The following is a 115,343-nucleotide window of genomic DNA, read 5'->3' as shown; positions in this document are numbered from 1 at the left end:
GCCCGGCAATGGGCATGATGGCGGCGGCGATCTCAGGCATGCGCGCGTATATAGCCGATCCGGCGACGTTTTTCCACTCACGCTGCCGCAGTGGCGCGCGCGCTTGGCCGAGCCGCGACGCGCGCCACGTACGCCATGCCTGCACCGTGCTCATCAGCATCGGGCCGGTCGCCGCGACGGGCCACAACGCGGACCGGCCGAGCACGGCGTCGTCGCGCTACTCTCGCGATGCCAGCACCAGCGCAACCACCGGCCCCAATACCCGATCGCCCCATGTCACCTGCGGCAAATTCCTGCCCCGCGCCCCTGCCCGGTCGAGCGCGGGCAGCCCCGACGAAAGCTGCACGAGCGCCCGCTCGCGCCGACGCCACGGTTGCCGCGACCGTCGCACCTTTGTCCGGTCCCTCGAACAAGACGACGATCGCGCCAGCCACGGCCATCACACCCAGGATCGCAGCCCAAAAGTGCCAACGCAAGTCGCGCCAATACACGACCACGAACATGTCGCGCTCGGCCGCGCCGTCCAGACAGCCCGCCCCGGCCACTTACGTCGATAAAGATAGCCGCTGCCCACGGGCGTGAACGGCGTTCGCGACCATGACGAACCGACCAAGCGCATCGTTCGGCCCCGCCAGCCGATCCGGCCCGACCGACCCTCGCCGACACGCTGAACACGAAAACAGGTCTGCCCGTTGATACAGCCATCGAAGGGTCGGCAGCGGCGATAGCGAAACCAAGTATCCGGCGACCGCGAAGCAGCCCCGCCGCAAGGCGCTACTACCAATAACTGTGCTTATAGTTCCAAGCTCGCGTCAAAAGATATGACGGACAACATATCTCTGACATCGAACAGTAACAAAGCGCGCATTTATTTACCCTTCACAGATCGAACGCTTTGTCGACTTGCACATGACACCCGATCGGGGCACCCTCCACCCATGAAGACAACGCGAATCGCCCTGCTCGCGCTTCCCGCGCTGATGCTCACCGCCGCCGGCCCCGTCACCGCCAACGATCCGCTCGCGGGTCGTGTCGCGGGGAAGCCGGTCAACTGCATCTCCGCGACCGAGACGCGCGGACAGGCGCAGATCGTCGACGACAAGACGATCACCTATTCGCGCACCGCCAACCGGACCTGGGTCACCCACCCGGAGGGCGTGTGCAACGGCCTCGCGCCCAATCGCGCACTGGTGGTCGAACGGCGCGGCGCGCAGCTGTGCCGCGGCGACCGTTTCCGCACCGTCCGCGCCCCCGCCACCGTGCCCTCGGCGCAATGCTTCTTCGGCGCGTTCACCCCCTACGACAAGGTCGCCGCGCGTCGCTGATCCGCGCGCGGGGGAACGGATGACCCGCCGCTCGCGACGACGACCGCACGCGTCGGTTATCCTCGCGGCGGCCACGCTCGCCGCCGCGACCTGCGCCCCGCTCGCCGCCAACGTCTTCGCCGCCGACGGCCGCGATCCGCGCCGCTTCGCCGACGCCGATCCCGCGGATGTCGACGCGCACGCCCCCGTCGGCAGCGTGTCCGCCGATTTCACGCTGCGCAACGTCACCACCTTCGGCGGGGTCGCGCCGGGTGAGGGCACCGCGTTCATGGTCTCGCCCTGCTACGCGCTGACCGCCTATCACGTGCTGTTCGGCGGCGGCGCGCCGACGCTTAACCCGATGGGCAATTACCCGGTGACGCTGCGCTTCGGCGGCGATGCCGCGGGACATCCCGCGCTGGTGGTCAAGGGACGCGTGCGGGTGTGGGGGTCGGCGGGCCGCGCCGCGCCCGACGTCGCACTGATCCTGCTCGACGGCTGCCCCGGCCGCCGCATCGGCTGGTTCGATCTCGCCCCCGCTCCCACCCCTACATCGCGCGCGCCTACATCGCCCGCCCCCACCCCGGTCGGCACGCCGGTCACGATGCCCGGCTTCGCCGCCGACCGCAGCATGCGGCGGTTGAGCGTGCAGACCGATTGCCGCATCCGCGCCGTGCTCCCCGCGCGCGGCTGGCTGCTCCACGATTGCGCCTCGCGTGAGGGCTCATCGGGCGCGCCGCTGCTCGTCCGGCGCGGTGGCCAGCACATCGTCGTCGGCATCAACGCGGGCGAGTTCGACCCGAGCCCGGGGATCGAGCCCGCCTACACCCCCGCGCGCGCCAATTGGGCGATCGACGCGGCCACCCTGCGCACCGCCGCGCGGCTGGTGGCGGTGATCGCGCGCGACCAGCAGCGTGCGCGCACCCCCAACCCGCTCGCCCCCAATCCGCTCAATCGCACCCCGCGCGCGCCGCCGCCCTGATTCGCCGCGGCGGGCGCTGCGCACGTCTTGCGCCGCCCCGCCGCCTCCGCCACGATACGTCCGCGCGTGCCCCAGCGGCACCGATCCTTGGGGGGAACACACATCATCCGACTGCCGCTCGCCGCCGCGCTGCTCGCCGTTACGCCATCCGCGGCGCTGCTTGCGCCGACGTCTGCCGCCGCGCAAGTCAAGAGCCCGCTCGAACTCACCACCGATCCCGCCGACAAGGCGGTGATGGCGGAAGCCGCCGCCGCGGTTGCCGAGCGGCCGCCCAGCCTCGCCAGGCTCGACGCCGTCCTTGCCAAGCTGCCGCGACCGACCCCGTTGCGCGGCATGGTCCAGTCGGTGCGCGCCAGCGTGCTCCTCGCGCAGCCGGACGAGCGGCCCGCGGTCGCCGCGATCGACGAGGCGCTGCGCCTGCTCCCCGATCATCCCGCGCCCAAGATGATCGCGACCGAGGTGTTCACCTTCTCGGGCGCGCCGCAGCGCGCCGCCGACCTCTGGCTCGCACTCAGCCAGCAGGCCCCCGACGTCGCGCGGCAGAGCCAGCGCTACACGATGATGGCGCTGGTCGGCCGCCTGCGCGATCTGGGCGACCGCGCGCGCGCCGATCGCGTCTCGGCACGGCTCGGCGAGATCGGGTTCGCCGCCGCGCTCGCGCCCGAACGCTCGAGCTACGCGATCGCGCAGGTCCGCGACGCGATGCGCGCGGGCCGCACCGCCGACGCGGTCGCCGCGGTGCCGACGGTCGGCGATCCCAGCGATCTCGTCGCGATGTTCATCGACAAACGCTACGTGGCACTATGGCCGCGGATCACCGAATGGTCGGGCGGCAGCTTCGACGCGCCCGCGCGCCGCTATCTCGAGGAACTGCGCGCCGACTATAACGCCGCCGACGATTTCCAGACCGCGACGCCCTACGCGCGCGAACTCGCCGGCCTCCACGCCTATGACGCGGTGGTCGCGCTGTTCCTGCCGATGTTCGATCGCAGCTTCCCCGATGGCTACGGCCAGGGTGCCGAAACGCTCGCCCCGATCGTCGCGCGGTCGCTGACGACGATCGGGCGCGCCGCGGAGGGTCAGGCACTCCTCGCACGCGTCGCCGCCCGCCTCCCCCGCGAGGCCGCGGCCAACGCGCTCAACATCGACGCCGCTTATGCAACGATCGCGGCGGGTGCGGGCGACTGGGCACGCACGCTCGCCGCCGCCGACACGTTCCTGGCGCGCGCGCGCACCTTCGGCCACAGCGTCAACAGCAGCGCGATCGTCGGCATCCAGTCGTACCGCGCCTGCGCGCTGCACCAGCTCGGCCGCACCGACGAGGCCGCGCGCACGAAGGCGGAGGTGATGCTCGCCGCCGCCACCAGCCCGTCGCGCGTCGCCGACATGCTCGCGTGCATGAACGACGAGGCGACCCTGCGCCAGCACGTCATCGATCGCCTGGCGGACGAGGACACGCGCGCCTGGGCGCTCGGCTGGGTCCAGCCCTATGTCCGCGATCCCCGCGTCGCGCTCGATCGGCTGACCGACCCGGTCCACGACCGCGTCCGCACCGATCCCGCAGTCGTGGCGGCTGCGACCAAGGTCGGGCGCATCCTCCCCGCCCCCGTCGGCGGGACGCTGCCGAGCGTGTTCGAGCCCTATCGCGCACCGCCCGCACGCGCGCCGGTCGCGAAGGACGCGGTCTGAGCGTGCGCGCGCGGGTACGCCGACGCGCGCGCGCTCACCTCACCATTCGATGCCGATCTTTCCGAAATGGCTCGCCCCCGCCTCGTAAGCGAAGGCATCGGCCAGCTCGGCCATCCTGAACCGCCGGTCGATCACCGGCCGGATCGCATTCGCCTCGATCGCGCGGACGAAATCCTGCTGCTCGCGCCGGCTGCCGACGATCAACCCCTGCAACCGCGCCTGCTTGCCCATCAACGCCGCAGTCGGCACCTCGCCGCCGACGCCGGTCAGCACGCCGATCAGCGAGATATGCCCGCCGACGCGCACTGCCTCGATCGACTGCGCGAGCGTGCCGGGCCCGCCGACCTCGACCACATGGTCGACGCCGCGCCCCTCCGCCCACTCATACACCCGCGCGCCCCAGTCCTGATGCGTGCGATAGTTGAGCGTGAAATCCGCCCCCAGTTCGCGCGCGCGCGCCAGTTTCTCGTCCGACGACGAGGTGATCGCGACGGCCGCGCCCATCGCCTTCGCGATCTGCAACGCCCAGATCGACACGCCGCCGGTGCCAAGCAGCAGCACGCGGTCGCCCGCCTTCAGCTTGCCGTCGACAACCAGCGCGCGCCACGCGGTCAGCCCCGCGGTGGTGATCGCCGCCGCCTCGACCGCGTCGTACCCGGCGGGCGCACGCGTGAACGCGGTCGCGGGCAGCACGACATGCTCCTGCGCGAACCCGTCGATCCCGTCGCCCGGCGTGCGGCTGAAATCGCCGATCGTCGGCGCGCCGTCCTGCCAGTCGGGGAAGAAGCACGACACCACGCGGTCGCCGACCGCGAATTCGGTCACGCCCTCGCCGACCGCCTCGACCACGCCCGCGCCGTCCGACAGCGGCACGCGCCCCGGCGCGCTCGGCATCTTGCCGGTCGCGACCCCCAGGTCGTGATAATTAAGCGAGCTCCCCTCGATCCGCACCCGGATCATCCCCGCGCCCGGCTGCCCCGGATCGTCGCGATCGACCTGTTTCAACCCGTCGAGCCCCGGCGTGTCGCCCAGCACCATTACCTTCATCGCACGATCTCCATGTTCACCCGCCCGAACGCGCGACGACCGCGACGTTCCCACGACCCGCCCGATCAGCGAGGGCGTTGATCCCGCTCGATCCGCGTCACGACGCCCGCGTCCGCGACATAGGCCGCGTCGACCTCGCGCAGGAACAATCCGTGCCCCAGCGCGCCGGGGATCGCGTCGATCGCCGCCGCCAGCGCGCGCGCGTCGTCGATGCGTCCGAACCGCGCGTCGAGGATTAGATTGCCGTTGTCGGTCCCGCCCTCGCGCAGACCCACCGCCGCACCCAGCGCCTCCAGCCGCGCGGCGACGAAGCTGCGCGCGAACGGCAGCACCTCGACCGGCAGCTTCGCCGCGCCGATCGCGTTCACGCGCTTCGTACCATCCGCGATCACCACCATCCGGTCGGATGCCGCGGCGACCACCTTCTCGCGCAGCATCGCGCCGCCCGCGCCCTTGATCGCACGAAGCTGCGCGTCGATCTCGTCCGCGCCGTCGATCGTCAGGTCGACGCGCGCGACGCCCGCGAAATCGTGGACGATGATGCCCAGCGCTTCGGCCGCCCGCGCGCTCGCGATGCTCGTCGATACCGCCTCGATCCGCAGCCCGTCCCGCACCCGCTCGCCCAGCGCCGCGATCAGGAACGCGACCGTCGATCCCGTCCCCAGCCCGACGAGCATCCCGTCGCGCACCTCGCCGACCGCAGCCTCGGCCGCCAGCCGTTTGTCATCGTCCGCCATGCCCGCCTCGACGCAGCAGCGCGCGCGACGTTCCCGCCTCACCGATACGCCGGCTCCTCCCACCACGGATAGAAATCGGGCATCGCCGCGCTCACCCGGTCGGGATAGGCGGGTTGGCGCTTCTCGAGGAAACTCGTCACCCCCTCGCGCGCGTCGCCCGACCGCCCGCGCGACAGGATCGCGCGGCTGTCGACGCGGTGCGCCTCCATCGGATGCTGATAGCCCAGCCCCCGCCACATCATCTGCCGCGTCAGCGCGACCGAGACGGGGGCGGTATTGTCCGCGATCTCGCGGGCGATTGCGGTGGCGCGCGCCAGCAGCGCGTCCGCGGGCACCACCTCCCTGACCAGCCCGCCCGCCTTCGCCTCGGCGGCGTCGAACACGCGCCCCGAATAACACCATTCGAGCGCCTGGCTGATCCCGACGACGCGCGGCAGGAACCAGGACGACGCCGCCTCGGGCACGATCCCGCGCCTCGCGAACACGAAACCGAACCGCGCCGCCTCGCTCGCGACGCGGATGTCCATCGGCAGCGTCATCGTCGCGCCGACCCCCACCGCCGCGCCGTTGATCGCCGCGATCACGGGTTTCAGGCATTGGAATATACGCAGCGTCAACCGCCCGCCCCCGTCGCGCGCGCGCTCGACCCCGTAGCGCAATTCGCCGTCCGGCCCGACCGGCGAGTCTTCGCCCGCGTCGGCGTAATCGAACGTCGCACCCCCCGCCGACAGATCGGCGCCGGCACAAAAGGCGCGCCCCGCCCCCGTCACGATCACCGCGCGCACGTCGTCGTCGGCGTCGATCGCGTCGAACGCCGCGATCATCTCCGCCATCATCTGGCCCGTGAAGGCGTTGAGCTTGTCGGGCCGCGACAGCGTGATCGTCGCCACCCCGTCCGCCACCGCGTAACCGATCTGCTCAAACTCCATCGCCGCTCTCCCTCGCTACCGGGCGAACATAACATCAGTTATGCTTTGCGGCGCAACGGCTTTTCGCCCCCGCTCGCACGCCCACTCAAGGAAGCAGTACCGTCTGGCGAAACGGTCCCGCATTGGTCGCGGCATGCGCCACCGTCGTGGTGGGGCGATCACAACATCCGCGCGCCCGGCTCGGGCATCAAGCGGCTTCACCACCCCCGGTTCGGCCCGGTGTCATACGCGCACGCCAGTTTTCAGGCCAACGACGACCCGTCGCTCCGCCTCACCATCTACACGCGGGCGTGACGCGTCGCGGTCAGGCGCGTCGCCCGAACAACCGCCCCAGCACCTGCTCGACCGCCTGTCCGATCGCGTCGCCGTCGATCCCGCCGGTGCCCGGCTGGCGCGGCGTCTCGCTGCGCGCATCGTTCGCGGGCGCGGGCTTCTCCGCCCTGTCCCGCTCCGCCGCCCTGTCCCGCTCCGCCGCCCTGTCCCGCTCCGCTCCATTTCCCCGCTCCGCCGACGCGGTCGCGTGCTCGGCCGCCTTCGCTTCCGCCGCCTTCATCGCTGCGGCGGCCGCCATCGACAGCCCGGTCGCGATCATCGCCTTGCCCTGCGGCGAATTCGCGGTGGTGATCGCCTGGTCGATGATCTTCTCGCCCGCGCGGCGCAGTTCCTTGGGCAGCTTCACCCCGCCGATCGTCTTGGGGATGCGTTTCTTCTTCTTGGCCATGCGCGTCACTCCTGTTGCCCGCTATATGGTCATCCGAACGTCCGCTTGAAGGTGAGCAGCGGCACGACGAACCCGTTACGCCGCCGGTATTCGCGCGTGACCGGCGTGGTCGACGTCCGGTCGGGGACGTAGAACAACCGCTCGCGGTACGCCGGGCTCGCCAGTGCATTCTCCAGCGTGAAGGTGACGACGCTCGTCTTGGTCGGCCGCCACTCCGCGAACACCTGCGCGTACAGCCGGCGAAAGCTCCGGTCGGTCTCGTCGCGGCGATATTGCGTCGAACTCGTCGCATTCTCCGCCAGCACCCCCCAGGCGAAACTGCCCAGGTCCTGCCGGAACTCCGCCGATCCGTAGAAGGCGCTGTTGCCCGTGAACGGCCGCGTCGTCAGTGTGTACGGATCGGTCACGAACGTCGGCACGTACGACCCGTACAGCGTCAGCCGCCCGCCCTTCACCCCCAGCGTCTTCAGCGGCGCTTCGACCCGGGCGCGCGCGATCAACACGGTGCCGCTACCCAGATTGCCCGGCGCGTCGAACCCTTCGGGCGTCGGCACGCGGTCCTGCACCAGGCTGATGTGCGTATACCCCGCCTCCAGCCGCACCAGCCCGTCGCCCAGGATTGGGTGCTCGAGCGTGCCGAGCAGCTCCCAGCTGCGCTGCGGGACGAGTTGCGCGTTGCCGCCGTTGACGCGGTCGTTGCCCAGTTCGGCGACCGAGATGAAGTCGGTGAACTGCAACTGGTTGACCGTCCGCTGCGCCGACACCTGCGCGCGCCAGCCGGGCGAGAAGCGCCAGTCGAGCACCAGCTTGGGCTTCAGGAACGACAGCGTCCGCTTCGCATCGACGTCGCCCGACACCGTCAGCCGCGACGCCTCCACCGTCAGCCCGCCGTCGACGCGCAAGTTCGGCGACAACGCGCGCCCGACGTTGACGAACGCCTCACCGCGCACCTCGCGCACCGTCGCATCGTCGACCGGCAGGTCGATCCGCGTCCGCGCGCCACCTGCCGCCAGATCGAACAGGTCGACGCGGCTGCGCAGCTCGTTGATCACGCCCTCCGCCCCTGCCTCGACGTTCCAGCCGTTCCACCCCGACCGGTTCCACACCAGCCGCGCCAGCGTTTCCGACTGGCGGTCGTTGAGCGACTGGCTGAACCCCGTCGGCCCGGGCCCGCCGCTACCGAACAGGTCGATCAGCGACAGGTCCTGGTTGTCGCGCCGCCGCCGCGTCGCGAGCCCGATCAGCTTGATCCCGCCCCCCGCCAGCGGCCGCGTCACGTCGCCGCCCAGCTCGTATTCGGTCAGGTCGTACCGCTCGGTCAGCGCATCCTCGCGCCTCGGCAGCCCGACGGTGTCGACGCGGTTCGACTGGTCGAGCGCGAAACGATTGGTCGCCGCGCGCGCGTTGACGTGCGCGGTGCGGTTCGTGCCGTCGTTATATTCCCACGACCCCGACAGCGCTTCCGCGGGATCGCGGAACCGGTTCACGCGGTAGCGATATTCGATTAACCGGTCGTCGCTCAGCGCGGTCACGCGGTCGAACCCCTCCTGCGCCGATTCGGCATTGTCTATGTTCAACGCGAGATTGAACGTCGACTTGCCCGCGCGCAGCAGCGCCGACGCGCTCCCCTCGGGATATAGTTTCCCCAGATAATCGCGCCGCACGCTTCCCGTCAGCGTTCCGGCCAAGCCCCCGCTCGCGGAGGTGACGAGGTTCAGCACCTGCGGCTTACCCGTGAATTCCGCGCCGTACAGGTCGCCAGGCCCTACCTCGACACGCACCACGCGCCCCGCGGGGATGCGTGACAGGATCGTCTCGACAGTATCGCTCTTCGCCGACGCGCGCTGCCCGTTGATGACGACGTTGCCAGCCGCGCCGCCGAAGCCGCGCACCGATTCGTCGATCCGCTCGATCGTGAAGCCGGGCACGCGCTGGACGATCTGCAGCGCGGTCGCGGGCGCGAAGGTCGCGAACCATGCCGCGTCGTAGGTTCGCCGCCCGGTCACGCGGTCGGGCTGACCGGCGGGCTGCGGCCCCTCGGTCGCGACCGGCTTGGGCGCGGCGAGCCCGGCGGCACCCGGCACCGCCTGCGCCGCCGCATCCCCCGTCACCGCGATGCCCGCGATCGCGGCCGTCAGCGCCAGCGCGCTCGTCCCCGCGGTGCGCCACCGCGTCGCCTGCTCCCGCTTCCGCCCCCACACCCGCATCGCCTGCTTCCCCTCGTCGATGCGGGTTTGACTACAAACGTAGTCATACATCGTCAACGCTTGTTTTCGTTTCTCCGTATTATTCCACTAAGACACCTCTGGCAACCCCGTTCAGCGATTGTCCACCGCCGCCGCGACGACACCCGCATCCGCGCGTGCCGGGTCGATCCCGCCCGCCGTCTGCGCCGCATATCGCCGCGCCAGCACCGCGCAGACGAACAACTGCACTTGGTGGAAGATCATCAGCGGCAGCACGATCAGGCTGACCGATGACCCCGCGAACAGGATCGTCGCCATCGGGATCCCGCTCGCCATGCTCTTCTTCGATCCGCAGAACACGATTGCGATCTCGTCGGGCTTGGAGAAGCGCAACCGCCTCGCGCCCCAGGTCGTCAGCGCGATCACCGCCGCCAGCAGTACGCCGTTGCACACCAGCACCAGCGCCAGGTCGCCCGCGCTCACCGCGTGCCAGATGCCCGCCACCACGCCTTCGCTGAAGGCGGCATAGACGACCAGCAGGATCGAGCCGCGGTCGACCAAAGTCGTCGGCCCCTTGTGCCGCGCGATCCACCCTCCGATCAGCGGGCGCGCCAGCTGTCCCGCGACGAACGGCAACAGGATCTGCGCCGCGATGCTCTGAATCGCGTGCCACGACACGCCCCCGCTCGCCCCCGGCAGGCCGACGAGCGGCAAGAGCAGCGCGACGATCAACGGCGTCAGCACGGTACCGACCAGGTTCGACACCGACGCGCTGCACAGCGCGGCGGGCACGTTCCCGCCCGCGATCCCGGTGAACGCGATCGACGATTGCACCGTCGATGGCAGCAAGGTCAGGAACAGGATGCCCGTCGCGATCTCGCCCGGCAGCCACGCGCGCGCGGCGCTGCTCACCCCCAGCCCCAGCAGCGGGAACAGCGCAAAGGTGCTGAGGAACACCAGCCCCTGCAACCGCCAGTGCGTCAATCCGGCCCAGATCGCCGCCGGCGCCAGCCGCGCGCCGTACAGAAAGAACAGCAGCGCCACCGCCACCGTCACCGCGCCATCGGCGATCCGCGCCCCCTCGCCACGCGCGGGCAACACCGCCGCGAGCGCGACGGTCGCGATCAGCAGCATCAGATAGGGATCGATGAAACGGCGGATAAAGGTCATGCACGAAGCTCCGGTGAACCCCGCCCATGCCACGCCCCGCCCGCCCACGCGACCACCCCCACCTGCAATCACGCGTGTGGTACGGTCAATCCTCGCGCAGGCAGCACTTCGGGTTCGCCGGCCCCGACACCATGTCGAGGCATCGCACTTCAGCACCGACGTCATGTGTCGCGGTGCAACTCATCCACCTCTGGCTGACCGAAAAGGTTTCTGATCGAAAGCCTGAGTAAAGGCCTCGTATCGGCGCCGCTCGTGCCGCTCGGCCCTGACCGATACGCCACGGCCGTCTGGTCGGCGCTGCGGTCGTCAGCGGCCGTCATCACGACGCTGATCACGGCCTGATCAATCGATGTCGGTCGGTGAAGACCGCTCGCTGATCCTCGAACGCACGCTGATACGCCGGACGTGCTTCGGCACGGGCGACATACGAGCAGAGGTTCGGGAATTCCTCCAAAAGGTTCGTCCCGCTCAGACGGCGGAGGACGAGTACCATCATCAGGTCACCGGCCGTGAACGTGCCTTCCAGCCACGCCGCATCGCCCAGACAGCGTGCCAGCGGGGCGAGCCGCCTACGGACGCGATCGTTCAGGAGCAGAAGCCGCTCGTCGTACCAAGGCTTGTCGCCTTCCCAATATCCGACCTGTTCCCGCTCAACGATCGGCGGTTCGACCGTGTTGAGCGCGGCGAGCATCCACATGACGGCGCGTGCGCGGGGCACCGGATCGTCCGGCAACAGACCGGTCGAGGTGGAGGCGATATGGAGGATGATCGCGCCGGACTCGAACAGTGTCAGATCCCCGTCCTCGAATGTGGGTATCTGCCCGAAAGGGTTGAGTGCGAGGTGGCGCGGTTGCTTCATGTCGCTGAACGACACCAGCCGCACCCGATATGGTTGGCCGACTTCCTCCAGGGCCCATCGCACGCGCATGTCGCGAGCCTGCCCGCGGCCTTCGTCGGGCGAATCCTCGAAAGCGGTGATTGTTGGGTTCATCGCATCACCCCGCGCAGCGCAAAAGCGCCGTCAGGATACGGTGGCGGTCCCTGCCCCTGTCAAGCGAGGGTGCTGCACTCGAACGCCGATCACGACGCTCGAAATGTCATGGCACCGCTCCCCCCGCCGCGGCCTCACCGCTGCGTCGGGCTGGGCCGGTCCTCGCCCATCGGGCGGTCGCCCTCGGTCTTCACGTGGTTGATGTTGGTGCCGACGAAGATCACCACGATCAACGCCAGCACGATCAGCACCACCGTCAGGAAACGCGCGCGGCTCTTCGGGTCGGGATTGCCGCGCGGGGGCAGGTCGCTCATGGTCACTCGCACTCCTTGCCCGCCTCAACGCGCGAGCAGGCGCGGCGCTCCCCTCGGTTTCGTGCCACCAACCCCGCACCAGCACCGTGCTACGATCCGCTGGCGTCCAGCGTCACTTCCTTGCCCTGCACCCGCCCCGCGACTTTTCCGCTCGACACGGCCGACCACACCTGAGCCGGCGCGGGCATCTTGTTGAACGACGGCAAGGTCGACGCGCTACCGTCCACGTCCCGCAGCGTCACCGAATACGTGCCCGTCTTGTTGACCTGTCCCATCAGCGACGGCGCCACGCTCACCACGCGCCCGGCGTCGCCCAGCGCCATCGTGTAACCGTCCGTGCCCTGATCCGCGCGATAGACGCTGTAGCCTTGTTCGCTTCCCCCGTCGCGACACCAGGTCACCGGCGTCGATGGTTTCGCCGTCTTGGCTGCCGCTTGGCTGACCAGACTGAGACCGATCAGCACGTCGCCCAGATCCGGCTTCACCATCTTGGCCTTGGCATAGGCGAGTGGCGCTGCACATGCCGCCACCGGCACCGCCGTGCGTGCCGCCGACGTCCCTGCGCGCGGCCAACGCACGCCCGCGATCACCTGTCCCATCCGCTCGTCGAGTTGTGCTGCACTCAACGCCGGCGCGGTCATTCGCAGCGCGATCAGCCAGTCGCCGACCGGCACCACCGCCAGTGCCGTGCTGCGAAACTGACCGCCGGCGCTCGCATACACCTGTTTCAGAGCGGAGGTCGCGCCTGCGCCGGGTGCGGCGAACGCCACCGGCGTTGCGCTCGTGGGCGCCATATCGCGGATCACCTTGTTTGCCTCGAGCGCGGCGCGCGCGCGGTCGAACCACAATGCGACGTCGCCGGCCGCCGGGTGGAACAGGAACAGGGTCGTGATAACGCTCTTGTCCGCCGCCTCATATTGCGCGGTCACGTCGAATTCACCGTCGGTCGCATCGCTGAGCGCGGTACGCGACGATCCCGCCAGCGTCGGCATCAGGATGATCCCGGTTTGGGCGTGCTGCCACCCCTTGTTGGCCGGCACCGCGAGATCGCGCGCGTCAGCCGACGCTGCCGCGATCGTCCCGATCAGCACCGCGCCCGCGAGCCGCCATTCACGCATCGAACGCATCGTCATCCCCCCGCTTCCCGCAGCATGGATGCCGGGCTCTGTACCGACAACCCCTATTCGCGCGCGCGCCACACCCACGAACCTCGAAAGCCCCTTGCCGCGTTCCTACATACCTCCGACTGGCATCCGCCGCGGAACGAAGGTAGAACGGCCCACATGGCTTTGACGACGATTTCGGTGCGCGGCGCGCGCGAGCACAATTTGAAGGACGTGGGCGTCGACATCCCGCGCGACACGCTGACCGTCATCACCGGGCTGTCGGGCTCGGGTAAGTCCTCGCTCGCCTTCGACACGATCTACGCCGAGGGGCAGCGCCGCTACGTCGAATCGCTCTCCGCCTACGCGCGCCAGTTCCTGGAACTGATGCAGAAGCCCGACGTCGATCATATCGAGGGGCTCTCCCCTGCGATCTCGATCGAGCAGAAGACCACCAGCCGCAACCCGCGCTCGACCGTCGCGACCGTGACCGAGATCTACGATTACATGCGCCTGCTCTGGGCGCGCGTCGGCGTCCCCTACTCCCCCGCCACCGGGGAGCCGATCGCCGCGCAGCAGGTCAGCCAGATGGTCGACCGCGTCATGTCGCTGCCCGAGGGGACGCGCCTCTACCTCCTCGCCCCCGTCGTCCGCGCGCGGAAGGGCGAGTATCGGAAAGAGATGCTCGAGTGGCAGAAGGCGGGCTTCACCCGCGTCCGCATCGACGGTGAGCTGTACGAGATCGACGAGGCGCCCGCGCTCGACAAGAAGTTCAAGCACGACATCGAGGTCGTCGTCGACCGCCTCGTCGTCCGCGGCGACATCGCGACGCGCTTGGCCGAGAGCTTCGAAACCGCCTTGAAGCTCGCCGACGGCCTCGCCTACGTCGACCCCGCCGATCCCGTAGAACCGCGCACGCCGACCAGCGCGGTGCTGGGCGACCACGCCCCCGACGGCCGCATCGTCTTTTCCGAAAAGTTCGCCTGCCCCGTCTCGGGCTTCACCATCCCCGAGATCGAACCGCGGCTGTTCTCCTTCAACGCGCCGCAGGGCGCCTGCCCCGCGTGCGATGGCTTGGGCGAGAAGCTGATCTTCGACGAGGATCTGGTCGTCCCCAACCACGAACTGTCGCTCAAAAAGGGCGCGGTCGTCCCCTGGGCCAAGTCCAACCCGCCCTCGCCTTATTACATGCAGGTGCTCGGCAGCCTCGCGCGCGAGTTCGACTTCGCGCTCGACACCCCCTGGGGCGAGCTGCCCGCCGAGGTGCAGAAGACCATCCTCCACGGCACCCGCGGCAAGCCCGTCACCCTGACCTTCGTCGACGGCAAGAAGTCCTACGACGTCAAGAAACCGTTCGAGGGCGTCATCGGCAACTTGAACCGCCGCATGCTCCAGACCGAGAGCGCGTGGATGAAGGAGGAGCTGTCGAAGTATCAGTCCGCGCAACCGTGCGAGACGTGCCACGGCGCGCGCCTCAAGCCCGAGGCGCTGGCGGTCAAGATCGCGCGCCAGGACATCAGCCACGCCACCCACCTCTCGGTCGTCGACGCGCTCGCCTTCTTCACCGATCTCCCCAACCACCTCGGCGATCAGCAGCGCGCCATCGCCGAGCGGATCCTGAAGGAGATCGTCGAGCGGCTCGGCTTCCTCAACAACGTCGGGCTCGACTATCTCAACCTCAACCGCACCAGCGGCACGCTCTCGGGCGGCGAGAGCCAGCGCATCCGCCTCGCGAGCCAGATCGGCTCGGGCCTCTCGGGCGTGCTCTACGTGCTGGATGAGCCGAGCATCGGCCTCCACCAGCGCGACAACGACATGCTGCTCGCCACGCTTCGGCGCCTGCGCGACCTCGGCAACACCGTGCTCGTCGTCGAGCATGACGAGGACGCGATCCGCACCGCCGATTACGTCATCGACATGGGGCCGGGCGCGGGCGTCCACGGCGGGCAGGTCGTCGCCGCCGGCACCCTTTCGGAGGTGCTGGCGACCGAGGGCAGCGTCACCGCCGATTACCTGAACGGCGTTCGCGAGGTGCCCGTGCCGGCCAAGCGCCGCAAGGGCTCGGGCAAGAAGCTCACCGTCCACAACGCCACCGCCAACAATCTGACCGGCGTCACCGCGTCGATCCCCTTGGGCACCTTCACCTGCATCACCGGCGTGTCGGGCTCGGGCAAGTCGAGCTTCACCATCGACACGCTCTTCGCCGCCGCCAGCCGCACCCTGAACGGCGCGCGCATCCTGGCGGGCAAGCACGACAAGATCACCGGGCTGCAGCATCTCGACAAGGTCATCGACATCGACCAGTCGCCGATCGGCCGCACGCCCCGCTCCAACCCCGCGACCTACACCGGCGCGTTCACGCAGATCCGCGACTGGTTCGCCGGCCTCCCCGAGAGCTTGGCCCGCGGCTACAAACCCGGCCGCTTCTCCTTCAACGTCAAGGGCGGGCGGTGCGAGGCGTGCCAGGGCGATGGCGTCCTCAAGATCGAGATGCACTTCCTCCCCGACGTCTACGTCACCTGCGACGTCTGCCACGGCCAACGCTACAACCGCGAAACGCTCGAGGTGAAGTTCAAGGGCCACTCGATCGCCGACGTGCTCGACATGACGGTCGAGGATGCGGCCGAGTTCTTCAAGGCCGTGCCCCCGATCCGCGACAAGATGGCGATGCTGGTCGAGGTGGGCCTCGGCTACGTCAAGGTCGGGCAGCAGGCGACCAAGCTCTCGGGCGGCGAGGCGCAGCGCGTCAAGCTCGCCAAGGAACTCGCCCGTAGAGCCACCGGCAACACGCTCTACATCCTCGACGAGCCGACCACGGGCCTCCACTTCGAGGACGTGCGCAAGCTCCTCGAGGTGCTCCACGCGCTCGTCGAACAGGGCAACACCGTCGTCGTGATCGAGCACAACCTCGACGTCATCAAGACCGCCGACCACATCATCGACATGGGCCCCGAGGGCGGCGTCAAGGGCGGCCGCGTCGTGGCGGAAGGCACGCCCGAGCAGGTCGCCAAGGTTAAGGGGAGCTTCACCGGGCACTACCTCGCGCCGTTGCTGGGGAAGCGGAAGGTGGCGGAGGCGATTGCGGCGGAATAACTATCCGTCCATCAATTCATGCGCAGCAACATCCAACATTATGGACCGCTCTTTTATAAATTCTTCATAAGCTAACTTGTCAACATTCAAGGGACAAAGCGCCTGCGATAAATACTCTTCCTTATGCTTATCCCCAACTTTAGCTAGATATTCCGCTGGGCCTTTGTCTTTTATTGAATTGTTGTCGGATCGAGTAAGAAAACATATATTGGAAAGTACGTTTATTTGTCTACGGTCAAATCCGGCCTTGCTTAGGAAGGCTTGTGGAAAGATGTGATGGAACTCGTGCTTACTACCTTGCTTTAGCACTTTGCCCGGATCGATTTTAGCGCCACTTCAAAACGAATGTGGCCCACGACTAGTTAGAAGTAAAACCAAGCTTTTAGAGTTTGCATTGCCTGCTGCAAAATTACCCTTTTCAAAGTCGATTTTTACTTCGGCACGCGGCAACTTCATTTGATAATTAGGATTATCACGCAAGCGATTCATCTCGGTGATGTCTGTCGCCTGCCGTTCATTTACATCCGACGAGAAGCGGCGACTAAATACAGATCGCCAGAACCATCGCAGAAGATCACGCTTCTGATTTGTCGTGTAATTGACACCATCAGCCTTTGTTGTTGCAAAAAAGCAGCTTAATGGAACCAGAATACCAGGAAAAGGTAGCATCCTGAAATGCGCGACACCTACCTCCCTACTAAGGAAGTCGATAGCTCCTAAGATACCATTTTCGATCTTGACGAATTGATTTCGAATATCTTCGCCTTGTAAGTCTAGAATTTTGTCAGGAGATGTTTCCCCGGTGATCACACCAGCACAGATTCTTAGTTGTAAATCTTTATCGTCAACCAGACCGTCGAAGCCGTGCGTCGCAATCTTTTCCTGAAGCTCAGAGAATTTCTGAACAAGATCAAAGTCCTCAGACCAACTCCACGCGGAAAGTAACTCAAAAACGTCAAGCTGAGTTCCTGCTCTATTAATACGCTCAAAGACAATAGCAACCTTATTACGGTCACTTGACTCGAAAGTTTCATTTGGGATCAGGTACTCTTTGAAGCGAGCCTGCATGTCATCGACACGCCTCAGCGTATCTTCATCAAGGTCCTTAGTAGCACGACGGTATTCAACTGTATCAAACAAAGTTTTGACAGGGAAATGACGACTATTGTCCACTTCCTCCGGCTGCAAGGCATGAAAACTTGACTCTTGGACGTTATCAGATGCGCTTAGGTCAAAATATATGTCTATCCAGTCATCACTTTGCGGCTGTAACTCTGTTTGGAAAGTGCTAAATAGACTTGTAAGTCTCTGTTGACCATCAAGCACATAATTAACTGGATAGTCCTTCCCCGGTTCAGGCAGTTTAAAGGCGCCGAGGTCTTTTTCGGAGGTCAAACGCGCGTCGGTCTTCCAAAGGATGACCGTGCCAATCGGAAAGCTTTTATAAATACTGTCAAGCAAGAAAGCGACTTGCTCATTTTCCCAGACAAAGTCTCTTTGAAAAGCCGGGATGCGAATGTCACCGCTGGTGATGCGATCCACAAGGCGGCGAATAGTTAGTGGATCGGCCATTGTACGTCGTCCCCGTCTTTTCTTGCGTATCAATTGGGTCAGATAACAAGTCTACGTCAAGAGCGCTACAAATGCCTACAACCCCACCGCCTTCCGCAGCGCTTCGTTCATCCGCTGCTGCCAACCCGGCCCGCCCTCGCGAAATCGCTCGATCACGTCCGGGTTGAGCCGCAACACCACCTATTCCTTCGCGCGCCCGCGCAGCGGCCGGCGTCCGCGCACCACCCCGTTCGGCCCGATGTAGCCCGTCGCTGGCCTAATCACCTTGCCACCGATCGAGAACTCGGCGGTGTCCAGCATCTCGTCGGTCCACTCCGGCAGATCGTCCGCCGGGTCAGGCGAGCCGGTCGCGAAATCGTGCTTGTCCCCGCTCATTGGCCTTCCTCATCGAAATGATGCGCCCCCTGCTCTGGGTTGCTTGTACCTGCATAACGCGGCGTCAAGTGCTGCCGCGGCGAAGCCGCGCCTTCGGGCGTAGCGCTGACGGCGACGTTGCAAGAGGGCAGAAACAACCAGCCCCGCCGCGGCAAAGCCGCGTCGTCAGTCGGCGCTGCTGGCGCCGCTGGCCGGGCCGGCGCTGGGGCGCTCGTCGGTAGCTTCGCTATCGCCTTGCGGCGCCGGCCTGTCCTACATCCGCCCTTTCTGCCTACTTCCCCGGTCCCTCAATCAACGGGACCATCGCGCCATGCAGACGCCACCCTTCACCTACGTCGTCCACCCGATCGAACAGGCACCCGAACGCCACGTCCAGCCGTGGCGCGAATGGGAGGCACACGTCGATGCCGGCCGCATCGCCACCACGCGCCTCTCCCCCGATGAAATCGCCGCCGCGACCGCGATGGAGGCGCTGTTCCGCCGCACCGGGATCTGCCGTCGATGACCGCGCACCCGCCCGCCCCCGCGCTCCCCGCCCCCGCGCTCCCCACGCCCGCCGATCACGCGCCCGCTGATCCGCACGCCTCCGCGCAGTCCCCCTCCACCCACACCGCATCCACCCCCACCGCATCAACCCACGCCCCGCCGCGCCACCACCCGCCCAGCCGCCACGACGGCTGGACGCCCGAGCGTCAGCGTACCTTTGTCGAGGCGATCGCGGGCGGCGATACCGTCGATCAGGCGTGTCGCCGCGCCGGGATGACCGCCAGCGCGGCCTATGCCTTCCGCCGCCGCGCGGGCGGGGCCGCCTTCGCGCTCGCCTGGGACGGCGCGCGGCTGCTCGCACGCGATCAGCTCGCCGACACGCTCCTCACCCGCGCGCTCGAGGGGCAGGAGGAGGTGATCACCCGCCCCGACGGCTCGGTCGTCACCCGCTTCCGCCACGACAACCGCTTGGCGCAGCACATGCTCCACCGGCTCGACCGCTTCTCCGATGCCGCCAGCGACAGCGCGCACGGCACCGCCGCGCGCGTGGTCGCGGGCGAGTTCGACGCCTTTCTTGATCTGATCGACCAGGGCGCGTCGCCCGCGCGCGCCGGGCTGTTCCTCGCCCCGCGTCTCGCGCCCGTATCCGCGCCCAGCAGCCCCGCCCCCGGCCCCGCCGACCTCGCGCGCGATCTCGCCCCCTCGCCACGCTCGCGCGCGCCGACCGCTACGTGTCGGGCGGTGCCGGGCTCGCCGCCGAGGTCGACGTCGCCGATCTCGACCCCGCCGCGCGCGCGCACTGGAGCGCCGACCAATGGGCCCGTGCCGAGGCCGCCGGCCTCCTCGCGCTCGCACCCCCTCCCGCCGCTCCCGCGCCTGCGCCCGCGTGCGCGCGAGAACCTCAACTTTCTCAACTTCGCGAGCATCTGTCGCCCTTCGTCGGTCCCGCCGACCGCGCCGACCCCGTCTGGTGGTGCGACCATGTCGAGGCGTGGCGGACCCGCTTCCCCCCGCCCGACGATTTCGACGGAACCGAGGACGGCGACTGGGGCGACCGCGACTATCAGCGCAGCCTCACCCCCGCCGAAACCGAGCAGGTCGAACGCCCCGCCCGCCTCCACGCCGCGGTCCGCTACGTCACCGAAGCCCGCCAGCGCGACCAATGGTTCGCCGACGCCGCCCGCGCACCCCTAGACGACGAGCAAGAGGGCGAAGACCCGACCGACGACCCCCACCCCCCGACCGACCCGAACCCGCCCACCCCCGACACGCCCGACCGGAACCGCGAACACACCACCCGCCCGTCACCCCCCGACGACCGACCCGACACCCCCGCCAGAACCCCCGACGCTCGACGCCGCGGGCCCGCCCCGCCATGCGCAGCAACCGACGCCCTCACCGACGTCCGACATGCCACCGGGCTCACCCGCCCCACCGACCCCGCCGGCAGGGCCATCCCCGATGCCGCCTCCGGCTCCGCCGATCCCATCGCTCCGCCCGGTGCGTGCATGGACGACGCTCGCCTTTCGCCTGCCCCGGCCGTAGCGTCACGCCATGTGCAACGAAGCCGCCCGCCGCATCGAACTCGGCCTCCTGCGCGAGGATTTCCATCACCTGCGCATCCCGCTGCGCTTTCCCGAAGGGCTGCCCAACATGGCCCCGCTCGCCTCGATCCGGATCACCGACCCGACCGTCATCGTCCGCGCGTCAGCCGATACGCCTGGCGAGGCCGAACTCGTCACGCGCCGCTGGAGCTGGCCGGGCACGCACGGTCGCCCGGTCTACAATTACCGCTCCGACGGGCGGAACATCGCGCGCGGGCGCTGCCTGATCCCGGTCGACGGCTTCTACGAATTCACCGCCCCGACCGATCCGGGGCAGAAACGCAAGACGAAGTGGCTGTTCACCCACGCCCGCGAACCCTGGTTCTGTATCGCCGGGGTCTGGCGCGACGACGCCGCGGTCGGTCAGGCCTTCGCCATGCTCACGACCCGCCCGGGTGCCGACATCGCCCCCTATCACGATCGCCAGGTGGTGGTGCTCGACCGGTCCGACTGGCGCGGCTGGCTCGACGGTTCGGCCGCGTCCGGCGATCTCTGCCGCCCCGCGCCGCCCGGTACCCTCGTCGCCACCCGCGTCGACGGAACGCCTGCTCCCCCCGGCGGTTGACCCGCGCATGGCACAGAACAACCCCGCAACCCGCCGCAGCGCGAACCGCAAGCCCGCCGACAAGCCGGTGAAGAGAAAGAGCGGCGTCGCCGTCGCCGCCGGGATCGGTGTCGTCGCCGCCGGCCTGTTCGGTGCGCTCCGCTTCGGCCTGTTCGACAAATTGCTCGCCAGCCGCCCCTCGGGGGGCGAACATCCCGCCCCCGACCTCAGGCCTTCGGCCCCCACACCCGGAATCGATCGCGCGCCGGTCGACTTCCGCCCCGACCCCACCGCCGCGGTCCCCGCGAGCGAGCGCGAGGCACTCCGCCCCGCCACCGGTCCCGCCCCGACGCTCGCCGCCACTCGCGGCGAACTGGCCAATCAGACCGGCGCCGCCAATTGACCGACCCCCGCCGTTCTCACAGCCACCACGACACCGTGGCAGGGAACGGCGTCCACCGCCCCACTCGCACCCCGGCATATCGCAGCGCCCGCCCGGTCCACTCGTTGCACGTATGCAGCGCATCGTACCGCCCATGCGCCGGGTAGAAGGCATCGTAATCAGTGTAACCGGCGACCGGCTCCCCCGCCGCCACGCTCGCCTGCACGAATGCCGCCAGCCGCCGATATTGCGCCGAGGTCAGCGTAACGCTCCGCACCCGTTCGCCGACCACCGGCCGTGCGACATGCTCGACATGCAGCACCGTGTCTTCGCTCCCCACCGCCGCCGCGATCAGCGTTCCGGGTCGCACATCCCACCATGTCGGTGTTTCGACGAAGAATTGTCGCTCGCCCCACCCCACCGCGACGTAATCGTAGTCGCCATATCGCGGATCCCGGATCTTTCGCCGAGAAAACAGCCCACTCAAATCTCCCGCAGCGGTTCGCTAAGGTAGGACAAGATCGGTGTGAATGCCATTATCCTCTACCCAGATCTCGATACCGGCAGCCGGCGGGCGCCGCCCGTCGTTGATGACCAACGCCGCCCCGAGCAGTCCAGCGACAAGATACGCACCGACCATCGCCGCAACGACGGCCAGGGTGATTTGGGGCAGGCGGGTTTGGCGAAGCACGCCGGCATGCTAGAGCACCCCCATGTCTGAGGAAACGCACGTTCTCACCGCTCCCCCCGCCGACGCGTCTGCCGACTGGACCATCGCGCAAAACTGGTCGGATTACACGGCGGAGGAACACGCGACCTGGGACACGTTGTTCGAACGCCAATCAAAGCTCCTACCAGGGCGTGCCAGCGAAGCCTGGCTCCGCGGCCTCGATGTTTTGCGCTTGGACAAGGCGGGGATCCCCGACTTCGCGGAGTTGTCCGATCGTTTGATGAAGCTCACCGGTTGGCAGGTCGTCGCCGTGCCCGGCCTCGTCCCGGATGACGTGTTCTTCGACCATATGGCTAATCGCCGCTTCGTCGCTGGCAACTTCATCCGTCGCCCCGACCAGCTGGACTATCTGCAAGAGCCCGACGTATTCCACGACGTCTTCGGTCATGTCCCGATGCTCGCAGACCCGGTATTTGCCGACTATCTTGAAGCCTATGGCAAGGGGGGGCAGCGGGCGTTGAGCATGGACGCGCTGAAGTACCTCGGACGCCTCTACTGGTACACGGTTGAATTTGGGCTGATCCAGGAAAATGACGGGTTGCGTATCTATGGCTCAGGCATCGTGTCATCCGCAGCCGAAAGCCGCTTTGCGCTCGAAGACGCGAGTCCCAATCGTATCGCCTTCGACCTAGCGCGTGTGATGCGCACTGAATACCGAATCGACGATTTCCAGCAAAATTATTTTGTCGTTCCAAGCTTCGACGAGTTGCTACGAATTACCGTCGAAACGGATTTCGCACCATTATACGACCAGTTAAAGCAGGAAGCCGATATCCCAGTCGCGCAACTCTCGCCGGAAGACGTGGTCATCAGTCATGGTACACAGGTATATGCGGAGAGCCGCAGATCCCGGTGATCGGTAATTTCCACGACCAAAGCAAATTCGTAAAAAGGTTAGGTCGCTGTTAGAACGCTCTCACTGACAAGAATGCATCCGTTTACGAGACGAGCTCGAAAAAATATTGGAAATCGCGATACCTTGCTTTTTTGTTCTTTGATCATCCAACCGAGGTCGATGAGCTGAGGATCCCAATAACGCTGCTGCTCCTCGCATGGCTCGGCCCGTCGAAGCGTGCCGGGAAATGCCGCCGCGCCTAAGTAGATGTCGTGCGTCCGAGATAGCAATTCCTCTATGGCGTGCTGCGGCCTGTCGCCGTCCTCAGCCACGTAAACGAAACGCGCGGTGATGACGTATCTGACGTCGTCCAATACGAGAGCGCGTCGGGGACCGCGCTCACTGTCGACCTCATCCAGAATGAACCGAATTGGATTGATCACGCGGATACGATCGATCGACCATCGTCCACCACCCGGATTGTAAATGGTGCGCAGAATCTGTTCGGCGACATAAGGGGGAATAACATCGTACGACACGAGATCGGTCGTAAACTCCGGCCGCCGAAAGCAGGCGCGGTCACCCTCGATGACGGCCGAAATGGTAAAGGTACCTGAATTGTTCACGAACCGTTCTTAGCACGTTCCAACCCGCGCCTAAGGCATCACATCCGAAATGGAGGCACCAGGTATCATCACCCATCATGTGCGATAAGCCTATGACGTCGCTTCTGGAGGATTACACCCCATGACGATCACGCTTACGACCGCTCTCAATTTGATCCGTCGCACCCTTACCTTTCGAGTGCAGTTTGCCCCAAGGACAATCAAGCCGAAGAAAAGGCTTTAGCCTACACGAAGCTATAAGGGTCGACATCGACGGCAACCCGCACCTTCGCCGACCAAGTCAACCTTCCGAGCCACCCACGGATCACGTCCTGGACGTCGAGCGTACGGCGCGCATGCACCAACAGGCGAAATCGATGACGTCCGCGCAGCATCGCTAATGGCGCGGGGGCGGGACCATAGACGTGCATTCCATCGACATCCGGTGCCGCACGGCCGACCGAAACCGCCGTCTCGTGCGCTGCCGCCTTGTCCTCGCTCGACACGATGATCGCGGCATAGCGCCCGAAAGGCGGCGCACCTGCGTCTCGCCGGGCCTCGGTTTCGGCGGCGTAAAAGGCATCCGCGTCGCCGGTAATCAGCGCCTGCATAATCTGGGCGTTCGGACTATGTGTTTGGACGAACACGTGCCCCGGCTTTTCGCCACGCCCTGCGCGCCCTGACACCTGCCTGATCTGCTGAAACGTGCGCTCTGACGCACGGAGGTCGCCACCCTCGAGACCAAGATCGGCATCGATCACGCCGACCAGCGTGAGGTTTGGGAAGTGGTAACCCTTGGTCACGAGTTGCGTGCCTACGACGATGTCTATCGCGCCGGCTTCCATGCGCGCCACGAACTCGGTCGCTTTCGCCGGCGACCAGATCGTGTCGGACGTGACGAGCGCAGCGCGGGCCTCAGGCCACAAAGCCGCGACCTCGTCGGCGATGCGCTCCACCCCCGGCCCGCACGCGACCAGCGTATCCTCGTTATGACATTCGGGGCACAGGCGGGGCACCGGTTCGATGTGCCCGCAATGATGGCAGGCCAAGCGTCGCGTCAAACGATGCTCGACCATCCACGCGGTGCAGTTCGGACACTGGAAGCGATGTCCGCACGTTCGGCACAACGTCAACGGCGCATAACCGCGGCGATTAAGGAACAAGAGCGATTGCTCGCCCCTCGCAAGGGTTTCGTCGATCGCCGTCACGAGCCGGGGCGCGAGCCAGCGTCCACGTGGCGGTTGCTCCGCAATTAGATCGATGGCCTGTATCGACGGCATTTGTGCCGCCCCGAAACGCTGCGGCAGCTTGACCTCGGCGTAAAGCCCACGCTCGACTTGCTGGCGCGTCTCGATGGCGGGCGTAGCCGAAGCCAGAATGACGGGGCAATTCTCGAACTTGCCACGCATGACCGCCACGTCTCGCGCGTGATAGTGGACCCCGTCCTCCTGCTTGAAACTCGTCTCGTGTGCTTCGTCCACCACAATTAGGGCAAGGTCACCGTAAGGCAGGAACAGGGCAGAGCGCGCACCAACGGTCACACGCGCCTCCCCATTCGCGATCGCCCGCCAAGCCCGACGACGCTGCGTCGCGCGCAACCCCGAATGCCACGCCACCGGCTCGCAGCCAAAGCGATCGCCGAAGCGTTTCAGGAACGGCTCGGTCAGCGCGATCTCCGGCAATAGCACCAGCGCCTGCCGCCCCTGCCGGATCGCCTCCGCCACTGCCTCGAAATAGACCTCGGTCTTGCCCGAACCCGTCACCCCGTCGAGCAGCGTAGGCGCAAAGACGCGTGCCGCCACGTCACCGACGAGCCGCGCCGCGGCGCTTCCCTGCTCGTGTGACAGGTCGGGCGGCGCGTGCATTGGATCAGGCGTAGGGTATGGACTGTCGATATCGACCTCGATCGCTTCGATCGCGCCCGCCTTGACCAGCCCGCGGATCACCGCGTCGCTCACCTCGGCGACGCCGGCTAGTTCACGGATGAGCCCCTGCCGCTCACCGATCTTCTCGAGCGCCTGCGCGCGTTGCGGTGTCAGACGATCGGGAACCTGCCCGGTCGCGCGATACTCGGTAGCAGTGCGCGCGCCCTCCATCGCGGTCGAGGACAATGCCATTCGGACCACGGCAGCAGGCGGCGCGAGATAATAGTCTGCGGTCCACTCAATCAATCGCCGAAGCGGAGCCTTGAGCGGCGGCACGTCGACGACGCCTAGCAGATTGCGAAGTCGATTGTCGCCGACCTCCGCCTCGGAGGGAAGCCGCTCCGCCTCCCATACCACGCCCATCAATTGCCGCGGACCAAGCGGCGCGACGACGACCGATCCAGGCTCGACCGTCATGCCATAGGGCACGCGGTAGTCGAGTGGGCCAAGGGCGGAATTGAGAAGAAGGACACGAGCACGCGACATGGTGGCGATCATGTAAGAAGTGCCGGCGCGTCGTGAAACTGCGAAGTCATTCAGCCACGGTTACCTCGGGGACCGCGATGACGCGGCATGCTCATGGGAGATGATTAATGATGCCGATCGATGTGGGACACGATGCCGCCACGACGAGTCGACGCAGGTTCGTGGCGGCTGCTTTGCTTGGCTCTGCCGCGTTGCTGTCAGGCTGCGCGACGATTGGCACCAGTCGCGGACTCGACGAGGCACTACGCCGTCTGCTGACGATCTCGACGCAACGCGCGGTAGCGCGATTGGTACGGGACAACGGCTATCTCAATGACGCGCTGGCACGCGTCACGATCCCCGAGACACCGGGTGACCGCTCGGGTGCGGTGCTCGGCGCGCTGCTGCGCTCTCGGCCAGTGCAGGATCAATTGCTACGGCTGGTCAACGACGCCGCTGGCGAGGCGGCGGACCGTGCCGCGCCCGTTATCATCGACTCGATTCGCGCCCTGAGCTTTTCCGACGCGGTCGAGATCGTGCGCGGCGGGCCTACCGCGGGAACCGACTATCTCGAGCGCGCGATCGGTCCGCGCATTATCAACGCGATGCTGCCCGAGGTCGGCGAGTCACTGCGGAGCTTCGGCAGCGACGGCGTGCTCGGCCCGGTGATCGGCGCGGCGACCGGGGTCAACGTCGTCGGATTGCAGCGCGTCGTGACGACGCAGGCCGCGCGGGGTCTATGGCGCGCGATCGGGCGCGAGGAGTCGGCGATCCGCGCCGATCCGCGGTCGGCGCGTGATCCGCTGATCGAGTCGGTGTTCGCGGCCGGTCGCCTGCTCGGTTGACAAGCGCTAGAACGCGCGCATGAACGGCCCGGCCTTCAACTTCAGCCTCTATCTCGCGCAGCAGCGCCGCCGCTCGGTCCACACGGTGCGCGCCTACCGCGTCACCGCCGAGCGCTTCACGCTGTTCCTCGCCGAGCATTGGGGAACGCCAGTCGATCGCGCCGCACTCGCACGGGTGGAGGCCGCCGACCTGCGCGCCTATCTTGCACGGCGGCGCGGTATGGACGTTGAAGCGGCAGGGCTAAGCAATGCGTCGGCCGCGCGCGAGCTTTCTGCCGTGCGCGCCTTCCTCGAGTGGGCGAACGGCGTTCGCGCCGCCCCCGTGCTCAGGGGACCGCGCGTCAAGAAGGGATTGCCCCGCCCCGTCTCGCCGGGAGAGGCCGTCTCGCTCGCGTCAGAGGTGGCGGAAGAGAGCGACGAGCCGTGGGTTGTGGCGCGCGACTGGGCGGTGCTGCTGCTGCTTTACGGCGCAGGGCTGCGCATCGGCGAGGCATTGACGTTGACGGGTGCGACGCTGCCGCTGGGTGATACGCTGATTGTCACCGGCAAGCGCGCGAAGACGCGGATCGTCCCGCTCCTGCCCGAGTTGCGCGCCGCGATCGAGCAATATGTCGCCACGGCTCCGTGGCCGCTCGAACGCGATCTTCCGCTGTTTCGCGGAGTTCGCGGCGGTGCGCTGTCGGCGGGGGTGGTGCGGGTGAAGGTGCAGCGCGCGCGTGCGAAGCTTGGACTGTCGGAGCGCACCACACCGCACGCGTTGCGGCATAGTTTCGCGACGCATCTGCTCGGGCGCGGGGCGGACCTGCGCGCGTTGCAGGAACTGCTCGGTCACGCGAGCTTGAGTTCGACGCAGATCTATACGCAGGTCGATGCGGCGCACCTGCTGGACGTGTATCGCACCGCGCATCCACGTGCGGGCGAGGGGCGAAGTTGAGGAAGTTGAGGTTCTCGCGCGGTCTCAACTTTGACCGCAGGCTAGGATAGCGGACCGCGTTGTCGCAGACCCGCTATCCCAGGATCAGTCGGCGTGTTCGGCGAGCACGGTCAAGCCGCGCGCATTGACCTCGGCCAGACCACCGCGGATCGCAATCGTCTCAGGGGCCGCGCCCGCCGTCTTCTGTACCAGCACGTTGCCGTCACGGATCGTCGCCATCAGCGGCGCGTGTCCTTCAAGCACGGCGAAGTCGCCTTCGGTGCCCGGCACGGTCACCATGTAGACCTCGTCCGAGCGCACGAGGCGCTCGGGCGTGACCAGTTCGAAGTGCAGCGCCATTACGCGTCCTGCGCCAGCTTCTCGGCCTTGGCGACGACTTCGTCGATGCCGCCGACCATGTAGAACGCCGCCTCGGGCAGGTGGTCGTATTCGCCGTTCACGACCGCCTTGAACGAGCGGATCGTGTCGTCGAGCTGGACGAACTTGCCCGGAATGTTGGTGAACACCTCGGCGACGTGGAACGGCTGGCTGAGGAAGCGCTGGATCTTGCGCGCGCGGCTGACGGTCAGCTTATCCTCTTCGGACAATTCGTCCATGCCGAGGATGGCGATGATGTCCTGCAGCGACTTGTACTTCTGCAGGGTCGCCTGCACCGCGCGAGCGGTCTCGTAGTGATCCTGGCCGACCGTGCGCGGCTCGAGCACGCGGCTGGTCGAGTCGAGAGGGTCGACCGCCGGATAGATGCCCAGCTCCGAGATCGCGCGGTTGAGCACGGTGGTCGCGTCCAAGTGCGCGAACGAGGTCGCCGGCGCCGGATCGGTCAGATCGTCCGCGGGAACGTAGACGGCCTGCACCGAGGTGATCGACCCCTTGTTGGTCGAGGTAATCCGCTCCTGCAGCGCGCCCATGTCGGTCGACAGCGTCGGCTGATAGCCCACCGCCGACGGGATGCGGCCGAGCAGCGCCGACACCTCTGCACCCGCCTGCGTGAAGCGGAAGATGTTGTCGACGAAGAAGAGCACGTCCTGGCCCTCCTGGTCGCGGAAGTATTCGGCGATCGCGAGGCCCGAGAGCGCGACGCGTGCGCGGGCGCCCGGCGGCTCGTTCATCTGGCCGTATACCAGCGCGACCTTCGAGCCCTCGCTGATCGCATTGCCCGCCTCGTCCTTGGCGATGACGCCCGCGTCGAGGAACTCGTGGTAGAGGTCGTTGCCCTCGCGCGTCCGCTCACCCACGCCCGCGAAAACGCTCGTGCCGCCGTGACCCTTCGCAATGTTGTTGATCAGCTCCTGGATCAGCACGGTCTTGCCGACGCCTGCACCGCCGAACAGGCCGATCTTGCCGCCCTTCGCGTAAGGAGCCAGCAAGTCGATGACCTTGATGCCGGTGACGAGGATCGCGCTCTCGGTCGACTGGTCAACGAACAGCGGGGCCGACGCGTGGATCGGCGCGCGCAGGTCAGTCTGCACCGGGCCGCGCTCGTCGATCGGCTCGCCGACGACGTTCAGGATGCGGCCGAGCGTCATCGGGCCAACCGGCACGGTGATCTGGTTGCCGGTGTCGGTCACGTTCTGACCGCGGGTCAGCCCCTCGGTCGAGTCCATCGCGATCGTGCGAACGGTGTTCTCGCCCAAGTGCTGCGCGACCTCGAGCACGAGGCGGTTGCCGTTATTATCGGTCTCGAGCGCCGAGAGGATCGCGGGCAGGTGATTGTCGAACGACACGTCGACAACCGCGCCGATCACCTGGCTGATGCGACCCACATTGTTGCTGCCCGACACATGGGGGCGATCATCAAAAATGTTGGCATCGGGGACGGTGGCCATGTTCTGGTTCCTGCTTCTGAATGCTTAGAGCGCTTCGGCGCCGGAGATGATCTCGACCAGCTCGGTCGTGATCGCGGCCTGACGCGTGCGGTTGTACTGGATCGAGAGGCGATTGATCATGTCGCCGGCGTTGCGGGTCGCATTGTCCATCGCGTTCATGCGGCTGCCCTGCTCCGACGCGGCGTTTTCCAAGAGCGCGCGGAACACCTGCACCGCGACGTTGCGTGGCAAGAGATCAGCGAGGATCTGCTCCTCGCTCGGCTCATATTCGACCGCCGCGTCGCCGTCATTTGAGAGCGTGGGCGCGAGCTTCGGATCACGCGTCGGCACCGACACGGGGATGATCTGCTGCGTGGTCGGGATCTGCACCAGCGCCGACTGGAATTTCGCGTAGAACAGGTGCGCGACGTCGAACTCACCGGCGGCGTAGCGCGCGAGCAGATCGTCGGCGATCGCCTTTGCCTCGTCGAACCGCGCGACCTTCATCGTCGACAGGTCGTGGTCGGCGACGACCCCGGTCGGGTAGAAGCGCTTGATCACGCGACCCTTGCGACCGACGGTGTAGAAGCGGACGGTCTTGCCCGCTGCTTCGAGCTCCTCGGCCTTGCGGCGCGCGGCGCGGACGATGTTGGTGTTGAACGCACCCGCCAGGCCACGCTCGGAGGTGACGACCACCAGCATGTGTACCTGATCCTTGCCGGTGCCGGCGAGCAGCGGCGACGCGCCTTCGCCACCGGCGCGGGCGGCGAGGCTCGCGACCACGCTCTCGATCCGCTCGGCGTACGGGCGACCGGCCATCGCCGCTTCCTGCGCGCGGCGCAGTTTGGCGGCGGCGACCATCTTCATCGCCTTGGTGATCTTCTGGGTCGACTTGACCGAGTTGATCCTGATCTTGAGGGCCTTGAGAGACGCCATTCATTTCCTCTTGCCGTCACCGCGAGCGGATCGGGATCAGCGTTCACCGGGGCCGTGTCGCTTCGGGCGGCCCCTCTCCCAACCCTCTCCCCGGCGGGGAGAGGGCTCCGTTTTCTTACGCGAAGGTCTTCGCGTAGGAGTCGAGCGCGGCCTTGAGCTTGCTCTCGCTGTCCTTGCTCAGCTCACGGCTGTCGCGGATCGCGGTCAGCACGTCGGCGTGCTGCTCGCGCATGTAGCTGAGCATCGCCGACTCGTAGCGCACGACGTCCTGCACCGCGACCTGATCGAGATAGCCGTTGGTGCCGGCGTAGATCGACACGGTCTGCTCCTCGAAAGGCATCGGGTTGAACTGCGGCTGCTTGAGCAGCTCGGTCAGGCGCGCGCCGCGGTTAAGCAGCTTCTGCGTCGAGGCGTCGAGGTCCGAGCCGAACTGCGCGAACGCGGCCATCTCACGGTACTGCGCGAGCTCGAGCTTGATCGAGCCCGACACCTTCTTCATCGCCTTGGTCTGCGCGGCGCCACCGACGCGGCTGACCGACAGGCCGACGTTGATCGCGGGGCGAACGCCGGCGAAGAACAGGTCGGTTTCAAGGAAAATCTGGCCGTCGGTGATCGAGATCACGTTGGTTGGAATATAGGCCGACACGTCGCCCGCCTGCGTCTCGATGATCGGCAGCGCGGTCAGCGATCCGGCGCCATTGTCCTCGTTCATCTTCGCCGCGCGCTCGAGCAGGCGCGAGTGGAGATAGAAGACATCGCCCGGATAGGCTTCGCGGCCCGGCGGACGGCGCAGCAGCAGCGACATCTGACGATAGGCGACCGCCTGCTTCGACAGATCGTCGAACACGATGACGGCGTGCATGCCGTTGTCGCGGAAATATTCACCCATCGCGGTACCGGTGTAGGGCGCGAGGAACTGGAGCGGCGCGGGGTCCGACGCGGTCGCGGCGACGACGATGGAATATTCCATCGCGCCATTTTCCTCCAGCGTGCGGACGAGCTGCGCGACCGTCGAGCGCTTCTGGCCGATCGCGACGTAGACGCAGTAGAGCTTCTTCGACTCGTCGGTGCCGGCGTTCGCCTGCTTCTGATTGATGAAGGTGTCGATCGCGATCGCCGACTTGCCGGTCTGACGGTCACCGATGATCAGCTCGCGCTGACCGCGGCCGACCGGAACCAGCGCGTCAATCGCCTTCAAACCGGTCTGCACCGGCTCGTGCACCGACTTGCGCGGGATGATGCCGGGCGCCTTCACCTCGACGCGGCTGCGCTGCTCAGCCTGGATCGGACCCTTGCCGTCGATCGGGTTGCCGAGGCCGTCGACCACGCGGCCGAGCAGACCCTTGCCGACGGGGACGTCGACGATGGTGCCGGTGCGACGAACGGTGTCGCCTTCCTTGATCTGCGCGTCCGAGCCGAACAGCACGACGCCGACGTTGTCGGCCTCGAGGTTCAGCGCCATGCCCTGCACGCCGTTCGCAAACTCGACCATCTCGCCCGCCTGGACGTTGTCGAGACCGTAGATGCGCGCGATGCCGTCGCCGACCGACAGCACCTGACCGGTCTCGCTGACCTGGGCCTCGGTACCGAAATTGGCGATCTGATCCTTGATGACGCGGGAGATTTCAGCGGCGCGGATGTCCATTACTCAGCCTTTCATCGCGCTGGCGAGCGCATTCAAACGGGTGCGGATCGACGAATCGATCATCTGGGAGCCGATGCGAACCACGAGGCCGCCGAGCAGATCGGGATCGACCGACAGGTCGACCGACACCTCGCGGCCGACGCGGGTGCGCAGCTGCTGCTTCAATTCGGTCACCTGATCATCGGACAGCGGGTGCGCGCTGGTCACCTCGGCGGTCGTCTCGCCGCGGTGGCGCGCGGCGAGCTGGCGGAAGGCGCGGATGATCGCGGGCAGCTCACCCAGACGGCGGTTCTCGGCGAGGACGCCGAGGAAGTTCTTGGTGGTCTGATCGACGCCGAGTTCATCGGCGGTCGCGAGCACGGCCTTCGCCGCCTCGCCGCGCGCGACCAGCGGCGACGTCGTCAACGCACGGAAATCCGCCGACTGGTCGAGCGCGTCGCGCACGCGCGACAGGCTCTGCTCGACCTCGTTCACCTGGCGCGCATCGACCGCGAGATCGAACAAAGCGGTGGCGTAGCGTCCGCCCAGGCTCGCCTGGATGCTGCTACCATGTGTGCCGCTGGAACTATCCACGCGATCCGAATTCCTTGCCTAACAGTGTCCGCGTCCAAGGGTGCTGGCCGCTAAGGGTCTTTCCCCGAGCGAACGGATGGCGCGCGAACGGCGCCTCGCAAGGGTTGGCGGGCGCGTAGCATCGGTCCCCGACGTTGACAACCGGGGACGCGTGACCGGATGAAACGATGATGAACGGCAGATGATCCCGTTTTCATGTGTCGGGTGCACCCGATCGCGCATGTCTGCTCAAGGCCGACGCGGGCGTGAGCATGCCGAACACCCCATTAGGTAAATCGCAAGCCTTGCCACGCTAGGCCACGGTCAAGGAACCGTAAGGATCGTGGTGAATGAACGCGTTCGGGCGTCGTAACAACATCGGTGGCGCAGGCGCGCGGCCCGGCTTCGGTGTGGCGCGGCCGATGCAGGGCGGCGGCTTCCAGAAGCCCGACCCCGCGGGCGAACAATTCCCGCCGCTCGACACGTTGCAGGCGGCGGGCGAGGATCCATCGCTGGTGCCGGCATCGCAGATGGACGCGATGCAGCGGCTGGCCGATCGTCAGGCGGCGTCGGCGGAATCGGGGTCGAGCCGCGTCGAAGGATTCGAGGCATCGATCCACCGCATCAAGGAACAGGTGCTGCCGCGCCTGCTCGAACGCGTCGACCCCGAGGCGGCGGCGACGCTGGGCAAGGACGAGTTGGCGGAGGAATTTCGCCCGATCATCGGCGAGGTGCTGGCCGAGCTGCGCCTGACGCTCAACCGGCGCGAGCAGTTCGCGCTGGAGAAGGTGCTGGTCGACGAACTGCTTGGTTTGGGGCCGCTCGAGGAATTGCTCGCCGATGCCGACATCAGCGACATCATGGTCAATGGTCCCGACCAGACCTTCGTTGAGCGCAAGGGCAAGCTGGAACTCGCGCAGATCCAGTTCCGCGACGAGGAGCATCTGTTTCAGATCGCGCAGCGCATCTGCAACTCGGTCGGCCGCCGCGTCGACCAGACCAGCCCGCTCGCAGACGCGCGTCTGAAGGACGGTAGCCGCGTCAACGTGATCGTGCCGCCGCTGAGCCTCAAGGGCACCGCGATCTCGATCCGCAAATTCTCCGCGAAGCCGATCACGCTCGACATGATGGCCGGCTTCGGAAGCATGAGCACCAAGATGGCGACCGCGCTGAAGATCGCGGGCGCGTGCCGGTTCAACGTCGTGATCTCGGGCGGTACCGGCTCGGGCAAGACGACGATGCTCAATGCCTTGTCCAAGATGATCGATCCGGGCGAGCGCGTGCTGACGATCGAGGACGCGGCCGAGCTTCGCTTGCAGCAGCCGCACTGGCTGCCGCTCGAGACGCGGCCGGCGAACCTGGAGGGTCAGGGCGAGATCAGCATCCGCGACCTCGTGAAGAACGCGCTGCGTATGCGCCCCGACCGCATCATCCTCGGCGAAATCCGCGGCAGCGAGTGTTTCGACATGCTCGCCGCGATGAACACGGGCCACGACGGATCGATGTGCACGCTCCACTCCAACTCCCCGCGCGAGGCGCTGGCGCGTATGGAGAACATGGTGATGATGTCGGACATCAAGGTGCCGAAGGAGGCGATCAGCCGCCAGATCGCCGACTCGGTCGACATGATCATCCAGGTGAAGCGCCTGCGCGACGGTTCCCGCCGCGTCACCAACATCACCGAGGTGATCGGGATGGAGGGCCCGGTGATCGTGACGCAGGAATTGTTCAAGTTCGAGTATCTGGACGAGAGCGCCGACGGGAAGATCATCGGTGAGTATCGTGCGATGGGGTTGCGCCCGTACACGATCGACAAGGCCAAGCAGTTCGGGTTCGATCAGGCGTTCCTCGAGGCCTGCCTGTAAGCGCGCCCGGGCCATCGGCCCCTGCCCTTCGAAGGCACGGGCCGGTCATGACATAAATCAGTCGTGTTGCGACGCGCCGGGCCGCGCTACACCCGCGGCGTGTCGTTCATACTCGCCCTGCTCGCCGCCGCTGCGGCGCCTGCCTCGTCGCTGCCCGCCGGCACGCAGACCTTGTCGGCCGACCACGAGGACCGCTGGATCCCGTTCGAGGTGACGCCCGGCAACCAGATCCGCTTCACGATGTCGCTGGAGGGGCGCCCGGTGTCGGCGATCCTCGACACCGGGGTCAGTTACTCGGTTGTCGCCAAACGCTATGCCACCGCGCAGCGGCTGCGCGTCCGCGGCGACGCGAAGGCTGACGTGATCGGCGGATCGGTGCCGGTCGGCTGGATCGCGACCCGCACGCTCGCGATCGGCGGGTTGCGGCGCGAAGGCGGCGGGCTGGCCGTCGCCGACCTTCCCGCCACCGCGACGGGGAGCGCGACCGCGGTCGACCTGCTGGTCGGACGCGACCTGACCGCGGACTACGCGCTCGACATCGATTACGCGCAGCGACGCTTTCGATTGCTGCGGTCGGGCCGGACGCCGTTCGTCGGCATCTCGTCCCCCTTGTCGATCGCGCCCGAGCGGCTGGTCTACGTCAGCTCGGTCGTGCTGGGCGGCGCGGAGCTGCGCCCGATGGTGGTCGACACCGGCGACGGTTCGGCAGTGACGCTAAGTGCCGCGGGGTGGAACACCGCGCGGATGCCGAGGCGCGCGACCACGACCACCGTGTCGTTCGGGCTCGCGGGCCCGGTCGTCAGCGAGGTCGCGATCGTGCCGCAGATGGTGGTCGGCAGGACGGTAGCGCGAAACGTCGAGGTCCGCGTCGAGCCGAGCGGCGGCTTTTCCGACAAAATCGGCGTCGCCGGCCGGATCGGATCGGGGTTCCTGCAGAACTACCGCGTGCTGCTCGACCCCGCCGCGGGACAGATGCTGCTCGCGCCAGGTCCCGACGCGGACAAGCCGCCGCTGCGATCGACCAGCGGGCTGCTGCTGGGCATCGCGCGCGATCGTCTGAAGGTGTTGCACGTCATGCGCGGCGGCCCCGCCGCGGCAGCCAAGTGGCGCGATGGCGAGACGATCTGCCGCGTCGAGGGCGAGGCGGTCACGCCCGCCTATCCGACGAGCCCGCTCGCGCGCTGGAGCGCGGGGCCGCCGGGGCGTACCGTCGCGCTGACATTGTGCGACGGAACCGAGCGACGACTGACGCTCGCCAGCTTCTACTGATCCCCGTCGATCGCCGCGTTCAGGTCAGGCGCAAGCACGTCCCGGCGGGTCAGCCCTTCGCAATCAGCATCAATGACACCGCCAGCGTGATCAGCGCGAACATCTGCACGCCGCGCCAGTCGAGCAACCCGACCGCATCCGGGTCGGTGCGGCGGGCGCTGCGACGCTCCCGCCAGGCCGCGAACAGTGCGACGAGGACGGAGGCGATCGCGACGCCGGCGGCGGTCAGTTGCGTGCCGCTTGCATCGCTCCATACTTGTGCCGCGCCCATCACTCGTCCAGCCTAGCCCATCATCACAGGAGGTCCGATGCCCCGTCCAACGCTTCTCGCCATCCCCGCCGTGCTCGCACTCGCCGCGGGCGTTCATGCCGCCGCGCCCCGGCCCGACCCCGCGGTTGCGCGCGCGATCGCCGATCCGTCGCGCAGCGAAGCCGACCGCGCGCGCGACCGCTATCGTCACCCGGCCGAGACACTCGCCTTTTTCGGCGTGACGCCGGCGAAGAAGGTGGTCGAGTACAATCCGAGCGGGGGTTGGTACAGCCAGATCCTGGCGCGCATCCCCGCGCGTGGCGGCAGCTACACCGCGCTGGTCGGATCGGCGAAGGCGACGGACGGCGCGCGCGCGATGCTCGCGACCAAAAAACTGACCGGCACGGTGGCGACGCTCGACCCCGCGGCGGGCACGTCGACGGTGCCGGCGAACAGCCAGGATGTCGTGCTCACGTTTCGTAACGTCCACAATCTGACGATGGCGGGCGGCGCAACCGCGGCCAACGTGTTCAAGGCGTGGTACGCGATGCTCAAGCCTGGCGGTACGCTCGGCATCGTCGACCACCGCCTGCCCGCGAGCGCGGACACCGCGCGCGAACGCGAGAGCGGGTATCTGAAGGTCGCGACGGTCCGTCAATTGGCGGAACAGGCCGGGTTCAAGCTGGCGGAGTCGTCCGAGGTCAACGCGAACCCCAAGGATACGGCGGATTACCCCAAGGGCGTCTGGACGCTGCCGCCGACCTATGCCGGCGGTGATACCGACCGCGCGAAATATGCCGCGATCGGCGAGAGCGATCGCATGACGCTGCGCTTCGTCAAGCCACGCTGAGCCGCGCGCCGGTGGGCAGCGCCGCGGCGCTGCTCACCGCACCAGCTTCTCGACCTTGTCCTGAAGTTTGGCGAGTTCGGCCTTGAGTGCCGCAATCTCGTCGTCCTTCGTGGTCGACGAGGCCTGCTTGGCGACGGGCGCAGTGAACGCGTTCGCCGCCGCCTCGAACATCTCCATGTTGCGCTTCGCGATTTCGGCGAAGGGCGATCCTGCGAAGGCGCCCTCGACCGCGGTCTTGAATTCGGCCTGGTTGCGATGGAAGCTGTCCATCGATGCTTCGAGATAACCGGGCACCATCGCCTGCATCGAATCGCCGTACAGCGCGATCAACTGACGCAGGAACGGCACCGGCAGCATCGTCTGCCCGCGGCTTTCCTCTTCCATGATGATCTGCGTCAGGACGTTGTGCGTGATGTCCTCGTCGGTCTTGGCGTCGAGCACTTTGAAGTCGCGTCCCGCGCGCGTCATCGCGGCGAGGTGATCGAGCGTGATGTAGGACGAACTCTCGGTATTGTAGAGCCGGCGATTGGCGTATTTCTTGATGATCACGGTGCCGTCGGTACGCTGCTTTTTCATCCTCGCCTCGCCTTTTCAGCTTGTTGCGCGAGGCTAACGTACCCGCTGCCGCGCTGCAACACGTACGCGGCGTTGCAGCGTGGTCGCCGCCATGCTGCGCAGCATCTGCGCGTCCATCAGTCGCGCCAGCGGCGGTCGAAGCGCTGTCCGAGCCCCGTCACCAGTTCGTACTGGCTCATTCCCGACGCGGCGGCGGCGCGCGGCAGGTCGGCGTCGAACGCGACCCAGTCGCCTTCTGCTACATCGGCGTGGCTGACATCGAGCGCGACGAGGTCCATCGACACGCGCCCGATGACCGGCAGTGCGACGTTCGCGGCGAACGCGGTTCCGGTATCGGAGAGGTCCATCGACGCGCGCCCGATGACCGGCAGTGCGACGTTCGCGGCGAACGCGGTTCCGGTATCGGAGAAGCCGCGCCAATAGCCGTCGGCGTAGCCCAGATTGACGATCGCGACCGCGGTTTCGGCCCGCGCCACCCAAGTGGCGTTGTAGCCAACGCTCTCGCCCACGGCGACGGTGCGGCGTTGCAGTACCTCGGCCTCGATCCGCACCACCGGGCGGATCGCGTCGCCGAGCGTCACGACCGGGAGACCGCCGTAGAGCGCGAGGCCGGGCCGGGTCAGGTCGAAATGGTATTCACGCCCGAGCGTGATGCCGGCCGAATTGGCAAGGCTCATCCGCTTCGCGCGCGTCCGGCCGGCGAGTGCCGCGAAGCGGTCACGCTGGCGTTCATTCATCGCGCTCGCCTCGTCGGCGCAGGCGAGATGGCTCATCAGCGTGTCGACCACGACCCCGTCGAGCAGTCCGGCGGCGATGTCGGCGGCGGAGACACCGAGGCGGTTCATGCCGGTATCGACCATCACGTCGCACGGCCAGCCGCCGGCGGCGCGCCAGCGCTGCACCTGCGCGGGCGTGTTAAGCACCGGGCGCGCGCCCAGCTCACGCGCCGCCGCCATGTCCTCGTCGCGGACCCCGTGGAGGACCGACAGCGTCGCGCCGGCGCTCGCGAAGTCCAGGTCGGCGAGCGCCCGCGCCTCGTTCCACGACGATACGAAGAAGTCGCGGCAGCCCGCGGCGAGCAGCCGCGTGACGACCGCGCGTGCGCCGAGACCGTAGCCGTCGGCCTTGACCGCCGCACCGCACGCGGCGGTGCCGCTCAGCCGCGCGAGTGCCTGCCAGTTCGCCGCCAGCGCGGCGCCATCGAGTGCGAGGCGGTGCGGCGCGTTCATGACAGACGGGGGCGGCAGAGATCGATCATCCGCGCGCCCCTACCCCCTCGCGGGCGATCACGCCACCGCGTCGGGAACGCCCGTGTCGGTGGGGCGAGTTTCCTTCAGGCCGATCATCGTGACGATCAGCGCCAGCAGCGTGACGCCCCAGGTGTACCAGAGCCCGGCATATGGGTCGCCGGTCTTGGCGACGATGTACTGGCTGATGAAGGGCAGGAAGCCGCCGAAATACCCGGTGCCGAGGTGGTAGGGGATCGACAGCGACGAGTAGCGGATCGCGGGCGGGAACATCTCGGCGAGCAATGCGGCGACGGGGCCGTAGGTGATCCCCGACAGCATCGACATGGCGAGGATCGCGAGCAGGATCAGCGCGATGTTGGCGGCGGACGGCGTCACCTTGGCGAGATCGTACCCGCCGCGCGCGAGGGCGGCGTCGAGCCCAGCCGGTGAGGTGTCGACCACCACCGCATTGCCGATCGTGACGCGGGTCTGCGCGGCGGCTTGCGTGGTATAGGGCACGCCCTTCTTCGATAGCGTATCGAGCAACGCGCCGCACGGCGTCGCCTGCTGCTTGTCGAACGGGCTGTAGCGGCAGTCGGCGCCGGCAACGACGACCGGGTTCGCCTCCGCCGCGCGGGCGAGGCCGGGGTTGGCGGCGGCACCGATCGTCCAGAAGATCGGGAACAGCAGCGCGAGCGTCAGGACGTAGCCGAGGACGATCGGCTTCTTGCGACCGACGCGGTCGCTGATGTGGCCGAACAGCAGGAACCACCCCGTCCCCATCAGCACGCCGAAGCCGGTGATGAGCTGCGCGGTCGTCTCCTCGACCCGCATCGTCGTCTGCAGGAACGACAGCACGGTGAACATCGCGGTATACCAGATCACGGTCAGCCCGGCGGCGATCCCGAACAGCGCGACGATCATGCGGCGGATGTTGCCGGGGTAGGTGAAGCTCTCCTTCAAGGGATTGACCGCGCGTTCGCCCGCGGCGCGCATCTTCTGGAAGACGGGGCTTTCCGACAGCTTGAGGCGCATCCACAGCGAGATCGCGAGGAGCAGGAGCGAGAAAAGGAACGGCAGTCGCCAGCCCCACGCTTCCCACGCCGCGCCGGGGACGAGCGCCTTGAACAACAGGATCACCGCCAGGCTGAGGATGAACCCGCCGACGACGCCCGCCTGGATGAAGCTGGTGTAGAAGCCCGAGCGACCCGGCGGCGAATGCTCCGCGACGTAGATTGCGGCCCCACCATATTCGCCGCCGAGCGCGAGCCCCTGCGCGATGCGCAGGAGCAGCACGATCGCGGGCGCGGCGTAACCGATCGAGGCGGCGGACGGGGTCAGCCCGACCCCGGCAGTCGCGATACCCATCAGCGTGATGGTGACGAGGAAGGTATACTTGCGCCCGAGCCGGTCGCCCAGATAGCCGAACAGCGCCGCGCCGAGCGGGCGAAAGCCGAAGCCGACCGCGAAGCCCGCCCAGGCGAGCAGCGTCTGCACCGTCTCGTTGCCGGCCGGGAAGAAGGCGCGACCGATGATCCCCGACGCGGCGAGCGTGCCGTAGATGAAGAAGTCGTACCATTCGAACACGGTGCCGAGTGCGGAGGCCGAGATGACCAGCCGGATGTCGTCGTGGCTTGGCGCTTCTTCGCCGTCGATCGTTGCTGCGGCCATGTGCCCGTCCTCCCCTTCCCCGTGTCATGTCGCGGGGAAGGGTGAAGGGCAAGCAGATCAGAACAGTCGCGTCAGGCCGTAGAACAACGCGCCGACCGCGGCGGAGGCCGGAATGGTGATGATCCACGCGACCACCACGCTCTGCGCCACGCCCCAGCGGACCGCGGAGGCACGCCGCGCGGTTCCCGCGCCGATGATCGCGCCGGTGATCGTGTGCGTGGTCGAGACGGGGATGCCGAGCGCGCTGGCGGAGAAGAGTACGATCGACCCCGCGAGCGAAGAGGAGAAGCCCTGGTGCTGCGACAGCTTGGTGATACGCGAGCCCATCGTCTCGATGATCTTCCACCCGCCCGTCATCGTGCCGAGCGCGATCGCGACGTAGCAGCTGATCGCGACCCAGTGCGGCACCTCGAACGGCCCCGACAGGCGCCCGGTCGAGTAGAGCAGCACGGTGATGATCCCCATCGTCTTCTGCGCGTCGTTCAACCCGTGGCTAAGCGAATAGGCGGCGGACGACAGGAGGTGGAGCGCGCGGAAGCTTCGCTCGGCTTGGACCGAGGTCGAGCGGCGGAAGGCCCAGCTAGAAAGCAGCATGACGAGCATGGCGAGCATCATGCCGAGCAGCGGCGACAGCACGATCGCGAGCACGGTCTTGTTGAGCCCGCCCCACTGGATGCCGCCGATGCCCGCGTGCGCGACGCCCGCACCGACAAGCCCACCGACGAGCGCGTGGCTGCTCGACGACGGAATGCCGCGAAGCCAGGTGATGACGTTCCACGTCATCGCCCCGCCGAGCGCACCGAAGATGACCGCGGGGGTGACGACGTCCTTGTCGATCAACCCCTTGCCGATCGTTTCCGCGACCGCGTGCAAGCTCGGGAACATGATCGTCAGGAAATAGGCCGCGAAGTTGAACACCGCGGCGAACAGCACGGCTTTCACCGGCGACAGCAGCCGCGTCGCGACGACGGTGGCGATCGAATTGGCGGCGTCGTGGAGGCCGTTCAGATAATCAAAGGCAAGCGCGACGGCGATCAGGCCGACGAGCAGCGGAAAGGCGAGTTCGTGCATTGCGCGCAGCCGGTCAGGCGTGATCGATGACGATGCCGTCGATCTCGTCGGCGACGTCCTCGAACGCGTCGACGATGCGCTCCAGATGCTTGAAGAGTTCGCGCTCGACGACGAAGCGGAGCGTGTCGCTCGCGCCGTTCTTCTGCAACGAGCGCTTGAGGCCCGCGGCGTGGATCTCGTCGGCATGGCCTTCGATGCGGACGACTCGCTCGGTCAGTTCGTGCAGACGATCGCCGTTGCGCGACACGTCGCGCAGCAGCGGGATCGCCTCGGCGGTGACGCGCGCGGCGTCGACGATGATCGCGGCCATGTCGCGCATTTCGGGCTCGAACTCGGTCACTTCGTAGAGATCGCACGCCGCAGCGAAGACCTGCATCTCGTCGATCGTGTCGTCGAGTGCGCCGATCAGCGCGGTGATCGCACCGCGGTCGAACGGGGTCAGAAAGGTCGCGCGCACCGTTTTCAGCACGTCGCGCGTGATCGCGTCGGCGTCGTGTTCACGCTCGACGATCTCACGGATATGCTCCTTGGCGGCCGGGCCACCCTCCAGCAGTCGCGCAGTCGCCTCCGCCCCGGCGAGTACGGTCGCGGCATGCGCCTCGAACATCTCGAAGAAATTACCGGTCTTCGGCAACAGCCGTTGAAACCACGCGAACATTGTACCCCACTTTTGGTTTGAAGCCCGATTCGCCGCCGCCCTAGCATTGGATTGTTGCACTGCAACGCGGAACTGCGACGGCGCGAACGAGCGGATCAATTCGCGCAGATCGGGTTCGTCGACGCGGTCGGCGGCTTCGGCGAGCGAGAACCAGCGGCGTTCGCGCTCCCCCTGCTCCTTCCACACCGGCAGTTCCTGCGTCACCGCGAGCGGGAATACGTCGACGTCGATCATCAGCGACGCGCCGCTGCCGCGCCGCTTGCGATAGCGATAGGCGCCGAGCGGCACTGGGCAGAGCGCCCCGGATACGCCGGCTTCCTCCTTCGCCTCCTGCGCCGCAGCGGCGGGCAAGGTGCTGCCCGCGCCGATGTTGCCCTTGGGGATCACCCAACGCCCCGTCCCGCGCGAGGTGACGAGCAGGATGCAGACGCCCTCGCCGCCTGCCGCGGCATCGATGCGGTAGGGCAAGGCAGCGATTTGTCGAATTGGAACGGCCCCCGGTGATGACGCGTGACGCGACCCGATTGGTACGCGCCGACGCCGTGCCCCCACTTACAGCGACGCCCCGAAGCCGTATAGCCCGGGGCGTCGTCGGATCGCCTGCCGTTGGGGAAATGGCGGAGATCAGTGGCTGGCGGTATCGCCCGCGCCGCGGCGCTGAACGTAGGCGAGCGTCAGCTCGGCATTATGGTCGTCGACCCAGTTGGCCATCGACAGTTCCTCGTCGAGCGAGGCGGTGAGCAGCGACGTCGCCGCGGCGAAATTGCCCGCGTCGGCGAGCGTGATAGGCGATTTGTAGCTCGCCGCCTCGAAATTCTCGAACGTGAAATTGGCGAAGGTGTTCTTCAATATCTCGTCGGGCGCGAAAACGTGTGCGATCGCGGCGAGATTGCCCGAGATCGACAGGCCGATGTCCTTGAGCGTCGAGTGCGTCTCGCCGAACGTCGCGAGGATCTCCTCCAGGCGCGCGATCTGCTGCTCGGTTTCGCTACGGTGGAGGCGCAGGCGGTCGGCGACCTGCGGGTAATTTTCCAGATGATCGAGCTGGCGATCGATCAGTGCGAGCGCCTGATGCTCGACGCCGTGCGCGTTCTTCAATCCGGTGACGAACACCGACTGGACGACGTCGTTCGGGTAGCTGGCCATGTCGTTTCTCGACGCGCGAGAGGGCAAGAGCGGGTGTCCGGTGCGGCCCGACCGAAGGCCATCACCACGACCAGACGTGCCGCGACAAAGCGCGCGACGACGGCGGCGTTCCGGAAAAAGTCATGCCTTTGATGCAGGTTAGCCAGTCTTCGCGACCTCGCGGGCGAGCAAGGCCACCGGCGCATGCGACCCGCGACGGCTTGCAAATCTGCGGCGTTTGGCGTTGTTCGCGCGTCGGGTGGGTAATGTAACGATGCAGGATTGGTTCGATAGTCTGACGCACACGCTGGGGGGCGTGCTGAACGCGCACGGTCCGCTGGTCGCGGGCAGCGCGAGCTATGCGCCGGGCGACTTTTCGATCCACTTCTTCCTGCAACTCGCGGTCATCCTGATCGCGTGCCGGGCGGTCGGCTGGATCGGGCGCGTCGCGCTCGGCCAGCCGCAGGTGGTGGGCGAGATGATCGCGGGCGTGGTGCTCGGCCCCTCGCTGCTCGGGCTCGTCGCGCCGGATCTGCAAGGCGCGATCTTCCCCAAGGAAACGAGGAACGTTCTCTACGCCGGCGCGCAGCTCGGCGTCGGGTTGTACATGTTCCTGGTCGGCACGACGCTGAGGCTCGACCATTTCCGATCGAAGGCGCGCAGCGCCTCGGTGGTGTCACTCGCAGGAATCGCCGCGCCGTTCGGCGTCGCGATTCTGCTGACGCCGTGGCTGCTGGGGGTGCCGGGGCTGTTCGCGGCGGGGATCAGCCCGTTCAACGCGACGCTGTTCCTGGGCGCGTGCATCGCGCTGACCGCATTTCCGATGCTGGCGCGGATCATCAACGAGCGCGGGCTGGCGGATTCGGCGCTCGGGACGCTGTCGCTGACCGCGGGTGCGTTCGACGACGCGTGTTCGTGGTGCGTGCTGGCGATCGTGCTGGCGACGTTCGGCGGCGGCGCGGGGATCGCGATCCTGGCGATCGGTGGCGGCGTCGCGTGGGCGGCGCTGGTGCTCATCGCCGGGCCACGCGTCCTCGCCCCCCTGGCGCGCGCGGTGGAGCGCGGCGGCGAGTTGACGCCGCCGTTGCTGGCGGTGGTGCTGATCGCGTTCTGCGCGTCCGCTTTCCTGATGGACGCAGTCGGCATCCATGCGATCTTCGGCGGGTTCATCATGGGCGTAGTAATGCCGCGGGGCACGTTGACCGAGGAGATACGCCGCAAGATCGAGCCGCTGACGGTCGTCCTGCTGCTGCCGATGTTCTTCACCTATTCGGGGCTCAACACGCGGATGGACACGGTCAGCTCGCCCGCGCTTTTGGCCGTGGCGCTCGTGATCCTGGCGGCATCGGTGCTGGCGAAGGGTGGCGCGTGCTATCTCGCGGCGCGGCTGGCGGGCGAGGACAACCGCACCGCGCTCGGCATAGGTGCATTGATGAACTCGCGCGGGTTGATGGAGCTGATCATCATCAACATCGGGCTGCAGAAGGGCATCATCGGCCCGACGCTGTTCGCGATGCTGGTGCTGATGGCGATCGTCACGACGATGATGGCGAGCCCGCTGTTCGAGTGGGTCTACGGGCGGCACGGTCGCGCGAGTGGCGAGCTGGGCGGCGTACCGGCTCGGTAAGCGTCAGCATATTCGTGGTTAGCGTGGGGGCGGTGCACCCTGCAAGGTGACGAGCGCAGCGACGATGGCGGGCTCGTCGGCCGGGGTGATCGGCGCATGATAGGCTTCGCGCATCTTGGTGACGGTCGCCTGCCACTTCTCGGCCGTCAGCGGCGGCTGGCGCGCGATCATGTCGGCGGAGTGGCAGGCAGTGCAGCGCTGCGTGACGAGCTCCCCCGCCGGGGTCGCGGGCAGCGCGGCGGTTTCCGCGGGCAGCGTGATGCTGACCGGCTGGAGCGCGCCCTCCACCTTCGTCGGCGTCGCGCCGGGTTCGGCCGAGCAGGCGGTGAGCAGCGCAGCGCTCGCGACGATCAGCGCCCTCATGCCGCGGTCACCGCGACCGAGGCGATCTGGCTGCGCATATAGCCGCCCGGGTTCCAGATCGCGTCCATCGACTGCGTCTGCCCGTCAGCGTTGGTGCAGCGCGCCCACAGGCGATAACCGCCGCGGGGCAATCCGCCGATCGTCGCTTCCCACAGACGGAAGCCGTATTTGCCCTGATCGGGAGCGAGGCGTGCGGCGTGCCAGCTACGCCCCGCGTCCATCGACAGGTCGACGCGCGCGACCGCGCTCGCCCCGCCCATCGCGAGGCCGCGGACGTAAAAGGGATCGTTCGCCACCACCTTGGTCGCGCGATCGACGCTGGTGAAGAAGGCGCGCGGCGTCATTCGGTTGATCGGGACGGTCGGGAAATCCTTCGCGCCCGGCTGCACGCCCGCGTCTGGTGTCGCGGGGATCTTGTAGGCCTTCGTCATCCAGTAATTGTCGTATTCGCCCGTCAGCACCTCGATCCGGTCGAGCGCCTTGACCCAGTAGGTCGAGTACCAGCCGGGCACGATCAGGCGGATCGGATAGCCGTTGAGCATCGGCAGCGGCGCGCCGTTCATGGCAAGCGCGATCATCACCTCACCGTCGCGTGCATGGTCGACGCTGAGCGACTTGGCGAACCACGGCGCGCCGGGCGGCGGACGGTCGAGCCCGGAGACGCGCACGTTCGCCGCGCCGGGTGCGACGCCGGCGAGGTCGAGCACGTCGCGCAGGCGAACTCCGCTCCACAGCGCATTGCCGATCGCGCCGTCACCCCATTGCGCGCCGGGGACGCGGGGGCTGAACAGGGCGCGCGAATTGCCCGAACATTGGTTGACCGCCGCGATCTCGACGCGCGGCAGCTTATGAACGTCGGCGAGCGAGAGCGCGACCGGCCGCCGCACTGCGCCGCCGACGCGCAGGCGGAAGGTGGCAGGGTCGACCGCGGTCGGGATGTCCTGATAATGCCAGCGAACGAAGAAGCGATCGTTGGGGGTGAACACCTGCCCGTCCATCGCGGAGAGCGGCGTCTCGAGCAGCGGCGCGCGTTCGCGCAGCACGATCATGCTGCCCTTCTGCGGCCAGTCGCCCGAGAGCTGGCGCGTGCCGCCCGCGAAGCCGAGGTCGACCTGCTGCGCCGCCGCACCGGTCGCCAGCCCGGCGCCGCCGAGGCCGAGCAGCGTCAGTGCTTCGCGCCGATCAGGCGAGCGCGGCAGCATCGTGCACCACCAGGGGAGCAAAGCGCGCGACCTGCCGCCCGACCAGACGTAGCTGTTCGACCACCGCGGCGTCGCTCGCGCCGCCCTCGTCGTCGAACTTGGTCACCTGGCTGTTGATCGCGGCGGCAAACGGCGTCGGCCAGCCGCGGAGCGCGTGGACGATCGAGCGCAGCGCCGCGATCGTCGAGCCCGTCGCCTGCCAGCCATACGCAGTCGCGATCAGCCCGACGGGCACGTCGGCGAGGTACGGCCGCTCCGCGTCGCGCGCGGTTTCCTCGAGCAGGTCGAGCGCGTTCTTGACCACGCCCGAGATGCTGCCGTGATAGCCGGGGCTCGCGATGATCACGGCCGACGCCTGACGCACCGCGGCGACGAACGCCTGTTCCTCGTCGGTCCGGCTGGTCGCCTTGGGATCGTAGAGCGGCAGCCGCGCGAGCGCGTCGCCGCCGAACAGGCGCGTGCAGAACCCCTGCTCGCCCGCCGCCTCCAGCGCGATCCGCAGCGCGCGCTCGGTCGAGGACAGCCCGCCGATCGTGCCGCCGATCCCCACCACCAATGGCTTATTCACAGCGACGTTCCTTGTCTTCGCCCGCCTTATAGCGGTGCGTGGTCGATCCGCGGCAATACGTGACGCGCGAACAGGTCCGCTTCCGCGGCATGGGGATAGCCCGACAGGATGAACGCGTCGATTCCCATGTCGCGGTACATCTGCAGCTTGGCGAGCACCTGATCGGGATCGCCGACGATCGCGGCACCGCAACCCGAGCGCGCGCGGCCGACGCCGGTCCACAAATTCTCCTCGGCATAGCCGTCGTCCGACGCATTCTCACGCAGCGCGGCCTGCGCAGCGACGCCCATTGAGGTCGCGTCGAGCGACTTGGCGCGGATCTGCGCGCCTTCCTCCGCATCGAGTTTCGAGAGCAGGCGGTCGGCATAGGCGCGCGCCTCCGTCTCGGTATCGCGGACGATGACGTGCGCGCGGTAGCCGAACTGGAGCGTCCGGCCGTAGTTCGCGGCGCGCTTCGTCATGTCGGCGATGATCTCCGCGACCTTCTCCTTCGTGTCGGGCCACATCAGATAGACGTCGCAGGCACGCGCGGCGGCGTCGCGCGCGTCGGGCGACAGGCCGCCGAAATAGAGCGGCGGCGCATTGCCCGAGAAGGTCTTCACGCCAGCGGGGTCGACGTCGAGCTTCCAGAACTCGCCCTGATGATTGAGATGCTCGCCGTTCAGGAGCGTCTTCAGGATCTGCATCGCCTCGACCGTCCGCTGGTAGCGCGGGGCGGAGGCGAGCTTCTCGCCCGGCAGGTCGGAGGAGATGATGTTGATCTTCAATCGCCCGCGCGCGATCTGGTCGATCGTCGCGATCTGCCGCGCGAGCTGCGGCGGCCAGCTTTCGCCGACGCGTACCGCCATCAGCAGGTGAATATTGCGCGTCAGCGTCGCGATCGCGGCGGCGAAGGCGGTGGTGTCGATGCCGAGCGCGTAGCCCGAGGGGAGCAGGATGTTGTCGAAGCCGCCGGTTTCCGCCTGCTGCACGATGTCGCGGCAATGCTCCCACGACGATTTGAGCCGCGGATCGGGGACGCCGAGGAATTCGTAATCGTCGTCGCACAGCGCCGAGAACCACGAAATCTCGCACGGCCCACGATTGGTATCGCTCATCGCCCTCTCCCCTTTTCGTTCGTTGTTTTTGCTCGGTTACGGCAGCCGCTCGCCGCGCGCGGCGACGAGGACGTCGTACCAATCCTGGCGCGACCAGCCGACCTTGAAGGCGTCGGCGAGTTCGGCGATCCGCGCGGTGTTCTGCGTGCCGACGATCGGGATGACGCGCGCAGGGTGCGCCATGATCCAGCTGTAGGTCGCGGCCGCCCGGCTGACGCCGAAGCGGGCCGCCACCGTATCTAGCGCGTCGGCCACCGCCTGCTCGCGCGGGTTACCCGGCGTCCCGATCCGCCCGCCGCCGAGCGGCGACCAGGCGAGCACCGCGAGGTCGAGCTCCATCGCCTGATCGATCAGTCCGTTGGTGAGCGGCTCCAGAAACAGCGGCGAGAATTCGGGCTGCTGCGAGGCGAGCGGCACCGACAGGAACGAGGCGAGCACGCGCGTCTGGTCGGGCGTGTAGTTCGATACGCCAACCGCCTTCACCTTGCCCGAGGATACCATGTCGTCGAGCGCGCGCGCGACCTCGTGCGGGTGCGCGAGGATGTCGGGGCGGTGGATCTGGTAGAGATCGACCGAGTCGACCTTCATGCGGCGGAGCGAATCGTCGAGTGCCTTCGCCAGATAAGCGGCGCTCGAATTGTACGGCACCGGCGGGGTGATCCCGCCCTTGGTGGCGAGGACCATGCGGTCGCGCAGGCCCGGCGTCTCGGCGAACACCTCACCCAGCAGCGACTCGGCGTCACCGAACCCGCCGCTGCCGTCGAAGCCGTAGATGTCGGCGGTGTCGAACAGCGTGACCCCGGCGTCGAACGCCGCCTCGATCAGCGCGCGCCCTTCTGCCGGGGAGACGCCGGCGAAACGCCACATCCCCCATGCAATCGGGCTGACAAGCAATCCGCTCTTGCCGAGCGGACGTGGTTCGGGCGATAGAGTGATTTCAGACATCGTTGTCATACGTAGAACCACGAGTTGAGAGGAGCAAGGGCTTTGGCAGGGCAAGTGCGTTACGGCCTGGTCGGCACCGGCATGATGGGGGTCGAGCATCTCAACAACCTGGCGATCACGCCGGGCGCGGTGGTGACCGCGATCGCCGACCCGATCGAACGCTCGCTCGGCTGGGCGAAGAAGGCGCTGGGTGGGCGCGCGGAGGGCGTCCAGTCGTTCGCCTCCTCCGCCGAGCTCGCGAAAAGCGGCCTCGTCGACGCGGTGATCGTCGCCAGCCCGAACTACACCCACCGCGACGTGTTGACGCCACTATTCGGCGAGGGGCTGGCGATCCTTTGCGAGAAGCCGCTCGCCACCACGATCCCCGACGCGCGCTGGATCGTCGAGCAGGCCGAGGCGAGCGGCCGCCCGTTCTGGACCGCGATGGAATATCGCTACATGCCCCCCGCCGCCGAATTCATCGCGCAGGTGCACGGCGGGCGCATCGGTACGCTCAAGATGCTGTCGATCCGCGAGCACCGTTTCCCGTTCCTGGAGAAGGTCGCCGACTGGAACCGCTTCAACGCGAATACCGGCGGGACGATGGTCGAAAAATGCTGCCACTTCTTTGATCTGATGCGGCTGATCACGCAGTCGGAGGCGGTGCGCGTCTATTGCTCGGGCGGACAAGACGTGAACCATCTGGACGAGCGCTACGACGGCCGCACGCCCGACATCATCGACAACAGCTATACGACGGTCGATTTCGCGAGCGGCGTGCGCGCGATGCTCGACCTGTCGATGTTCGCCGATGGCGCGACCAATCAGGAGGAGATCACCGCGGTTGGTGACAAGGCGCGGCTCGACGTGCTGATCCCCGACGGCGAGATCGTCTATTCGCCGCGCGTCGGGTTCATGAACCCCAAGCAGGTCGAGCGGACGACCGTCCACGTCGACGAGGCCGCGCTGAACGCGGGTAGCCATCACGGCTCGACCTTCTACGAGCATCAGCGCTTCAACGCCGCGGTCCGCGGCGAAGGCGCGGTCGAGGTCACCGCGCGCGACGGGTTGATGGCGGTCGCGATCGGCACCGCGGCGGAGATCAGCGCGCGCGAGCACCGCGTCGTGGAGATGAGCGAATTGGGGTTCTAGACGCACAAGGCAAAGTTGAGTGACAACGCTGACCTAATTCTCCAGCGAGAGAGTAGGTTTTAGGGAGGGACGAAAAATCATGAAGACGATGTTGAGCCTGGGCACCGCGTGGCTCGCGCTATTGGCCGTGCCCGCGGTGGCGCAGACGGGCACGCCCGAGACGACGACCGGTACCGGCAGCGCCACCGCGGCGGGCGATGTCGGCACCGACACCGCGACGCAGAACCCGTCGAACGAACCCGGCGACATCATCGTCACCGCGCAGAAAAGGTCCGAGCGGTTGCAGGACGTGCCGATCGCGGTGTCGGTCCTGTCGGGCGACGCGATCGCGGCGAAGGGCGCGGTCAACCTCGAGGGCGCGCAGTACCTCGTCCCCACGCTCAACTTCCGCAAATCGGGCACCGCGATCAACCAGTCGCTGTTCCTGCGCGGCGTCGGCACCTCAACCTTCTCGATCGCGGGCGAGCCGTCGATCTCCACGGTCGTCGACGGCGTCGTCTACAGCCGCGCGGGCGAGGCGTTCAGCGACCTGATCGACATCGATCGGCTGGAGGTGCTGCGCGGGCCGCAGGGTACGTTGTTCGGCAAGAACACATCGGCTGGCGTCATCAACATCGTCACCAAGCGGCCGGGCAAGGACTTCGGCGGCTTCGTCGACGGCGGCTATTATTTCGGCAACGGCAACGAATACCGCGTCCGCGGCGCGCTCGACCTGCCACTGAGCGAAGGCATCGCCGCGCGCGTCACCGGCTTCTACGGCAATTACGACGGCAACATCCGCAACAACGCCTATGGCGGTCGCCGTGTCAACGGGTACGACCATTGGGGCGTGCGCGGGATGATCGTCGCCGATCCGACGCCGGACCTGACGATCACGATCATCGGCGATTACCGCGAATCGAAGGACGATTGCTGCGCCGAGGTAATCGGGACCGGCCCGACCGTGACCAACGCCACTACGGTCGCGCAGGTCAACGGCTTCATCAATTCGGGCGTGCTGCCGACGCCGCAGGGTGATCGCACGCGGCGGGTCAATCAGGACCTGATCACGCACACCGACGAGAAGAGCTGGGGCGTGTCGGGTCAGGCCGACTGGACGCTGGGCAACCAGACGATCACCTACATCGGATCGTACCGCGAATACGACAACACCGAGATCCGCGACGGCGACTGGCTGCCGCGCGCGTATACGACGTTCAACCAGTTGCACGACGTCGGCCCGCAGACGTCGAACACGATCACGCAGGAAGTGCGGCTGACGAGCCCGTCGGACCAGTTCTTCTCCTACGTGCTGGGCGCGTTCTACTCGCGCGCGGAGACGACGCGGACCTTCACGCGCAGCGACGTGGTGTGCACCCCTGCCCCGGTCGTCCCGGTGCCGTGCTCGACCGCGGGGCTGACCGTCACGCGCCCGACCGGCACCGCGGTGTTCGGATCGGTGTTTAAGAACCTCGCCTTCTTCGGTCAGGGGACGCTCAACTTCACCGACCGGCTGCGCGGCATCGTCGGGGTGCGTTACACGACCGACCAGTTGGACGTGTTCCACAGCCGCCAGACCGCGCTGACGGGACCGGGCATCTCGCCCAATTTCGACCAGGGCGTGTACAACGAATATGTCCGCCTCGTCCGCGCGGGTGTGTCGCCGGTGACGGCGGCGACGCAGGCGGTGCCCGCCTCGAACGGCGTGCCGTTCCGCGGCAAGACGACCAACGACAATTGGTCGGGCCGCGTCGGCTTGCAGTATGACATCGTGCGGCAGTCGACCGCCTACGCGACCTATTCGCGCGGGTACAAGGGTCCGGCGTTCAACATCTTCTACAACCTGACCGGCACCGGCACCAACGTGATCCAGCCCGAGACGGCCGACAGCTACGAGGTCGGGCTGAAGAACACGTTGTTCGGCGGCAAGCTGGTGATCAACCTCGCGGGTTATTACGCCAAATATTATAACTTCCAGGCGAACAACCCCGACGTGATCGAGGGCGTGCTCGTCACGCGCTTCACGAACGCGGGGCAGATCTCGACGCGCGGCGGCGAGCTCGACCTGTTGTTCCAGCCGGTGCGCGACCTGTCGTTCTCGGGTGGCCTTGCCTATACCGACGCGCATATCGACCAGTTCCGCGTACCGACCAACGGCGCGACGACGGGGGTGGTCCCGAACGGCACCACGCTCGCCTACGCACCGAAGTGGAAGGGCTCGCTCGGCGCCGACTATCGCCTGCGCACCGGCGGCGCGGTCGATTTCGCGCTGGGCGCGCAGGGGTCGTACCAGTCGAAGCAATTGTCGCAGCTCGACGCGAGCCAGGCGGTGCGCGACGCGACCACGATCAAGGGCTACGGCCTCGTCGACGTGCAGGCCGGGATCGTCGAGGCGAACGACCGCTTCCGCGTGAACTTCCAGGTCAAGAACCTGTTCGACCAGAGCTTCGCCGCGGCGATCACCTCGGGTGGGCCGGGCGGCAGCTACCGCTACATCATCCCGCGCGAGGCGGACCGCTATTACGGCGTCAACGCGCGCGTGAACTTCTAAACAACGCCCATAAGAAAAAGCCGGCGAGGGGCGACCTCACCGGCTTTTTCGTGTCCCGCGTCAGTGCGCGATGATCGCGGGCGCGTCGCCGTCCTGCTCGACGGCGACGATACGCGGGATCAGCAGCTGAATGAAGCCCAGCGCCAAGAGGTACGATGTCGCGCAGATGACGAGCGCGGGGGTGTAGCCGAGCCCGTGCGCGAGCGCCCATGCCTGGAACTGGATCATCCCGATCGAGCCCAGGTTACCGCAGAACGCCGCGATCCCGATCGTCGAGCCGACCGCGCGCGCGGGCGTTACGTCGGTTGCTAACCCGAAGATGTTGGTCGAGAACCCCTGGTGCGCGAACAGTCCGAGCCCGAGCAGCAGTGCCGCCGACCACGGGCTGTCGACCGACATGACGAGCGGGACCGGGGTGACGAGCAACGCGTAGAGGAGCAGCGCCGACTTGCGCGCGGCGTTGACGCTCCACCCGCGCGCCATCAGTCGCGCGGGCAGCACGCCGCCGCTGATCGCGCCCATCGCGGCGAGGCCGTAGGTCAGGGCGATGGGCCAGCCGAGCGTGCCCTGCTGCAACCCGAACAGGCGGTGGAACAGGTCGGGCAGCCACAGCAGCATGAAGAACCACACCTGATCGGACAGCACCTTGGCGACCGCGATCGCGAGCGTGCGGCGGCTGCGTAAGATGTCACCCCAGCGGATCGGCGCCGCCGCGACCGCGTCGAGCGCGACGGGCTTCACGCGCAGCGCGAACCAGACCGCGACCCAGACGAGCCCGAGCCCGCCCGCGAGCAGGAACGCCGCCTGCCACCCGAATGCGACCGCGAGCGGCGGGATCAAGGCCGGGGTCAGCACCGCACCGACATTGGGCGCGGTGTTGCCGATGCCGAGTGCGATCTGCCGGTCGCGGTGGTTGAAATAGGTCGCGGCCGATTTCACCGCGGCGGGCGTCCCGATCGATTCGGCGACGCCGAGCACGACGCGCGCGCCGAGGAAGCCCGTCACCGTGGTCGCGAACGCGTGCGCCATCCCCGCGAGGCTCCACACGCCGACGCCGATCCCGAATCCGCGACGCAAGCCCACACGGTCGATGAACCAGCCGGTGCCAAGGAAGGCGAACGCGGTCGCGACCTGGAACGCGGTGCCCATGTTGGCGTAATCCTGATCCGACCAGCGGAACTCGGCCTCGAGCGTGGGTTTGAGTAGCGCTAGGATTTGCCGGTCGACGTAATTGAGCATGATCGCGACGAACACCATCGCCACGATGATCCACCGCGCGCGATTGCCCGCCCCACTTGCCGTTCCGCCGGCAACGCCGTCCACCGCCACAGCCCTCTCCCGCTTGTTTAACGACAACGTTGTCAGAGTGTGCTCGCTTAGGCTAGTCCCTGTGGCACTCTAGCACTGGGATCGACGATGGCGGCTACACGTTCTGGCACCCTGCCGATGGCGGCCGACCTGTACGGCGATCTCGAACCCAGTCCCACGGCGACGTGGCGCGACCATCTGCCTGGGCTCGTCATCGTCGCGGCGGGTACGCTGGCGGCGGGATTCATCTCCGACCATTACGGCGCGCCGCTGACGCTGATGGCGCTGCTGATCGGTCTGGCGCTCAACTTCCTGTCGGCCGACGGACGGTTGACGCCGGGGCTGGGGTTCGCGTCGCGCTCGCTGCTGCGCTGGGGGATCGTGCTGGTGGGACTACGCGTCACCTTCGGGCAGATCGTGGCGCTGGGACCGGTCGCGTTGCTCGCGGTGCTCGTGATCGTCGCGTTGACGATCGGCTGCGGCGTGCTGATCGGGCGCAGATTAGGCTTCGACGCGGCGTTCGGAACGCTGGCGGGCGGCGCGGTCGCGATCTGCGGCGCGAGTGCGGCGATGGCGCTGGCGACGACGCTGGGCGAACGCCGCGCGAGCCAGGCGCAGCTGACACTGGTGCTGGTCGGTATCTCGGCACTGAGCGCGCTGGCGATGGTCACCTACCCGTTCGTGGCGCACGCGCTCCACATGAGCGATTTGAAGGCCGGGTTCCTGCTCGGCGCGTCGATCCACGACGTCGCGCAGGCGCTGGGGGCGGGCTATTCTTATTCGGACGCCGCCGGGCAGATCGCCGCGATCGTCAAGCTGACGCGTGTCGCGCTGCTCGCCCCCGTGCTCGCGATCGTCGCGATGTTCCTGCCGCGTGGTGAAACGTCGGGCAAACGGCAGGGACTGCCGTGGTTCGTCGTCGGTTTCTTCGTGCTGGCGGGCGTCAATTCGACCGGCGTGATCCCCGCGATCGTCACCGGCACCGCCGAGCGCGTCGCCGCCGCGCTGCTCGCCGCCGCGGTCACCGCAACCGCGATCCGGTCGCCGCTGCCGCAACTGCTCGAGGCCGGGCCGCGCCCGATGCTGGTGATCGCCGCCTCGACGCTGTGCGCGTTCCTGCTCACGCTCGCCGCGGCGGTGTTCCTGATCGGCTAGCCCGTCGAATCGCGCACCATCAGCGCGTGGGGCAGTTCGCGCTGCTCAAACGTCTCTTCGGGCGCGAGCAGCAGGTCGGCGGCGTTCCAGGCGAGGTCGCGCACCGGCTGGCGCATCGTCGTGAGCGGCGGCCAGACATAGCTCGCGAGCGGATCGTCGCCGAAGCCCGCGATCGCGACCGCGCCGGGCACCTTGACCCCGCGCCGGTGCGCGGCAGCGAGCGCGCCCGCCGCCATGTCATCGGAGGCCGCGAAGATCGCGCTCGGCGGTCGGGGAAGCGACAGCATCGCCTCGGCCGCGCGCGCGCCGCTCGCGAAATCGAAGTCGCCCTGCTCGATCAATTCGGGTTCGGGTGCGATCCCCGCTTCGGCGAGCGCCGCCAAATACCCCTCGCGCCGCTGCGCGCTGGTCGCGAAATCACGCTGCCCGACGATATGCCCGATGCGCCGATGGCCGAGCGACAGCAGGTGCCGCGTCAGCTCGGCCGCGGCGGCGCGGTTGTCGATGAAGACGGCGGCGCTCGCCTCGGGCCGGCGTCCGGGCGAGACGCGCACGACGCGGACGCCGCGTTCCTTCAGGAAATCGAGCACGTCGTCGTGATCGCTGACTGGCGGGGTCAGGATCAGCCCGTCGAGGTGGCTGGTCGCGACCAGCGCCTCGACCTCCTCGAGCAACCGTCCCGAGTTTCGGTCGTACGGCTGCGCGATCATGCGGACGCCGTCCGCCTCGCAGCGATCGCGGATGCCGGTCTGCATCGCGTATACGTAGGCGGGGCTGGGATTGTCGCAGATCAGCCCGATCTGGAAACTGCGCCGCCCGGCGAGCGAGCGCGCGGCGAGGCTGGGGCGGAAATTGAGCGCGCGCACCGCCTCCTCGACCCGCTCACGCGTGGCGGCGCCGACGTAGCGTTCCTTGTTGAGCACGCGGCTGACCGTCTTGATCGATACGCCCGCGCGTTCCGACACGTCCTTGATCGTCGAACGCAATTAGGTCCCTCCCCTCACGCATCCGTAGTGCACGGCCACGCGCGGCGCGACAATGGCCGACGCATCAGCGCGCGGGCACAAGTGCCCGTTCGACCAACGGCGCTAAGCGGTCGGCGATGCGTTCGACCCCGCGCGCATTGGGGTGGACGCGGTCGCCCTGCATCAGCACCGGGTCGCCGATCACGCCGTCGAGGATGAAGGGGTAGAGCGAGCCGTCGTAGCGCCGCGCGAGATCGGGCCAGATCGTGTCGAACGCGGCCACGTAGCCGGGGCCGAGATTGGGGGGCGCGCGCATCCCCGTCAGTAAGACCGGCAGCTTGCGGCGCTTCAATTCGTCGAGCATCGCGACCATGTTCGCGCGCGTCTCCTCAGGCGCGATCTGCCGCAGCACGTCGTTGCCGCCGAGTCCGAGCATCACGAGGTCAGGCGCGCGCTTCTGCTGGTCGAGCACGAAGGCGAGCCGCTGCCGCCCCGCCGCACTGGTATCGCCTGAGACGCCCGCGTTGACGAGCGTCGCGTTGATGCCGGCACGGCGCAGGCGCGCCTGGACCGCGTCGGGCAGGCTCTGCCCGCGGCCGAGCCCGTAACCCGCGTAGAGGCTGTCGCCGAAGGCGAGCACGACGCGCTCGGAGCCTTGCGGGCGCGGGACTTCGGCGGGGGCCGCCGCGTTCGCGTCGTTAGCCACGTCACTTGCAGCAGGCGTGGGAGTGGAGGCTTGACGCTCACAACCTGCCACCGACATGGCGGCGAGCATGGCGGCCGCGCTGCGCGTCACCGACTTGGCTGGGAACAAGGGCGTTTTCCTCATGGCGACCGACACCGACACGACTTCTATGGTGATCGACGCGCGCGATGTCACCTTGACGCTGAGCGAGACACCGGTGTTGCGCGGCATCTCGCTGCGCGTTGCCCGCGGCGAAAGCGTCGCGCTGCTGGGGGCATCGGGCTCGGGGAAATCATCGCTGATGGCGGTGCTGACCGGGCTGGAACGCGCGAGCGGCGGCAGCGTGATCGTCGACGGGCTCGATTTCGGCGCGCTCGGCGAGGACGAACTAGCACGCGCGCGGCGCGGGCGGATCGGGATCGTGCTCCAGGCCTTTCACCTGCTCCCCACCATGACCGCGCGCGCGAATGTCGCGGTACCGCTCGAACTCGCGGGCGTCGCCGACGCGTGGGACCGCGCGAGCGAGGAGCTGGCCGCAGTCGGGCTCGCGCACCGGCTCGACCATTATTCCGCGCAGATGTCGGGCGGCGAGCAGCAGCGCGTCGCGATCGCGCGCGCGCTCGCGCCGCGCCCGCCGATCGTGTTCGCGGACGAGCCGACCGGCAATCTGGATACCGCGACGGGGGCTGCGGTGATGGACCTGCTGTTCGCGCGGCAGGCGGCATTGGGCGCGACTTTGGTGGTGATCACCCACGACCACGCGCTCGCCGCGCGCTGCGATCGAACGGTCACGCTCGCCGACGGGCGGGTAGCGTGAGCCGCTGGCGTTTCGCCTGGGGTGTCGCGCGACGAGAGCTCGACTGGCGCTTTCGCGGGCTGCGCATCTTGGTCGCATGCCTGTTCCTGGGCGTCGCCGCGCTCGCAGCGATCGGCGGGCTGGCAGCGGCGGTCGGCGACGAGCTGGCGGCGCGCGGCGCGACGATCCTGGGCGGCGACGTCGAATTCTCGGTGTCGCAGCGACGCGCGAGCGCCGAGGAACGCGCATTGTTCGCGGCGGCGGGGCGCGTGTCCGAGACGATCCGGATGCAGGCGAATGCGGTCACCCCCGCGGGCGGCGCGCCGATCCAGTTAAAGGCGGTCGACGACGCCTACCCGCTCTATGCCCAGGTGCATCTGGCCGACGGCCGCCGCGCGATGCATCCGCCCGCGGGTGCGGCGTGGATCGCCCCCGCACTCGCCAGCCGGCTCGGGCTCGGGCGCGGCGCGACGATCGGGCTCGGCAGCGCCATGGTCCGCGTCGACGGTGTCATCGCCGACGAGCCCGACCGGCTGGGCGAGGGCTTCACGCTCGGCCCCGTCGTGCTCGTGTCGACTGCGACGCTGGCGCGGACCGCGCTCGTTCAGCCCGGCAGCCTCTACGACACGCGCTACCGCGTCCGACTGCCGGCAGGCACCAGCCCCGACGCGGTCGCGGCGCGGGTCACGCGCGCCTTCCCCGCGGGCGGGTGGGAGACGAAGACGCGCGACCGTGCCTCGCCGGGTGCGTCGCGTTTCATCGATCGCATGGGTGAGTTCCTGACGCTCGTCGGTCTCGCCGCGCTCGCGATCGCGGGGATCGGCGTCGGCGGCGGCGTATCGTCGTTTCTCAGCGCACGGCGCGGCGGGATCGCGACGCTGAAGACGCTGGGTGCGACCGGGGGCGATATCGCGCGCGTCTACGCGATCGAGATCGGGGTCGCGACCGTTATCGGCGTCGCGGCGGGACTGGCGGCGGGGGCGGCGGCGATCCCGCTGCTCGCCGAGGCGCTTGGCCGCGTCCTGCCGGTCGAGGTCGGGCTGGCGATCGCGCCGTGGCCATTCGCGCGCGCTGCACTCTACGGCGCGCTGATCGCGGTGGCGTTCGCCGCGCCACCGATCGCGGCGGCGAGCGCGACCCCCGCCGCCGGACTGCTGCGCGGCGCGCTCGCCCCGCTGCGTGCCGCCCCGTGGCGCGCGCGGCTGGTGGCGCTGGTGGCGGGCGGTGCGGCGATCATGCTCGCGATCGGCACCTCGGCGCAGCCCGCGCTCGCCGCCGGGTTCCTGGGCGCGCTCGCCGCGACGCTGCTGCTGCTCGGCGGCCTAGGACGCGTCGTCCGCATAGCGGCGCGGCGCCTGCCCGCACCGCGCCGTCCGCTGCCGCGGCTCGCGCTCGCCGCGCTTCACCGGCCCGGCGCGCGGACCGAGGCGCTGGTCGTCGCGCTCGGCCTCGGGCTGACGCTGTTCGTGCTGCTGACCGCGATCCGCACCAGCATCGACGCGGCGATCGCGACCACGGTGCCGGCGCGCGCGCCCGCGCTGTTCGTGCTCGACGTGCCGCGCGACCGCGAGGCCGAGTTCCGTCGCATCGTCGCCCGCGTCGCACCCGGCGCGGGGGTGACGACCGTGCCGCTGCTGCGCGGGACGATCACCGCCTTTGCCCGCACGCGCGTCGCCGATCTGAAGCAATTGCCCGAGGGCGCATGGGCGCTGCGCGGCGAGCGCGGGCTGACCTACGCCGACACGCTGCCCGCGGGGAGCACGATCACCGCGGGACGCTGGTGGCCGCGCGGCTATGCCGGTCCCCCGCTCGTCTCGGTCGACGAGCGGCTGGCGAAAGCGCTCGATCTACACGTCGGCGATCCGTTGACGATCAGCGTGCTGGGGGTCGAGCGGAGCGCGCGCATCGCCTCGTTCCGGCGCATCCAGTGGGACACGCTGGGGTTCAACTTCGTGCTGGTGTTCTCGCCCGGCACCTTGGCGGACGTGCCGCACAATCTGGCGGCGACGATCGACGCGCCGAGCGCGCGGACGAGCGCGATCACCGCGGCACTGCTCGCGCCCTTCCCGTCGTCGTCGGCGATTGAGGTACGCGGCGTGCTGTCGCAGGTGCGCGACCTCGTCGGTCAGGTCGCGTTGGCGATCGCGGCGGCGGCGGGCGTCGCGGTGGTGGCGGGGATCGCGGTGCTGGTCGGCGCGATTGCGGCGGCGCGCGAGGCGCGGACCTACGACGCGGTAGTCTTGCGGATGCTGGGGGCGACGCGCGCGCAGTTGATCGCGGCGCAATTGATCGAGTACGCGATGCTGGGCGCAGTGGTCGCGGGCGTCGCGCTGGTGATCGGATTGTCGGGCGCGTGGTACGTGGTGACGCGAATGTTCGACTTCCCCTGGGCACCCGATCCTTCAGCGGTCGCGGTCACGCTGGTCGCGGGACTGGGGGTGACGGTGCTGATCGGCATCGCGGGCGCGTGGCCGATCATGCGCGTGCGGCCGGCGCGCGCGCTGCGCACGATCTGATCTGGTTTTACGAGGAAGCATGCACAGTTCCTGGGGCAAGCCGGCGACGGCGCCGCTTACCGGCAGCCGCAACGAGCGCGAGGCGCAGCGCGGCGAGGCGCACGCGCGCCGCGTCGCCGAGCGGATCGCCGCGGCTGAGGCGCGGACCGAGGCACGCGCCGCCGCGCGCGACGCGCAGGCGCAGTTGCGCGAACGGCAGCGCGACGAACGCCGCGCGGAAGAAGAACAGCGCCGCGCCGCGGCGGCGGACGCGCGCGACGCCCGGCCCAAGCGGCGCAGCAGCACGGGCTCGCTCGCGCGTACCGGCCACGCGACCGAGGAACGCGACACGCGACATTACGTGACCGAACTCGACCTCGACCGTCTGCGGCTGCTCCACCGCCGCGGTGCGTCCGTCGCCGCGCTCGCGCACGCGTTCAAGGTCGACGAGGAGGCGGTCGCCGCCGCGTTGGCGGAGGATTAGGTTCCCGCGAGCGAATCGAGCGCGGCGGCGATCCGCACCCGCGTCGCGGCGTCGCGCGTCACCTCCAGCATCGCGCCCAGGCTCGCGCGGGCGGCGGCGACATCCCCCGCGGTCAGCGATAGCCGCGCATGTTCCCACCACACGTGCGGATTGCCGGGCGCGAAGGTCGTCATCCGCGCGAACAGCGTCAGCGCGCGCGCCGGATCGCCCGCACGCTCGGCACGGGTCGCCTGGTTGATCAGCAGGCGGACGAGCACGTCGCGATTCGACATCGCCGCGACATGGTCGCCGCGCGGTACCGCACCGGGCCCGAGCATCCGCCTGAGCAAGGTGGAGAGCCCTTCCTGGCTCATCTCCTGCCCGTCGTTGAACGGGTCGATCAGCACCGGCGCAGTCGGCGGGCCTATCTGCGCCAGCACGTGGCCGGGCGTGTTGAGCACGTCCGCGCTCCATCCGACGCGCCGCGCCGCCGCGACGAACAGGATCGCGAGGCTGATCGGCATCCCGCGCCGCCGGTCGATGACGCGGATCAGATCGGCGTTACCCGGATCGTCGTAATTCTCGCGGTCGCCCGTGAACCCGTATTCGCCCGCGATCACCTCGGCCAGCGCCGCGCCCTGCGCGCTGGCGGACGGGGCGATGTCGGCGAGCGCCGCGATCCGCTCGGTGATCGAGGTCAGGACCGCGACATAAGGGTCGAGATCGACCCCGGGGTGATCCAGCGCGGCTAGTTCGAGGGCGGCGGCGTCGAGCTGGATCGTCTCGTCCTCGACCAGTCCCAATTGGATGATGGCAGCGTCCATGACCGCTTGGACGGCCGTGGCGCGGGTTGGTTCCTCACCGTTTGGTCGCAGACACGCGGAACATAGCGGCAACACCGCGCGTCTGACTGCCCGATGCCCGGACAATGCGCGTGAGGATCGCGACCTTCAACGTCAACGGCGTCAACGGGCGCCTGGCCGTGCTGCTGCGCTGGCTCGCCGAGGCGGAACCCGACATCGTCTGCCTGCAGGAACTGAAGGCGCCGCAGGGCAACTTTCCCGCCGCAGCGCTGCGCGATGCCGGATACGAGGCCGCGTGGCTCGGCCAGCCACGCTGGAACGGCGTCGCGATCCTCAGCCGCGTCGGCGCGATCCACCCGACGCAATCCGGCCTGCCCGACGACCCCGACCCCGCGCAGTGCCGCTATCTCGAGGCGGCGGTCAACGGCGTCATCGTCGCCAGCTTGTATGTCCCGAACGGCAACCCGCGTCCGGGCGCACGCTTCGACTACAAACTCGCCTGGTTCGACGCGTTGATGGCGCGGGCGCGGTTCCTGATCGACAGCGGTGCGCCGGTCGTGCTGGCGGGCGACTTCAACGTGATGCCGACGCCGCGCGACGTCTACAGACCCAAACGCTGGGTCAACGACGCGCTGTTCGCGCCCGAGGTTCGTGCCGCCTTCTCGCGACTGACCGCGCAGGGGTGGACCGACGCGCTGCGGCATCTCTACCCCGACGAGACGCTCTACACCTTCTGGGATTACCTGCGCGACGCCTATGCGCGCGACGCGGGGCTGCGGATCGATCACCTGCTGCTCAGCCCCACGCTCGCGCCCCGGCTGTCCGCCGCCGGGGTCGACCGCCACGTCCGCGGCTGGCCGCACGCGAGCGACCACGCACCGACGTGGATCGCGCTGGACGACGACTGACGCGCGATGACGATGCCGCTTTCGGGTGATGGGGTGATCGCGCGCGCGACGCGCACCGCGGCAACGTTTCGCGCGACGACGCGCGGCACCGCTCGCGCGGGCTATTCGGTCTATCTGATCCTGCTCCACAATCCGGCACGGCGTGTCGCGTGGGGCATCTATGTCGGGCAGACCGCGCGCGACCCCGACTGGCGGTTCGATCAGCACAAGGCGGGATACAAGGCAAGCGGCGCGGTTAAGCGGTTCGGAGTGCAATTGCTGCCCGACCTCGTCGCGCATCTGAACCCGGTGGAGCGATGGGAAGCGGTCGAGCTCGAAGCCGCCCTCGCGGTGGCGCTCGGCGAGGCGGGGATCGGCTGGATCGAAGGCGGCCATTAGCGCCGAATGCGTGCGATTGATTTGCAATAGCGCGTTCGTTATAGCCCGGTGACGAGGCGCCGCCGGGCGCGTTACTGGAGCGAATGGATGGTGCGCACAAGCGAGCCGGCGGGACGTAGGCGGTGACCGCGATCGCGCTGATCGCATTGGTCGTGGCGCTGGTGCTCGTCCGCATCGGCTGGAACGGCGCGCGCGGGCTCGCGCTGCTCGGCTGGGCGCTGGCGCTCGGAGCGCTCACGGTACTCGCGTGGCAGGACGGCGCGTGGGGTTTGTCGGTCGGCGTCGTCGCGGGGATGGGCACGGCGCTCGCCTGCGTTCTCCACGCCGGCTGGAGCGCACCCGCGAAGAACCTGCGTGCCCGGCGCGAGCCGCCCGCGATCTCGATCCCGCATCACCGGCGCGACCTCGTCCGCCGTCTCGCCGTCTTCGCGCTCGTCGTGCCCGTCGCCTTCGCCGCGGCCGAGTGGTTCGCATTCGGCGTCCAGGCGGCGATCCGCGGCGGCGCGGCGCTCGACAGCGACGCGGTCGTGCTGACGCTGTACCTGCAACCCGTGATCTGGATCGCGCTGCTGACCGTGCAGCTCACCCGCGCGCGCCCGTCGCAGATGATCGCCGCGCCGCTCGTCACCGCGATCGCCGGTACGATGCTGTGGGGTGCGGCGTGAGCGCGTTGCCGGTTTCGCCGCGCGACACGCTGGTGAAGCGCGCGCTGGGCGGCCACGCCGCGATCGGGCTGCTCGCGAGCGCGCTGATCTACATCATCTGCCTGAGCGGCACGTTGGTCGTGATCCACGACCGCTGGCAGCGCTGGGAGCAGCCCGACGTGCCGGAGATGAGCGCGCTGTCGCCCGCCGCGGTGCAGACCGCGATCGCCGCCGCGCTCGCCAACGAGGCGGGCAAGCCCGCGACCACGCACCTCTACGTGCGGATGCCGAGTGCCGAGCTGCCGCGCGCCACCGTGACGACCGATTCGGGCGGCTGGTACGTCGACGCGAGCGGGCGGATCGTCGCGCGCGAGGCGCATGGCTGGACCGACTTCCTGATCGCGATGCACGAATACCTCCACCTCCCGATGACCTGGGGGATGGTCCTGGTCGGTGCGCTGGGGGTGATGCTGTGCGCACTGCTGACGACGGGGGTACTCGCGCATCCGCGGATCGTGCGCGATGCCTTTTCGCTGCGCGCGCGCCACGACGCGCAGCTCGCGCGCGCCGACTGGCACAACCGGCTGGGGGTCTGGACGCTGCCGTTCGTGCTCGCGGTCGCGCTGACCGGCGCGTTCATCGGGCTTGGCAGCGTCGGCACGACGATGCTGGCGAAGGCGTACACCGGCGGCGACACGTTGAAGGTCTACGCGCACATCTTCGGGCACGAGCCGCCGTCGAACCCCGCGCGCGCGCCGATCGCCGACGCCGCCGCGGCGATGCGGACGCTCGAGGCACGCGTGCCGGGAACCGCGCCGACCTACGTCATCGTCCATGAACCGCTGACCGCGGGGCAGCACGTCCAGATCCTCGCCGCGCATCCGCGCCGGCTGATCTACGGTGAAAGCTATTTCTTCACGTCGACCGGCGCGTTCCATTCGAAGGCCGGACTGTCGGACGGTGCGGTCGGAAAGCAGGTCGCCGCCTCGTCGTACAATCTGCATTTCGGCAATTTCGCGGGGCTGCCGGTCGAGATTGCGTACATGCTGATGGGGCTGGCGCTGTGCGCGATCACCGCGACCGGCAACACCTTGTGGCTGGAAAAGCGCCGGCGGCGTGGGCTCGGCGGGGCGCGGTTGCGCGCGGCCTGGTCGATGACCGTATGGGGATCGGCGACGCTGATCGTCTGGGCGATCTGGCTGCGCGGGGTGCTGGGGGCCGAGGCGCCGCTGGCGCTCGCGTTCTGGAGCGCCTTCGCCGCCGCTTTGGTGGTCGCGATCCTCTATCCTCGCGTGGCGGATACGGCGGCGCTGCGGCGGGTCTGCGCCGGATCGATCCTGCTGACCGCGATCGGGCACCTCATGTTGGTGCGGCCGGCGATTGCGGAGCCGATCGTGATCGATCTCGTCGCGATCGCGCTGTCGGTGCCGCTGCTGCTATGGGGTATGCGCGCCCGTGGCCGCGCGGCGCATATGACCCTCGGCGCCGACCCGACGCCGGCGTGATCCTCACGCCGCGGGCGCGTCCTGCGGGTGATGCGGGGTGAGGATCAGCGTCCGACCCTCGACGCGCCAGCTCTTCAGCCGCGACAGGAAATTCATGCCGAGCACGTCGATGTCGCCGAACGCGGGCGACACGACGACGGCGAGATCGCGCGCGACGACGTTGCCGAAGCGGAGTTCTTTCACTTCGCCCGTTTCCGCACGGATCGCGCCGTTGGCGGTCTGCAGCACGACCGGGAACAGAGCCGGCTTGACCTCGACCCCCGCGGCGGCGGCGGTGTCGGGCGAGAGCGCGGTGATTGTCGCACCACTGTCGACCAGCAGCCGCCGCTCGGTCCCGCCGATCTTCGCGCGGACGTAGAAATGGCCATCGGGCGACATGCGGATGCGCGTCTCCTCGCCCGCGACCTGCTGGCTCTCGATGTTGAGCGCGGCGGCGAGACGCCCCATCCACGGATCGAAGCGCTCGCGCTGCGCGACCACCATGTAGAGCAGCCCGGCGAGCCCCGCCCAGACCGCGAGCGAGACGAGCGTGCGCAGCACCGGCACGCGCCGCGCGATCACCGAGGCGAGCAGCAGCACGCCGATCAGGATGTAGAAATGGGTGTTGCCCGCGAAGTCGGTCGTCATCGTGCGCTCGATATAGGAAGCGGGCGAACCCGCCCCAATGACCCGACTGGCTGGCGTCGCCCGCGCGCGGCCGCTATGTTACCCGATAATGATGCCATGCCATTTCCTCGCGCGAACTAGCACCGCCCCGGTCGCCCCGGGGTCGATCGACGCGCGCGCCTGACGGGCGACGCCCCCGATACGTTCGTGCGCCCCCTTCCGCCGGGCGCGCTTCCGCCATAAGCGGCACATGAATTTTCTTCAGGATCGTTCCATGACCACCATCTCGATCACGCTGCCCGACGGTTCGGTTCGCGAGGTCGCACCCGGCACCACGCCCGCCGAGATCGCCGCGTCGATCGGCCCCGGCCTCGCCAAGGCGGCGATCGCCGCACGCGTTGACGGCGAGCTGCGCGACATCACCCGCCCGCTGACGCAAGACGCGCGGCTCGCGCTCGTCACGCAGAAGGACGAGGCCGATGCGCTCGAACTCGCGCGCCACGACCTCGCGCACGTGATGGCGGAGGCGGTGCAGCACCTGTTCCCGGGCACGCAGATCACTTTCGGACCGGCGACCGACGACGGCTTCTACTACGATTTCGCGCCGAAAGATCGTCCCTTCACCGACGACGACCTGCCGGCAATCGAGGCGGAGATGCGCCGTATCATCGCGAAGAACGAGCCGTTCACGCGCGAGGTTTGGACGCGCGAGCAGTTGATCGAGACGTGGAACAAGCAGGGCGAGACGTTCAAGGCCGAATGGGCCGCCGAGCTACCCGATAACGAGGAACTGACGATCTACCGTCAGGGCCAGTGGCTCGACATGTGCCGCGGGCCGCACATGGCCTCGACCGGTAAGCTCGATCCGGCGGCATTCAAGCTGACACGCGTGTCGGGTGCCTATTGGCGCGGCGACCAGAAGAACGCGATGCTGTCGCGCATCTACGGCACCGGCTGGCTCAACAAGAAACAGCTCGACCAGCACCTATTCATGCTGGAGGAGGCCGCCAAGCGCGACCATCGCAAGATCGGGCAGGAAATGGACCTGTTCCACCTCCAGTCGGAGGCGCAGGGGTCGGTGTTCTGGCACCCGAAGGGTTTCGTGCTGTGGCGCCAGATGGAGGCGTACATGCGCCGCCGGCTGGACGCGGCCGACTATGCCGAGGTGAAGACGCCGCAGCTGATGGACGCGCGGCAGTGGGAGCAGTCGGGCCACTGGGGCAAGTACCGCGAGAACATGTTCGTGGTACCCGACGAGATCCCCAACACCGAGGACGAGGGTGCGGTCCTGACCGGCGACGCCGATCTGATGGCGTTGAAGCCGATGAACTGCCCCGCGCACGTCCTGATCTTCAAACAGGGGATCAAATCGTACCGCGACCTGCCGATCCGCATGGCGGAGTTCGGCTGCTGCCACCGCAACGAACCGCACGGCGCGCTCCACGGCATCATGCGCGTGCGCCAGTTCACGCAGGACGACGCGCACATCTTCGTGCGCGAGGACCAGTTGGTCGAGGAGGTACGCAAATTCTGCGAGCTGCTCGACAGCGTCTACCGCGACCTGGGGTTCGAGGATTACGCGGTGAAACTGGCGCTGCGCCCCGAGAAACGTTTCGGCTCCGACGAGATGTGGGACCAGTCGGAGCAGGAACTGCGCGACGCGGTGCAGGCATCGAACCTGCCGCAGGCGATCAAGGACCGGTTCGAGGAACTGCCGGGCGAAGGTGCGTTCTACGCGCCGAAGCTCGAGTTCCACCTGACCGACGCGATCGGGCGGACGTGGCAGGTCGGCACGATCCAGTCCGACCGCGTGCTGCCCGAACGGCTGGATGCGGCATACGTCGGGGAGGATGGCAACCGTCACCGCCCGGTGATGCTCCACCGCGCGATTCTGGGCACGTTCGAACGCTTCATCGGCATCCTGATCGAGCATCACGCCGGACGCTTCCCGCTGTGGTTGGCACCTGTGCAGGTGGTGGTGGCGACGATCGTCAGCGACGCGGACGATTACGCGCTGAAGGTCGCGGCCGAGCTGCGCGCCGCCGGGCTGCGGGTCGAAACCGACCTGCGCAACGAGAAGATCAACTACAAGGTGCGCGAGCATTCGGTCGCCAAGGTTCCCGTCCTGCTCGTCGTCGGCAAGCGCGAGGCCGACGAGGGCAATGTCGCGGTGCGTCGCCTCGGCAGCCAAGGACAGGAGATCGTCGCGCTCGGTGACATCACCGCACGACTGACCGAGGAGGCACGCGCGCCCGATCTGGTGCGCTGACCGACTTACGGGGACCGCTCGCCCCGCGCGATCGGTCCCCCGCCCCCTCAACGGCCCGCCGCAACGCGGCAACAAAGCGCGTGACTTTCCCTGCCCGACCGCTAACCGCCGCGCCCTTGCCAAGCGGCGCACAGACGCCGCGGTCACCAGGGAACGCATCCATGTACCGACCCGCATTCGCGGCCAGCCTGCTCTCGTCCGCGCTTCTTCTCGCCCTGCCCGCCGCCGCCCAGCAATCGCCCGCGGTGCCGTCGGACGATCAGCCCGCCGCCACCGAACCGGGCGACGTCGTCGTCACCGCGACGCGGCGCAGCGAGCGATTGTCGGATGTGCCGATCGCGATCACCGCCATCTCGGGCCAGACGCTCGCCGCCACGGGCGCGGTCGACCTGCGCGGGATCGACCAGGTCGCGCCGTCGCTGCTCGTCTCGGGCGCGACCAGCGAAGCGAATTTCACCGCGCGCATCCGCGGGGTCGGTACGGTGGGCGAGAATCCCGGGCTGGAAAGCTCGGTCGGGCTGTTCGTCGACGGCGTGTACCGCGCGCGGAGCGGGGTCGGTCTGACCGAGCTGGGCGAGGTCGACCGCGTCGAGGTGCTGCGCGGGCCGCAGGGGACGTTGTTCGGGCGCAATTCGACCGCGGGCACGATCAGCATCGTCACGCGCGCGCCCGAACTGGGCCGCGTCGCCGCGCACGGCTCGGTCAGCTACGGCAATTACGATTACTGGCGGCTCGATGGCGCGGTGAACCTGCCGGTTGGCCAAAGCGCGGCGGTTCGCGTCGACGGCGTGTGGCAACGCCGCGACGGTTTCATCCGCCAGCTCACCCCCGGCGAGCCCGACATCCAGGATCGCGACCGCTGGCTGACGCGCGCGCAGCTCGGCTGGAGTCCGAGCGACGCGTTGTCGGTGCGGATCATCGGCGATTATGCCGAGCGCCACGAGAATTGCTGCAACGGCACCTTGCTCGGCCCGGTGCGCAGCCTGACGCGGACCGATCCGGCGGGCGGATCGGTCGCGGTCGGCCCCAACACATTGCTGCCGCTGCTCCAGGCGCTCGGCGCCAATTTCCAGTTGCCGCCCGTGGGGGAGCGGTTCGGGTTCACCACCTCGACCAGTGCGGGCGTACCCTACCGGTCGGACGTGCGCGACTGGGGTGTCTCGGGCGAGGTGAACTGGCGACTGGGCGGCGCGACGCTGACGTCGATCACCGCGTGGCGCGATTACAAGAACCGCATGGGGCAGGACAACGATTTCAACCGCCTCGACCTGCTCGATCGGCAGGACCTCGACCGCCGCTTCCGCAATTTCTCGCAAGAGGTGCGCCTCGCGGGCCGCGCGTTCGACGGACGGCTCGACTGGCTGGTCGGCGGCTATTACGGCAACGAGAAACTGAACGTCGATGACGACCAGCGTTACGGGCAGGATTATACCCGCTTCGCCAATTGCATCATCGCGACCTCGTTCGCCGCCGCGGGCGCGGGTCAGGTGAACCTCGCCTCCCCCACCTGTTCGACCGCGCCGACGAGCGTGTTTGCCGGCTACGACGCGGTCGCGCGGCAGCTGAATGCCGCGCCGCTCGTCGGCACCGGCGCGAACGACGGCAATTTCACGCTCAACAGCCGTAACTGGGCGCTGTTCACGCACAACACGCTCGCGATCGTGCCCGACCGCCTGTTCGCGACGATCGGCGTGCGGTACACCGACGAGCACAAGCGCGTGCGCGCCGATTACCGCGCGACCAACACGCTGTGCCCCGCGCTGCTTAATTCGTCGCTCCAGTCGCTCGCCGGCCTTGCCTGCGTCGTCAACGGCGCGGGGATCGATATCCCGCAGGGCACCCCCGGATCAACTTTCGACGACGGGCAGTGGACCGGCACCGCGGTGCTGGGGTTCAAGCCGGTCGAGCGGCTGCTGGTCTACGCCTCCGCGTCGCGCGGGTACAAGGCGGGCGGGTTCAACCTCGACTTCTCCGGCCTCGACCGTCCGTGTTTCGCCGGGGCCGGTACCGCCGCGCAGCAGGCCGCGTGCGCCGCCCTGCTCGCGCGCCCCGCGAACGCGCCGGGCAACGGCCGCGCCGAGGTGGCCGACCTGGCCTATGCGAGCGAGAAGGTGACCGCCTACGAGCTCGGCGTGAAATGGAACGGCCGCGGCATCGACGTGAACGTCGCCGCCTTCCATCAGGTGTTCAGCGGCTACCAGCTCAACACCTACAACGGGACGAGCTTCGAGGTCGCGAACATCCAGTCGTGCCGCGATCCGCTGAGACGCGCCGACATCGACGCGTCGGCGGCGACCGGGGGGTGCGCGTCCGACCGGCTGCGCCCCGGCGTGCTGTCGACCGGCGTCGAGCTGGAGAGCACGATCCGCCCCGCGCGCGACGTGTCGGTGAACCTGGGGTTCACCTACGCGCACACGCGTTACCGCCGCGACCTGGTCGGCACCAGCGGACGTCCGCTGTCGCCCGTGCTGTTCCAGTTGCCCGACCAGAATCTGTCGAACGCGCCCGAGATGGTCACCACCGCGGGCATCGGCTGGACCCCCGCGATCGGCACGAGCGGACTGACCGGGCTCGTCTATCTCGATGCCAGGATGCAGAGCGACACCAACACCGGCTCCGACCTCGACATCGAGAAGGTGCAGGACGCGTTCGCGGTCGTGAACGGCCGCGTCGGCGTTTATGGCGCGAACAAGCGCTGGGGCGTGGAATTGTGGGCGCAGAACCTGCTCGACCAGCGTTACTTCCAGCTCGCATCGGACATACCCGCCCAAGGATCGGGCACGTTCCGCGCGGTTGAGCAGGCCGCCGCGGGGGGCTTTTCCGGCAGCGCGAACCAGCTGTTCATCGGCTTCCCGGGCGAGCCGCGCACCTACGGCGTGACGCTGCGCGGCAGCTTCTGACGTGCACGTCGGCGCGCGTACGCGATGTGCGCGCGCGCCGACGCGAAGGAACGCACCGGGCATCTTCCGATTTTGCGTGCGAACGCTTATATCGGCACGAGTGAATCAACAGGAGAAGTATCTATCCGTCCGCCTATGATGCGCCGCCCCATGCAGGCGCCGCCGATGAACGGCCCTCGCTTCAACGAGTGGATCCAGAGCCAGAAGGTCCGCGTGATCGATCACGAGGGCGAGAATCTCGGCGTCATGTACACGCGCGAAGCGATGGCGCAGGCCAAGGAAGTCGGGCTCGATCTGGTCGAGGTATCCCCCAACGCGGACCCGCCCGTTGCCAAGTTCCTCGATGTCGGCAAGTTCAAGTACGAGGCGCAGAAGAAGGCGAACGCCGCGCGCAAGAGCCAGAAGACGCAGGAGATCAAGGAGATCAAGATGCGTCCGAACATCGATGACCACGATTACGACACCAAGATGAAGAAGGTCGTCGAGTTCATCGAGGAAGGCGACAAGGTGAAGGTCACCATGCGCTTCCGCGGTCGCGAGTTGAGCCACGGCTCGCTCGGCATGGCGGTGCTGCAACGCGTCGCCGAGGCGACCAACGAGATCGCCAAGGTCGAGGCCTATCCGCGCATGGAAGGCCGGCAGATGCTGATGGTGCTGTCGCCGAAATAAAGTTGGCGCGCGCCGGCGGGGTTCCCGCCGGCGCGCCATACCCGCGGCTCGACCGCGCGCGTGCCGTAGCGTCAACTCCGCGCGGCGCCTGACGTTTTCTTTCGCTACTGTTGCATCGGCGCTACACTCGCGCCGCTTTCGCTTACGTGACGCGTAACTTTTGCTAGACGCGTAAAATCCGCGACATAGAACCTGCCCCAAACCCGATATTCAAAAATTCTGGGAGAGGCTGTTTCGATGCGCATTACCGCGACCCTTATGTCCACCGTTGCCTGCTTGGCCGCGTACCCCGCGCTGGCGCAGGAGCAGACCAGCCCCGTCACCACCAACGCCGCGGTCGACGGCCAGACCAGCACCGCCGCCGATCAGGCGAGCCCGACTGCCGAGCTGGGCGCGGGCGACATCGTCGTCACCGCGACGCGCCGTGCCGAGCGGCTGGCGGACGTGCCGATCTCGATCAACGCGGTGAATCAGGAGAGCCTGCAGAATTCGGGTGCGACCGACATCCGCGGCGTGGCGCAGCTCGCCCCCTCGCTCAGCGTGTCGTCGACCGGCTCCGAAGCGAACGCCTCGGCACGCATTCGCGGCATCGGCACCGTCGGCGACAATCCGGGCTTGGAAAGCTCGGTCGTCACCTTCATCGACGGTGTCTACCGCAGCCGCACCGGCTCGGGCCTGAACGACATCGGCGAGATCGAGCGCGTCGAAGTGCTGCGCGGGCCGCAGGGGACGCTGTCGGGGCGGAACTCGTCGGCGGGCGCGATCAACATCTATACCAAGGCGCCGTCGTTCGACTTCGGCGGCTACGGCGAGGCGACCTACGGCAATTACAACAACGTCCGCGTCGCGGGTGCTTTGACCGGGCCGATCGTCAAGGACCTGCTCGCGTTCCGCGTCGACGGCGTCTACGCCAAGCGCGACGGTTTCTACCGCGACGTCATCAACAACACCGATTTCAACGACCGCAACCGCTATTTCGTGCGCGGTCAGTTGTTGCTCGAGCCGTCGAGCAACTTCTCGGTTCGGCTGATCGGCGACTACACCCGTCGCGACGAGAAGTGCTGCGGCGCGGTCTACGTCGACCTGCGTGAGAAGATCGACCCGACGCCCGGCACCCCCGGCGACTTCGCGATCAATCCGGCGGGCAACCGCATCGTTCAGGTCATGCAGTCGCTTGGCGCGGTATTCCCGAGCGCGGGCGATCCGTACAACCGCCGCATCGCGCAGACGTCGGGGCGGGCCTACTCGAACGTCACGAAGGATTACGGCGGCTCGGCGCAGGTCGACTGGAACTTCGGTGGTGCGGCGCTGACCTCGATCACCGCGTACCGCGAGTACAAGTCGTTCGGCGCGGGCGATTTCGACTACGGCAACCTCGACCTCGTCTACCGCGCCGACGACGGCAATGCCTTCCGCCGTTTCCGCACCTTCACGCAGGAACTGCGGCTGAACGGCGAAGCGTTCGGCGACCGGCTCAACTGGCTGATCGGCGGCTTCTACAGCAACGAGAAGCTGCGCGTGTCGGACAATTTGCGCTTCGGCACCGATTACGGCCGGTTCGCCGCCTGCCGCGTCGTCGCCAGTGCCAATCCGACCGCCGCGCTGCGCAACCCGGCGGCGCCCGGCTGTCTTTCGACCGGCTTTATCGCCCCCGGCGTTACTGCACGTCAGGCAGTTGGCGCGTCGTTCGGTCAAGCGGCCGGAACGATCCTGGGTGCGCTCGACCGCCTCTCGACCATCAGCGATCTGGGCGCGCGTCGCGACATCTACGACCAGAAGAGCGAGAGCTACGCCTTCTTCACCCACAACGTCCTGAAGATCACCGATCGGCTGTCGCTGACCGGCGGCCTGCGCTGGACGAAGGAGATGAAGGACCTGAACGCCAGCTTCACCAACGACAACACCGTCTGCGCGCAGCAACTGACCAACCTCGCGCCGCTGCTCGCCAACCCGCAGCTCGCCTCGACGGTCGCGGGCATCCTGACGCTCAGCTGCACCGGCAACTCGAGCTCGACGCTGAACGGCAAGTCGATCAGCGACAAGTTCAACAACGACGAGTTCACCGGCACCGCGGTGCTGTCGTGGAAGCCGGTCGATCGCCTGATGACCTACGCGAGCTACTCGCGCGGGTTCAAGGCGGGCGGCTACAACCTCGATCGCTCCGATCTGGGTCTCGCCTATCTGCCGCAGACGACGCTCGCCCCCAATGCGGCCGCGCTGCGGTTCGATCCCGAGACGGTCAACGCGTACGAAGTCGGCCTGAAGTACTCGTCGCGCCAGTTCACGTTCAACCTGGCGGGCTTCCGGTCGGACTTCACGAACTTCCAGCTCAACACGTTCAACGGCACGAACTTCATCGTGCAGAACCTGGGCAGCTGCAAGGACGGCCTGAACGGCGCCGACAAGGACAACAGCGCCGCGACCGGCCGCTGCACCGGCGACGTCGGCACCGGCGTGCGCAGCCAGGGCGTCGAGATCGAGGCGGGCTTCTATCCCGCGCGGCAGGTCGCGATCACGATGGGCTACACGCTCGCCGACACCAAGGTACGCCGCAACATCGTCGGCTCGGCCTCGGGCGAGCCGCTCGACCCCGCATTGTTCCTGCTGCCGGGCGCGCAGATGCCGCTTGCGCCGCGCAACGTCATCACGACATCGGCATCGTGGACCCCGGACATCGGCTCGAACGGCATGTCGGCGCTGTTCTACATCGATCAGCGCACCTCGTCGGACTACAACACCGGGTCGGACAATTTCCCCGAGAAGAAGCAGGATGGCTTCACCGTCGTGAACGCGCGCGTCGGTCTGCGCGGTCGCGACGACCTCTGGGCGGTCGAGGTGTTCGCGCAGAACCTGCTCAACCAGGATTATCAGCAGGTCGCGTTCAACGCGCCGTTCCAGGGTGCGGGCAGCCAGGCGCAGGTGCAGGCGTTCGGGACCGCGGGTGGTTTCGCCACCGCGAACCAGGTCTTCTCCTCCTACCTCGCTGAGCCGCGCACCTACGGCGTGACGGTACGCACGCGCTTCTGATCGGCTGATCCAGACGCAACGAAGGGCCGGTTCGCACCCGCGAGCCGGCCCTTTGCTTACTCGGCGATCGTCGCCGACGCCCGGGGTCGCGTCCTCAGGCGGCTTCCTCCACCGCCTTGCCCGCCGCCGCAGCGAGCAGGCGCCGCTCGATGCTGCGCACGCGTGAGGGCAACGCGATTTTGTCGCCCGTCAGATCGGTCAGATAAAAGGTGTCGACCGCGCGCTCGCCATAGGTCGAGACGTGCGCGGAGTGGATCGTCACCTTCGACTGGAACAGCGCGTGCGCGAGCTGGTTGAGCAGTGCCGGGCGATCGCGTGCGGCGACCTCAACCACGGTGAAGCGGTTCGACGCCTTGTTGTCGACCAGTACGTCGGGCTCGATCGCGAACGCATCGGCGCGCAGGCGCGGCAGCGGTTTCGCCTTCAACCGGTCAGTCAGCCGCACGCGGCCCGCGAGCGCATCCTCGATCGTGACGCGGATGCGCTGCAACTGCTCGGCCTCGTCGAACGGGCGGCCGAGCGGGTCCTGCACCAGGAAATTGTCGAGCGCCATGCCGTCGCGCGTCGTGTGGATGCGCGCGTCGATGATGTTGCCGCCCGCGACGTTGATCGCGCCCGCGATGCGGAAGAACAGCCCCGGATGGTCGGTCGCGTAGACGGTGACGAGCGTCGCGCCGCGTTCGGGATAAACCTGCGCCGCGATCGACAAGGGCGCATCGCCCGCGGCGCGCACCACCTCGGCATTGGCGGCAAGCACGTCGGCGGGCTCGGCAATCCAGTATGGCTCGGGCAGGCGACGGACGTAGGCGGCCATCGTCGACGCGTCCCAGCCGGTCGCCTCCTGCAGCGCCTGCTGCTTGGCCGCGATCCGCTCGGCGCGGCCCTTCTGCTTGTGCCCCAGCCGCAGCACCTCCTCCGCGCCGTCGTACAGGTCGGCGAGCAGCTGCCCCTTCCACCCGTTCCACGTGCCCGGCCCGACCGCACGGATATCGACCGTGGTCAGCACCAGCAGCAGCCGCAGCCGCTCGACGCTCTGCACCGTGGCGGTGAAATCGAGGATCGTCTTGAAATCCGACAGGTCGCGCTTGAACGCGGTCGCCGACATCAGCAGGTGGTGCCGTACCAGCCACGCCACCGTCTCGGTCTCCGCGCGGGTCAGCCCCAATCGCGGGCAGACGCGCAGCGCGACCTCCGCACCCAGCACCGAATGGTCGCCGCCGCGCCCCTTGGCGATGTCGTGCAGCAGCACCGCGACGTAGAGCACGCGCCGCGACACGACCTGCTCCATCACCGCGCTGGCGAGCGGGTGGTCGCCCTTCAGCTCGCCCTTCTCGATCCGCGCGAGCAGCCCGACCGCGCGGATCGTGTGCTCGTCGACCGTGTAATGGTGGTACATGTCGAACTGCATCTGCGCGACCACGCGCGCGAAGTCGGGCAGGAAACGGCCGAGCACGCCGGTCTCGTTCATCCAGCGCAGCACCAGCTCGGGGTCGTTGCGGCTCGTCAGCACGTCGAGGAACAGCGCGTTGGCGCGCGGATCGCGCCGGACCGAGGCGGCGAGCTTCGCGTCGCGCGTCGCGCAGCGCAGCGCGAGCGGGTGGATCTCCATCTGCGTCTGCGCGGCGAGCGCGAATGCCTCGATCAGCCGGACGGGATCGTTCGCGAAGAAATCGTCGCTCGGGATCGCCAGCCGTCCGCGGTCGACGGTGAAGCCATTCAGTTTGCGCGGGCTACGCAGCAGACGCTTGATCCGTTCACCGCTGTGCCGCCGGTTGTAGCGCTCCTCCAGGTGCGCAAGGAACAGGCCCGTCAGCGAGCCCACGGTCTTTGCCTGCAAAAAATAGAATTGCATGAAGCGTTCGACCGCGGATTTGCCCGGGCGGTCGGCGTAATGCATCCGGCTCGCGATCTCGCGCTGATAGTCGAAGGTCAGCCGGTCCTCGGCGCGTCCCGCGATCAGGTGGAGGTGGCAGCGCACCGCCCAGAGGAAATTGTCGGCGCGGTGGAACAGCCGATATTCCTCCGGCGTGAACAGCCCCGCGTCCTTCAACTCGCGCGAGCTGCGCACCTTGTAGGCGTATTTGCCGATCCAGAAGAGCGCGTGGAGATCGCGCAGGCCGCCCTTCCCCTCCTTGACGTTGGGTTCGACGACGTAGCGGGTGTCGCCCATGCGGACGTGGCGCGTATTTCGCTCGGCCAGCTTGTCGGCGACGAACTGCCGCTCGGTGCCGCTGCGCACCTCCTTGTCGAAGCGGGCGGCGGCTTCCTCGTACAAAGCCTCGTCGCCCCACAGGTAACGCCCCTCAAGGAGCGCAGTGCGCACGGTCACGTCGGCCTTCGCCTGACGCACCATGTCGTCGAGCGAGCGGCTCGAATGCCCGACCTTCAGCCCCAGGTCCCACAGCGCGTAGAGCATCGATTCGATCGCCTGCTCGGCCCAGGGAGTCTGTTTCCACGGCGTCACGAACCCGAGGTCGACGTCGCTGAACGGCGCCATTTCACCGCGGCCATAGCCGCCGACCGCGATCAGCAGCAGCCGCTCCGACGCGGTCGGATTGCTCAGCGGATAGAGCCTGGTCGTCGTGAAGTCGGCGAGCGCGACGATGATCTGATCGACCAGATAGGCCTGCGCGTTCGCCGCCTCGAGCCCGCGAGATGGATGTTCGGACAAACGCCGCGCGATCTCCGCCCGGCCTGCATCGAGCGCGGCCTTCAGCACCGCCGTCGCGCCGCGACGAAGCTGCGCGTCGCCCCTGCCCTCGAGTGCCGCGAGCGCGTCGGCGAGCGCGCGACGATCGATGATCGCGCGGCGGTTGGGCAGTTGCTCGAAGGTTCGGCGCATGACCACCGACATAAGCGCGCGCCGCGCCGATGGGGAGCCCCGCGGTCAGCCTTCGCGCGCCAGCGCTTTCAGCCGGTAAAGCGTGTCGAGCGCCTCGCGCGGGGTCAGCGCGTCGACGTCGATCAACTCGACCTCGGCGCGAATCGCGTCGCACTTCTCCTCCTCGGCCTGCGCGGCGGCGGCGAATAGCGGCAGGTCGTCGAGCCCCGCGGCAAGCCCCCCGGTCTTGGCGCGCCCCGCCTCCAGTTTGGCGAGCACCGACTTGGCGCGCGCGACCGTGCCGGGCGACATGCCCGCGAGCCGCGCGACCGCGAGACCGTAGCTGCGGTCCGCCGGTCCTTCCGCCAACTCGTGCAACAAGACGAGGTCGCCCTTCCACTCGCGCGCGCGGACGTGGTGGAGGCTGAGCGCCTCGCAGCGTCCGGCGAGCCTCGTCAGTTCGTGATAATGCGTCGCGAACAGGCAGCGGCAGCGATTCTCCTCGTGGATCGCCTCCACCACCGCCCAGGCGATCGCCAGCCCGTCGTAGGTCGAGGTACCGCGCCCGACCTCGTCGAGGATGACGAAGCTTCGCGGAGAAGCCTGCGCGAGGATCGCAGCGGTCTCGACCATCTCGACCATGAAGGTCGAGCGTCCCCGCGCGAGATTGTCCGACGCGCCGACGCGGCTGAACAACCGATCGACGAGGCCGATCGTCGCGGCCGACGCGGGCACGTAGCTGCCGGCTTGTGCAAGCACCGCGATCAGCGCGTTCTGGCGCAGGAAGGTCGACTTGCCGCCCATGTTGGGGCCGGTCACCAGCCACAAACGGTTGCCTTCCGACAGGCGGCAGTCGTTGGCGACGAAGCGGTCGCCCGATTTCGCGAGCGCGCTCTCGACCACCGGATGGCGCCCGCCCGCGACCTCGAAACAAGCCTGTTCGACCAGCTTCGGGCGCGTCCAATGCCCCTCTGCCGCACGTTCGGCGAGCCCGGCCGCAACGTCGAGCCGCGCGAGCGCGTCGGCGGTTGCGGCGACGCCCTCGCGCACCGCGAGCGCGGTCTGCGTCAACTCCTCCAGATGCGCGGTCTCCGCGGTCAGCGCGTGCGCGCCGGCCTGCGTCACGCGCGCAGCGACCTCGTGCAGTTCGGGCGCGTTGAAGCGGATCGCGCCCGCCATCGTCTGACGGTGCGTGAAGCCCGAGTCGGCGCGCATCAGCGGGTCGGCCGCGCGCGCGGGCACCTCGATATGATAGCCGAGCACGCCGTTGTGCTTGATCTTGAGCGCGGTGACACCCGTCTCGCCGCGGTATTTCGCCTCGAGCGCCGCGATCGCGCGCCGCCCGCCCGCGCCTGCGTCGCGCAATTCATCGAGCGCGGCATCGTAGCCCGCGGCGATATAGCCGCCGTCGCTCGCCTCGATCGGTGGTGCCGGCACCAAAGCGCGCTTGAGCAGGTCGATCAGCGCATGGTGCCCGCGCAAGCGCGGCAGCGTTTCGGCGAGCAGCGAAGGCGCCCGCTCGATCTTGGCGAGTAGGTCGGCGAGATGCGCCGCGCCGTCGAGCCCGTCGCGCAACTGCCCGAGATCGCGCGGGCCACCCCGCCCCGCCGCCAACCGCCCGAGCGCACGGCCGACATCGGGCAGCGCACGCAAGCTCGCACGCAATCGCTCGCGCAAGCCGTCGTCGTCGTGGAACAGCGCAACCAGCGCCTGCCGCGCCTCGATGGCGGGCAGATCCATCAGCGGCGCGGCGATGTCTTCACCCAGCAGCCGCGCGCCCGCCCCCGTCACCGTGCGGTCGACCGCGTCGAGAAGGCTGCCCTTGCGCTGCCCCGTCACGGTGCAGGTCAATTCCAGGCTCTCGCGCGTTGCCGCGTCGATCGCCATCGTTTCCGCCGCGGCCTCGAGCGTCGGTGGGCGCAGGAAGGGCAGCGCGCCCTTCGCATTATGCTCCAGATACGCGACGAGCGCGCCCGCAGCCGACAGCGCGGCGCGTGAGAATTGCCCGAAGCCGTCGAGCGTCGCGACGCCGTACACGCATTTCAGCCGCCCCTCGCCGTTCGCGCTGTCGAAGTCGGCGCGCGGACGCCAGACACTGGCGGGGTGGTCCGCGCCCTCGCACGCCACCACCTCGGCCGCACCCAGCCGCGCGAGTTCGGCACCCAGGCCGCCCGCGTCGGTCTCGATCACCACGAAACGCCCGGTCGATACGTCGGCGGCGGCGATCGCGACCGCGCCGTTCACCTCGCCGATCGCCGCGCACCAGTTCGCCGCACGCGCGTCGAGCAACGCCTCCTCGGTCAGCGTGCCCGCGGTGACGAAACGGACGATTGCGCGCCCGACCAGCGCCTTCGACCCCCGCGCCTTTCGCGCCGCCTCGGGCGTTTCGGTCTGCTCGGCGATCGCGACGCGGTGCCCGGCCTTGATCAGGCGCTGCAGATACGCGGTCGCGGCATGAACCGGGACGCCGCACATCGGGATCTTCTCGCCCTCGTGCTCGCCGCGCGCGGTCAGCGCGATGTCGAGCACCTGCGCCGCGACGCGCGCGTCGTCGAAGAACAACTCGAAGAAATCGCCCATCCGGTAGAACAGCAGGCAGTCCGCCGCCTCCGCCTTCAGCGCCAGATATTGCGCCATCATCGGGGTCGGGGTGGAGGAAACGCTCGCCATCGCGGGCGCGATACAGAAGCGCGGGCACGCGCGAAAGGCGTGTCCGAACGACCGCGGCCGCGCTACACACGGCACCTGCTCTCACGGAACGCCCGCCATGCTCTATCGCTCGATCCTGCCCTCGCCGATCGGTCCGCTGACGCTGATCGCGTCGGACGAGGGGCTGGTCGCGATCCTGTGGCCTGACGACGCGCCGGGCCGTGTCCGACTGGCCGATGCGACGACGCGCGACGATCATCCGGTGCTCGTCGCCGCGGCCGGGCAACTCCGCGAATATTTCGCGGGCACACGCACGCGTTTCGACCTGCCGCTCGCCCCGCACGGCACCGCGTTTCAGCGCGACGTGTGGCTGGCGCTCGCCGACATTCCGTTCGGCGAGACGCGCAGCTACGCACAGATCGCGCACGCGGTCGGCCGCCCTACCGCCACGCGCGCGGTCGGCGCGGCGAACGGGCGCAATCCGCTGTCGATCGTCGCACCGTGCCACCGCGTTGTGGGCGCGAACGGCGCGTTGACCGGCTTCGCGGGCGGGCTGGCGGCGAAACGCTTCCTGCTGGACCACGAACGTCACACATCGGGTGCATGGTAGCGGTTCACATGACGCGCACCTTTCCGTAAGGGCACCCGCATGACCGATCCCCGCACCGAAGCTGAAGCCGTCACCAACGTCCAGTTCTCGGAGCGCGAGGCGCTGCTGTTCCATTCGGAGGGACGCCCGGGCAAGATCGAGATCATCGCCTCGAAACCGATGGCGACGCAGCGCGACCTGGCGCTGGCCTATTCGCCCGGCGTCGCGGTGCCGGTGCGCGCGATCGCCGACGATCCCGCGACCGCGTACGATTATACCGCCAAGGGCAATCTTGTCGCCGTGATCTCGAACGGCACCGCGATCCTCGGGCTCGGCAATCTCGGCGCGCTCGCGTCGAAGCCGGTGATGGAAGGCAAGGCGGTGCTGTTCAAGCGCTTCGCCGACGTCGATTCGATCGACCTCGAACTAGCGACCGAGGACGTCGACGCCTTCGTCAACGCGGTTGCTCTGCTCGAGCCGAGCTTCGGCGGGATCAACCTCGAGGACATCAAGGCGCCCGAGTGCTTCATCATCGAGCAGTCGTTGCGCGAGCGGATGAACATTCCCGTCTTCCACGACGACCAGCACGGCACCGCGATCATCTGCGCCGCGGGCCTCATCAATGCGTGCCTGCTGACCGGCCGGCGTCTGGCCGACGTGAAGGTCGTGGTGAACGGCGCGGGTGCCGCGGCGCTCGCTTGCACCGACCTGATCAAGGCGATGGGCGTGCGGCAGGAAAACGTCATCATCTGCGACCGCACCGGCGTCATCTATCAGGGCCGTGAGGGGATCAACCAGTGGCAGTCGGCGCACGCGGTCGCGACGACCAGGCGGACGCTGACCGAGGCGCTGGAGGGCGCGGACGTGTTCCTCGGCCTGTCGGCGGCGGGCGCGCTCAAGCCCGAGATGGTCAAGGACATGGCAAAGGCGCCGATCATCTTCGCGATGGCGAACCCCGAGCCTGAGATCCGCCCGGAAGAAGCACGCGCGGCGCGCCCCGACGCGATCATCGCGACCGGCCGCTCGGACTATCCGAACCAGGTCAACAACGTGCTGGGCTTCCCCTTCATCTTTCGCGGCGCGCTCGACGTCCGCGCCTCGGCGATCAACGACGAGATGAAGATCGCCGCCGCCAACGCGATCGCCGAACTCGCGCGCCAGCGCGTGCCCGAGGAAGTCGCCACCGCCTACGGCGTGCGCCACAGCTTCGGCCCCGAATATATCATCCCCGCGCCGTTCGATCCGCGCCTGATGGAGGTGGTGCCCGTCGCGGTCGCGCAGGCCGCGATGGATTCGGGCGTCGCGACCAAGCCGATCCTCGACATCGACGCATATCGCCAGTCGCTGCGCGCGCGGTTGAACCCGACGACCTCGGTCCTCAGCCTCGCCTACGAGGGCGCGCGCGCGCATCCCAAGCGCGTCATCTTCGCGGAGGGCGAGGAGGAAGTCGTGCTGCGCGCCGCGATCGCGTTCAAGGAAGGCGGCTACGGCACCCCGGTGCTGGTCGGGCGCGACGATGTGCACGACCGGCTCGCCGCGCTCGGCATCGCGAACCCGGAGGAATATGAGGTCCACAATAGCCGCGTGTCGCCGCTGGTGCCGCGGATGGTCGACTTCCTCTACGGCCGGCTCCAGCGCCGCGGCTATCTGCGCCGCGATTGCGAGCGGATGATCAACCAGGATCGCAACACCTTCGGCGCGGTGCTGCTCCAGCTCGGCGAGGCCGATGCGATGATCACCGGCATCACGCGGACGTTCGCACAAAGCTACCGCGAGGTGCGCCGCGTGATCGATCCCAAGCCCGATCGCACGCCGTTCGGCATCCACGTCCTCGTCGGGCAGAGCCACACGATCTTCATCGCCGACACGACGGTCAACGAGCGCCCGAGTGCGGAGGAACTCGCCGACATCGCCGAGCAGACCGCCGCGGTCGCGCGCCGCATGGGCCACGAACCGCGCGTCGCATTCCTCAGCTACTCGACCTTTGGCACGCCCGAGGGCTCATTCTTGGACAACATCCGCCAGGCAGTCACCGTGCTCGACGGGCGGCAGGTGAGCTTCGAATATGAGGGCGAGATGTCGCCCGACGTCGCGCTCAACCCCAAGCAGCAGGCGAATTACCCGTTCGCGCGGCTGTCGGGGCCGGCCAACATCCTCGTCATGCCGGGGCTGCAATCGGCCAACATCTCCGCCAAGCTGCTGCGCGAACTGGGCGGCGACGACATGATCGGCCCGATGCTGATCGGCATGGAGAAGCCGGTGCAGATCGCGCCGATGACCTCGACCGCGAGCGAGCTGATGACGCTGGCGGTGCTGGCGGCGGGCGGTATCGCGCGCTGAGCGAACACCGACGGCGCACGCCCGGGGCCGGCGTCGTCGTGATTACGGCCATTATGCAACCTAAACCGCCGTCGGATCATTGCGCCCTTACCGATAAACAGGAGGCGGATGATGAAGATGACGGTGGCGGCGCTCGGCGTGGCGATGCTGGTGGCGGGATGCGCGAGCGACTATGGCGCGGGGCCGCGCTATGCCGGGTACAACGGCTATGGCGCGTACGACTACAACCGCCCCGACCCGGCCTATAACGGCTATTACGCCGACCGTTACTACCGCGACGACGCGAGCTACCGTGAGCGCCGCTTGAGCCGCCGCGACCGCGTCTATGCCGGGCGCGACGGGCGTTATTACTGCCGCCGCGACGATGGTACGACCGGTCTGATCATCGGCGGGATCGCGGGCGGCGCGCTCGGTTCGGCGATCGCCCCCGGCGGGTCGGGCCTGCTCGGCGCGCTGATCGGCGGTGCGGGCGGCGCGGCGCTCGGCCAGTCGATCGATCGCAACGAGGTGCGCTGCCGCTGAGGCAGTCTATCTGAGCGGTTTGCCCGAATCCTTCCATCGATCGAGTATCTGCGATTCGGGCAGCGCTGCGCGCGGTGGCGCGGCGGCGGGCGATGGCGCGATCGCCTCGCCGCTCTGCGCGTGACGCGCCTGTATCTGCGACGCCGGGGTGATCGTGCGGGCGGTCGCGCCAGTCGTCGCCGCGGCCGGCGATGACGTCGGCGCCGTGGCGGGTGCGATCACGCCGGGCGTCGGCGCGACCACCGCCTGGCTCGCCACGATCGGCGGGACCGTCAGCAGTGGATCGAGCGGGCGGTGCGGTCCGGGGACCGGTTCGTGCCCGCCATAACGCTGGATGAACGCGCCGGCCGTCCCCCAGAACCCTTTCCAGCGATGGAAGAAGTGCGCGCCGATCGCGTCGGTCATTACGAGCATCCGGTTCCACGCCGGGGTGACCGCGTAGGTGTGATAATGCGTCGCGAGACCGACGGGTGCGAATACATAGCCGCCGAGCGCCGCCGCCGCGACACGCGACGCGCGCGCCCAGCCCGCCGCCGCGGGCACGCGCGCCATCGCACCGTCGCAGGCGAAACTGAACTGGCACGAGCGGCGCTCCGACCCTTGATAGACGACGCCACAGACGCTCGAGGGGAAGGCGGGATGGCGCGCGCGGTTGAGGATCACCTGCGCCACCGCGCGCTGCCCGTCGTCGGGTTCGGACGCCGCCTCGTAATAGATCGCCGCGGTCAGGCATTCGAGCGCGCGTCCGCGATCGACATTGCTCGCCCCGGCGGTGGAGAAAGGCCGCGCCGGCGTAATCGAGCCATCGCCGAGCGACTGTCGCGCGAAGGCGATCGGCACCGGGGGCAGATCGGTCGTACCCGTCGTCCCCGCGGCGGGCGAGGCGTAGCTGTCGGCAGTCGCTGCGGCGGCCGGGATGGCGCGCGGCACCGCGACCGCGACGGCGCGAAGCGCGGGCGACGCAGCCGCGACCCCGTCTCCGAACAGCCGCAGCAGTCCTTGAACCGATAGCGCCGAGACGAGCAGGATGAGCGCCGCCGCGGCGAGCGCCCAGACGACGGGCACCTGTCGCAGCCGGACCAACGCGGTTCCCGGAGGTTTTTGCCTGGCCATGCGGATGATCGTGGCTGCTCCGTGTCGACGCGCACCAGGCGCGCGCCCTCTTACCCGAGCAATCCTTGCCAATCCGCTGCTATTCCTCGCCTGTCCCGCCACGGCACACGATGATCGGGGGCGAAGGGGTCAGCGCTTCTTGCCGTTGGCGAACAGCAGCGCGGCGGCGACCGCGGCTGACCCGATCCCGACGCCGACGATCCCGCCCAACTGCCAGCGGCGCGCCTTGTCGCTCGCCTTCGCCTTGTCGGCGCCCGCGTTCCGGTGCGCCTTCGCCGCCTTGGCGGCCTCGAGGATCTCGTTGGGCTCGTCGCTCATCATTCGTTCTCCCCTGCCGGCCTGACGCCGGGCCTTATCGGTCACCGCCGCGGTAGCGCTGGCGGAAATCGTCCGCGAACCGCGTCAATCGCCCGTCGGCGATGGCACCGCGCAGGTCCGCCATCAATGCCTGATAAAAGAAGATGTTGTGCTCGGTCATCAGCATCGCGCCCAGCATCTCGCCCGCGCGGACGAGGTGATGCAGATAGGCACGCGTCCAGGTGGCGCACACCGGGCACGCGCAGGCTTCGTCGAGCGGCGCCTGATCCTCGGCGAAGCGTGCGTTGCGGATATTGATCGGGCCGCCGCGCGTGAACGCCTGGCCGGTTCGTCCCGACCGCGTCGGCAGCACGCAATCGAACATGTCGACCCCGCGCTCGACCGCGCCGACGATATCGTCGGGCTTGCCGACCCCCATCAGGTAGCGCGGGCGGTCGGCGGGTAACTGCCCCGGCGCATAGTCGAGGCACGCGAACATCGCCTCCTGCCCCTCGCCCACCGCGAGCCCGCCGATCGCGTAGCCATCGAAGCCGATGTCGACGAGCGCGTCGGCCGAGGCGCGGCGCAATCTCTCGTCGAGCGCGCCCTGCTGGATGCCGAAGATCGCGTTGTGCTCGGCGTGTGCCTCACCGCCCCGGCCGTCGAGACCGTCGAACGCATCGCGGCTGCGCTTCGCCCAGCGCATCGATCGCTCCATCGCCGCGGCCTGCACCTCGCGCGTCGAGGTCGTCGGCACCAGTTCGTCGAACGCCATCGTGATGTTGCTGCCGAGCAACCGCTGGATTTCGATCGACCGCTCGGGCGTGATCAGGTGCCGCGACCCGTCGAGGTGCGAGCGGAACGCGACGCCCTCCTCCGACCGCTTGGTCAGCTCGGACAGGCTCATCACCTGATAGCCACCCGAATCGGTCAGGATCGGGCGATCCCACCCCATGAAGGCGTGCAGACCGCCTAACTTGGCGACGCGTTCCGCACCGGGCCGCAGCATCAGGTGATAGGTGTTGCCAAGGATGATGTCCGCGCCCGCCGCGCGCACGTCGGCGGGTTTCATCGCCTTGACCGTCGCGGCGGTGCCGACCGGCATGAAGGCGGGGGTGCGGATGACGCCCCGCTCCATCGCGATCGCGCCGGTCCGCGCGCGCCCGTCGGTGGCGGCGATCGTGAAGGCGAAACGGGTCATCGGCGCTTCTTCTGGGGCGGCAGCGGCGGTTTGACGGGAGGGCGCCCCGCTGTCGGGCCCTTGGCGTCGATCGGTCCGGTACGATAGGTCAGCAGTTCGGCGCGACTGATCTTCTTGTCCCCATTCTTGTCGTAGCGCGCGAACAGGCGCGAGAAATGATCCTGAAGCTCCTCTAATGAGACCTGATCGTCCTGGTTGCGATCGACCTCGAACGGGCTCGGCAGCGCATTGCGATCACCCAGCCAGCGCTCCGCCCAATCGGCGAAGGCGATGTAGCGCAGATAACCCGTCTTCGCGGTGTCGATCGCGGCGAACGAGCGCGCGACCCCGGCCTGAAGCTCGGCGCGGTCGACGAACCCGTCGCCGTCGGCGTCGAAGGTCGCGATCATCATCGCGACCGGTTCGACGACCATCGTCGCGGGGGTCTGCGGCGTCCCCGGCAGCGGCGCGCGGACCACCACGTCGCCAGCCTCGGGCACTGTGGCCGCCTGCAGGGCCAGCGCGAACAGTGCCGCGATCATGGCCGCGCGTCCTTGGAGGAAATGGCGGGCACTGCGGCGTCGCGACCGGGCGCATCGTCATGTAGGTGCCTCACCGCCGCCGGCCCGCAATTGCCGGGCCCCGTCGCTCCCGCCTCATTGGATACGTGTCGCACGCCGCGGCTAGTAACCACGCGACACCCAGCGGGCAAGGCACACCCGGCATGGGCGATACCACACCGGTCACCGCACCGGTTGAAGCACGATGGGAAGCCGGTCGCTCTACGTCATGCAGACCGCCCTGCGTGGCCCCGCTGATGGGCTCAGAACGCCGTCTTGAAGGTGTTGCGGCCGTGACGCTTGGCTTCGTAGAGCGCCCGGTCGGCGCGCTCGGCGACGTCGTGGAAATTGTCGCCGTTGGTGAAGTGCGCGACGCCGCAACTGATGCTGACCATCAACTGCGTCTTGTCGTCCGCGGCGACGGGCTGCTGCCGCAGCGCGTTCTGGACACGCGCGCAGACCGCCTCGCCCGCGCGGTGGCTGCCGACCTGAAGCACCAGCATGAATTCGTCGCCGCCGAACCGCCCCACGAGATCGCCGGGGCGGGTGTGTGACCGCAGCGTCGCCGCGAGATGCCGCAGGACTTCGTCGCCGAACTGATGCCCCCATTGATCGTTGATGCTCTTGAACCGGTCAACGTCGATCGCGACGCAGCACAAGGTCGGCGCATTGCCCGCCTGCAGCGCCGCCAGCGCGCGTTCGAAGCCGCGCCGGTTGAGCATGCCGGTCAGCGTGTCGGTCGTCGCGTCGACAACCGCGCTCGCCGCGTGCGCCTCTAGCATTTGCGCCAGCCGTGCGCGCTCGGCGACCTCGGCCGCCACTGGCAGGCAGGTGAGCAACATGACCGCCAGGAACGCCTGGAAGGAATGCGCCTGCGCGACCGGGTCGAGCGTCATCATGACCACCGGTCCGTGACCCGTGGCGGTCGCCCACGCGCCGACGACCGCGATCGTCATCACCGCCATCTTCGTGCCCAGCGGCCCGACACGGAAGGTGACCAGCATGACCGGCGCGTACAGCACGAACAATGCCGGAAGCGCGGCGACGAAGAAGACGACGTAGGAGGTGGCCGCGACCAGGGCGAGCAGCGCAAGGCCCGCGCCGCGCTCCGCGACCGTCTTGCTGTGGAAACACTCGGCGAGCTGGCCGCTGAACACCGCCATGAACACCGGCGTGAAGACGAGCAGCCCCAGCGCGTCGCTCAGAAACCAGTTTTCCCACGAAACCGCGAAGACCTGACCGTAAACCATGGTCGCCGTCGCCGCGCCGAGCACCCCGCTGATCGCAGGCGCGACGACGCCGGCGGCGAGGATGAAGCGGATTGTCGCCCTGATCGATCCCAGCAGGTCGACGACCTCTGCCCCGCGCCTGATGACGGTGACGGCGATGACGACCTCCAGCCCGTTGGCCAGACTGTAGAGCAATGGCCCCTGCACGCTGCCGCGCGTCAGCAAGTTGGCCGCCACGTTCCCGACCAGACCGGCACTCAGGACGATCGACCAGCGCGGCCGTTCCTTCAGCAGAAGCAGCGCGACCAGCACCGCGTTCGCCGGCCACACCGTCGCGATCGCGAGGCCGTCGCTGGTGAAATGGATCATTGAGGCGGCAAGCAGGAAGTAGAGCGAGGCGGCCGCGATCCAGGTGGCGCTCGCTTCCGCGCCGAACGGGCGCATGCTCGGTGCCGGATGGTTCATCCGCGAGGATTGATCCCCATCAATCTAAAGCCGAGTTAACGGCGGTAAAGATCGCGTTGGAGGCGACGCGGAACGACCGGCCGCCTGCACCTTCCCTAGGGGAGCAGCAGCGACGCGTCGCCGTAGGAGTAGAAACGATAGCCATGCGCGATCGCGTGCGCGTAGGCCGCCTGCATCCGCTCCAACCCCATCAGCGCCGAGACCAGCATGAACAGGGTCGAGCGCGGCAGGTGAAAATTGGTCATCAGCCCGTCGATGCCGCGGAAGGTGTAGCCGGGGGTGATGAAGATCGAGGTGTCGCCCTCGAACGCGCGGATCACGCCGTCCGCGCCCGCCGCGCTCTCGATCAAACGAAGCGAGGTCGTGCCGACCGCGATGACGCGGCCGCCGCGCGCGCGGACCGCGTTCAACCGATCGGCGGTCGCGGCGTCGATGCGGCCCCATTCGGCGTGCATGCGGTGGTCGTCGGTGTCGTCGGCCTTGACCGGCAGGAACGTCCCCGCGCCGACGTGGAGCGTCAGCGTCGCGTGTTCGATCCCCGCCGCGTCCAGCCGCGCGAGCAGATCGGGGGTGAAATGGAGCGCCGCGGTGGGTGCGGCGACCGCCCCCGCCTCACGTGCGAACATCGTCTGATAATCGTCGTGGTCGCGCGCGTCGGTCGCGCGCTTGCCCGCGATATAGGGCGGCAGCGGCATCCGCCCCGCGCGTTCGAGCAGCAATTCGACCGGTTCGTCGCCGTGGAAATCGAGCGCGAGGCTGCCGTCGTCCGCGCGCGCGGTCGCGGTGGCCGAGACGCCGTGACCGAAATCGACCACGTCGCCGTCGCGCAGGCGCTTCGCGTTGCGCACGAAGGCGCGCCAGCGCCGCGGCCCCTCACGCTTGTGCAGCGTCGCGCCGATCCGCGCCTGTCCACGCACGCCTTCGAGCTGCGCCGGAATGACGCGGGTGTCGTTGAAGACCAGCAGATCACCGGGACGCAATTCGTCGCTCAGATCGGACACGATGCGATCGCGCATGCCGCCGGCGTCCACCACCAGCATCCGCGCCGCGTCGCGGGGTGCCGCGGGGCGCAGCGCGATCCGCTCGTTGGGCAGATCGAAATCGAACAGGTCGACGTTCACGCGTCTCGGCCTTCGTCCATCGAGCCCGAACCGATGCGGCCGCGATCAGCGGCGCGCGCCGCGCTTCTTCGCCGGGGCGGGAGTCGCCGCCGGCATGGGCTTCTTCGCTCCCGGCAACGCCACGTCGCCCAGTGCCGCCGGAATGACCGTTGTGGCGGGCGCGGCTTGGTACGGCGGCGGGCTGTCGCTCGCGATATAGGCGTGAAGGATGCGCGACGGGTTCGCCGGCGGCTCGCCGCGCTCGATCGCGTCGACATAGTTCATGCCGGTCATCACGCGCCCGAACACCGTGTACTTCTTGTCGAGCTGGAGGCGCGGCTGGAGCACGATGTAGAACTGGCTGTTCGCGCTGTCTTCCTTTTCCGCACGCGCCGCCGCAACCGCGCCGCGGACGTGCGGCAGGTAATTGAATTCCGCCGCCACGTCGGGAAGCTGCGAACCGCCGGTGCCGTCGCCCTTGGGATCGCCGCCCTGCGCCATGAAGCCGTCAATCACGCGGTGGAACGTCAGCCCGTCGTAGAAATGCTGGCGGGTCAGCGTCTTGATCCGTTCGACCATCTTTGGCGCAACATCGGGACGCAGCAGGATCGCCACGCGCCCGCCGCTCGACAGGTCGAGCAACCAGACGTTCTGGAGATCGGTCGTCGGCAACGGCTGCGCCGGTGCGGCAGCCTGCGGCGCCTGCGCGATTGCGGGCAAGGCCAGGAACGACAGGATCAGCGACAGGAAAGCGGCGAGAAAGCGCATCGGGCCTACACGGATGATGACGGGGATGGTGCCCACCTAAAGCAATTCACGGCTTGCGCCAACGTGAATGGCGCGCGGGCGGGGAGCCGCGCTTACGTATCGAGGTGCGGCGTGCCTCAGCTACCGCGGCGGCCGACGACCTCGACGCGTGCGACGACCTGTTCGCAGATCGCGGGCGTCACGAACTTGCGGATGTCGCCGCCGAAGATCGCAATTTCCTTTACCAGCTTCGACGCGATCGGCTGCAACCCGACGTCGGCCATCAGGAATACCGTCTCGATCCGGTCGTTCAGCTTCTGGTTCATCCCCGCCATCTGATATTCGTACTCGAAATCGGCGACCGCGCGCAGGCCGCGCACGATGACGCTCGCGCGCTCGCGCTCGGCGAAGTCCATCAGCAGCGAGTCGAACTGCACCACGCGGATGTCGCCGGGCAGCGCGGCGACCTCGCGCTCGACCATCGTCATCCGCTCCTCAACCGAGAACATCGGCGACTTGGACGGGTTGGTCGTCACGCCGATCACCAGCCGATCGACCAGCTTCGCCCCGCGGCGGATGATGTCCATGTGACCGAGCGTGATCGGATCGAAGGTGCCGGGGTAGACGCCGATGCGCGGCGGGCGCGCTTGATCAGCCGGCCGATCGGGAGCGGTGCTCATGGTCAACGATCCCTTTCGATCACGAAACGCGCGATCGCGCGCAGCAAATCGGCCTCGGCGCCGAAATGGCGCAGATGCGCGATTGCCTGATCGACCAGCATCCGCGATTGCGCGCGCGCGCGCTCGACCCCGAGCAGCGAGACGAAGGTTTCCTTGCCCGCCGCCTCGTCCTTGCGCAGTTTCTTGCCGGCCAGTTCCTCGTTGCCCTCGACGTCCATCAGGTCGTCGACGATCTGAAACGCGAGCCCGAGGTCGTGCGCGTAGCCCCGCAGCGGCGTGCGCGCATCGGGCGCGACGCGGCCGAGGATGGCGCCGGCTTCGACCGCGGCGCAGATCAGCGCGCCGGTCTTCAACTGCTGCAACCGCGTGACGGTGCCGAGGTCGAACGTCTCGCTCTCCGCGGCGAGATCCATCATCTGCCCGCCCGCCATGCCGGCGGGCCCGGAGGCGCGCGCAAGATCGGCGATCAGTTCGGCGCGCACGGCGGGATCGGGGTGCGTGGCGGGATCCGCCAGTACCTCGAACGCAAGCGCGTGGAGGCAGTCGCCGGCGAGGATCGCGGTCGCCTCGTCAAAGGCCTTGTGGGCGGTCGCCTTGCCGTGACGCAGGTCGTCGTCATCCATCGCGGGCAGATCGTCGTGGACCAGCGAGTAGACGTGGATCGCCTCGAGCGCGGTCGCTGCGCGCCCGGCCTGGTCGCGATCGACGTCGAACAATTGCGCGGTCGCGAACACCAGCAGTGGCCGCAACCTTTTGCCGCCGCCGATCGCGGCATGGCGCATCGCCTGGTACAGCCGCGCGCGCGCGTCGTCGGGCACCGCGAGCAGCAGGTCGAAGCGGCGGTCGATCTCCGCCTGCACCTGCGCGAGCGCGTCGGCGAGGTCGACGGGTGCCGGCTGGACGGGGGCGGAGCTCATCCGGCGTTGAAGGCTTGCACGCCCGCGGGTCTGCCGTCGGCACCGACCCGGATCGCCTCGATCCGCGCCTGCGCCGCGTCGAGCCGCTCGGCGCACCGCTGCCTGAGTGCGCTGCCGCGCTCGTAGAGCTGGATCGCATCCTCCAGCGGGGTGTCACCGGACTCGAGCTTGCCGACGATGCCTTCCAGCTCGCGCATCGCTTCCTCGAACGACAGGTTCTCGATCGCCTGATCCATGCGAGGGCTATGCGGCAGCGCGGCACATCCGGTCAAGGATCGCCACCACCGATCAGCCCGCCTCGGCGCGGATCTCGGCGAGCAGGTCCTTGCGGCTGAGCTTGCCGATCATCGTCTTGGGCAGCGCGGCGCGCACCACCACCGCGTCGACGCGCTCATGCTTGCCGAGTTTGGGGTTCAGCCAGGCGAGCAGCGTCGCACCGTCGGGTACGCCCTCCCCCGCGCCATCGCCCTCGCCCGCAGCGGCGTTCAGCGTCACGAACGCGCGCGGCGCCTCGCCGCGATAGGGGTCGGGGACGCCGACCACCAATGCCTCCTTGATCGCGGGGTGATGGTAGAGGATCTCCTCGATCTGGCTCGGGAATACCTTGAACCCGCCGACCGAGATCATGTCCTTCAACCGGTCGACGACCGCGACGAAGCCGTCCTCGTCGATGACGCCGACGTCGCCGGTGCGGAGCCACGCCTCACCGTCGAGCGTGACGAACGCGTCGGCGACGGCCTCGGGGCGGTTCCAATATCCCGCCATCACCTGCGGCCCGCGCGCGACGATCTCACCCGGTTCGCCCGCGGCGACCGGTTTGGCCGGATCCTCTTTGTCGACCAGCCGCAACCGCGTCGCGGGTACCGGCTGGCCGATCGTGCCGGGATGCTGCGCGCCCTCGTACGGGTTGCAGGTCAGTACGCCCGAGCTTTCGGACAGGCCATAGCCCTCGACCAGACGCGCGCCGGTCGCCGCGCTCCATTTGTCGCGCAATTCGGCTGGCAGCGGCGCACCGCCCGATATGCACACGCGCAGCGAGGAGAAATCGGTCGCAGCGAACTTCGGGTGATCGAGCAGCGCCTGATACATCGTCGGCACGCCCGGTAGCGCGGTCGCCTTGGTCCGCGTGATCGCACCGAGCACCTGCCCCGCCTCGAACCGCGGCAGCAGCACCATCTCGCCGCCGTTCAGGACAGTGCGGTTCAAGACGCAGGTGTTGGCGAAGACGTGGAACAGCGGCAGCGCGCCGATGATGCGGTCGGTATCGCCGCGGTGCGGATCGAGCGACACGACCTGCCGCGCGTTGGCGGACAGGTTGGCGTGGGTCAGCATCGCCCCCTTCGGCGCGCCGGTCGTCCCGCCGGTATACTGGATCAGCGCGACATCGCCGACCGGGTCGATCGCGGGCGCTGAGAACTGACCGTCGTTGGCGATCAGCGCCGAGAACGCCGTCACCCGCGCGTCGTCGGGCCGCCTGGCGACTTCCTTGCCCTTGAACAGCCGGTAGAGCAGCGATTTCGCCGGCGGCAGCGCGCCCGCGACCGAGCCGACGATCAACCGCTCGAGCCGGCTCTTGTCGAGCACCTTGAGCGCGGTCGGCAGTAGCGCGCTGGCGGAGATCGTGAACAGCGCCCGCGTGCCCGAATCCTCGACCTGGTGGACGAGTTCGTGGACCGTGTAGAGCGGCGAGAAATTGACCACGGTCGCACCGAGCAGCAGCGCGCCGTAATAGGCCGCGACGTAATGCGGGACGTTGGGCAGGAACAGGCCGATGCGGTCGCCCTTGCCGTAACCCATCGCCGCCAGTCCGGCCGCGACGCGCCGCGCGCCGTCGGCGACCTCGGCGTAGCTGTAATGGCGGCCGAGAAAGTCGATCATCGCGCGGTCGGCGTGCCGCGCGGTCGACGCCGTGAACATGTCGGGCATCGACATCGGCGGCAGGTCGACCGCCCACGGCGTCGGGTGGCGGTAGCGGGTCTGCCAGGCGCGTTCGTCAGTCATTGACACGCGTGTAAGCAAGAGGTCGCGACGCTTCAATCGCGCATGCGTGACTTTACGTGTCCGTCAACCGCGCGATCAGCCGGTGATGCGCGGCGCGGTCCAGGTGTAGAGGATCGAGAAGCCAACCAACCCCAAGTCGATCGCGGCCTGGATCCGGTGCGGCGCGGTGTCGCGCGCTTCGTGCGTCATGATCTTGAGATCGGCGGTCGGGTGGCGCAGCGCGACCAGCGCGAGCGCGGCACCGGTGGCGGCAATGGCGATGCGACGGCGGTGCTTCATCGGACTCCCCTCTCACCCGTTTCCATACATGATTAACGCCGCAGCGGGAAGCAGCCGCTCAGGCCGCGAGCGCGAGGCTCGCGACGCGGGCGCGGTCGCGCCCCGCCGCCTTGGCCGCGAACAGCGCCTGATCCGCCATCCGGTAGAGCGCCGCCCAATCACTTTCCCCGCTCAGCGTTCCGGTGCTGCTGCCGACCGACACCGTGACGGTCAGGTCGTACGGCATCCGCGCCGACCGCACCGCGGCGAGCACCGCGTCGGGCAGGCCGTCCGTGTCGGCGGGCGCGAGCACCGCGAACTCCTCGCCACCGATCCGCGCCACGAGCGCGTCCCGCGGCATCGCGGCGCGCAGGGCACGCGCGACGCGGCGCAGCACCTCGTCGCCCAGATCGTGCCCGAGCGCGTCGTTCACCTGCTTGAAATGGTCGATGTCGGCGATCACCAGCAGCTGCGGCGCACGCGCGCCAGCCTCCAGCGCGTCGCGCAGGAACGAGCGGCGATTGAGGAGGTCGGTCAGCGGATCGGTATCGGCGAGCGTCCGCGCGGCCAGTTCCTCGGCGCGTGCCGCGTCGCGCTCGACCGAGAGCAGGCGGATGCGGTACGAGATCGCGACACTCGACACCAATGCCTCCACCGTCATCGCCGCCAGCGTCGAATTGTCGAGCCACGTGCTCGCGGTGATCAATTGCAGGCTGCTCATCGTGCGGATCGCGGCGAGCAGCAAAGGCGTCGCCCAGGCGACGCCGAACACCCACAGGTAATTGCTCCGTTCGCGCCACGCGCGCGCCAGGATCAGCGCCGCGACGGTCGTCAGCGCCAGGAAGCCGAGCGAGTAAGCGAGGTCGAGCGCGCGCGCCTGCCACGGCGCGAGCAGCACGAACGCCCCCGTCGACACGACGAGGTACCATATCACCCCCGCCGCCGCTCGCGCGGTCGCGCGGTCGAAGACGCGCGGCTCGAAGAACTGTCGTGCGAACCGCAGCGCCATCACCGCCGCAAGTCCCAGCGCCGCGTAGTTGACGCGGATGCGCATCACGTTGCCGAGCGTTGGCCACAGCCACGCCATCGCCCCCGACGACGAAAAGGCATAGGTCGCGAGCGCGGCGACCATCCCGCAATAGGCAAGCTGGAAGCGATGCCGCAGCGCCGCCCACAACGACAGATTGTACACGAGCAGCGCGAGGCAGAGCCCGCCAAAACCGGCGTAGAGCGCCGCGAACAAGAGGTTGCGCTCGGCACTCTGCGCGGGCGTGCCGATCCGCGGCTCGGCGATGATGCCGCGCACCACGACTGCGCCGCGCACCTGCCACATGATCCGCGTGAGCCGTACGCCGCGCACCGGTATCGGCTGTTCGAAGACAGCGCCGAGCGCGATCGAGCGCGCGGCGCCGACATCGTCGATCACGCGCCGGACGATCACCCCGTCAGCATAACCGAAATACAGCGTCATGCCGCGCTGCCACAGGCTCCACGACCGGATCACCTGCGGGACGATCCCCGCACCGGGGGGCACGCTAGCGACCCGGACCCAGTAATCACCCGGTCGAAACCGCGACTGCGGTGTCGCGCAATCGAATCGGTCGCGGCGGCGCATCATCGTCGCCGCCATATCGCCGCGCTGGACGGGGGCGACGCAGGTCGTGACGGGCGTGCCGGCGAGCGCGCTCTGCGCGACGGCCGGTCGCGCGAGCAACGCCAGCACCGCCACCATCATCAACCGTGTCAGCGTCACCATCGGCATGACACCGCCGTACCGCGGCCGGTGCGAACATATCGTAAATGCGCGGCCGTCGCCAATCGGCGCAGCGGCGGCTGCGGTTAGCGCGTGCCCTCGAGCGCGGCGCCGGCGTTCGCCTGCGGCAGGTAACGCGGCGCAACGCGCGCGTGCGATGCCTGTTCGTACGCATATCCCGCCCCCAGCACGCGCTGATCCGCGCCGCGCGTGCCGATGAACGAGAGGCCGACCGGCAGCCCGCGCACCAGCCCCATCGGCACCGTCAGATGCGGATAACCCGCGATCGCGGGCAGGCTGGCGGCGGACGGCCCACCATATTGGTCGCCGTAGACCGTATCGCTCAGCCACGCCGCCCCGTAGCTCGGCTCGACGAGGATCTGCGCGCCCGCCTTCGCCAGCATCGCGTCGATTCCCTCCGCGCCCGCCAGCCGCAGCGATTTCGCGCGCGCCGCCTTATAGGCCGGGTCGGCGAGGCCCTTGGTCGCGGCGGCCTTCTCGAACGTTTCCTGCGCGAAATACGGCATTTCCGCGGCCGCATTCGCGCGGTCGAACGCGATGACCTGATCGAGCGTCCGCGTCTTCACGCTCGCGGGCGTGGTGGCGAGATAGCGGTCGAGATCGGCCTTCAACTCGCTGAGCAGCACCTGGAACTCGGCTTCGCCCAGCCCGTCGAGCTTGGGCGGCGTCACCTCGACGAGGGTCGCGCCCGATGCGCGCAGCACCGCGAGCGCCGCGTCGAAGCGCGTGGCGAGCTCAGGCGACAGGTCGTTCGAACGGACGATGCCGACGCGCATCCCCGACAAGGCCCCGGTCGACAGCCCCGCGGTATAATCGCGCACCTGCGTCGCCGCGGTCGCGGGGTCGGCCGGGTCGGGCGCCGCCATCGCCGACAGCAGCAGCGCGGCGTCGCGTACGCTGCGCGCCATCGGCCCGGGCGTGTCCTGGCTGTGGCTGATCGGCACGACATAGGTTCGGCTGACGAGGCCCAGCGTCGGTTTGAACCCGACCAGCCCGTTGATCGACGACGGGCAGGTCACCGACCCGTCGGTCTCGGTACCGACCGCGGCCGCCGCGAAGCTCGCCGCCACCGCCGCGCCCGATCCCGACGACGAGCCGCAGGCGGTGCGATCGAGCGCGTACGGGTTGCGCACCAGCCCGCCGACCGCGCTCCATCCGCTGATCGAATGGTCGGAGCGGATGTTGGCCCATTCGGACAGATTGGTCTTGCCCAGGATCACCGCGCCCGCGGCGCGCAGCCGCGCGACCAGCGGCGCATCGCGGCGGGTGACGTTCGCGGCGAGCGCGAGGCTGCCCGCGGTGGTCGCGACCGGATCGGCGGTCTCGATATTGTCCTTGATCAGGACGGGCACGCCGTGCAGCGGCCCGCGCACGCGCCCGGCGCGGCGTTCGGCATCCATCACCTTTGCCTGCGCAAGGGCGTCGGGGTTGAGCGCGATGATGCTGCGCAGCGTCGGCCCCTTGCGGTCCATCGCCGCGATCCGCGCGAGATACGCGCGCGTCAGATCGACGCTGGTCGCACGCCCCGCGGTCATCGCCGCCTGGACCTGCTCGATCGACTGCTCCTCCACTGGCACCGTTCGCGCGGCGGCGGGCAGCGGGGCGGCCAGCATGCCTGCGGTCAGCAGCGGGGCGGCGAGCAAGAGGCGGAGGGAGCGGATCGTCATGACCGGATGATGCGGCGCAGGCACGGCATGCGCAAGCGGATTACCGGCCGGTATAAGCGAAGGCGACGGGCACGATAATCGGCATGTCCTCAACCCGCCCGGCGCGCGTCACGGGCACGATGCGGAAGATCGGCGACATCCTGACCGCCGCCTGCGCGAACCCAGAGCCGGCGGGTGTCTCCGCGATCGCACGGCAGCTCTTGGGCGGGCCGATCTTGGGCACGATACACTCGAGGATTGCCTTTCCCGACAGTTTCGCCGCGCGCGCCGCCTCGGGCCAGTACGGTTTCATCTCGAGGTTGGTCGGCATCCGCACCCAGCGCGCGCGCACCGGCCTGCCGCGGCCGCGGCCTGCGCCACTGCCGTCCCCCTGCCCGCTTCCCGCCCCCGCGCCTGCGCTGGTGCCGATCCCGGCGCCCATCGCGGCGGCACCCAGGCCCGCGATCGAATCGGCGGCGGGCTGGAGCGCGTTGGCGAAGCCGTCGGCGGTGATCGGCGCCGCGCGGATCGGCGCATCATCGAGCCGCGCCGGTGGCCGCGGCACCTCCGGCATGGGTGCCGGCGCGCGCGTCACCCGCGTGTCGCGCGGCGAGAAACGCCCTGCCGACGCGCCACCGGGATCATCGTTGCGCGTCGTCGCGGCGTCGGGCGACAGCTTCACCGGCTCGGGCGGCGCGATCTCGGGTAACGGTTCGGGCGGCGGGGGCGCGACATCGAAGGTCATCAACGCCGGGGTCGGGGCGATCAGGGGGAGCGGCGCATTGGGCCACCACAGCAGCACCGCGACGACGCCCAGATGCAAGGCGACCGACGCGCTCGCCCAGCGTGTGCGCCTGCGGTCGTGATCGACGTTGAGCGATCGGTAGGGCGTGACCGTTTCTCCCGTTACTCGGTAGCATGTCAGCACCGGGGCGCCCCGATCAAGCCGTGGCGCGCCACGTTATTGCTTACAGTTACGTGTGCTGGTCATCGCCGCGATGCGGCCCTATTTCGCGGGCCTATGAACCCCAATGGTGTTATCTGGTCGGCGGCGGTGTGGATCATCCCGCTGGTGATCGCGATCGTCTTTCACGAAGTCAGCCACGGCCTCGCCGCGCGCGCGCTGGGCGATCCGACCGCGGCGCGGCTTCGCCGCCTGTCGTTCAACCCGCTGCGCCACGTCGATCCGGTCGGCACGGTCGTGCTGCCGCTGATGCTCGCGATCGCCAAGGCGCCGGTGTTCGGCTGGGCGAAGCCCGTGCCGGTCGACGCGCGTCGTATTACGAAGACCAATCCGCGCACCGGCATGATGCTCGTCGCGCTGGCGGGGCCGGGGATGAACCTCGCGCTCGCGTTCGTGGCGGCCCTGCTGCTCGGCATTTTCGCACATTGGATCGGCGAGCCTGCCGATGGCAGCGCGGCGGCGTTTCTGGGTGCGAACCTGATCAACTTCCTGCTGATCAACGTCTTTCTTGCGCTGTTCAACCTGATCCCGCTGCCGCCGTTCGACGGCGGGCACGTCGTCGCCGGACTGCTGCCCGAGCGCGCCGCGCTGCAATGGGACAAGCTCGCGCGCTTCGGCTTTCCCTTGCTGATCATCCTGCTGCTGGTGCTGCCCGCGCTGGTGCCGGGGGCGAACATCGTCCAGCGGCTCGTCGCGCCGCCCGCGCAGGCGTTGACGCAGGCCTATCTCGCCATCGCCGCGGCGATCGCCTGAGATGCACGGCTGGATGATCATCGACAAACCCGTCGGGCTCGGCTCGACGCAGGTCGTCTCCGCGGTCAAGCGCGCGCTGCGCACCGCCGGCGTCCCCAAGGTGAAGGTCGGCCACGGCGGCACGCTCGACCCGCTCGCGAGCGGGGTGCTGCCGATCGCGCTCGGCGAGGCGACCAAGCTTGCCGGGCGGATGCTCGACAGCGACAAGGTCTACGCCTTCACGCTCGCGTTCGGCACGCAGACGTCGACGCTCGACGCCGAGGGGGAAGCGGTCGCGACCAGCGACGTGCGCCCGACCGCCGCCGTGCTCGACGCGGTGCTGCCGCGTTTCACCGGCGCGATCGCGCAGGTGCCGCCCGCCTATTCCGCGCTCAAGGTCGACGGGCAGCGCGCCTACGATCTGGCGCGCGCCGGCGAGGACGTCGTGCTCGCCTCGCGCGATATCACGATCCACCGCCTGACGCGCGACGGCGACGCCGCGCCCGATGCGCCGCTCAGCGAAGTCACGCTCGTCGCGCACGTGTCCAAGGGCACGTATATCCGCAGCCTCGCGCGCGACATCGCGGTGGCGCTCGGCTCGGTCGGCCACGTCACCTGGCTCCACCGCGTCAAGGCGGGACCGTTCGCGCTTCATCAGGCGATAACGCTGGACAAATTGGACGCGGCCGCTAAGGCGTCGGCGCTGGAACCATTACTCCTGCCATTGAGGGCGGGGCTGGACGACATCCCGGCCTTTTCCCTCACGCCCGACCAGGCAGGCGCGCTTCGACAGGGGCGGGTGCTGGACGGGATCGCCGCCGACGATGGTCTCGTCTTCGCGTGCATGGGCGACACGCCCGTCGCGCTGGCCGAGGTTGAAGCCAACCAGCTTCGCGTCGTTCGCGGTTTCAATCTCTGATATGATGTCGAGGACGATTTCATAATGTCGATCACTGCCGAACGCCGCCAGGAAGTCATCAAGGAACACGCCCGCGCCGAGGGCGACACCGGATCCACCGAGGTCCAGGTCGCGATCCTCACCGAGCGCATCCGCAACCTGACCGAGCACTTCAAGGGCCACGCCAAGGACAACCACTCGCGTCGCGGCCTGCTCATGATGGTCAACAAGCGTCGCTCGCTGCTGGATTATCTCCGCAAGACCGACGGCGACCGTTATCTGGCGCTCATCGCGAAGCTCGGCCTTCGCAAGTAACTCGCAAGGGCGGCCCTCGGGTCGCCCTTCGCTTATCCGCGCCCTCGCAATCCGGCGACGGCGCATGGGGCGACCAAAAGCCCCGCACCGCGCAGGCCGGACAGCCTGCACCACGAGGCCCCGGATGCATCGGGCATCCGGTCCAAAGGAATTCATATGTTCGATACCAAGAAGGTCAGCATCGAATGGGGTGGCAAGACCCTGACGCTGGAAACCGGCAAGGTCGCGCGCCAGGCCGACGGCGCCGTGATCGCGACGCTGGGCGAGACGGTCGTCCTGTGCGCGGTCACCGCCGCCAAGACGGTCAAGGAAGGGCAGGACTTCTTCCCGCTGACCGTCCATTACCAAGAAAAGTTCTCGGCCTCGGGCCGCATTCCCGGCGGCTTCTTCAAGCGCGAACGCGGCGCGACCGAGCGTGAGACGCTGGTCAGCCGCCTGATCGATCGCCCGATCCGCCCGCTGTTCCCCGAAGGCTTCTACAACGAGATCAACTGCATCGCGCAGGTGCTCTCCTACGACGGCGAGAACGAGCCCGACATCCTCGCGATGGTCGCCGCCTCCGCCGCGCTCACCATCTCGGGCGTGCCGTTCATGGGCCCGATCGGCGCCGCGCGCGTCGGCTACAAGGACGGTGAGTATCAGCTCAACCCGACCGACGCCGAGGTGCTGGACGGCGAGCTCGACCTCGTCGTCGCCGCCACGCACGACGCGGTGATGATGGTCGAGTCGGAAGCCAAGGAGCTGTCCGAGGACGTGATGCTCGGCGCGGTGATGTTCGCGCACAAGGCGAGCCAGGACATCATCAACGCGATCATCGATCTGGCCGAGCAGTCGGCGAAGGACCCTTGGGAGCTGGCACCCGTCGAGGACAAGTCGGCGAAGATGGCCAAGCTCAAGAAGGCCATCGGCAAGGACATGGAGGCGGCCTACAAGCTGACCGACAAGCAGGCGCGCCAGACCGCCGTCAACGCCGCGCGCACCAAGGCGCGCGAGGCGTTCGCCGACCTGAAGGACAGCGATCCGGCCGAGTATCTCGGCACGCTGAAGCTTGTGAAGAAGCTCGAGGCCGACATCGTTCGCGGCGCGATTCTCAAGACCGGCCGCCGCATCGACGGCCGCGACACCAAGACGGTGCGCCCGATCGAGGCGGAGGTCCACTTCCTGCCGCGCGCGCACGGCTCGGCGCTGTTCACCCGCGGCGAGACGCAGACGATCGCGACCACCACGCTCGGCACGCGCGACGCGGAGCAGATGATCGACGGGCTGAACGGCCTGTCGTACCAGAACTTCATGCTCCACTATAACTTCCCGCCCTATTCGGTCGGTGAAGTGGGCCGCTTCGGCGCGCCGGGCCGCCGCGAAGTCGGCCACGGCAAGCTCGCCTGGCGCGCGCTGCACCCGGTGCTGCCGTCGAAGGAGGAGTTCCCGTACACGATCCGCGTGACCTCGGACATCACCGAGTCGAACGGCTCGTCGTCGATGGCGACGGTCTGCGGCGGTTCGCTGTCGATGATGGACGCGGGCGTGCCCTTGAAGCGTCCGGTGTCGGGCATCGCGATGGGTTTGATCCTCGAAGGCAAGGACTACGCCGTCCTGTCCGACATCCTTGGTGACGAAGATCACCTGGGCGACATGGACTTCAAGGTCGCGGGCACCAGCGAGGGCATCACGTCCTTGCAGATGGACATCAAGATCGCCGGCATCACCGAGGAGATCATGCGCGTCGCCCTGCGCCAAGCGCACGAGGGCCGCGCGCACATCCTGGGCGAGATGGCGAAGGCGCTCGATTCGACGCGTACCGAGCTGTCGGCGCACGCGCCGCGGATCGAGACCTTCACGATCGACAAGTCGAAGATCCGCGAAGTGATCGGCACCGGCGGCAAGGTGATCCGCGAGATCGTCGCGACCACCGGCGCCAAGGTCGACATCGACGACGAGGGCGTGATCAAGGTGTCGTCGTCCGACCAGAGCCAGATCGAGGCCGCGATCAACTGGATCAAGGGTCTGGTCGAAGAGGCCGAGGTCGGCAAGATCTACAACGGCAAGGTCGTCAACATCGTCGACTTCGGTGCTTTCGTGAACTTCATGGGTGGCAAGGACGGCCTCGTCCACGTCTCCGAGATGAAGAACGAGCGTGTCGAGAAGCCGACCGACGTCGTCTCCGAGGGCCAGGAGGTGAAGGTCAAGGTGCTCGAGATCGATCCGCGCGGCAAGGTTCGCCTGTCGATGCGCGTCGTCGATCAGGAGACGGGCGAGGAGCTGGAGGACACGCGTCCGAAGCGCGAGCCGCGCGAAGGTGGCGAGCGCGGCGATCGTGGTCCGCGCCGTGACGGCCGCGGCGGCGGCGATCGTGGCCCGCGTCGCGAAGGTCGCGGCGATCGTGGTGGCGACCGCGGCGGTGATCGCGGCCCGCGCCGCGAGCGCGGCGAAGGTGGTGATCGTGGTCCCGATCCCGAGTTCGCTCCCGCCTTCCTGACCGGCGACCGCGACTAAGCGTCCGCCGCGTCAGCGACGAAACGAAAAGGCCCCCGGCAGCGATGCCGGGGGCCTTTCTCGTTGGGTCGGTTGAGGAGCCGAAGCCGTTCCGCCCACGCCGTGACGCGGGACGACCGCCAGCCCCCGCTCAATCGCGGAAGCTGGGATCGATCCGGTCGAGCTTGCGCAGCAGCGCAGGCCAGGCGAGCTTCTGCGCCAATCCGCCCATTCCCTTGGGGTTCGACTGTCCCGCGACCTTGTGTTCGACACCCTGCGGCGGGTTGTTGAGATGCTCCTTGCCCGCCGACAGCATCAGCACCTGCGCCTCGCACGCGCGTTCGAGGAAATAGAGCCGCAGGAAACACGACGCGACCGTGTCGCCGACCGCGAGCGTGCCGTGGTTGCGCAGGATCATCGCGTTCTTGGTGCCGATGTCGGCGACCAGCCGCTCGCGCTCGTCGAGGTCGGTCGCGATCCCCTCGTAATCGTGGTAGGCGACGTCGTGCTGCGCGATCATTGCGGTCTGCGTGTGCGGCAACAGCCCAAACTCCATCGCCGACACCGCCTGCCCGTGCGGCGTGTGGAGATGCATCACCGCCGCGGCATCATCGCGCGCCATGTGGATCGCGGAGTGGATCGTGAACCCCGCGGGGTTGACCGGGTGGGTCGCGGGGCCGACCGGATTGCCCTCGACGTCGATCTTCACCAGGCTCGACGCAGTGATCTCCTCGAACATCATGTCGTACGGATTGATGAGGAAATGATGCTCGGGCCCGGGCACGCGCGCCGACAGATGCGTGAAGATGAGATCGTCCCAGCCGTACAGCGCGACGAGACGATAGGCAGCGGCGAGATCGACCCGCGCCTCCCACTCGCCCGGCGCGTAATGCGCCTCATGCTGGTCGACGGTCGCGAGCGTTGCCATGGCGTGATCCTCTCGGTTTCGTTGTGCCACTGGATACCGCATCGTCGAACGCGCGTCACCCCTGAGCGCGATCACTCCCGTCATTGCCGTACCCCCGAATGGAAGCGCCGGACACTGTAGAAATCGGGGACAATGGCCCTTCGCTGAACCGTTGCACAACGTCCTCCATCGGCCATAAAGCGGCAACATGGCCGTGATGGCGCGCGTGCGCGAATTCCTCCGCGAAGAACAATGGACGTTCGCCGCGCACGAACTGCCGGCGCTTCCCGGCTCGCCCGGATCGCCCGACCATCCGACCCGGCGCAAGATCGCCTACGGGCTGATCGGCGTGCTCCTCGGACTGACCGCGGGATTCGGCAACGCGCTGATCACCGCCAACACCTACACGCTCCAGGGCGCGCTCGGGCTCGATCCCGCCGAGATCGCGTGGCTGCCGACGGTCTACGTGATGACCAACGTCAGCATCAACCTGCTGATGATCAAGTTCCGGCAGGAATTCGGGCTCAGGCCGTTCGCAATCATCTTTCTCGCAGTGTACGTGATCCTGACGTTCGCGCACCTGTTCGTGCGCGACTTCGCCTCGGCGATCCTGGTGCGCGCGGCGAGCGGAATGGCGGGCGCGCCGATCAGCAGCCTCGCGCTCTATTACCTGATGCAGTCGTTTCCGGCGAAGTGGCGGCTGCGCGCGGTGGTGGTCGGCATCGGCGTCCCGCAATGCGCGACGCCGATGGCGCGATTGTTTTCCCCCGAACTGCTGGCGATGAGCCAGTGGCGCACGCTCTATCTGTTCGAGCTCGGGCTCGCCGCGATGAGCCTTGCCGCGGTCATCGCGCTCCGCCTGCCGCCGACCAACCGGGTCAAGGCGTTCGAGCCGCTCGATTTCGTCACCTTCGTGCTGTTCGCGGGCTCAATGGCGCTGTTCGCCGCGGTGCTGGGGCTCGGTCGGATCGACTGGTGGACGCAGGCGAACTGGATCGGCTGGGCGCTGATCGCCGCGATCCCGATGCTCGCCGCGGCGCTGGTGATCGAACACGGCCGCGCCAACCCGCTGCTCAACACGCGCTGGCTGGCGAGCGCGGACATCCTGCGCTTCACGATCGTGACGATCATGGCGCGGATCGTGTTGTCGGAACAGAACACCGGCGCGGTGGGGCTGCTGACCGTGCTGGGGCAGAACAACGACCAGTTGATGCCGTTCTTCCTGATCCTCACGGTCGCGACCGCGGCGGGCGTGGCGGCGAGCGCGATGACGCTCAACATCGAGAAACTGGCGCACCCGATCATGCTCGCGGTCGGACTGGTCGCGATCGCGGCGTTCATCGACTCGCATTCGACAAGCCTGACGCGCGCGCCGCAGCTTTATACGACGCAGGCCGTGATCGCGTTCGCGGGCGCGTTCTTCCTCGGCCCCGCGCTGCTGTTCGGCATGACGCGCGCGCTGGCGGCGGGAAGCGGGCACATCATCAGCTTCATCGCGCTGTTCGGGATCATCAACTCGATCGGCGGGCTCGGCGGCGCGGCACTGCTCAGTACGTACCAGGTGGTACGCGAGAAGGCGAACAGCGCCGCGCTGGTCCAGACGATCGACCCGACCGATCCGATCGTGACCCAGCGCATCCAGGCAGGTGCCGCGGGCGTCGGCCGCGTCATCGGCGACCCGACGCTGCGTACCGCGGAGGGTGCCGCCCTGCTGTCACAGGCGACGACGCGCGAGGCCAACGTGCTCGCGTACAACGACGTCTTCCGACTGGTCGCGGTGCTGTCCGCGTTGACGTTCCTCTACCTCCTTTTCCTGCTGGTGCGGCGCTCGATCCGTGCGCGCCGCGGAGTTCCCGCATGACCGACCCGCGTTCCCCCAACGTTTCGCCGACGCCGATGACGGAGGAGAAGATCGCCGAACAGGGCGGCGCGCCGACGCCCGAGCCTGCCCCCTCGCCCGCCGCCGCGCCCGCGACGCCGCAGGGGTCGGGATGGCGCCCGCCGCAACTCACCACCGGGTCAATCGTGCTGATCGCGGTGCTGGCGCTCGCGGGCATCGCCGCGGTGCTGGCGGCATGGCGAATCTGGCCGTTCAACCCCGACGACCAGTCGACCGACAATGCTTACGTGCGCGGGCGCGTGACGATCATCAGCCCGCAGGTGTCGGGTTATGTCACGCGCGTGCTGGTGCGCGATTTCGCCAACGTCGCGGCCGGGCAGCCGCTGGTCGAGATCGATCGCCGCATCTACGCGCAGCGTGTCGAGGCGGCGGCATCGCAGGTCGAAGCGGCGCAGGCGACGCTCGCCAACTCGCGCCAGCAAGCGGCCAGCCGCCAGGCGAGCTTCGGCGCGCAACAGGCGGCGGTGGAGAACGCGCAGGCGCAGTTGATGCGCGCGCAGGCCGACATGGCGCGCGTCGACGATCTGGTGAAGGACGGCTCGGTATCGCTGCGCGAACGCGACCAGACGCTCGCGGCGCTGCGGCAGGCTCAGGCAGGCGTGCGGCAGGCGCAGGCGGCGCGCGAGATCGCGAGCCAGGACATCCGCACGGTCGAGGTCGGCCGCGGCGGGCAACAGGCCGGCGTCTCGGGTGCGGAGGCGCAACTTCGCCTCGCGCGCATCGACCTTGCCAATACCCTCATCCGCGCGCCGGAACGCGGGCGTCTGTCGGAGGTCGGCGTGCGCGTCGGGCAATATGTGACCGCGGGGTCGCAGCTGATGTTCCTCGTCCCGCCCGAGGTCTGGGTGATCGCCAATTTCAAGGAAGCGCAGACCGCGCGGATCGCGGTCGGCCAGCCGGCGAGCTTCACGGTCGACGCATTGGGCAACGCGCGGATCCGCGGCCATGTCGAGCGTATCGCGCCCGCCGCGGGCAGCGAGTTCGCGGTGCTCAAATCCGACAATGCGACCGGCAATTTCACCAAGGTACCGCAGCGGATCGCGGTGCGCATCCGCATCGATCCGGGTCAGCGGCTGGCGCAGCGGTTGCGCCCTGGCATGTCGGTGCAGGCGCGCGTCGACGTCGACGGCGCGCCGGCAGTGCAATGACGCGCGCCCTCCCCCTCGCGCTCGCCATCGCGCTCGCCGGCTGCACGCTGCCGGGCAAACGTGCCGATGCGCCCGCGGCCGCCGCAGTCGTGCCGCCGCCTTCGTGGCGGACACAGACCCCGCCGGGGGTGCCGATCGCGGGGGCGTGGTGGATGAGCTTCGGCGACGCGCACCTGACCGCGCTGGTCGAGCGCGCGCTTGCCAACAATCTCGACATCGCGGTCGCCGCCGGTCGCGTCGAGGAAGCCCGCGCGGCGCAGGCGCTCGCGCGCGCTCAACTGCTGCCGACAATCGGCGGGCAGGTGCCCGAGACGCAGGGGCAGACGTTGAGCCCGTTCGGCACGCCGAGCAGGGCATTCGGTGCGCAGCCCGCGATCACCGCCAGCTTCGACCTCGACCTGTTCGGGCGATTGAAGCAGGCGAGCCGCGCCGCGCGCGCGCAACTGCTGGCGAGCGAGGGCGCGCGCGATACCGTTAGGCTCGCCGTCGCGGCCAGCACGGCGTCTGGCTATGTCACGCTGCGCGCGCTCGACCAGCGGCTCGAGATCGCGCGCGGTACGCTGGCCGCGCGCAGCGACGCGCTGCGGATCGCGCGGCGGCGGTTCGAGACGGGCTATTCCTCGCGGCTCGAACTACGTCAGGCGCAGGCCGAATATGCTGCCACGGCGCAGCTCGTGCCGCAGGCGCAGCTCGCGATCAGCCGGCAGGAGAATGCGCTGTCGCTGCTGACCGGCGACGCGCCGCGTAGCATCGCGCGCGGACTGCCGCTCGACCGGCTGCTGCTGCCGCCGATCCCCGACGGGCTGCCCGCCGACCTGCTGCGTCGCCGGCCGGACGTGTTCCAGGCGGAGCAGACGCTCGTCGCCGCCGACCGCTCGCTCGACAGCCAGCGCGCGGCAATGCTGCCCAATCTGGCGCTCACCGGTTCGGCCGGCGTGGTCTTGTCGACCGCGCTGTCGAACCCGGTCGGCGTGTTCTCGCTGGGTGCGAGCATCCTGTCGCCGATCTTCGACGGCGGACGGTTGCGCGCGCAGGAACGCGGCGCGGTGGCGCGGCGCGACCAGGCCGCGTTCGCCTATCGCCGCACCGCGCTGACCGCGTTTCGCGAAGTCGACGACGCGCTCGCGGGCTACGCGCGGATCGCGCAGCAGGCGCAGGATCTGTCCGATCAGGCCAATGCCGCGCGCGGCGCGCTGGAGAACGCGACCAATCGCTACCGCGCAGGTTATTCGGCGTATATCGAGCAACTCGACGCGCAACGCAGCCTGCTGACCGCGCAACTCGCACTGACGCAGACGCAGGCGGACCGGCTGACCAACTTCGTTGCACTCTATCAGGCGATGGGTGGTGGATGGTCGCGCGCGGAGATCGACGCGACGACGCGCTGACGATCAGGCCGTACCGGGGATCCGCGCGTCCTCGTCGGCCTCGTCCACCTCCTCCATCTCGCGCGCGTCGAGCTTGGGCGGCTGCGCGATGAACGAGGTGATGATGAAGAAGCCGAGGTTCATCGCCTGCGTCAGCGCGCCGCCCGCGAGCAGCAGCCCCGCCATCGCCGCACGTGGCCCCGCGATCGTGTTGCTCATCTCCAGCCCCGCGCTCAGGAACAGCAGATCGCGATTGGGAATGATCGGCAGGCGGGAGATCACCATCTGCGCGGTCAGAAAGACGAGCCAGGTCGACCAGCGCTCGGCCGGCAGCACTACCGCCCATTGCGTCGCCTGGAGCAGCACCACCACTGTCGTGCGCGAGACGTGGATGCCGAGCACGCTGACCGCCTGCCCGCCCGTCAGCGCGATCAGGTGACGCCGCAACCGGTAGAGCACCGGCACGACGAACACGGCGGCGAGGACGCCCGCGACCACCAGCGCGGGGCCGGGATGGAGCCAGTCCATGATCCGCCGCGCATTGCCGGTGGCGGCGAACAGCACCAGCAGCGCTGCGGTGACGAGCCCTGAGGACACCGCGGACAGGATCGCATTGTCTTTGAGCGCGACGAGGATGCGCTTGGTCTTCAACCCGAAACTGCGCTTCAGCCAGATCGCGAACATCAGCTCGCCGGAATAGCCGACCAGCGTGCTGTTGTAGACGCGCTTGCGGATCAGCACCGGGAAGGCGCGCGGCAGTCTTTGCCGAAACACGATGCGGTAGATCACCGTCTCGGACGCGGGCAGGATCAGGAAGTTGACGAAGAACAGGATGTAGAACAGCGGGTTGGTCGGCAGCGACCCCGCGACCTGCCGCCACCCGATCGCGCGCACCTTGAGCACCAGCCAGGTGAACATCGCGGCGAAGAACAAGATGCGCAGCGCGACCGCGACGCGTTTCGCATCCTCGGTTCCCGCCCAGACTCGCGCGCGCTCGACGAGCGTCATCAGAACAGCCCGAGCGCGCGCGAGTGCGCGAAAAAGGCGTCGAACGATGCCCGCTGCCTCGGCGTCAGCCGAAAGCGCGAGTAATCCGCGGTCCGCCCGAGCAGGCGACGGACGCCCCATTCGAAGCGGTCGCGCGGGGTGAGCGCGATGCGCTTCTCGAAATGCGCGCGCTCCCACGTGTTACCGCCGTGGAAGCAGCGGATCAGCAGCGCCGCCTCATCCGCATCCAGCAGCGTGAACCCGAGCGGCCGCCACGCGTCACGGTAGGTACTGTCCTCGCCGCGGCGTTCGAGCGGGTAGCGGATGTCGTCGCGGCGGCGGTGCAGGATCGTGCTCGGCACGCCGCCCTGGAACCAGCCGATATACGGCCGCTCGACCCACTCGGGCTCGGCCAGATGCATGAGCGCGACCGGGCACCAGCACGCGGCCTTGTTACCCAGCACCACGATCTGCCGCGCCAGCCGTTCGGGGTCGAACCAGTCGTCGTCGTCCCATTGCGCAATCAGGTCACCGCGCGCGAGATCGAGCGACAGGTTGCGCAGCGCACCGAGCGTCGTGGCCGGATCCTTGACCAGGCGATGGTGGATCAGCCGGTCGGCGGGCACGCGCGCCAGTAACGGGGCGTAATCCTGCGTGCCGTCGTCGACCACGACGAGTTCACGATTGGGATAGGTCTGCGCGAGGAAGCAGTCGACCGAGCGTTCGGCCAGGTGCATCCGGTCCGCGGTAACCATCAGGCAGGAGATGCGGGGCCCCTCGTCCGCGAACGGCTGGCCGGCGGGCTTCACGCCATCGTCCTAGGCAGCACGGAAGCATGCTGGTATCCGCCGCGCCTTGCCATGACACGCATCGTCTTCGTTCTTTCCTACCCGACGTATCACAGCGTCGCCGACCCGGCCGAATGGCTGCGATGGGACAACCGCGACCGCCGGATGCCCGCGCTCCTATCGGCGCTCGGCGCGGATGTCGAGTTGTGGGGTGTCGGTCACGAAAACGGCATCCTGCGCTGCGATCCCGATGTCGGCGCACCCTATACGCTGCGGCTGTTCGCCCGCGACGGCGGTGGTGCGAAATCGCGCGATCACTACAGCGACGCGATGGTCGACGCCGCGCGTACCGACACCGCCGACCTGTTCGTCGTCATCGGCACTAACGGCGGCGCGGGCTATCGTCTGTTCGACCGTGTGCTGAAACCCGATGCGCGGGCGTTCGCGGTGATCATCGGCGGCGACTATTGGAGCCGGCTGATCCCGCATGCCGCGATGGTCTTCACCGAATCGGAACTGCAGGAACGCACGCTCGCGCGACCGCGGGTGCCGTGGCGCGCGGCGATCCCCTATGCGCGGATGGAGCGGCTGCCCAAGTCGATTGACACCGAACGCTTCCGCCCCGTGATGGGCGAGCGCCGCCGCGACGTGATCGCGGTCAGCCGGCTGACGCGGTGGAAAAGCTTCTCCGAGGTCGGTGCACTCTCGGTCGAGCACCGCGTCGCGGTTGCGGGCGGCGGACCCGATGCGGAAGCGCTGTCGAAGCGCTATCCCGAGATCGACTGGCTCGGCCACGTCCCCAATGCCGCAGTGCCCGCGCTGCTGAGTTCGGCTGCGCTTTATTTTCATGCCGGACGACGCGATTATTTTCCGCGCGCGATTGTCGAGGCGATGGCGTGCGGGCGCCCGGTGGTCGCCTTCGCCGACCGAATCAGCGCCGACGTGCTGCCGGCCAATTGCGGATTGCGCGTGACCAACCGCAATTACCGCAAGGAGGTCGCCTCATTGCTCGCTGATCCGACGCGACTGGCGGCGATGGGATTGATGGCGCGCGCGCACGCGCTGGCGACGCACGGGCTACGATCGAGCGAGCCCGCCTGCGAGACGCTGCTGCGACTTGCGCGAGGAGATGCGTGATGACCCCCGAGCGTACAGGCGCGTGGACGGTAGTGATGGCTTATTACAATGAGGCCGACTACCTCACAGCGACGCTGCGCAGTCTCGATGCGCAGACGCTCAAGCCCTTCCGCCTGATCCTGGTCGACAATGCGTCGAGCGACGGCTCGGCCGCGCTCGCGCGCGCAGAGGCGGCGGCGATGCGTGACGTCGAGGTGATCCACCTGTTCGCGGAACAGCCCGGCAAGATTCACGCGCTGGAGGTCGCCAACCCGCACATCACGACGGAATTCGTTGCCTTCACCGACGCCGACACCTTTTACCCGCCGCACTATCTTGCAACCGCGCAGATGGCGTTCGTCGAGGGCGGCGCGCGCGTCGCCGCGGTGATGGCGACCGACGTGACCGACCCCGCGGACGGCCCGGCCGCACTCGCCAAGCGCCGCCACAACCAGCGCGTCAGCCGGCTATGGCCGAAGCAGACGCACACCGGCGGCTACGGCCAGTGTTTCCGCGCGGCGGCCTATGTCGCCGCGGGTGGCTATGCCCACCACCATTGGCCGTACGTGCTGATGGATCACGAGATCATGGAGCGCGTGCTGCGCCACGGCGACGCGGCCTATCCTTATGATCTGTGGTGCATCCCCTCGCCCCGACGCGCCGATCGTCGCCGCGTGCGCTGGACGCTCGCCGAACGGCTGCTCTACCATTTCACCCCGCACGCGGCGAAGGATTGGTATTTCTATCGTTTCCTCGGCCCACGCCTCGCGCGACGCCGGCTGACCCATCTCAACCTGCGCGAGAAGACGTGGATTGACGCCTGAGGTGCACACTTGTGTTGCCCGAATATCACACCATCTAGTCGGCAATACAGCAGGGGATTTTCATGAACCTCGACAAGTTTACCGACCGCGCGCAGGGCTTCCTCCAGTCCGCGCGCACCGTCGCGATCCGCATGAACCATCAGCAGATCGCGCCCGAACATCTGTTGAAGGCGCTGCTCGAGGATGAGCAGGGCATGGCCGCCGGGCTGATCGCACGCGCCGGCGGTGACGCGCGCCGCGCGACTGCCGACACCGACGCTGCGCTCGCGCGCATCCCCGCGGTCAGCGGCTCGGGCGCGCAGACCCCGCCGGGGCTCGGCACTGACACCGTGCGCGTGCTCGACCAGGCCGAGGAGATCGCGAAAAAAGCGGGCGATAGCTATGTCACGGTCGAGCGGATGCTGGTCGCGCTCGCGCTGTCGCTTAACACCGCGGCGGGCAAGGCGCTACAGGCCGCGGGTGTCCGCGCCGACGCGCTCAACAGCGCAATCAACGAGCTGCGCGGCGGCCGTACCGCCGACACGCAGAGCGCGGAGGACCGTTACGACGCGCTCAAGAAATTCGCGCGCGACCTGACGCAGGCGGCGCGTGACGGCAAGCTCGACCCGGTGATCGGCCGCGACGAGGAAATCCGCCGCACGATCCAGATCCTCGCGCGCCGCACGAAGAACAACCCCGCGCTGATCGGCGAACCCGGCGTCGGCAAGACCGCGATCGCGGAAGGGCTCGCGCTGCGCATCGCCAACGGCGACGTGCCCGACACGCTCAAGGACCGCCGCCTGATGGCGCTCGACATGGGCGCACTGATCGCGGGCGCGAAATACCGCGGCGAGTTCGAGGAGCGGTTGAAGGGCGTGCTCGACGAGGTGCGCCAGGCCGAGGGCGACATCATCCTGTTCATCGACGAGATGCACACGCTGATTGGCGCGGGCAAGTCGGAGGGCGCGATGGACGCGGGCAACCTCCTGAAACCCGCGCTCGCGCGCGGAGAGCTCCACTGCGTCGGCGCAACCACGCTCGACGAATATCGCAAGCACGTCGAAAAGGACCCTGCACTCCAGCGGCGTTTCCAGCCCGTCTTCGTCGGCGAGCCGACGGTCGAGGATACGATCTCGATCCTGCGTGGATTGAAGGACAAGTACGAGATGCACCACGGCGTGCGCATCACCGACGGTGCGCTCGTTTCGGCCGCGACGCTGTCGAACCGTTACATCACCGACCGTTTCCTGCCCGACAAGGCGATCGACCTGATGGACGAGGCCGCCAGCCGGATCCGGATGGAGGTGGAGTCGAAGCCCGAGGAGATTGAGTCGCTCGATCGCCGCATCCTGCGCCTGAAGATCGAGCGCGAGGGGCTGCGCCGCGAATCGGACGAGGCATCGCGCGACCGCTTCGCCAATCTCGAGGAGGAGCTCGCCAATCTCGAACAACAGTCGGCCGAGCTGACGACTCGCTGGCAGGCGGAAAAGGACAAGATCGCGGGCGAGGCGAAGCTGAAGGAACAGCTCGATGCCGCGCGGTTGGAGCTCGAACAGGCGCAGCGCCAGGGTGACCTGGCGAAGGCGGGCGAGCTGTCCTACGGGCGCATCCCCGCGCTCGAGCGGCAGCTCGCGGAGGCGCAGGCGACGACGCAGGGCGCGATGCTGCGCGAGGAAGTGACCGCCGATGATATCGCCGGTGTCGTCAGCCGCTGGACCGGAGTGCCGGTCGAGCGGATGCTGGCGGGCGAGCGCGAGAAGCTGCTGCGCATGGAGGAGGTTCTGGGCAAGCGCGTGATCGGTCAGGCCGACGCGGTGCGCGCCGTCTCCACCGCGGTGCGCCGCGCGCGCGCCGGATTGCAGGATCCCAACCGCCCACTCGGCTCCTTCCTGTTCCTGGGGCCGACCGGCGTCGGCAAGACCGAGCTGACCAAAAGCCTCGCCGAATTCCTCTTCGACGATCCGAACGCGATGGTGCGGATCGACATGAGCGAGTTCATGGAAAAGCACGCGGTGTCGCGGCTGATCGGTGCCCCCCCGGGCTATGTCGGATACGAGGAAGGCGGCGTGCTGACCGAGGCGGTCAGGCGGCGGCCGTATCAGGTCGTGTTGTTCGACGAGGTCGAAAAGGCACACGGCGACGTCTTCAACGTGCTGCTGCAAGTCCTCGACGACGGTCGGCTGACCGATGGTCAGGGCCGTACGGTCGATTTCAGCAACACGCTGATCATCCTGACCTCGAATCTCGGATCGCAATTCCTCGCCAACATGCCCGAGGACGCCGCGGTCGAGAGCGTCGAGCCGCAGGTGATGGACGTCGTGCGCGCGCACTTCCGGCCGGAATTCCTCAACCGGCTGGACGAGATCATCCTGTTCCACCGGCTGGGTCAGGCGCACATGGGACCGATCGTCGACATCCAGGTGTCGCGTGTCGGCAAGCTGCTCGCCGATCGCAAGGTGACGCTCGACCTGACCGACGCCGCGCGCGCGTGGCTGGGCCGCGTCGGTTACGATCCGGTCTATGGCGCAAGGCCGCTCAAACGCGCGGTTCAGCGTTACCTGCAGGACCCGCTCGCCGACCTGATCCTGCGTGGGGAAGTGAAGGACGGCGCGACCGTCCACGTCGACGAAGGTGATGGGCGGCTGGCTTTGTCGGCGGGGTGATGGGGCGCGTCTAAACGTTGTGCATCGCTGTGTCGCCCAGTAGCGTGGCGACACAGCGGCAACGGATCATGGACACTTGACCGATCAGTGGGCACGTGAGGCCATCACAGCCTTGCAACGCGGCGACCGAGTAACGGCTCGGCAGCGCGTCGATGCGCTTCGTGGGGCGATCAATCCCGCAACGCCTTGGTTGATCATTGGCCAGATCGAACAGGCGCTAGGTGACACGCCGGGTGCAATCGACGCGTTCGAGCGGCAGTTGCAAATGACACCGCGCGATCTGCCGACCCTGCTGGTAACGGCAGCATTGAAAGAACAACTGGGGGATGAACGGGGCGCGCTGACATTTTACCGGGCGGCATTGAATGTTGCGGCTCAGCCAGGCTTCCGCGCACCATCCGCGCTATCGCAGCGTCTGCACGTCGCGCAGACGTTTGTCACCGCAGCGAGTCAGCGCTTCGCCGCTCACCTAGATCAGGCGATCAGTGCCAACGGCTTGGCAGCCGGCCCAAGCGGGGCACGTCTACGCGAGGCATTGGACCTGCTGATGGGGCGGCATGACATATACGCTCAGCAGCCATCGATGTTCTATTTTCCGGGGCTGGCGCAGCGCGCGTTCTTTGAGCGCGAAGAGTTCGAATGGATACCGGCAGCCGAGGCGCTGGTGCCAGAGATGCAGCGCGAAGTCGCCGCAATGATGGCAACTAGCGGGTCCTTCTCACCATATGTTCAGACGCAGAATGGCAGTCCGCCGCCTGCCAATCCGTTGCTCGACGACCCAAGCTGGAGCGCATTGTACCTTTGGCAAGGCGGCGCTCCGGTCGAGCCGAATGCGTCGCGCTGTCCTGCGACGATGCAAGCGCTCGCGCATGCGCCGATGCCGATTATTGCCAAACGTTCTCCGATGGCGCTGTTTTCACTCCTCCGACCCGGCACACACATTCGCCCACATCATGGCTTGTTGAACACGCGATTGATCTGTCACGTCCCGCTGATCGCACCGCCCGACTGCATGCTGCGCGTCGGTGCGCATCAACGCACGTGGGAAGAGGGGCGAACGCTGATCTTTGACGATTCAATCGAACATGAAGCGTGGAACAACGGCAACGCGACCCGCGTCGTCTTGCTATTCGAAATCTGGCGACCGGACATCTCGATTGAAGAACGCGTAGCGCTCACCGACATCTTCACTTCGATCGACGATTATCAAGGAAGAGTGGTGGACAACGGATAGTCACAGGACCAATGAGGACGGCGCTATCATTCATAGTTTTGGAAGCCTGGTT

At 68.2% G+C, this 115,343-nt stretch carries 104 protein-coding genes (2 of these 104 only partly in view); 45 read left to right on the top strand and 59 right to left on the bottom strand.

Annotated features, from left to right (window positions below):
* A protein-coding gene (gene rlmN / locus KZ810_RS01310) for a dual-specificity RNA methyltransferase RlmN (protein ID WP_219767691.1) crosses the window boundary here: on the bottom strand, positions 1-40 show its 5' portion. The gene continues 1,184 nt to the left of window position 1, outside the view; the window shows 40 of its 1,224 coding nt (coding positions 1-40); the start codon lies at positions 38-40; its stop codon lies beyond the left edge, outside the window.
* Positions 41-938: 898 nt separating this feature from the next.
* On the opposite strand from rlmN, the gene KZ810_RS01305 reads away from it, so the two are divergent.
* From KZ810_RS01305 to KZ810_RS01295, 3 genes are all read left to right on the top strand, one after another.
* Positions 939-1,325 (top strand): DUF6491 family protein, encoded by a 387-nt coding sequence (locus tag KZ810_RS01305; protein ID WP_219767201.1) that lies wholly within the window; start codon positions 939-941, stop codon positions 1,323-1,325.
* 19 nt (positions 1,326-1,344) lie between these two features.
* A complete protein-coding gene (locus tag KZ810_RS01300; RefSeq protein WP_219767200.1) occupies positions 1,345-2,286 on the top strand; it encodes a trypsin-like serine peptidase in 942 nt (313 codons plus the stop codon).
* Positions 2,287-2,373: 87 nt separating this feature from the next.
* Complete coding sequence (locus KZ810_RS01295) at positions 2,374-3,975, top strand: hypothetical protein (protein WP_219767199.1); 1,602 nt, start codon at positions 2,374-2,376, stop codon at positions 3,973-3,975.
* A 39-nt stretch (positions 3,976-4,014) separates the two neighbouring features.
* On the opposite strand, the gene KZ810_RS01290 is transcribed toward KZ810_RS01295, so the two are convergent.
* The 3 genes from KZ810_RS01290 to KZ810_RS01280 form a co-directional block, all read right to left on the bottom strand.
* The gene (locus KZ810_RS01290; RefSeq protein WP_219767198.1) at positions 4,015-5,022 is read right to left on the bottom strand and encodes a zinc-dependent alcohol dehydrogenase family protein; all 1,008 of its coding nucleotides are present in this window, start codon (positions 5,020-5,022) and stop codon (positions 4,015-4,017) included.
* Positions 5,023-5,087: 65 nt separating this feature from the next.
* The gene (gene rpiA, locus KZ810_RS01285) at positions 5,088-5,759 is read right to left on the bottom strand and encodes a ribose-5-phosphate isomerase RpiA (RefSeq protein WP_219767197.1); all 672 of its coding nucleotides are present in this window, start codon (positions 5,757-5,759) and stop codon (positions 5,088-5,090) included.
* Positions 5,760-5,797: 38 nt separating this feature from the next.
* The gene (locus tag KZ810_RS01280) at positions 5,798-6,688 is read right to left on the bottom strand and encodes a crotonase/enoyl-CoA hydratase family protein (protein WP_219767196.1); all 891 of its coding nucleotides are present in this window, start codon (positions 6,686-6,688) and stop codon (positions 5,798-5,800) included.
* A 45-nt stretch (positions 6,689-6,733) separates the two neighbouring features.
* On the opposite strand from KZ810_RS01280, the gene KZ810_RS17415 reads away from it, so the two are divergent.
* Complete coding sequence (locus tag KZ810_RS17415) at positions 6,734-6,982, top strand: MmyB family transcriptional regulator (protein ID WP_219767195.1); 249 nt, start codon at positions 6,734-6,736, stop codon at positions 6,980-6,982.
* Positions 6,983-6,992: 10 nt separating this feature from the next.
* Here KZ810_RS17415 and KZ810_RS01270 read toward each other — a convergent pair whose 3' ends face one another.
* The 6 genes from KZ810_RS01270 to KZ810_RS01245 all read right to left on the bottom strand — a co-directional run bounded on the left by KZ810_RS01270 (position 6,993) and on the right by KZ810_RS01245 (position 13,197).
* Positions 6,993-7,409, bottom strand: a complete 417-nt coding sequence (locus KZ810_RS01270) for a hypothetical protein (protein ID WP_219767194.1) — start codon at positions 7,407-7,409, stop codon at positions 6,993-6,995.
* Between the two features lie 29 nt (positions 7,410-7,438).
* Positions 7,439-9,667, bottom strand: a complete 2,229-nt coding sequence (locus KZ810_RS01265; protein WP_219767193.1) for a TonB-dependent receptor plug domain-containing protein — start codon at positions 9,665-9,667, stop codon at positions 7,439-7,441.
* A 60-nt stretch (positions 9,668-9,727) separates the two neighbouring features.
* Positions 9,728-10,765: a bile acid:sodium symporter family protein gene (locus KZ810_RS01260; protein WP_219767192.1), complete on the bottom strand. Its 1,038-nt coding sequence runs from the start codon at positions 10,763-10,765 to the stop codon at positions 9,728-9,730.
* 331 nt (positions 10,766-11,096) lie between these two features.
* Complete coding sequence (locus KZ810_RS01255) at positions 11,097-11,756, bottom strand: glutathione S-transferase family protein (protein WP_219767191.1); 660 nt, start codon at positions 11,754-11,756, stop codon at positions 11,097-11,099.
* 134 nt (positions 11,757-11,890) lie between these two features.
* A complete protein-coding gene (locus tag KZ810_RS01250; protein ID WP_219767190.1) occupies positions 11,891-12,070 on the bottom strand; it encodes a hypothetical protein in 180 nt (59 codons plus the stop codon).
* Positions 12,071-12,159: 89 nt separating this feature from the next.
* Positions 12,160-13,197, bottom strand: coding sequence for a hypothetical protein (locus KZ810_RS01245; protein ID WP_258044268.1), 1,038 nt, complete (start codon positions 13,195-13,197; stop codon positions 12,160-12,162).
* Between the two features lie 156 nt (positions 13,198-13,353).
* On the opposite strand from KZ810_RS01245, the gene uvrA reads away from it, so the two are divergent.
* Entirely contained in the window at positions 13,354-16,266 is a 2,913-nt protein-coding gene (uvrA, locus tag KZ810_RS01240; protein WP_219767189.1) for an excinuclease ABC subunit UvrA, read from the top strand.
* A gap of 336 nt (positions 16,267-16,602) precedes the next feature.
* Here the strand turns inward: uvrA and KZ810_RS01235 are convergent, their stop codons facing one another.
* The 3 genes from KZ810_RS01235 to KZ810_RS01230 all read right to left on the bottom strand — a co-directional run bounded on the left by KZ810_RS01235 (position 16,603) and on the right by KZ810_RS01230 (position 18,213).
* Positions 16,603-17,838 (bottom strand): GmrSD restriction endonuclease domain-containing protein, encoded by a 1,236-nt coding sequence (locus KZ810_RS01235; RefSeq protein ID WP_219767188.1) that lies wholly within the window; start codon positions 17,836-17,838, stop codon positions 16,603-16,605.
* Between the two features lie 75 nt (positions 17,839-17,913).
* A complete protein-coding gene (locus KZ810_RS17130) occupies positions 17,914-18,015 on the bottom strand; it encodes a BrnA antitoxin family protein (RefSeq protein ID WP_308461458.1) in 102 nt (33 codons plus the stop codon).
* A gap of 3 nt (positions 18,016-18,018) precedes the next feature.
* On the bottom strand, positions 18,019-18,213 hold the full coding sequence (locus KZ810_RS01230) for a hypothetical protein (protein ID WP_258044267.1): 195 nt from the start codon (positions 18,211-18,213) through the stop codon (positions 18,019-18,021).
* Positions 18,214-18,523: 310 nt separating this feature from the next.
* Here KZ810_RS01230 and KZ810_RS01225 point away from each other — a divergent pair, with 310 nt between their 5' ends.
* The 4 genes from KZ810_RS01225 to KZ810_RS01210 all read left to right on the top strand — a co-directional run bounded on the left by KZ810_RS01225 (position 18,524) and on the right by KZ810_RS01210 (position 21,250).
* Complete coding sequence (locus tag KZ810_RS01225) at positions 18,524-18,718, top strand: hypothetical protein (RefSeq protein ID WP_219767187.1); 195 nt, start codon at positions 18,524-18,526, stop codon at positions 18,716-18,718.
* Positions 18,715-19,893: a hypothetical protein gene (locus tag KZ810_RS01220; RefSeq protein ID WP_219767186.1), complete on the top strand. Its 1,179-nt coding sequence runs from the start codon at positions 18,715-18,717 to the stop codon at positions 19,891-19,893. The genes KZ810_RS01225 and KZ810_RS01220 overlap by 4 nt, the downstream gene beginning before the upstream one ends.
* A gap of 360 nt (positions 19,894-20,253) precedes the next feature.
* A complete protein-coding gene (locus tag KZ810_RS01215) occupies positions 20,254-20,868 on the top strand; it encodes an SOS response-associated peptidase family protein (RefSeq protein WP_219767185.1) in 615 nt (204 codons plus the stop codon).
* 7 nt (positions 20,869-20,875) lie between these two features.
* On the top strand, positions 20,876-21,250 hold the full coding sequence (locus tag KZ810_RS01210; protein WP_219767184.1) for a hypothetical protein: 375 nt from the start codon (positions 20,876-20,878) through the stop codon (positions 21,248-21,250).
* A 16-nt stretch (positions 21,251-21,266) separates the two neighbouring features.
* On the opposite strand, the gene KZ810_RS01205 is transcribed toward KZ810_RS01210, so the two are convergent.
* Positions 21,267-21,716 (bottom strand): DUF2459 domain-containing protein, encoded by a 450-nt coding sequence (locus tag KZ810_RS01205; protein WP_258044266.1) that lies wholly within the window; start codon positions 21,714-21,716, stop codon positions 21,267-21,269.
* Positions 21,717-21,755: 39 nt separating this feature from the next.
* Here KZ810_RS01205 and KZ810_RS17125 point away from each other — a divergent pair, with 39 nt between their 5' ends.
* Positions 21,756-21,950 (top strand): hypothetical protein, encoded by a 195-nt coding sequence (locus KZ810_RS17125; protein WP_258044264.1) that lies wholly within the window; start codon positions 21,756-21,758, stop codon positions 21,948-21,950.
* Complete coding sequence (gene phhA, locus KZ810_RS01200; RefSeq protein ID WP_219767183.1) at positions 21,943-22,815, top strand: phenylalanine 4-monooxygenase; 873 nt, start codon at positions 21,943-21,945, stop codon at positions 22,813-22,815. Before KZ810_RS17125 ends, phhA begins: the two co-directional genes overlap by 8 nt.
* 38 nt (positions 22,816-22,853) lie before the next feature.
* On the opposite strand, the gene cas5 is transcribed toward phhA, so the two are convergent.
* Positions 22,854-23,420 (bottom strand): CRISPR-associated protein Cas5, encoded by a 567-nt coding sequence (gene cas5 / locus KZ810_RS01195; RefSeq protein WP_219767182.1) that lies wholly within the window; start codon positions 23,418-23,420, stop codon positions 22,854-22,856.
* Between the two features lie 224 nt (positions 23,421-23,644).
* Positions 23,645-25,810: a primosomal protein N' gene (locus tag KZ810_RS01190; protein WP_219767181.1), complete on the bottom strand. Its 2,166-nt coding sequence runs from the start codon at positions 25,808-25,810 to the stop codon at positions 23,645-23,647.
* A gap of 161 nt (positions 25,811-25,971) precedes the next feature.
* Here KZ810_RS01190 and KZ810_RS01185 point away from each other — a divergent pair, with 161 nt between their 5' ends.
* Together KZ810_RS01185 and KZ810_RS01180 are read left to right on the top strand one after the other, a co-directional pair.
* Positions 25,972-26,634 carry a DUF4197 domain-containing protein gene (locus tag KZ810_RS01185; RefSeq protein WP_219767180.1) on the top strand — a complete coding sequence of 221 codons (663 nt, stop codon included), beginning with the start codon at positions 25,972-25,974 and terminating at the stop codon, positions 26,632-26,634.
* Positions 26,635-26,653: 19 nt separating this feature from the next.
* Positions 26,654-27,568 (top strand): tyrosine recombinase XerC, encoded by a 915-nt coding sequence (locus KZ810_RS01180; RefSeq protein ID WP_219767179.1) that lies wholly within the window; start codon positions 26,654-26,656, stop codon positions 27,566-27,568.
* Between the two features lie 84 nt (positions 27,569-27,652).
* Here the strand turns inward: KZ810_RS01180 and KZ810_RS01175 are convergent, their stop codons facing one another.
* The 5 genes from KZ810_RS01175 to KZ810_RS01155 all read right to left on the bottom strand — a co-directional run bounded on the left by KZ810_RS01175 (position 27,653) and on the right by KZ810_RS01155 (position 32,527).
* Entirely contained in the window at positions 27,653-27,907 is a 255-nt protein-coding gene (locus KZ810_RS01175; RefSeq protein WP_219767178.1) for an ATP synthase F1 subunit epsilon, read from the bottom strand.
* Positions 27,907-29,394 carry a F0F1 ATP synthase subunit beta gene (gene atpD / locus KZ810_RS01170; RefSeq protein ID WP_219767177.1) on the bottom strand — a complete coding sequence of 496 codons (1,488 nt, stop codon included), beginning with the start codon at positions 29,392-29,394 and terminating at the stop codon, positions 27,907-27,909. Before atpD ends, KZ810_RS01175 begins: the two co-directional genes overlap by 1 nt.
* Before the next feature lie 24 nt (positions 29,395-29,418).
* Entirely contained in the window at positions 29,419-30,309 is an 891-nt protein-coding gene (locus KZ810_RS01165; protein WP_174193372.1) for a F0F1 ATP synthase subunit gamma, read from the bottom strand.
* A 115-nt stretch (positions 30,310-30,424) separates the two neighbouring features.
* The gene (gene atpA, locus KZ810_RS01160) at positions 30,425-31,954 is read right to left on the bottom strand and encodes a F0F1 ATP synthase subunit alpha (RefSeq protein ID WP_219767176.1); all 1,530 of its coding nucleotides are present in this window, start codon (positions 31,952-31,954) and stop codon (positions 30,425-30,427) included.
* A gap of 3 nt (positions 31,955-31,957) precedes the next feature.
* Positions 31,958-32,527, bottom strand: coding sequence for a F0F1 ATP synthase subunit delta (locus KZ810_RS01155; RefSeq protein ID WP_308461457.1), 570 nt, complete (start codon positions 32,525-32,527; stop codon positions 31,958-31,960).
* 329 nt (positions 32,528-32,856) lie between these two features.
* Here KZ810_RS01155 and KZ810_RS01150 point away from each other — a divergent pair, with 329 nt between their 5' ends.
* Positions 32,857-34,371 carry a TadA family conjugal transfer-associated ATPase gene (locus tag KZ810_RS01150; protein ID WP_219767175.1) on the top strand — a complete coding sequence of 505 codons (1,515 nt, stop codon included), beginning with the start codon at positions 32,857-32,859 and terminating at the stop codon, positions 34,369-34,371.
* Positions 34,372-34,434: 63 nt separating this feature from the next.
* On the top strand, positions 34,435-35,640 hold the full coding sequence (locus tag KZ810_RS01145) for an aspartyl protease family protein (protein WP_308461456.1): 1,206 nt from the start codon (positions 34,435-34,437) through the stop codon (positions 35,638-35,640).
* Between the two features lie 49 nt (positions 35,641-35,689).
* On the opposite strand, the gene KZ810_RS01140 is transcribed toward KZ810_RS01145, so the two are convergent.
* A complete protein-coding gene (locus tag KZ810_RS01140; protein WP_219767174.1) occupies positions 35,690-35,911 on the bottom strand; it encodes a hypothetical protein in 222 nt (73 codons plus the stop codon).
* A gap of 37 nt (positions 35,912-35,948) precedes the next feature.
* Between KZ810_RS01140 and KZ810_RS01135 the strand changes: the two genes are divergently transcribed.
* The gene (locus KZ810_RS01135; protein WP_219767173.1) at positions 35,949-36,740 is read left to right on the top strand and encodes a class I SAM-dependent methyltransferase; all 792 of its coding nucleotides are present in this window, start codon (positions 35,949-35,951) and stop codon (positions 36,738-36,740) included.
* A gap of 33 nt (positions 36,741-36,773) precedes the next feature.
* On the opposite strand, the gene phaR is transcribed toward KZ810_RS01135, so the two are convergent.
* The 6 genes from phaR to KZ810_RS01105 all read right to left on the bottom strand — a co-directional run bounded on the left by phaR (position 36,774) and on the right by KZ810_RS01105 (position 43,091).
* Complete coding sequence (gene phaR, locus KZ810_RS01130; protein WP_219767172.1) at positions 36,774-37,316, bottom strand: polyhydroxyalkanoate synthesis repressor PhaR; 543 nt, start codon at positions 37,314-37,316, stop codon at positions 36,774-36,776.
* 116 nt (positions 37,317-37,432) lie between these two features.
* Complete coding sequence (locus tag KZ810_RS01125; protein ID WP_219767171.1) at positions 37,433-38,545, bottom strand: alanine racemase; 1,113 nt, start codon at positions 38,543-38,545, stop codon at positions 37,433-37,435.
* A 57-nt stretch (positions 38,546-38,602) separates the two neighbouring features.
* Positions 38,603-40,216: an MFS transporter gene (locus tag KZ810_RS01120; RefSeq protein WP_219767170.1), complete on the bottom strand. Its 1,614-nt coding sequence runs from the start codon at positions 40,214-40,216 to the stop codon at positions 38,603-38,605.
* Positions 40,217-40,273: 57 nt separating this feature from the next.
* Positions 40,274-41,287, bottom strand: a complete 1,014-nt coding sequence (locus KZ810_RS01115; RefSeq protein ID WP_219767169.1) for an inorganic phosphate transporter — start codon at positions 41,285-41,287, stop codon at positions 40,274-40,276.
* 13 nt (positions 41,288-41,300) lie between these two features.
* A complete protein-coding gene (locus KZ810_RS01110) occupies positions 41,301-42,413 on the bottom strand; it encodes a DUF47 family protein (RefSeq protein WP_258044261.1) in 1,113 nt (370 codons plus the stop codon).
* Positions 42,414-42,569: 156 nt separating this feature from the next.
* Positions 42,570-43,091 carry a ferritin-like domain-containing protein gene (locus tag KZ810_RS01105; RefSeq protein ID WP_219767168.1) on the bottom strand — a complete coding sequence of 174 codons (522 nt, stop codon included), beginning with the start codon at positions 43,089-43,091 and terminating at the stop codon, positions 42,570-42,572.
* A gap of 253 nt (positions 43,092-43,344) precedes the next feature.
* On the opposite strand from KZ810_RS01105, the gene KZ810_RS01100 reads away from it, so the two are divergent.
* Positions 43,345-44,697, top strand: coding sequence for a cation:proton antiporter (locus tag KZ810_RS01100; protein WP_219767167.1), 1,353 nt, complete (start codon positions 43,345-43,347; stop codon positions 44,695-44,697).
* 18 nt (positions 44,698-44,715) lie between these two features.
* Here the strand turns inward: KZ810_RS01100 and KZ810_RS01095 are convergent, their stop codons facing one another.
* From KZ810_RS01095 to KZ810_RS01075, 5 genes are read right to left on the bottom strand one after another with little or no spacing between them, the layout of a single operon-like run.
* The gene (locus tag KZ810_RS01095; protein ID WP_219767166.1) at positions 44,716-45,060 is read right to left on the bottom strand and encodes a cytochrome C nitrite reductase; all 345 of its coding nucleotides are present in this window, start codon (positions 45,058-45,060) and stop codon (positions 44,716-44,718) included.
* Positions 45,057-46,262, bottom strand: coding sequence for a molybdopterin-dependent oxidoreductase (locus tag KZ810_RS01090; protein ID WP_219767165.1), 1,206 nt, complete (start codon positions 46,260-46,262; stop codon positions 45,057-45,059). The genes KZ810_RS01095 and KZ810_RS01090 overlap by 4 nt, the downstream gene beginning before the upstream one ends.
* Positions 46,243-46,830 (bottom strand): NADPH-dependent FMN reductase, encoded by a 588-nt coding sequence (locus KZ810_RS01085; RefSeq protein ID WP_093003980.1) that lies wholly within the window; start codon positions 46,828-46,830, stop codon positions 46,243-46,245. Before KZ810_RS01085 ends, KZ810_RS01090 begins: the two co-directional genes overlap by 20 nt.
* 26 nt (positions 46,831-46,856) lie before the next feature.
* Positions 46,857-47,927, bottom strand: a complete 1,071-nt coding sequence (locus KZ810_RS01080) for an LLM class flavin-dependent oxidoreductase (RefSeq protein WP_219767164.1) — start codon at positions 47,925-47,927, stop codon at positions 46,857-46,859.
* Positions 47,928-47,963: 36 nt separating this feature from the next.
* Positions 47,964-48,872 (bottom strand): aldo/keto reductase, encoded by a 909-nt coding sequence (locus KZ810_RS01075; protein ID WP_219767163.1) that lies wholly within the window; start codon positions 48,870-48,872, stop codon positions 47,964-47,966.
* Between the two features lie 54 nt (positions 48,873-48,926).
* On the opposite strand from KZ810_RS01075, the gene KZ810_RS01070 reads away from it, so the two are divergent.
* Both KZ810_RS01070 and KZ810_RS01065 read left to right on the top strand, forming a co-directional pair.
* Positions 48,927-50,003, top strand: coding sequence for a Gfo/Idh/MocA family protein (locus KZ810_RS01070; protein WP_219767162.1), 1,077 nt, complete (start codon positions 48,927-48,929; stop codon positions 50,001-50,003).
* Positions 50,004-50,082: 79 nt separating this feature from the next.
* Entirely contained in the window at positions 50,083-52,533 is a 2,451-nt protein-coding gene (locus KZ810_RS01065; protein ID WP_219767161.1) for a TonB-dependent receptor, read from the top strand.
* Between the two features lie 60 nt (positions 52,534-52,593).
* Here KZ810_RS01065 and KZ810_RS01060 read toward each other — a convergent pair whose 3' ends face one another.
* Entirely contained in the window at positions 52,594-53,790 is a 1,197-nt protein-coding gene (locus KZ810_RS01060; protein ID WP_219767686.1) for an MFS transporter, read from the bottom strand.
* 189 nt (positions 53,791-53,979) lie between these two features.
* Between KZ810_RS01060 and KZ810_RS01055 the strand changes: the two genes are divergently transcribed.
* Positions 53,980-54,996 carry a YeiH family protein gene (locus tag KZ810_RS01055; RefSeq protein WP_219767685.1) on the top strand — a complete coding sequence of 339 codons (1,017 nt, stop codon included), beginning with the start codon at positions 53,980-53,982 and terminating at the stop codon, positions 54,994-54,996.
* Here the strand turns inward: KZ810_RS01055 and KZ810_RS01050 are convergent.
* Positions 54,993-55,982, bottom strand: a complete 990-nt coding sequence (locus KZ810_RS01050; protein WP_219767160.1) for a LacI family DNA-binding transcriptional regulator — start codon at positions 55,980-55,982, stop codon at positions 54,993-54,995. The two genes, KZ810_RS01055 and KZ810_RS01050, sit on opposite strands and share 4 nt — an antisense overlap.
* A 64-nt stretch (positions 55,983-56,046) precedes the next feature.
* Complete coding sequence (locus tag KZ810_RS01045) at positions 56,047-56,667, bottom strand: arylesterase (RefSeq protein ID WP_308461455.1); 621 nt, start codon at positions 56,665-56,667, stop codon at positions 56,047-56,049.
* Positions 56,668-56,788: 121 nt separating this feature from the next.
* Here KZ810_RS01045 and KZ810_RS01040 point away from each other — a divergent pair, with 121 nt between their 5' ends.
* Genes KZ810_RS01040 through KZ810_RS01030 form a run of 3 tightly spaced genes read left to right on the top strand, consistent with a single transcriptional unit; the run spans position 56,789 to position 60,421 of the window.
* Positions 56,789-57,463 (top strand): ABC transporter ATP-binding protein, encoded by a 675-nt coding sequence (locus KZ810_RS01040; protein WP_219767159.1) that lies wholly within the window; start codon positions 56,789-56,791, stop codon positions 57,461-57,463.
* A complete protein-coding gene (locus tag KZ810_RS01035) occupies positions 57,460-59,958 on the top strand; it encodes an ABC transporter permease (RefSeq protein ID WP_219767158.1) in 2,499 nt (832 codons plus the stop codon). The genes KZ810_RS01040 and KZ810_RS01035 overlap by 4 nt, the downstream gene beginning before the upstream one ends.
* Positions 59,959-59,977: 19 nt before the next feature.
* Entirely contained in the window at positions 59,978-60,421 is a 444-nt protein-coding gene (locus KZ810_RS01030; RefSeq protein WP_219767157.1) for a hypothetical protein, read from the top strand.
* Here the strand turns inward: KZ810_RS01030 and KZ810_RS01025 are convergent.
* Positions 60,418-61,224 (bottom strand): SirB1 family protein, encoded by an 807-nt coding sequence (locus KZ810_RS01025; protein WP_219767156.1) that lies wholly within the window; start codon positions 61,222-61,224, stop codon positions 60,418-60,420. The genes KZ810_RS01030 and KZ810_RS01025 overlap by 4 nt on opposite strands.
* A gap of 110 nt (positions 61,225-61,334) precedes the next feature.
* On the opposite strand from KZ810_RS01025, the gene KZ810_RS01020 reads away from it, so the two are divergent.
* The 4 genes from KZ810_RS01020 to KZ810_RS01005 all read left to right on the top strand — a co-directional run bounded on the left by KZ810_RS01020 (position 61,335) and on the right by KZ810_RS01005 (position 64,638).
* The gene (locus KZ810_RS01020; protein WP_219767155.1) at positions 61,335-62,111 is read left to right on the top strand and encodes an exodeoxyribonuclease III; all 777 of its coding nucleotides are present in this window, start codon (positions 61,335-61,337) and stop codon (positions 62,109-62,111) included.
* A gap of 6 nt (positions 62,112-62,117) precedes the next feature.
* Positions 62,118-62,489, top strand: a complete 372-nt coding sequence (locus KZ810_RS01015) for a GIY-YIG nuclease family protein (protein WP_219767154.1) — start codon at positions 62,118-62,120, stop codon at positions 62,487-62,489.
* 122 nt (positions 62,490-62,611) lie between these two features.
* Positions 62,612-63,154: a hypothetical protein gene (locus KZ810_RS01010; protein ID WP_219767153.1), complete on the top strand. Its 543-nt coding sequence runs from the start codon at positions 62,612-62,614 to the stop codon at positions 63,152-63,154.
* Positions 63,151-64,638, top strand: a complete 1,488-nt coding sequence (locus tag KZ810_RS01005) for a PepSY-associated TM helix domain-containing protein (protein ID WP_308461454.1) — start codon at positions 63,151-63,153, stop codon at positions 64,636-64,638. Before KZ810_RS01010 ends, KZ810_RS01005 begins: the two co-directional genes overlap by 4 nt.
* Before the next feature lie 3 nt (positions 64,639-64,641).
* On the opposite strand, the gene KZ810_RS01000 is transcribed toward KZ810_RS01005, so the two are convergent.
* Positions 64,642-65,265 carry a retropepsin-like aspartic protease family protein gene (locus KZ810_RS01000; protein ID WP_219767151.1) on the bottom strand — a complete coding sequence of 208 codons (624 nt, stop codon included), beginning with the start codon at positions 65,263-65,265 and terminating at the stop codon, positions 64,642-64,644.
* 253 nt (positions 65,266-65,518) lie between these two features.
* Here KZ810_RS01000 and thrS point away from each other — a divergent pair, with 253 nt between their 5' ends.
* The 4 genes from thrS (at position 65,519) to KZ810_RS00980 (ending at position 74,109) form a co-directional block, all read left to right on the top strand.
* The gene (gene thrS / locus KZ810_RS00995) at positions 65,519-67,513 is read left to right on the top strand and encodes a threonine--tRNA ligase (protein WP_219767150.1); all 1,995 of its coding nucleotides are present in this window, start codon (positions 65,519-65,521) and stop codon (positions 67,511-67,513) included.
* Between the two features lie 161 nt (positions 67,514-67,674).
* Entirely contained in the window at positions 67,675-70,413 is a 2,739-nt protein-coding gene (locus KZ810_RS00990; RefSeq protein WP_219767149.1) for a TonB-dependent receptor, read from the top strand.
* Positions 70,414-70,548: 135 nt separating this feature from the next.
* Positions 70,549-71,082 carry a translation initiation factor IF-3 gene (infC, locus tag KZ810_RS00985; RefSeq protein WP_174193308.1) on the top strand — a complete coding sequence of 178 codons (534 nt, stop codon included), beginning with the start codon at positions 70,549-70,551 and terminating at the stop codon, positions 71,080-71,082.
* 237 nt (positions 71,083-71,319) lie between these two features.
* Positions 71,320-74,109, top strand: coding sequence for a TonB-dependent receptor (locus KZ810_RS00980; RefSeq protein WP_219767148.1), 2,790 nt, complete (start codon positions 71,320-71,322; stop codon positions 74,107-74,109).
* A 94-nt stretch (positions 74,110-74,203) separates the two neighbouring features.
* Here the strand turns inward: KZ810_RS00980 and KZ810_RS00975 are convergent, their stop codons facing one another.
* The gene (locus KZ810_RS00975) at positions 74,204-76,951 is read right to left on the bottom strand and encodes a [protein-PII] uridylyltransferase (protein ID WP_219767147.1); all 2,748 of its coding nucleotides are present in this window, start codon (positions 76,949-76,951) and stop codon (positions 74,204-74,206) included.
* Between the two features lie 45 nt (positions 76,952-76,996).
* Positions 76,997-79,570: a DNA mismatch repair protein MutS gene (mutS, locus tag KZ810_RS00970; protein WP_219767683.1), complete on the bottom strand. Its 2,574-nt coding sequence runs from the start codon at positions 79,568-79,570 to the stop codon at positions 76,997-76,999.
* Positions 79,571-79,697: 127 nt separating this feature from the next.
* Between mutS and KZ810_RS00965 the strand changes: the two genes are divergently transcribed.
* The 3 genes from KZ810_RS00965 to KZ810_RS00955 all read left to right on the top strand — a co-directional run bounded on the left by KZ810_RS00965 (position 79,698) and on the right by KZ810_RS00955 (position 83,030).
* The gene (locus tag KZ810_RS00965) at positions 79,698-80,189 is read left to right on the top strand and encodes a methylated-DNA--[protein]-cysteine S-methyltransferase (protein WP_219767146.1); all 492 of its coding nucleotides are present in this window, start codon (positions 79,698-79,700) and stop codon (positions 80,187-80,189) included.
* 39 nt (positions 80,190-80,228) lie between these two features.
* Positions 80,229-82,508 carry an NADP-dependent malic enzyme gene (locus KZ810_RS00960; protein ID WP_219767145.1) on the top strand — a complete coding sequence of 760 codons (2,280 nt, stop codon included), beginning with the start codon at positions 80,229-80,231 and terminating at the stop codon, positions 82,506-82,508.
* Positions 82,509-82,616: 108 nt separating this feature from the next.
* Positions 82,617-83,030, top strand: a complete 414-nt coding sequence (locus KZ810_RS00955) for a glycine zipper 2TM domain-containing protein (protein ID WP_219767144.1) — start codon at positions 82,617-82,619, stop codon at positions 83,028-83,030.
* Positions 83,031-83,036: 6 nt separating this feature from the next.
* Here KZ810_RS00955 and KZ810_RS00950 read toward each other — a convergent pair whose 3' ends face one another.
* The 15 genes from KZ810_RS00950 to KZ810_RS00880 all read right to left on the bottom strand — a co-directional run bounded on the left by KZ810_RS00950 (position 83,037) and on the right by KZ810_RS00880 (position 97,925).
* Positions 83,037-84,113 carry a cell wall hydrolase gene (locus KZ810_RS00950; RefSeq protein ID WP_258044258.1) on the bottom strand — a complete coding sequence of 359 codons (1,077 nt, stop codon included), beginning with the start codon at positions 84,111-84,113 and terminating at the stop codon, positions 83,037-83,039.
* 159 nt (positions 84,114-84,272) lie between these two features.
* Complete coding sequence (locus KZ810_RS00945; protein ID WP_219767142.1) at positions 84,273-84,461, bottom strand: hypothetical protein; 189 nt, start codon at positions 84,459-84,461, stop codon at positions 84,273-84,275.
* Between the two features lie 34 nt (positions 84,462-84,495).
* Positions 84,496-85,641 (bottom strand): tRNA guanosine(34) transglycosylase Tgt, encoded by a 1,146-nt coding sequence (tgt, locus tag KZ810_RS00940; RefSeq protein ID WP_219767141.1) that lies wholly within the window; start codon positions 85,639-85,641, stop codon positions 84,496-84,498.
* Positions 85,638-86,162 (bottom strand): EF-hand domain-containing protein, encoded by a 525-nt coding sequence (locus tag KZ810_RS00935; protein ID WP_219767140.1) that lies wholly within the window; start codon positions 86,160-86,162, stop codon positions 85,638-85,640. Before KZ810_RS00935 ends, tgt begins: the two co-directional genes overlap by 4 nt.
* Positions 86,163-86,443: 281 nt before the next feature.
* Positions 86,444-87,874: a GGDEF domain-containing protein gene (locus KZ810_RS00930; RefSeq protein WP_219767139.1), complete on the bottom strand. Its 1,431-nt coding sequence runs from the start codon at positions 87,872-87,874 to the stop codon at positions 86,444-86,446.
* Positions 87,875-87,969: 95 nt separating this feature from the next.
* Positions 87,970-88,995 (bottom strand): tRNA preQ1(34) S-adenosylmethionine ribosyltransferase-isomerase QueA, encoded by a 1,026-nt coding sequence (gene queA / locus KZ810_RS00925; protein WP_219767138.1) that lies wholly within the window; start codon positions 88,993-88,995, stop codon positions 87,970-87,972.
* 45 nt (positions 88,996-89,040) lie between these two features.
* Positions 89,041-89,742: a peptidylprolyl isomerase gene (locus tag KZ810_RS00920; protein WP_219767682.1), complete on the bottom strand. Its 702-nt coding sequence runs from the start codon at positions 89,740-89,742 to the stop codon at positions 89,041-89,043.
* A 116-nt stretch (positions 89,743-89,858) separates the two neighbouring features.
* Positions 89,859-90,401, bottom strand: coding sequence for a pantetheine-phosphate adenylyltransferase (gene coaD / locus KZ810_RS00915; protein ID WP_219767137.1), 543 nt, complete (start codon positions 90,399-90,401; stop codon positions 89,859-89,861).
* Between the two features lie 2 nt (positions 90,402-90,403).
* Entirely contained in the window at positions 90,404-91,318 is a 915-nt protein-coding gene (locus KZ810_RS00910) for a polyprenyl synthetase family protein (protein ID WP_219767136.1), read from the bottom strand.
* A complete protein-coding gene (locus KZ810_RS00905) occupies positions 91,315-91,554 on the bottom strand; it encodes an exodeoxyribonuclease VII small subunit (RefSeq protein ID WP_258044257.1) in 240 nt (79 codons plus the stop codon). The genes KZ810_RS00910 and KZ810_RS00905 overlap by 4 nt, the downstream gene beginning before the upstream one ends.
* Before the next feature lie 52 nt (positions 91,555-91,606).
* Positions 91,607-93,319 carry a long-chain-fatty-acid--CoA ligase gene (locus tag KZ810_RS00900; RefSeq protein ID WP_219767135.1) on the bottom strand — a complete coding sequence of 571 codons (1,713 nt, stop codon included), beginning with the start codon at positions 93,317-93,319 and terminating at the stop codon, positions 91,607-91,609.
* A gap of 75 nt (positions 93,320-93,394) precedes the next feature.
* Positions 93,395-93,598 carry a hypothetical protein gene (locus KZ810_RS00895; protein ID WP_219767134.1) on the bottom strand — a complete coding sequence of 68 codons (204 nt, stop codon included), beginning with the start codon at positions 93,596-93,598 and terminating at the stop codon, positions 93,395-93,397.
* Positions 93,599-93,656: 58 nt separating this feature from the next.
* Positions 93,657-95,339 (bottom strand): diguanylate cyclase domain-containing protein, encoded by a 1,683-nt coding sequence (locus tag KZ810_RS00890; RefSeq protein ID WP_258044256.1) that lies wholly within the window; start codon positions 95,337-95,339, stop codon positions 93,657-93,659.
* A 77-nt stretch (positions 95,340-95,416) separates the two neighbouring features.
* Entirely contained in the window at positions 95,417-97,018 is a 1,602-nt protein-coding gene (locus tag KZ810_RS00885) for an amidase (protein WP_219767133.1), read from the bottom strand.
* A gap of 40 nt (positions 97,019-97,058) precedes the next feature.
* Positions 97,059-97,925 carry an energy transducer TonB gene (locus tag KZ810_RS00880; RefSeq protein ID WP_219767132.1) on the bottom strand — a complete coding sequence of 289 codons (867 nt, stop codon included), beginning with the start codon at positions 97,923-97,925 and terminating at the stop codon, positions 97,059-97,061.
* A gap of 93 nt (positions 97,926-98,018) precedes the next feature.
* Between KZ810_RS00880 and KZ810_RS00875 the strand changes: the two genes are divergently transcribed.
* From KZ810_RS00875 to pnp, 4 genes are all read left to right on the top strand, one after another.
* A complete protein-coding gene (locus KZ810_RS00875; RefSeq protein ID WP_219767131.1) occupies positions 98,019-98,714 on the top strand; it encodes a site-2 protease family protein in 696 nt (231 codons plus the stop codon).
* A gap of 1 nt (position 98,715) precedes the next feature.
* Complete coding sequence (truB, locus tag KZ810_RS00870; RefSeq protein ID WP_219767130.1) at positions 98,716-99,612, top strand: tRNA pseudouridine(55) synthase TruB; 897 nt, start codon at positions 98,716-98,718, stop codon at positions 99,610-99,612.
* Between the two features lie 24 nt (positions 99,613-99,636).
* Positions 99,637-99,906: a 30S ribosomal protein S15 gene (gene rpsO / locus KZ810_RS00865; protein ID WP_219767129.1), complete on the top strand. Its 270-nt coding sequence runs from the start codon at positions 99,637-99,639 to the stop codon at positions 99,904-99,906.
* Between the two features lie 156 nt (positions 99,907-100,062).
* Positions 100,063-102,399, top strand: a complete 2,337-nt coding sequence (pnp, locus tag KZ810_RS00860) for a polyribonucleotide nucleotidyltransferase (protein WP_219767128.1) — start codon at positions 100,063-100,065, stop codon at positions 102,397-102,399.
* 130 nt (positions 102,400-102,529) lie between these two features.
* Here pnp and KZ810_RS00855 read toward each other — a convergent pair whose 3' ends face one another.
* On the bottom strand, positions 102,530-103,306 hold the full coding sequence (locus KZ810_RS00855; protein WP_219767127.1) for a class II aldolase/adducin family protein: 777 nt from the start codon (positions 103,304-103,306) through the stop codon (positions 102,530-102,532).
* Positions 103,307-103,493: 187 nt separating this feature from the next.
* Here KZ810_RS00855 and KZ810_RS00850 point away from each other — a divergent pair, with 187 nt between their 5' ends.
* The 3 genes from KZ810_RS00850 to KZ810_RS00840 are packed head-to-tail and all read left to right on the top strand — an operon-like array spanning position 103,494 to position 107,721.
* Positions 103,494-105,146: an MFS transporter gene (locus tag KZ810_RS00850; RefSeq protein WP_219767126.1), complete on the top strand. Its 1,653-nt coding sequence runs from the start codon at positions 103,494-103,496 to the stop codon at positions 105,144-105,146.
* Positions 105,143-106,333: an HlyD family secretion protein gene (locus KZ810_RS00845; protein ID WP_219767125.1), complete on the top strand. Its 1,191-nt coding sequence runs from the start codon at positions 105,143-105,145 to the stop codon at positions 106,331-106,333. The genes KZ810_RS00850 and KZ810_RS00845 overlap by 4 nt, the downstream gene beginning before the upstream one ends.
* Positions 106,330-107,721, top strand: a complete 1,392-nt coding sequence (locus KZ810_RS00840; protein ID WP_219767124.1) for an efflux transporter outer membrane subunit — start codon at positions 106,330-106,332, stop codon at positions 107,719-107,721. Before KZ810_RS00845 ends, KZ810_RS00840 begins: the two co-directional genes overlap by 4 nt.
* 3 nt (positions 107,722-107,724) lie before the next feature.
* On the opposite strand, the gene KZ810_RS00835 is transcribed toward KZ810_RS00840, so the two are convergent.
* Together KZ810_RS00835 and KZ810_RS00830 are read right to left on the bottom strand one after the other, a co-directional pair.
* The gene (locus tag KZ810_RS00835) at positions 107,725-108,708 is read right to left on the bottom strand and encodes a hypothetical protein (protein ID WP_219767123.1); all 984 of its coding nucleotides are present in this window, start codon (positions 108,706-108,708) and stop codon (positions 107,725-107,727) included.
* Positions 108,708-109,496 (bottom strand): glycosyltransferase family A protein, encoded by a 789-nt coding sequence (locus tag KZ810_RS00830; protein WP_219767122.1) that lies wholly within the window; start codon positions 109,494-109,496, stop codon positions 108,708-108,710. Before KZ810_RS00830 ends, KZ810_RS00835 begins: the two co-directional genes overlap by 1 nt.
* Positions 109,497-109,547: 51 nt before the next feature.
* Here KZ810_RS00830 and KZ810_RS00825 point away from each other — a divergent pair, with 51 nt between their 5' ends.
* The 4 genes from KZ810_RS00825 (at position 109,548) to KZ810_RS00810 (ending at position 115,291) form a co-directional block, all read left to right on the top strand.
* On the top strand, positions 109,548-110,612 hold the full coding sequence (locus KZ810_RS00825) for a glycosyltransferase (RefSeq protein WP_219767121.1): 1,065 nt from the start codon (positions 109,548-109,550) through the stop codon (positions 110,610-110,612).
* Entirely contained in the window at positions 110,612-111,415 is an 804-nt protein-coding gene (locus tag KZ810_RS00820) for a glycosyltransferase family A protein (protein ID WP_219767120.1), read from the top strand. The genes KZ810_RS00825 and KZ810_RS00820 overlap by 1 nt, the downstream gene beginning before the upstream one ends.
* Positions 111,416-111,477: 62 nt before the next feature.
* Complete coding sequence (gene clpB, locus KZ810_RS00815) at positions 111,478-114,057, top strand: ATP-dependent chaperone ClpB (RefSeq protein WP_219767119.1); 2,580 nt, start codon at positions 111,478-111,480, stop codon at positions 114,055-114,057.
* Between the two features lie 76 nt (positions 114,058-114,133).
* Positions 114,134-115,291, top strand: a complete 1,158-nt coding sequence (locus KZ810_RS00810; protein ID WP_219767118.1) for an aspartyl/asparaginyl beta-hydroxylase domain-containing protein — start codon at positions 114,134-114,136, stop codon at positions 115,289-115,291.
* Between the two features lie 26 nt (positions 115,292-115,317).
* Here KZ810_RS00810 and KZ810_RS00805 read toward each other — a convergent pair whose 3' ends face one another.
* Positions 115,318-115,343, bottom strand: partial view of an energy transducer TonB gene (locus tag KZ810_RS00805; RefSeq protein ID WP_219767117.1) — the 3' end only. Its footprint extends 559 nt past the window's final position; the window shows 26 of its 585 coding nt (coding positions 560-585); the start codon falls outside the window, past its right edge; it ends in the stop codon at positions 115,318-115,320.

Source organism: Sphingomonas citricola (assembly GCF_019429535.1).
Classification (GTDB): Bacteria; Pseudomonadota; Alphaproteobacteria; order Sphingomonadales; family Sphingomonadaceae; genus Sphingomonas; species Sphingomonas citricola.
This window is presented reverse-complemented; position numbering and strand designations above follow the sequence as displayed.

Coding starts and splice junctions, on each gene's coding strand:
- KZ810_RS00965 (WP_219767146.1), top strand. CDS start 79,698: ATGCTCTATCGCTCGATCCTGCCCTCGCCGATCGGTCCGCTGACGCTG.
- clpB (WP_219767119.1), top strand. CDS start 111,478: ATGAACCTCGACAAGTTTACCGACCGCGCGCAGGGCTTCCTCCAGTCC.
- uvrA (WP_219767189.1), top strand. CDS start 13,354: ATGGCTTTGACGACGATTTCGGTGCGCGGCGCGCGCGAGCACAATTTG.
- truB (WP_219767130.1), top strand. CDS start 98,716: ATGCACGGCTGGATGATCATCGACAAACCCGTCGGGCTCGGCTCGACG.
- KZ810_RS01235 (WP_219767188.1), bottom strand. CDS start 17,838: ATGGCCGATCCACTAACTATTCGCCGCCTTGTGGATCGCATCACCAGC.
- KZ810_RS01125 (WP_219767171.1), bottom strand. CDS start 38,545: ATGAACGCGCCGCACCGCCTCGCACTCGATGGCGCCGCGCTGGCGGCG.
- KZ810_RS00930 (WP_219767139.1), bottom strand. CDS start 87,874: ATGAACCATCCGGCACCGAGCATGCGCCCGTTCGGCGCGGAAGCGAGC.
- KZ810_RS01150 (WP_219767175.1), top strand. CDS start 32,857: ATGAACGCGTTCGGGCGTCGTAACAACATCGGTGGCGCAGGCGCGCGG.
- phaR (WP_219767172.1), bottom strand. CDS start 37,316: ATGAAAAAGCAGCGTACCGACGGCACCGTGATCATCAAGAAATACGCC.
- KZ810_RS01025 (WP_219767156.1), bottom strand. CDS start 61,224: ATGGACGCTGCCATCATCCAATTGGGACTGGTCGAGGACGAGACGATC.
- infC (WP_174193308.1), top strand. CDS start 70,549: ATGATGCGCCGCCCCATGCAGGCGCCGCCGATGAACGGCCCTCGCTTC.
- KZ810_RS01230 (WP_258044267.1), bottom strand. CDS start 18,213: ATGAGCGGGGACAAGCACGATTTCGCGACCGGCTCGCCTGACCCGGCG.
- KZ810_RS01290 (WP_219767198.1), bottom strand. CDS start 5,022: ATGAAGGTAATGGTGCTGGGCGACACGCCGGGGCTCGACGGGTTGAAA.
- KZ810_RS01220 (WP_219767186.1), top strand. CDS start 18,715: ATGACCGCGCACCCGCCCGCCCCCGCGCTCCCCGCCCCCGCGCTCCCC.
- KZ810_RS00840 (WP_219767124.1), top strand. CDS start 106,330: ATGACGCGCGCCCTCCCCCTCGCGCTCGCCATCGCGCTCGCCGGCTGC.
- KZ810_RS01255 (WP_219767191.1), bottom strand. CDS start 11,756: ATGAACCCAACAATCACCGCTTTCGAGGATTCGCCCGACGAAGGCCGC.
- KZ810_RS01175 (WP_219767178.1), bottom strand. CDS start 27,907: ATGGCGCTGCACTTCGAACTGGTCACGCCCGAGCGCCTCGTGCGCTCG.
- KZ810_RS00850 (WP_219767126.1), top strand. CDS start 103,494: ATGGCCGTGATGGCGCGCGTGCGCGAATTCCTCCGCGAAGAACAATGG.
- KZ810_RS00825 (WP_219767121.1), top strand. CDS start 109,548: ATGACACGCATCGTCTTCGTTCTTTCCTACCCGACGTATCACAGCGTC.
- KZ810_RS01280 (WP_219767196.1), bottom strand. CDS start 6,688: ATGGAGTTTGAGCAGATCGGTTACGCGGTGGCGGACGGGGTGGCGACG.
- KZ810_RS00935 (WP_219767140.1), bottom strand. CDS start 86,162: ATGATCGCGGCACTGTTCGCGCTGGCCCTGCAGGCGGCCACAGTGCCC.
- KZ810_RS00875 (WP_219767131.1), top strand. CDS start 98,019: ATGAACCCCAATGGTGTTATCTGGTCGGCGGCGGTGTGGATCATCCCG.
- KZ810_RS01135 (WP_219767173.1), top strand. CDS start 35,949: ATGCCCCGTCCAACGCTTCTCGCCATCCCCGCCGTGCTCGCACTCGCC.
- KZ810_RS01040 (WP_219767159.1), top strand. CDS start 56,789: ATGGCGACCGACACCGACACGACTTCTATGGTGATCGACGCGCGCGAT.
- KZ810_RS01245 (WP_258044268.1), bottom strand. CDS start 13,197: ATGCGTTCGATGCGTGAATGGCGGCTCGCGGGCGCGGTGCTGATCGGG.
- KZ810_RS01250 (WP_219767190.1), bottom strand. CDS start 12,070: ATGAGCGACCTGCCCCCGCGCGGCAATCCCGACCCGAAGAGCCGCGCG.
- KZ810_RS01105 (WP_219767168.1), bottom strand. CDS start 43,091: ATGGCCAGCTACCCGAACGACGTCGTCCAGTCGGTGTTCGTCACCGGA.
- KZ810_RS01100 (WP_219767167.1), top strand. CDS start 43,345: ATGCAGGATTGGTTCGATAGTCTGACGCACACGCTGGGGGGCGTGCTG.
- atpA (WP_219767176.1), bottom strand. CDS start 31,954: ATGGACATCCGCGCCGCTGAAATCTCCCGCGTCATCAAGGATCAGATC.
- KZ810_RS01180 (WP_219767179.1), top strand. CDS start 26,654: ATGAACGGCCCGGCCTTCAACTTCAGCCTCTATCTCGCGCAGCAGCGC.
- KZ810_RS00895 (WP_219767134.1), bottom strand. CDS start 93,598: ATGAAGCACCGCCGTCGCATCGCCATTGCCGCCACCGGTGCCGCGCTC.
- KZ810_RS01015 (WP_219767154.1), top strand. CDS start 62,118: ATGACGATGCCGCTTTCGGGTGATGGGGTGATCGCGCGCGCGACGCGC.
- KZ810_RS01075 (WP_219767163.1), bottom strand. CDS start 48,872: ATGTCTGAAATCACTCTATCGCCCGAACCACGTCCGCTCGGCAAGAGC.
- KZ810_RS01305 (WP_219767201.1), top strand. CDS start 939: ATGAAGACAACGCGAATCGCCCTGCTCGCGCTTCCCGCGCTGATGCTC.
- atpD (WP_219767177.1), bottom strand. CDS start 29,394: ATGGCCACCGTCCCCGATGCCAACATTTTTGATGATCGCCCCCATGTG.
- KZ810_RS01260 (WP_219767192.1), bottom strand. CDS start 10,765: ATGACCTTTATCCGCCGTTTCATCGATCCCTATCTGATGCTGCTGATC.
- KZ810_RS01115 (WP_219767169.1), bottom strand. CDS start 41,287: ATGCACGAACTCGCCTTTCCGCTGCTCGTCGGCCTGATCGCCGTCGCG.
- KZ810_RS00820 (WP_219767120.1), top strand. CDS start 110,612: ATGACCCCCGAGCGTACAGGCGCGTGGACGGTAGTGATGGCTTATTAC.
- KZ810_RS01300 (WP_219767200.1), top strand. CDS start 1,345: ATGACCCGCCGCTCGCGACGACGACCGCACGCGTCGGTTATCCTCGCG.
- KZ810_RS01210 (WP_219767184.1), top strand. CDS start 20,876: ATGGCACAGAACAACCCCGCAACCCGCCGCAGCGCGAACCGCAAGCCC.
- KZ810_RS01140 (WP_219767174.1), bottom strand. CDS start 35,911: ATGGGCGCGGCACAAGTATGGAGCGATGCAAGCGGCACGCAACTGACC.
- KZ810_RS01090 (WP_219767165.1), bottom strand. CDS start 46,262: ATGCTGCCGCGCTCGCCTGATCGGCGCGAAGCACTGACGCTGCTCGGC.
- KZ810_RS01270 (WP_219767194.1), bottom strand. CDS start 7,409: ATGGCCAAGAAGAAGAAACGCATCCCCAAGACGATCGGCGGGGTGAAG.
- KZ810_RS00845 (WP_219767125.1), top strand. CDS start 105,143: ATGACCGACCCGCGTTCCCCCAACGTTTCGCCGACGCCGATGACGGAG.
- KZ810_RS00885 (WP_219767133.1), bottom strand. CDS start 97,018: ATGACGATCCGCTCCCTCCGCCTCTTGCTCGCCGCCCCGCTGCTGACC.
- KZ810_RS00920 (WP_219767682.1), bottom strand. CDS start 89,742: ATGCGCTTTCTCGCCGCTTTCCTGTCGCTGATCCTGTCGTTCCTGGCC.
- KZ810_RS01065 (WP_219767161.1), top strand. CDS start 50,083: ATGAAGACGATGTTGAGCCTGGGCACCGCGTGGCTCGCGCTATTGGCC.
- coaD (WP_219767137.1), bottom strand. CDS start 90,401: ATGAGCACCGCTCCCGATCGGCCGGCTGATCAAGCGCGCCCGCCGCGC.
- KZ810_RS01215 (WP_219767185.1), top strand. CDS start 20,254: ATGTGCAACGAAGCCGCCCGCCGCATCGAACTCGGCCTCCTGCGCGAG.
- KZ810_RS01000 (WP_219767151.1), bottom strand. CDS start 65,265: ATGACGACCGACTTCGCGGGCAACACCCATTTCTACATCCTGATCGGC.
- KZ810_RS01265 (WP_219767193.1), bottom strand. CDS start 9,667: ATGTATGACTACGTTTGTAGTCAAACCCGCATCGACGAGGGGAAGCAG.
- KZ810_RS01080 (WP_219767164.1), bottom strand. CDS start 47,927: ATGAGCGATACCAATCGTGGGCCGTGCGAGATTTCGTGGTTCTCGGCG.
- KZ810_RS01165 (WP_174193372.1), bottom strand. CDS start 30,309: ATGGCGTCTCTCAAGGCCCTCAAGATCAGGATCAACTCGGTCAAGTCG.
- KZ810_RS00990 (WP_219767149.1), top strand. CDS start 67,675: ATGTACCGACCCGCATTCGCGGCCAGCCTGCTCTCGTCCGCGCTTCTT.
- KZ810_RS01055 (WP_219767685.1), top strand. CDS start 53,980: ATGGCGGCCGACCTGTACGGCGATCTCGAACCCAGTCCCACGGCGACG.
- KZ810_RS01060 (WP_219767686.1), bottom strand. CDS start 53,790: ATGGTGTTCGTCGCGATCATGCTCAATTACGTCGACCGGCAAATCCTA.
- KZ810_RS01120 (WP_219767170.1), bottom strand. CDS start 40,216: ATGGCCGCAGCAACGATCGACGGCGAAGAAGCGCCAAGCCACGACGAC.
- KZ810_RS00855 (WP_219767127.1), bottom strand. CDS start 103,306: ATGGCAACGCTCGCGACCGTCGACCAGCATGAGGCGCATTACGCGCCG.
- KZ810_RS00905 (WP_258044257.1), bottom strand. CDS start 91,554: ATGGATCAGGCGATCGAGAACCTGTCGTTCGAGGAAGCGATGCGCGAG.
- rpiA (WP_219767197.1), bottom strand. CDS start 5,759: ATGGCGGACGATGACAAACGGCTGGCGGCCGAGGCTGCGGTCGGCGAG.
- tgt (WP_219767141.1), bottom strand. CDS start 85,641: ATGACCCGTTTCGCCTTCACGATCGCCGCCACCGACGGGCGCGCGCGG.
- pnp (WP_219767128.1), top strand. CDS start 100,063: ATGTTCGATACCAAGAAGGTCAGCATCGAATGGGGTGGCAAGACCCTG.
- KZ810_RS00975 (WP_219767147.1), bottom strand. CDS start 76,951: ATGCGCCGAACCTTCGAGCAACTGCCCAACCGCCGCGCGATCATCGAT.
- KZ810_RS00960 (WP_219767145.1), top strand. CDS start 80,229: ATGACCGATCCCCGCACCGAAGCTGAAGCCGTCACCAACGTCCAGTTC.
- KZ810_RS01190 (WP_219767181.1), bottom strand. CDS start 25,810: ATGTCGCGTGCTCGTGTCCTTCTTCTCAATTCCGCCCTTGGCCCACTC.
- KZ810_RS01095 (WP_219767166.1), bottom strand. CDS start 45,060: ATGAGGGCGCTGATCGTCGCGAGCGCTGCGCTGCTCACCGCCTGCTCG.
- thrS (WP_219767150.1), top strand. CDS start 65,519: ATGACCACCATCTCGATCACGCTGCCCGACGGTTCGGTTCGCGAGGTC.
- KZ810_RS00955 (WP_219767144.1), top strand. CDS start 82,617: ATGATGAAGATGACGGTGGCGGCGCTCGGCGTGGCGATGCTGGTGGCG.
- KZ810_RS00980 (WP_219767148.1), top strand. CDS start 71,320: ATGCGCATTACCGCGACCCTTATGTCCACCGTTGCCTGCTTGGCCGCG.
- mutS (WP_219767683.1), bottom strand. CDS start 79,570: ATGATGGCGCAATATCTGGCGCTGAAGGCGGAGGCGGCGGACTGCCTG.
- KZ810_RS01225 (WP_219767187.1), top strand. CDS start 18,524: ATGCAGACGCCACCCTTCACCTACGTCGTCCACCCGATCGAACAGGCA.
- KZ810_RS00900 (WP_219767135.1), bottom strand. CDS start 93,319: ATGACTGACGAACGCGCCTGGCAGACCCGCTACCGCCACCCGACGCCG.
- rpsO (WP_219767129.1), top strand. CDS start 99,637: ATGTCGATCACTGCCGAACGCCGCCAGGAAGTCATCAAGGAACACGCC.
- KZ810_RS00835 (WP_219767123.1), bottom strand. CDS start 108,708: ATGACGCTCGTCGAGCGCGCGCGAGTCTGGGCGGGAACCGAGGATGCG.
- KZ810_RS01030 (WP_219767157.1), top strand. CDS start 59,978: ATGCACAGTTCCTGGGGCAAGCCGGCGACGGCGCCGCTTACCGGCAGC.
- KZ810_RS00945 (WP_219767142.1), bottom strand. CDS start 84,461: ATGAGCGACGAGCCCAACGAGATCCTCGAGGCCGCCAAGGCGGCGAAG.
- phhA (WP_219767183.1), top strand. CDS start 21,943: ATGTCTGAGGAAACGCACGTTCTCACCGCTCCCCCCGCCGACGCGTCT.
- KZ810_RS00890 (WP_258044256.1), bottom strand. CDS start 95,339: ATGCCGATGGTGACGCTGACACGGTTGATGATGGTGGCGGTGCTGGCG.
- KZ810_RS00910 (WP_219767136.1), bottom strand. CDS start 91,318: ATGAGCTCCGCCCCCGTCCAGCCGGCACCCGTCGACCTCGCCGACGCG.